A 115,343-nucleotide genomic window follows, 5' to 3' on the forward strand; every position below is an offset into this window, starting at 1 on the left:
TCTAATTTCTAATTTCTAATTTCTAATTTCTAATTTCTAATTTCTAATTTCTAATTTCTAATTTCTAATTTCTAATTTCTAATTTCTAATTTCTAATTTCTAATTTCTAATTTCTAATTTCTAATTTCTAATTTCTAATTTCTAATTTCTAATTTCTCCAAAATTTAATTCATTTTTATTTAGCACAAAAAAACGGGCTAATTTTCATTAACCCGTGTTTAGTCTCTATCACTATGTGGTTAACTTAATGTCCCGCTAATCGCATATTTTAAAACCCAGTTCTTTGCAGGGCCTGTGTTATTAGCAAGCTTTAAAAACTTACTGCGCACCCAGCTCAGTGGTTTTATCTCGTTTGAAAAACCAAAGTAACATGCATCCATCATGCTCATCATCAGTAAATTAGCGTGGCGGCGTTTTTTCTCGTAGCGTTTTAATAACGCTTGCTGACCCACATCAGGTTGATCTGCCAAAATATCTGCCAGTGCAACGACATCTTGAAAGCCTAAGTTCACACCTTGCCCAGCGAGCGGGTTAATTGTGTGCGCCGAGTCACCGACTAAAACTAAACGGCCATGCGAATAATCATTGGCGTGTTGGCGTGCAAGTGGAAAAACAGCATGCTCAAGTAACTCAAAGTCGCCCGGTAGTTCAGGGAAATGCGCAATGAGCTTTGCTTTAAGTTGCTCATTCGACAATTTTTGCCACTGTTTTAAAACCGCAGCATCGTGATAACAAATTAAATTTGCATAAGGTGCCTGCATCGGTAAAAACGCGACTGGTCCGGTTGGCGTAAATTGTTGCCACGTTTTTACTTGCTGCGGGGCATCTAATTTGATTAACACGCCCATGCAATGCTGACCATATTGCCAACCTGTTACACCTAAACCAGCTTTAGTTCGCAATTGTGACTGTCCACCATCTGCAGCAACAACTAAATCAGCGGTATATTGAGTATCGCTATAATGTAAGGTGATTGAATCAACCGTTTGAGTAATATCCGTGATGGCTGATAACTGCTCTATTACTTCGATGTTGTACTTGGCGAATTGCTGCCAAAGACTTGCTTGAATTAAATTATTTTCGATTAAATGACCTAAATGCGTTTCGCCAATCTCATAGCTATCAAACAATAAATTTTCGCCTTGTTGCTGGTAGGCCTCTAATTGTTGATAAGGTGCGATACGATTTTGTCTTAGTAATGGCATTGCACCAAGCTCATCAAGTAAATTCTCTGAAAAACGATTAATAGCCGAAATGCGAATATCAACCTTATCTGAGCTAAGAATATGATCAGCATCGATAAGGTGCTTTTCAATAACGGTCACATCCCTACCCTGCTTGGCCAGTTTTACAGCAGTAGCGGCACCTACCATGCCACCACCGATAACAATTACCTTATTTTTATTCATTTAGCATTCGCTCATTTGGCTATTTAAATACGCTGCAAATTGTAACGTAATTCAATAATCAGTGTCAGTGCATTTACTGCTTAAGAATTTCAAAACAGTGACTTGTTTGATTTCACACCACAAAGATAAAAACTATACTTGGATCTGTGCGGGTATCCAGCTAAAATACGCGTCCTTTAAGTCGGCATACTTGCCACTTAATCCTGTTTCTAACACATTTTTGTGTCACTACCGAATTGAAAACGAGGCTATATTTCAATGAGTAAAAAGCTGCATATTAAAACCTGGGGTTGTCAGATGAACGAGTACGACTCTCAGAAAATGGCTGATCTACTAGATGCGACTAACGGCTATCAGTTAACTGAAGAAGCTGAGGACGCTGACGTGATCTTACTCAATACCTGTTCAATCCGTGAAAAGGCACAAGAAAAAGTATTCCATCAGCTTGGCCGTTGGAAACTATTAAAAGATGATAAGCCTGAATTAATCATTGGTGTTGGTGGTTGTGTTGCATCGCAAGAAGGTGACTCAATTCGCCAACGTGCGCCGTTTGTTGATGTAATTTTTGGCCCGCAAACATTACACCGCTTACCAGAAATGATTAAGCAAGTGCAAAGTGGCGACAGCAGCTCGGTAGTTGACGTTTCATTCCCTGAGATTGAAAAGTTCGATCGTTTACCTGAGCCAAAAGCGGAAGGCCCAACTGCATTCGTATCAATTATGGAAGGTTGCTCTAAATACTGTACATTCTGCGTAGTACCTTACACGCGTGGTGAAGAAGTGAGCCGCCCACTTGATGACGTATTACTTGAAGTTGCACAACTTGCAGAGCAAGGTGTTCGTGAAGTGAACCTACTTGGTCAAAACGTAAATGCCTATCGCGGTGAAACTCACGACGGTGAAATTTGTTACTTCTCTGATCTATTACGTTATGTGGCAGCGATTGACGGTATTGACCGTATTCGTTACACCACCTCGCACCCTGTTGAGTTTACGCCAGATATCATTGATGCGTATGCAGACGTGCCTGAGCTTGTTGATCACCTACACTTACCTGTACAAAGTGGTTCAGACCGCATTCTTAACCTTATGAAACGTGGCCATACTGCAATCGAGTACAAATCGACAATTCGTAAGTTACGTAAAATTCGCCCTAACCTAAGCATGTCATCAGATTTCATCATTGGTTTTCCTGGCGAAAGTAAAGCGGACTTTGAAGCAACCATGAACCTTATCAATGATATTGGTTTTGATATGAGCTTTAGTTTTATCTACAGTGCGCGCCCTGGTACGCCTGCTGCTGATTTACCTGATGATGTATCAGAGCAAGAGAAAAAAGAACGTTTATACCTGTTACAAAATCGAATTACGCAAATGGCGCAGCAAATCAGCCGTCAAATGTTTGATACAGAACAACGTATTTTAGTTGAAGGCCCTTCTAAGAAGAACCCAATGGAATTACGTGGTCGTACAGAGAACAACCGAGTTGTAAATTTTGAAGGTCCACACTCTGTGATCGGTCAATTCGTTGATGTACGTATTACTGAAGCATTGCCAAATTCTTTACGTGGTGAATTAATTCGTACAGAATCAGAGATGAACTTACGCCGTGATGTGGCACCATCATCTATTTTAAGTAAGGCAGCCGAGGCAGAAGCTGCACAAGCCCCTAACGAAATTGGCGTTGCTACTTTCGTCCCGTAGGGGAAAATTTGGTGCAGGCACCGCCTGCACCCATCAATAGGAAGCTATTTTGAGTAATCAATTAAAAACTTTAGAGATTTATTTAGAACCCGCCGACAATAAACGCCTTTCATCTTTATGTGGTCCGTTTGACGAAAATATCAAACAAATTGAGCGCCGATTAGGTGTAGAAATTGCTCATCGCGATAATTTTTTCAGAGTCACTGGTAAGCTTCACTGTGCTGCAGCGAGTGTCGAAATCTTAAAAAACCTTTATGTTGATACTCAACCTGTACGTGGCCAAATTGGTGAGATAGAACCTGAAGCGGTTCATTTAGCAATTAGCGAATCAAATGCCCTAGAGCAAGATGAAAATCCAGGCGTTTATGGCAAAGACATGGTGATTAAAACCCGCCGTGGCGTAATTAAACCGCGAAACGACAACCAAGGCGTGTACATTGCAAATATTCTGCATCACGATATTACCTTTGGTATTGGACCTGCTGGTACAGGTAAAACTTACCTCGCTGTTGCAGCCGCTGTTGATGCCCTTGAGCGTCAAGAAATTCGTCGCATTCTACTTACGCGCCCTGCGGTTGAAGCAGGTGAAAAACTGGGTTTCTTACCCGGTGATTTGAGTCAAAAAATCGACCCTTATTTGCGCCCTCTTTACGACGCATTATTTGAAATGCTTGGTTTTGAGCGCGTTGAAAAACTGATCGAAAAAAACATCATAGAAGTTGCCCCACTTGCATATATGCGTGGCCGTACATTGAATGATGCCTTTATCATCCTAGATGAAAGCCAAAACACCACAGCAGAACAAATGAAAATGTTCTTAACCCGTATTGGTTTTAATTCAAAAGCGGTAATCACTGGCGATATCACCCAAGTCGATTTACCGCGCGGTGCGCGCTCAGGCCTACGCCATGCAATTGAGGTGCTAAATGATGTTGAAGCAATTAGCTTTAACTTCTTCCAATCTCATGATGTTGTGCGTCACCCTGTCGTAGCTCGTATTGTAGAGGCCTACGAGCGTAATGATGAAGCTGAGCGTTTAAAGCGAGCTGAAAAGCAACGTATTAAAGAATCACAAGCAAACCAACAAGAAGCAAACTCGTGACCGAATTAGACCTACAAATAGCCTGTGAGTTTGATAACTTACCCAGCTTTGAACAATTCCAGCTTTGGGCTGATAAAGCCCTTAGCAATTATCGTGAAGACGCTGAACTGACTATTGTAATAAGTGATGAGGCGCAAAGCCAACAGCTTAATAATGACTATCGTGGTAAAGACAAGCCGACTAATGTCTTATCGTTTCCGTTTGAAGCACCACCTGGTATTGAGTTACCTTTAGTCGGTGACTTAATCATTTGTCCGGCGATTGTTTTAGCCGAGTCAATTGAACAAGAAAAGGCCTTTCACGACCATTTTGCCCATATGGTGATTCATGGATGCTTGCATTTACTTGGATTTGACCATATAAAGGACGAAGATGCACTTGAAATGGAAAGCATAGAAAAGCAGTTACTTGCCGATCTGAACATCGCTGACCCATATCGAGACGATATTTAAATTAACGGAGCAATTAGACGCAATGAGCGACGACAACTCGCAAACTAGCCAGGGTTCTTCTGGCAAAACTTGGTTGGGCCGTATAGCCCAAATGTTGCAAGGGGAACCCCAGAATAGAGAAGAGCTGGTAGAAGTAATTGCCGATGCGCAAGAACGCGACCTTATCGACCCTGAAACAAAGGATATGATTGAAGGGGTACTGGGTGTATCAGAGCTAAAAGTGCGCGATATAATGATACCGCGCTCACAAATGGTAACCCTAGAAGTCGATACACCTCTAGAACAGCTATTACCTATGATGGTCGATTCTACGCACTCACGCTTTCCTGTCGTATGCGAAGATAAAGACCATGTTGAAGGTATTTTATTAGCTAAAGACTTATTACCATTGATCATCAATAAAGATGAGCAACTGCCTTCGCTGCGTGATTATTTACGACCAGCCGTTGTGGTGCCAGAGAGCAAACGTGTTGACACGCTCCTTAATGAGTTTCGTCAACAGCGTTACCACATGGCCATTGTAATCGATGAATATGGCGGTGTATCTGGTCTTGTGACTATTGAAGATATTCTCGAAATCATCGTTGGTGAAATTGAAGATGAGCACGATGAAAGCGAAGACCAACAAGATATTCGTCAAGTTGCAAAGCATGTTTATGCCGTGCAAGCACTGACACCGGTCGACGACTTTAACGAATACTTTAAAACAGGTTACAGTACCTCAGATGCAGATACGATTGGTGGTACTGTATTGCATGCGTTTGGCCATATGCCGAGCCGTGGTGAAACCATTGACATTGATGGTTTACAATTTAAAGTCACCAATGCGGACAATCGTCGCATCTTGCAATTGCAAATAACTATCCCTAAGGCTGATGATAACGACAGTGAAGAAACTGCTAACTAACCTAAGCCTTCTTGCAAAAGATAAAAAAGCCTGGCTCGCACTTATTGCGGGCCTCTTTTTGACCCTTAGTTACGCCCCCTTTAACCTTTGGTATATTGCTTTTATATCACTCGGTGCCCTTCTTTACTGCATTAATCCCCTTGCAAGTGGTAAGGCCGCAGCAAAACAAAGCGCCAAATATGGCTTTATCTTTGGTTTGGGCTGGTTTGGTGCAGGTATTAGCTGGGTGCATGTTTCTATTGCGACTTTTGGCGGCATGCCACTGATTGCCTCTATTTCGCTTATGGTTTTACTGTGCGCATATTTAGCCCTGTATCCTGCATTAGCCGTTTGGCTCACTACACGTCTTGCTAACGGCCCCTATAGCTTTATTTGTTGGTTACTTGCTACCGTTGCTATTACAGAATATTTACGCGGCACTTTGCTTACCGGCTTTCCTTGGCTGAGCTTTGGTTACACCCAAACAGACAGCCCACTGAACTTTTTAGCCCCCGTGATTGGTGAGTTTGGTATCACGCTAATTTGCGTATTCATTGCCTTTTCGCTTTATCGCTTGATAAGCAAAGATATTAAACCGTTAATTATTTCTGTCGTAATACTTACAGGCTTATATTTTATCGCAAATAGCAGCCCTACAAAGTATCAAGATAAAACAATCAAAACAGTTCTCGTACAAGGTAATATAAAACAGCACTTACGCTTTGAGCCGTCAGAATTTTGGAATACCATGAGTAAATACCAAGACATGACCCGCCTGCATTGGAATGCTGATTTAATTGTTTGGCCTGAAGCCGCAGTCCCAGAGCTCGAAGCATTGGCTACTGACTATTTAACAGGTCTTGATAGCGCTGCCACATTTAATAATACGGCACTTATTACAGGTATCGTTGATTACCAATACGACACCCGTAACATTTTTAATACGCTAATTGTGCTTGGTAAAAAAGAGCTGGAAGATAGCGAAGGCCACTATCAGTATTTAGCTAAAAACCGCTATCAAAAGCATCAGTTATTGCCGATTGGTGAATTTGTGCCATTTCAAGAATTACTGCGCCCAATCGCGCCATTGTTTGATTTGCCTATGTCATCTTTTACCCGCGGCGATGAAGTGCAAAACAATTTACGGGCTAATGGCTTAAATATTTTACCGGCTATTTGCTATGAAATTGCTTTTTCTGAGTTGGTTCGTGGAAATTATCGCAGTGACTCTGACATTTTGTTCACGGTCAGTAACGATGCGTGGTTTGGTGATTCGCATGGCCCGCATCAGCACATGCAAATAGCGCGTATGCGCGCCCTTGAATTACAGCGCCCGCTAATTCGAGTGACCAACAATGGCATTAGCGCCGTTTACGACCCTATTGCTAAATCGCAATTAGCTATGCCGCAATTTAAAGCCGATGTACTCGAGGTAAATATTACGCTTATCAAAGGCGATAGTATTTATAGCCAATACGGCAATTTGCCAGTATGGGTTGTGGTGATACTACTCAGTGCTGTTGGTGTGATTGCAAGATTCAAAAAGTAACCATTAAAAAAGGCTTCATGATGAAGCCTTTTTTGTGTTTTAAGATTCTATCTTTATCAACTCGACATCAAATATCAGTAATGAGCCAGCTGGAATACTACCAACGCGCTTACGCCCGTAAGCAAGCTGCGGCGGGATATAAAAGGTAAACTTATCCCCTTCGCTCATTAACTGTAACCCCTCAGTCCAACCGGCAATCACTTGATTTAAACCAAAGCTAATTGGCGAGTTACGTACTACTGAACTATCAAATACGCTACCATCCATAAGCGTGCCATGATAATGCACTTTAACCTTGCTAGTAGCATTGGGTTTTTCGTCATTCCCTGCACTTTGCTCTATTTTGTATTGCAAACCTGAAGCTGTTTCATGAACATCGTCGGCTTGACTATTGGTTGCTAAAAAATCAGCAGCGAGTTTTTCATTTTCAAGGGCTTGCAGCTTAGCCTTTTTGCTATTTTTAAAAATTAAGAAACAAAAAATACCAATAATCAGTAAAAGTATTAAATTAATCATTCCGCGTCCTTCTCATCATTATCGCCATTAACGATATCTGCAATATTTGCGAGCCTAGTGAGTGCCAGCGCATTGATAGAATCATCGGTATAGCCCTGCTCTGTCATTTCGCCAGCTTCTTTTTCCATTAATAAACTCAACGCTTGATCTACCGTTTCAACGGCATAAATATTAAAACGACCTTTTTCAACAGCGTCGAGCACTTCATTATCAAGCACTAAATTCACTTGGTTAGATTTAGGAATAATCACCCCTTGCTCACCAGTCAAGCCACGCATTTTACATAACTTAAAGAAGCCTTCGATCTTCTCGTTCACACCACCAATTGATTGCACGTCTCCGTGTTGGTTGATAGAGCCAGTTAATGCAATTGATTGGCTAATAGGTAGATTCGTTATTGCTGATATAAGCGCACACAACTCCGCTAGTGACGCGCTATCACCGTCGATATAGCCATAGCTTTGTTCGATTGCGATATTAGCACTGAGCGTCAAACTAAATTGCTGAGCGTATTTATTACCTAAGTAACCGGTTAATAGCATCACCCCTTTTGAGTGAATTGCTTTACCCAGCTCTGCTTCGCGTTCAACGTCAATGACGCCATCAGCACCTGCATAAACAGTGGCTGTAATGCGTGCTGGTGTACCAAATGAAGTATCACCAATATGCAGCACAGTTAAACCATTCACTTTACCCACGGCATGACCTTCAGTGGCAATTAAAATTTGCCCCTCTTTGATATCACTTAGCATGGTCTCAGAGATTTGCCCTGTGCGGTATTGTTTCCCAACAATAGCCTCATCAATATGATGAGCATCTATTACAGTTTGGCCATCCTGCTTTGCATAGAAGCTTGCTTCTGCCACTAATTCTAGTACATCAGCAAAACGCGCAGAGAGCTTGTTATGATGCTCTGCTTGACGGTAGCTAAACTTAAGCAAACGCGCCATAGCGGCTTCGTTTGTCGTGCAATGTAATGTTTGCTGACAGTATTCAGTCACCTTAGTAATGAACTGATATTGCAGTTTATCGCTACTTGGCAAGTAATAATCAAAGTCAGCCAGTACACGAAACAGCTCAGCAAACTCTTCGTCGTACTCACCAATGGTATAATAAAGGTCTCGTGAGCCTAAAAGCACTATTTTTACATCAAGAGGAATAAGCTGCGGGCGTAACGTAAAACTACTTCCTACGGAGCTGTCTTGATAGGGTAAGTCGTTTTTGATTTGATGCGTTTTTAAAGACAGTTTAAGTCCATCCCATACTTGTGGGTTAGCCATGACTTTCTCTGCATCCATAATCAAGTAACCGCCATTCGCACGGTGCAGTGCTCCTGGTTGGATTGAACGGTAACTGGTGATAAGCGAACCTTGTGAGGTTGCATATTCAATTTTACCGAAAATATTGCCAAAGGTTGGATTCGGTTCATACACCACAGGGGCAGCATCACCTTCTTTGTACTCCACCAGAATATTTGGCGCAAAGAAGTCAGTTAGCATGCCTTTACGGTCAAAGTCTTCTTTGTTTTCATCGTTGTCATCATCGTCAAGCCACTCAAGTACCGCATCGATGATTTCTTCGCGAATGTCTTTTAAGTAACGCAGAACACCAATATGTGTAGCATATTTATGCTCAAGTGCTTTAATCAAGGGTTTAGTAGCAAGCTCTGCAGTTGATTTTTTTAAGTTACGTAATTTTTCTGAGGATTCACGTTTCCAGCGTGGTAGCTCAATTAGCGCTTCTATTAACGCATCTTCAAGTTTTTCAATGACCTCATAAAATTCGTCTCGAAGTGGCTCATCAAGGGATGAAAACTCTGTATCACTGAGCTGTTTGCCATTAACTAAAGGCGCAAAACCAACAACGCCATTTTCTTCAATCAACGCCACACTTTGCTCAAGAGCCGCAATTTCCACGGCAGTGATTGCGGCATCGTAAGTATCGGTAAATTCACGGTCGATTGATTTCTTTTTGCGCTGATAACCTGGATTGTCAAATGCAGCAGGAAATGTATCAAGTACTTCATCTATAAATGAATCTATATCATCAGCTAATTGCTTGCTCTGCCCTGCTTGCATAAACATTGCTATTGGTTCGCGATGATCATCATAATTATTAACATACAGCCACTCATTTGGCGTTGGGCGCTCTTTAGAATGAGTTGTTAATTTGTCTTTAACGAGAGTAAAGCGGCCAAGTGCGGCTTCCCCCATCACATACACATTGTAACCAGGTAACTCCATACCTAATGAGAAATCAAGCGCACTTTGAGCTCGTTGTTGACCAATAAACGTGAGTGTTTCTGGATAGGGATTTTTCATGCAAGTGGCTACATGATTGTCGGCAATTTCAGGTGCCAATGCGCTAACAGGTAGAGGGATCAGTTTTTTTGTCATTCTAACTTCTTATTTCCCAGCGTTAGCTGGGCATTATAGGTAACGCCCAGCCCAAGCCTGCGTTACTGATTAAGGTTGTAATGCCTTACGGCTAAAGTAAATACCACCACACTCAATACATGGGGTAATTTGCGTAGCATGGTAAACATCGTAACTATGCTGGCAATTTTTACATACTAATGTGCCCATGGCTATCCATTCTCCCTGATGATAGACGCCATTGTGTTTAAAATCTTGATTTAGTGCATGCCATTCAAGTTGCGTTTTGTCTTCGATGTGCGATAACTCGTACCATAGAGACTCTTTTAATTCCATCCATGCCAAGGAATCATAATGGTGATCGTTTTCTTTGATGTGATCGATATCGCGCTTTAAATAGTCACGATATTGATGAAGTTTTTCTTGCCCGAGGTCTTTGAGTGCTTGCTCTGATTCAACAAACTTATCCATCGCATCTTTTAGCTCGTTGTCTTTAACATCCTTTAGCCATTCGCTTAAGTCTTTAAGCCATGATTTATAATCTGCCATCGTTTACTCCTTCAAAAATGATGAAAAATCAGTACTTACTATAGTCAAGTATAGGTTAACCTGCCCTGAAAGTGAGAATTTCATAAAAGCCCTTATTTGCCGCTGTGATTAGCGTGTATTTTGAGTTATCCTTATCGACAATTTTTTATTAATCTGCAAGAAGTCTGGAATCGTAGATGCAAGAGCAATATAACCCGCAAGACATAGAGTCAAAAGTACAAGCCTACTGGGAAGAAAACCAAGTATTTAAAGTCACTGAAGATGAGAGCAAAGAAAAGTATTACTGCCTATCTATGTTCCCATACCCAAGCGGCCGACTCCACATGGGTCACGTTCGTAACTACACCATTGGTGACGTAGTATCTCGCTTCCAACGCTTGCAAGGCAAAAACGTAATGCAACCTATGGGTTGGGATGCGTTTGGCCTACCCGCTGAAAATGCAGCAATCAAAAACAACACTGCACCTGCAAAGTGGACCTATGAAAACATCGATTACATGCGTGACCAGTTAAAGCAATTGGGCTTTGGTTACGATTGGGATCGTGAAATCGCTACATGTCACCCAGAATATTACAAGTGGGAACAATGGTTCTTCACTAAGCTTTACGAAAAAGGCTTAGTATATAAAAAGATGTCAACAGTAAACTGGGATCCAGTTGACCAAACAGTACTTGCTAACGAACAAGTAATTGATGGTCGTGGTTGGCGTTCTGGTGCCATTGTTGAGCAAAAAGAAATTCCACAATGGTTCATCAAAATCACTGATTATGCACAAGAGCTATTAGACGATTTAGACAAACTTGATCACTGGCCTGAGCAAGTTAAAACCATGCAGCGTAACTGGATTGGTCGTTCTGAAGGCTTAGAAATCGAATTCAAGCGTGCTGATAACGATGATACATTCAGTGTTTACACAACGCGCCCAGATACCTTTATGGGTGTGACGTATGTTGCTGTTGCAGCCGGTCACCCAATTGCACAAGAAGCCGCTAAAAACAGCGATGCTGTAGCAATGTTTGTTGATGAGTGTAAAAACACGAAAATCGCTGAAGCAGACATGGCAACCATGGACAAAAAAGGCATTGCAACTGGCTTTTATGCGATTCACCCATTAACGGGTAAGCAAGTACCTATTTGGGTTGCTAACTTTGTATTAATGGATTACGGCTCAGGCGCTGTAATGGCTGTTCCTGCACACGACCAACGTGACTTTGAATTCGCATCAGCGTATGGCCTTGAGATTGCTCAAGTAATCGCACCAGCTGCAGGTTCTGAAGAAACGGTTGATTTAGACAACCAAGCATTTACTGAAAAAGGCGTATTAGTTAACTCGGGTGAGTTTGACGGTCTTGAGTTTGAAGCAGCGTTTAATGCCGTTGCAGACAAACTAGAAGCGCTGGGTGTAGGTGAGCGTAAAGTTAATTTCCGTCTACGTGACTGGGGTGTTAGCCGTCAGCGTTACTGGGGTTCTCCAATCCCAATGTTAAGCGACGAAAATGGTGATGAGCTTGCAGCAGCAGAAGACATGCTACCAGTTCGCTTACCAGAAGACGTAGTAATGAATGGTGTGACTTCACCAATCAAAGCTGATCCTGAGTGGGCTAAAACAACTGTAAATGGCGCGCCTGCATTCCACGAAACAGATACCTTCGATACCTTCATGGAGTCGTCTTGGTACTACGCGCGTTACTGTAGCCCACGTTTTGACGAAGGCATGATTGAACCTGGTGCTGCAAATTATTGGTTACCAGTAAACCAATACATTGGTGGTATTGAGCATGCGATCTTGCACTTACTTTACTCGCGTTTCTTCCACAAGTTATTACGTGACTTTGGCCTAGTAAACTCAGATGAGCCATTTGAGCGCTTACTATGTCAAGGCATGGTATTAGCTGATACTTTCTATCGTAAAGATGAGAAAGGCGGTGATATCTGGATTTCACCAACTGATGTACAAACTGAAACAGACGACAAAGGTCGTGTTGTTAAAGCATGGCACAAAGAAGATGGTGAGCCGGTATTCTCTGCAGGCATGAGCAAAATGTCGAAATCGAAAAATAACGGTATCGACCCGCAACAAGTTATTGCCCAGTACGGTGCAGATACAGTGCGTTTATTCATGATGTTCACAGCACCACCAGAGCAAACTCTTGAGTGGTCTGATTCAGGTGTTGAAGGTGCAATGCGTTTCTTAAAACGTATTTGGAAATACGCGGTTGATGTTGAAACTGTGGGCTACCAAGCGCTTGATAAATCTGCATTAAATAGCGACCAAAAAGTACTTCGTCGTGAACTACATAAAGCCATTGCAAAAGTGACTGATGACGTTGAGCGTCGTCAAACATTCAACACCGCAATTGCCGCAATCATGGAAATCTCGAACAAGTTACTTAAAGCACCACTTGCTGATAAGCAAGATGTGGCAATTGCTAACGAAGCACTTGAAGCACTACTTATCATGCTTGCGCCTATCACGCCGCATATGTGTCACCAATTATGGCAAGATCTTGGCAAAGAAGGTGACATCTTAGATGCAGCTTGGCCAACAGTTGATGAGTCAGCACTTGTTGAAGATGAGAGGCTAATCATCGTACAAGTTAACGGTAAGCTACGTGCTAAGTTAACAGTGCCTGCAGATGCAACCAAAGAGCAAGTTGAAGCATTAGCATTTGCTGAAGAAAACGTGACTAAGTTCACAGACGGCGTAACAGTTCGTAAAGTTATTTACGTACCTGGTAAGCTACTTAACGTGGTTGCCAACTAAGATGGCAGCGCTTCATGCACTTAAAAACGGACTAGCCCTTGCGCTAGTCTGTTTGCTACTAACAAGTTGTGGCTTTCATTTAAAGAAAGCCTCAAACTTACCTGACGATTTAAAAGTCATTTCACTGGTGGGTGATGATGAAAAGTCGGCCTTATTCGAGTTAGTGGAAAAAGAGCTGATTGCCAGTAAAGTTGACCTTCAGCATGGCGATCGATTATTGCCGGAGCTAACAATTCACAGAGATCGCTTAGAACGTCAAATCCTATCGTTATTCGACAATGGCCAAGTTGCAGAATATGAACTGGCCTACAGTGTTAGTTACACACTTAAGCGACCTGGTCAGCAAGCTATTAATCAAAACTTCGAGCTGTATCGTAATTACCAAGACGACCCTGATAATGCTCTTGCAAAAGCGAAGGAGCTTGACTTGCTATTAAGCGAGATTCGTAAGCAAGCGAGTCGTCGAATTGTACGAGAGTTATCACAACTGTAATGCGTTGCTATGCAAACCAGCTACCTAGCCAGTTAAAAAAAGGCCTTGCGCCTTTTTACATGGTGTTTGGTGAAGAGCCCTATCAAATTACACAGTGCATCATGCAAATTCGTCAAACGGCCAAACAACAAGGCTTTGACGAAGTTATTAAATTTACGCTAATGCCTGGCTTTGATTGGCAAGAAATCATTGCCCAATATCAAAGTATGTCGTTATTTAGTGCTCGTACTTTAATCGAGTTTGACTTAAACGAGCAAAAGCCTGGAACACAAGGCAGCCAAATATTTAAACAGCTCGTAGAGCTTGTCAATCCAGACACTATTTTAGTGCTAAAAGGTGCTAAAGCCGGTCAAGACATTCAACGAAGCGCGTGGTTTAAAGCACTTGATAAACAAGGTGTATTTGTACCTTGCTACCCGCTGACGGGGAATCACTTAAGTCGCTGGCTAGATGAGCAGTGTGACAGTTTAAACCTAAACCTGCACAACAATGCAAAGCAAAGCTTAATTGATGCCACTGAAGGAAACCTGCTTGCTTGCCATCAAGAACTTGAGAAACTATCGCTACTTTATGGAAGTGATTTAGTCGATCAACAAGCTGTGATGCAAGGACTACTCAATCAATCTAAGTTTGATATTTTCGATTTAAGTCATGCTCTTTTACAAGGTCAGTCTGAACAAGTCGTTAAAATTATGAGTAAACTTGCTGATGACAACACGGAAGCCATGAGTATCTTTTGGGCTATTAATAAAGAAGCAGCAAGTTTATTGGCAATGCAACACGGACGATTAAATGGTGCCAATATGGCTGATTTATACAAACAGTTTAATATTTGGAAAAACCAACAAGCAACGACTCAACAAGCCCTAAACCGCCTTAATATTAAAGCCCTTGAACAAATCACTAAACACCTAGCGCAGTTTGATGCCGCTTATAAGCAAGGGAGTCTAGTCGCACCTTATCAAGCATTAACACATATATGTTTAGTGTTTTGTCAGCCTGTCGAAATGGCACTACCTTGCCATCCAGCATTCGACTAAGCGTGGTGATTGATGATTGCTATTTTTGGTGGCACATTTGACCCAATCCATCTAGGTCATATTAATATGGCTGAGCAATGTGTTCAGCAATGCAGCTTAAACACGCTTTATTTTATGCCCTGTGCAATACCTGCCCACAAAGCTAAGCCAGGTATAAGCGATGAGCACCGCATTAATATGCTCAAACTCGCGATTGAAAACAATCCACATTTTGCCATTGATTACCGAGAACTTAATCGAGATGGTGCGTCTTATTCACTGTTGAGCTTGCAAGAGCTGCGTGCAGAAAATCCAGCAGCGCCAATTATGTTCTTAATTGGAATGGATTCATTCAATAACCTAGATAAATGGTTTAAATGGCAAGATATTGTCAAGCTATGTCATATTGTGGTCTACCAACGTCCTGGGCAACACTGCCAAGTAACCGGTGAACTGGCTGATTATAAAACACACGCTGAAACGGATGACCTTCACCAACTAGCGCACAACCATGCAGGTAAGCTGTTCTTTTTAAATGGCTTACAAGTTGATGCCGCATCCAGTAAAATCAGAAAAAAACTACTTTTAGATGATGACATGACGGAACTTTTACCACACAGCGTCAGTCAATACATTGCGCAGCATCATCTTTACCAAACAGATGAATAAATAGCGGTTGCGTGATAAAATAACAAATTACGATAATTTAATTTTGAGAAAACACTTTGGATTCTAAACAACTACTCGCCTTTGCCCTTGATAAAATCGACGATATGAAAGCTCGTGATGTGGTACAACTCGATGTTCGTGGTAAATCTGATATTACTGACTATATGTTAGTGTGCTCTGGTAACTCTAAGCGTCACGTACAATCAATTGCCGATCACGTTGCCAAAGAGGCGCGTCACGCGGGTGAAGAGCCGCTTGGTTATGAAGGCCAAAACGAAGGCGAATGGGTACTTGTTGACCTAGGTGATGTTGTTGTACACGTAATGCAAGATCAAACACGTGACTTCTATGATCTAGAGAAACTTTGGGGTTAACCCTTAGCAAGAACATAGGTACGCATTTTGAAGATACAATTGATTGCTGTTGGCACAAAAATGCCAGCATGGGTTGAAACCGGATTTACAGAGTATCAACGCCGTTTTCCGCGTGATATGCCACTTGAACTTGTTGAGATACCAGCAGGAAAGCGTGGTAAAAATGCGGATATCAAACGTATTTTACAACTCGAAGGTGAAAAAACCTTGGCGGCTATTCCAAAGGGTAACCGTATTGTTACCTTGGAAGTAACCGGTAAACCTATGGATACGCATCAACTCGCTAAGAGTATGGAGAAGTGGCAACTTGATGGACGTGATGTGAGTTTGTTAATTGGCGGCCCTGAAGGCTTAGCACCTGAATGTATCGCAGCCTCTGAACAAAAGTGGTCACTATCAAACCTAACACTACCGCACCCTTTAGTGCGTATTATTGTTGCCGAAAGCCTTTACCGTGGCTGGAGCTTGAATAACAACCACCCTTATCATCGCGAGTAGTAAAACCAATGCGAAAACACAGACCCACGATTCGAGACCACTCGGCTGAAGCAAACTTATTTGCTCGCCGAGCATTTGTGGGTTTTGTGTTTGTTACCCTGCTAATTGGTGTCTTATTATCAAATTTATATAACATACAGGTAATTGATCACCAAGATTACCAAACTCGTTCGAACGATAATCGTATTAAAGTCATTCCGATTGCGCCCAATCGTGGCCTTATCTATGACCGAAATGGGGTATTACTGGCCGAAAACAAACCAGTTTACAATCTTGAAGTGATCCCTGAAGATGTCGACGACCTCGATAAAGCGCTCACAGCTGTTCAACAGATTATCGATATCAGTGAGCAACAAAAAGCTGACTTTTTAGATGATATAAAGCATAACCGTCGCTTTAAAAGCCAAGTACTAAAATCACGATTAAATGAAACCGAAGTAGCAAAGTTTTCGGTAAATCAGCATAAATTCCCAGGGTTTAGTATTGAAGCTCGCCTCGCTCGCTACTACCCATATGGTGATACCCTCACCCATGCCTTAGGTTATGTTGCTAAGCTTAATAAAAAAGAGCTTACAAAACTCGAAGCGGAGGATCAGGCGACTAACTACCGTGCAACGCACGACATTGGTAAGCTGGGTATCGAAAAGTATTACGAAGAACTCCTGCATGGTATGGTTGGCTCACAACGTGTTGAAGTAAATAACCGTGGTCGAGTAATTCGTACTCTTAGCCTTACCCCACCAGAGCCTGGCCATGATTTAGTGCTTACCCTCGATATAGGTTTACAGCAAATTGCCCAACATGCCTTAAAAGATATGCGGGGTGCGGTTGTTGTGCTTGATGCCAAAGATGGCGGAGTATTGGCGCTATACTCAAATCCAAGCTACGACCCTAACTTGTTTGTGCATGGTATCAGTAGCAAAGATTACAAAGAATTACTAAACCCTGATCGACCACTTATAAATCGTACAACCCAAGGCCGGTATGCCCCTGCATCAACAGTGAAGCCACACATGGCTATTTTGGCATTGGAAGAAGGGCTGGTCACCGAGCAAACAAAAATTTGGGACCCTGGCTTTTTTCAAATACCTAATGTTGAACACAAATGGCGTGACTGGAGACGTTGGGGCCATGGTCATGTCGATGTGTACAAAGCCATTGAAGAGTCATGTGATACCTACTTTTACGATGTAGCTTACCGATTAGGCATCACTAAAATCAGTGACTTTATGACTCAGTTTGGCTTTGGCGAGCTCTCGGGTATTGATATTCATGAAGAAACAACGGCAATTATGCCATCCAAAGAATGGAAAGAAGCCCGTTTCAGAGAATCGTGGTGGCGAGGCGATACAATTTCAGTGGGTATTGGACAAGGCTATTGGACTGCCACTCCGATGCAAATAGCCAATGCAACTAACATTTTGGTGAACCGTGGTTTGGACCACCCTCCTCATCTTGTTCAAGTAGCCAAAAAAGAAAACGAAGTAACGCAAATCAATAATGATGAAAAGCCACCTGTGGTACTTAAAAATCCACATCACTGGCAAATTGCACTTGATGCGATGCACAACACCGTACATAAAGTAACAGGGACAGCCCATAAAGCATTTAAAGGGGCGACTTATGACCCTGCTGGCAAAACGGGAACCGCACAAGTTGTCAGTATTGCACAAGGTGAGCGTTATGACGCTAAGTCATTAAAAGAGCGCCAACGTGATAACGCAATTTATATTGGTTTTGCACCCTATAATGACCCACAAATTGTTGTTTCTGTGGTCGTAGAAAATACTGGTGGTGGTAGTACCGTTGGTGCGCCAATCGCCCGCCAGTTAATGGATTACTACTTTTCGGCTAACCCAATTCAAACAGCTCAAAGTGACGCGCCATGATCCCATTAAATAAAAAACGCTCTATCTGGCAGCGCCTTCACCTCGATTTACCGCTTCTAATTGCCCTTATGGCTATGATGGTAGCGAGTCTTGCTATCGTATACAGCGCCAGTGGCCAAGACTCGGCGATGATGATTCGCCATGCAACCCGTATGTTTGGCGCTGTGCTAGGTATGTTTATTCTTGCTCAGTTTTCACCTAATACATTAAAAAGCATGGTTATACCCCTTTATTGTGTGGGGCTTTTGATGCTGGTTGGTGTTTTGCTATTCGGCGTTAGCTCAAAAGGTGCTCAGCGTTGGCTTGATTTGGGCGTAACTCGATTTCAACCGTCTGAATTAATGAAAATAGCCGTTCCTATGATGGTTGCATGGTATATCGGGCGTAACCACTTACCACCGAGAGTCATCCACTTAATTATTGGTTTTGCGATCGTGATGGTACCAACCGTCTTAATAAAAGAGCAACCTGACTTAGGTACCTCGATTTTAATCGCCAGTTCTGGCATCTTTGTGTTGTTTTTGTCTGGTTTAAGTTGGCGCTTGATTGGTTTTTTTAGTGCAACCATCGCGCTCGCTGCATGGCCATTTTGGCATTACGGAATGCACGACTACCAACGCCAACGGGTACTCACGTTTTTAGATCCTGAAAGTGACCCTCTGGGTTCTGGCTACCACATAATTCAGTCAAAAATAGCCATTGGTTCTGGTGGTATAGAGGGAAAAGGTTGGCTGCAAGGTACCCAATCACAACTCGAGTTTTTACCAGAAAGGCACACTGACTTTATTTTTTCAGTACTCAGTGAAGAGTTTGGTCTTTTTGGTGTTTGCTTACTGCTTTGCATGTACCTATTTATCATAGGTCGCGGACTCTACATTGCTGTTAATGCCCAAGATGCATTTGGTAAACTTCTAGCGGGAGCGCTCACGTTAACCTTTTTTGTTTATGTATTTGTAAATATTGGCATGGTATCGGGTTTACTCCCTGTAGTGGGTGTTCCCTTACCATTAATTAGTTACGGTGGCACATCGATGGTAACCCTGATGGCCGGGTTTGGTATTATTATGTCCATCGCTACCGATAAAAGGATGCTTTTAAAATAATGATAAACCGCGTGAACCTTCTATTTATTGTTTTAATGTGTGTGTTGCTAACAGCATGTAGCTCTTCTTCACAACGAGGCAGGTATGCAATGGAACATGATGCTGCTCCGCTGCGTAAGCCTACAGAGCTTGAAATGCAAGATGCCGTCGTCACACCTGTAGTGAAAAGTGCAAGTGCTGGTCGTCCTTATGAAGTACTAGGTAAACGCTACACACCTATGCTTGATGAAACCGGTTATTCTGAGGAAGGTATAGCGTCGTGGTACGGTCGAAAATTTCATAATTACCACACCTCTAACGGCGAAATATACGATATGTTTGCTATGTCTGCCGCTCATAAAACGCTGCCTTTACCCAGTTTTGCCCGTGTGACTAATCTAGATAATGGTAAATCGGTAATCGTACGAGTAAATGATCGCGGCCCTTTTCATGATGACAGGTTAATTGACCTGTCCTATTCAGCCGCTTACAAGCTAGGCTATTACACAAAAGGTACAGCGCGTGTTAAGGTTGAAGCAATTACACTTGCCGATTCTGCCCCACGTTTAAGTTACATACAGGTTGCTGCAGGCAGTACACTTGCTAACGTCGAAGCTCTCGCGTTTCAATTGCGTCAGCAATACCATGTACCAACAAATATTGTTGAAAAAGACGGAATTTATCGTTTGCGACTCGGTCCAATCAAAGATGCCGCAGAAGCACAAACTGTCTTGAACAAATTAAAACAAAACCAATTTCAGAACGCGTTCTTGCTTTACAGTGAGTAAGACCTTTAGAATAGGTTAACGCGACATGTTTAACTTTAACCATTAATGAGTATGATGAAATCTATAAAATATAAAATCTTAAGTGGCGTTTGTGGCCTTGTTTGCACTGCTAGCGTTTTCTCTGCAACAGCCCAAATCATCCCTGCCCCACCTCAAGTTAATGCGAAAGGTTACTTCTTGGTTGATTTCACCACCGGTAAAGTGATCGCAGAAGGCGAAGCCGATACCAAATTGGCGCCTGCAAGTTTAACCAAAATGATGACCAGTTATGTAATTGGTACTGAAATTAAAGCAGGTAACATATCACCTACAGATATGGTTACTGTAAGTGAAAAAGCGTGGGCAAAGAATTTCCCTGAATCATCAAAAATGTTTATCGAAGTTGGTAAACAGATCAGTGTTGACGATCTTAACCATGGCATCATCATTCAATCTGGTAACGATGCCTGTGTAGCAATGGCCGAGCATATTGCTGGTAGTGAAAGTGCATTTGCTGATTTAATGAATGCTCATGCTGAAAAGTTAGGTATGACTAACAGCCACTTTATCAACAGCCATGGTTTAGATACAACTGAGCATTTCACAACTCCACGCGATATGGCGACACTGGGCGCTGCACTTATTCGTGACGTACCTGATGAATACGAAGTGTATGCTAAAAAATCATTCACTTATAATGGCATTAAACAATATAACCGTAACTCATTGTTATGGGATGAGAGCATGAATGTTGATGGCATCAAAACTGGCCACACATCAGAAGCGGGCTATAGCTTAGTGAGCTCTGCGACTAAAGACGATATGCGTTTAATTGCTGTCATTATGGGCGCAGAAAGTGAGCGCGCACGTAAAGTTGAAAGTAAAAAGTTACTGAACTACGGTTTTCGCTTTTTCGAAACAATTACACCGTACAAAGCTGGCGATAGCTTCGCTGAGCAACGTATTTGGATGGGTAACAAAGAAAATGTATCTTTGGGTATTTTAGAAGATACGCCGATTACGATCCCTCGTGGTCAACGTAAAAATTTAAAAGCAAACTTTGAGCTTGATAAAACCTTAGAAGCACCGCTTGAAAAAGGGACAAAAGTAGGTACTTTATTTTTACAGCTTGAAGGTGAAGAAATCGCGCAATATCCACTAGTTACACTAGAGGAAGTAGCAGAAGGTAGCTTCTTTAGCAAAATTTATGATTACCTACGTTTACAAATAATGTAATAACGAATAAAAGATTATAAACGCCTTGCATCGCAAGGCGTTTTTTTTTGCCTGAAAAATGATAGAATGCGCCCCATATCAGTCGCGCTGGGTCGAGTGCGTCATAACCTAGTTTGCTTAACGCCAAGAAGTGGCCGAGAAAATCTCTATTAAGCACACTCACTGTTTGAGGAGTCACCGTCGTGGTTCAACCTGTTAAAAATACTAAGTTTGATGAGTATTTAGACTTCCCTTGCCCATTTACATTTAAAATCATGGGCTTAGCAAATGTAAACTTGACAGATCAAGTCTTAGAAAAGCTGCAACCTATTGCACCAGGTGATTACGCACCTAAAGTAAAGCCAAGCAGCAAAGGTAATTACGAATCAGTAACGCTTGTTGCAACGGTCACAAGCAAAGAGCACATTGAAGAAATCTATAACGTGATCAGCAACATCGATGACGTACGTCATATGCTATAGGCTGATTACGGAGTAAGTCGTGAGCGAAAGAGAATTAATCGTTCGTCAGTTAGGTCGTCAGCGTTACATGCCTATTTGGCAAAAAATGCAATCTTTTACTGATACTCGTGATGAACATACCGCGGATGAAATCTGGTTAGTAGAACACGAACCTGTATTTACACAAGGCCAAGCAGGTAAAGCAGAACACTTGCTAAACACGGGTGATATTGAAGTTATTCAAGTGGATCGTGGTGGCCAAGTTACCTATCACGGTCCAGGCCAACAAATGATGTACGTGCTGTTTAATTTACGTCGTTTAAATATTGGTGTGCGTGAACTCGTCACTTGGTTAGAAGAGTGTATTATAGACACGCTTAAAGATTATGATATTGATGCTTACGCCAAAGCCGATGCACCGGGTGTCTACGTAAACGATAGTAAAGTGGCCTCACTTGGTCTTCGCGTTCGTCGCGGCTGCTCTTTCCACGGTTTAGCACTGAATGTAAACATGGATTTAGCGCCTTTTTTACGGATCAATCCATGCGGCTATGCAGGTATGAACATGGTGCAAACAACCGACTTGCATGGCCCACAAAACCTCGAGCAAGCAGGTGCAGGGCTTGTAAAACACATGATTAAAAAGCTTAATGCTACTGTGGTTAAGCACACTGAAGGGTTTGAAAACGAATGAATAAACCAGTCAAAATGGAACCAGGCGTAAAACTGCGTGATGCAGAGAAAATGGCGCTGATCCCAGTTAAAGTTTTACCAACTGAAAAAAACGAGATGTTGCGTAAGCCAGAATGGCTAAAAATTCGCTTACCAAAATCAACCGAACGTATTGATGGCATTAAACAAGCTATGCGTAAGCATGGTTTACACTCAGTATGTGAAGAAGCATCGTGCCCTAACCTATCTGAATGTTTCAACCACGGTACTGCGACCTTTATGATTCTAGGTGCAATTTGTACACGTCGCTGTCCATTCTGTGATGTTGCCCACGGCCGTCCATTAAAGCCAGATGCAGCAGAGCCAGAGAAACTGGCACTGACTATCAAAGATATGAAGCTAAGCTACGTTGTAATCACATCAGTTGATCGCGATGATTTACGCGACGGTGGTGCACAACACTTTGCTGATTGTATCCGCGAGATTCGTAAGCATAACCCTAAGATCACGATTGAAATCCTTGTGCCTGATTTCCGTGGCCGTATGGACCGTGCTCTTGATATCTTAATTGAAACACCACCTGATGTATTCAACCATAACCTCGAGACTGCACCACGTTTATACAAGCTTGCTCGTCCAGGAGCTGACTATAAATGGTCACTTGAGCTATTACGCCGTTTTAAAGAAGCACACCCTAATGTGAAAACAAAGTCTGGCTTGATGGTAGGTTTAGGTGAAGAAATTAGCGAGATTGAAGAAGTGCTACGCGACCTTCGCGAGAATAACGTTGATATGCTAACTGTAGGTCAATACCTGCAACCGTCTAAACACCATCTAGCAGTAAAGCGTTACGTGCCACCAGCAGAGTTTGATGCTTTAAAAGACTATGCAGATGAGATTGGCTTTACGCATGCTGCCTGCGGCCCGTTTGTTCGCTCAAGCTATCATGCTGACCAACAAGCAGCTGGTAAAGAAGTAAAATAATACGCCAGTATATAAAACTAAAAAAGGCCGCGATATTTTATAATTCGCGGCTTTTTAGTTGATTAATATTCTCTTTTTCTCTGAGCATTGCAGACTGCTCATGAGCGTATAGTTTCACAAGTTCAGCTTCAGAGATGGGTGTGATAGCCGACACACTCTGCAATATCATAGAAGGAAACACGTGCTTAAAAACATACCCAACACGTTCAATGTGAAATTCTGAACTGACTAAAATTAACTTTTGAATGCCCGCTGCTTCTAAAATAGGTTTTGCAAGTGTCGCATCTTCTAACGTAAACCGGCTGGGTGCATTATCTAAAAAAACTTTTTCAGCAACACCTAAACTCATTAAATATCGTTGCGTTAAATAACCATGTGGGTGAGCACTGAGATTAAAACTACCGTAACCCCCAGTACATAAAATATAGCTACCTGGGTTATTTAAATACACCTCGAATGCTTTATCACAACGACTTTTTGCAATTATCGATAAGCTGCCATCCGCCTCATTAGGTGCACCGAGTACGACAATCCCTGTTTTCATTTGCAGTCCTTAAACTTGGTATCGGGCTAAAAACATTTTAACCGTTTGCCTAATAATCTCTGCGTTGGCTTTACTGTCTTGTTGCTCAAAACCATAAAGTAACGGATAAAAAATTAATGACTTTAATTGGTAGACAAACTGTTTAGCTGCAAACTCTGCATCTTCAACTTGTAATTTCTGAGCGAGCGTGGCTTGTTCTAAAAACGCCACTAAATCTTGCATACACCCCATACTATTATTAGCAAGTGATTTGGCCAAGTCAGGCTGCTGTAACATCTGCATAAAAGCAACTTTTGCTACTTTTAAAAACTCCTTAGACGTTAATAAAGCAACTTCTTGTTCAGCTATTTGTGTAAGCTGCTCATTGACGGGTTTATCGCTATTAAAAAGCACAGCATTATCTTTACGTACCTTTTCAAACATAAAGACTAAAATAGCCTGAAACAACACATCCTTATTCTCAAAGTGGTTGTAAACCGTTCGCTTCGAAACCCCTGCTAAACTCGCTACCTGATCCATACTGGTATGCTCAAATCCTTGCTGAAAGAAAAGAGTTTCTGCAGCATTTAAAATATCTAATCGCTTTCTTTGTGATAATTTCATCGACCCCTCCGATTACCTAGCTAGTGTAACGCAAAAACAAAAATTGCACTATATAGTTTACTTTTAATATAAACCATGAAAAACTACACTGTGTAGTTTACTTGTGGTGACAATATGAAATTTCTTAAATGGCTAGCAATCGCCGCTCTATGCATCGTAATGGGAGTGTTTATTATGAATAATCAATTAGTTGCTGAAGGTGTGAGTAACAACAGCCACTCAGCACAATTAACAGGCGGCAAGTTTCACAATAGCGCTCAAGTTGAAAGACCTAGCTTTAAGAAAACACTAGGTATCTTCAAACGATTCATTACTGAAAAGAAAATTGATTCTGAGCCTAAAGGCGAGCTTCCAATGCACTCTGTTTCTAATGCACAACTTGAGCGTTTATCAAATGACACAGTGCATTTTGTAAAGTTAGGTCATTCATCTATTTTAGCGAAAGTGTATGGCGAATACTGGCTATTTGATCCGGTATTTTCAGAGCGCGCTTCGCCTTTTACATTTATGGGTCCAAAACGCTTTCAGCCAACACCGATCAGCATTGAAGAGTTACCAGACATCGCGAAAGTGTTTATTTCACACAACCATTATGACCACTTAGATAAAGCGGCAATTAAACAACTAGTCGATAAAACGGCGTCTTTTTATGTGCCGCTTGGTGTCGAAAACGACCTTAAAAAATGGGGCGTTGATGAACAAAAAGTGCATAGTTTTGATTGGTGGCAAGAGCAAAATACGGCAAATAGCCAACTTGTATTTACACCAACACAGCACTTCTCTGGCCGTGGTTTAACTGATGGCAACAAAACACTATGGGGTTCATGGGCAATTAAGGTCAACAATAAGCGCTTTTACTTCAGTGGAGACTCCGGTTACTTTGCAGGTTTTAAAGAAATTGGCGACCGCTATGGGCCATTTGATATTACTTTTATAGAAACAGGTGCCTATGATAAAGATTGGGCTGATATTCACATGACACCCGAACAGTCTGTACAAGCACATTTAGACCTCAAAGGCGATGTGATGGTGCCTGTCCACAATGGTACTTTCGACTTAGCCTTTCATGCATGGTATGACCCACTAAGGCGCGTTGCAAAAAAAGCCGCGCAAGAGCATGTTTCGCTCAGCACACCGTTAGTTGGTGAGATATTCAGAATTCAAGATTCTGTTATCGATAAAGCATGGTGGTAAAAGTGAAAGGATGTGAATTGCATGACTACCCTTTCATCTTGAATAATTAGTTATTGAAAGCGTCTTTCTGGACAGTCCCACTTCCTGCCAATATAGTGAGACTCTGTTCAACAAACCAGAAAAAATGATGATAACCTACTTAAAATACGCAAGCCTAGCCTTTGCAGTTGGTTTAGCGGGCTGCTCAGAGCCTGCATCAAATACTAGTGAAAGCGTAATAAACAATGAAACTGTGAACATTGACAATGTACGCTCACATATTAAAACACTTGCTTCTGATGAGTTTTTAGGTCGTGGACCGCTAACGGAAGGCGAAACGCTAACAATTAACTACCTAGCAAATGAATATAAAAAACTTGGCCTAACAGGCAGCTACAAAGGCGAGTTTTTGCAACCTGTTACTATGGCGAAACTCACGCCTGATCAAAACATGACATTGAAAGTCGGTGATCTAAGTTTCAATGCAGGCAGTGACTTTACTGCTCGCACTCAACAAATTAATCCAGAAATTAATATTGATGGTTCTGATGTTGTGTTTGTTGGCTACGGTATTAATGCACCTGAATATAATTGGAATGACTTTGCCGATATTGATGTCAAAGACAAAACAATCATAGTACTTGTTAATGATCCAGGTTTTGCTACTCAAGATGAGACGCTATTCACTGGTAATGCGATGACCTATTATGGTCGTTGGACTTACAAATACGAAGAAGGCGCACGTCAAGGTGCCAAAGCTGTTTTCATCGTCCACGAAACAGCTCCTGCTGCTTACCCTTGGGGCGTTGTAGAAAGCTCTAACACGGGCAGTAAATATACTTTAATCGACCAAGCTAACAATGCCTCAGACGTCCCTGTTATGGGTTGGATTGATGAGCAAGCTGCCAATGAAATATTCGCGCAAGCAGGTTTTGATTATCAAACTGAAAAAGCCAACGCATTAAAAACAGACTTTCGACCAGTTGATTTAAAAGCTAAGGCCGAACTGACGCTTAAAAGTGATATTTCACAAGCGCAATCGCATAACGTTGTTGCAACGCTCACTGGTAGTGAAACCCCTGAAGAATACATTGTCATTGGTGCACATTGGGATCATTTTGGTACCAAGCAAACTGATGATGGGCTGAAGATTTACAATGGAGCTGTTGATAATGCATCTGGGAGCGCAGCGACAGTTGAAATTGCTCGCATTCTTAGTGAAATGCACAAGAAAAAGCCATTTAAACGCTCTATTATCTTCGCCAACTTCACCGCAGAAGAAACTGGCTTAATTGGCTCTGAGCAATTTGCTACCGGTGAGATTGTGCCTACAAAACACATGGTGGCACTACTAAACATTGATGGCATGAATGTGCTTGATGGCGTTGATTACATTTTACAATATGGAAAAGGCATGTCTGAAATGGAAGACTACCTAGCTGATGCAGCCAAAGCACAAGGCCGCCACGTAAAAATGGACCCAAGACCACAAAATGGCCTGTTTTTCCGCTCAGACCACTTCTCTTTAGCTAAACAAGGTGTGCCTAGCTTGTTGTTTATGAGCCTAGGTGATACCGACCCAGACTACATTGCTCATAAATACCATAAAGAAGCAGATGACTATTCGCCACAATGGTCAATGGGTGGCGTTGAGCAAGATATTGAACTCATTGTTGATATTGCTGCCAAGCTTGCCAATAACGGTGATTGGCCAAAGTGGAAAGCTGATTCTGACTTCAAAGCTCGCCGTTTAGAAGATAGGAAATAATTAAGCATTCGCTGAATGACGCTAACTCGAACAATCAGATTCGATGAATGAAATTGAATTTGATTGTTCGAATTTTTGCCTTATTCATCGACAGAGATAATATGAGAGTTATTAGGTATTTCATTCCTCTTCCTTAATACAACTTCCTACTTGTTTTTTCATTCTGCTTACCTGTCGGTATGTGTCATTAAATGAATACCAAGCTTACGTCATAACACTAAGCCAAATTTCCAATTACATAAGACCCAAAAATAGCGCTCACTTTTTAATTTTAACAAGTTAGCAGCATTATTTATTAATGATAATTAGATTCTGTACTGTAAGAAGCAAGTGATGAACTAGGCAAGAGTCAATTTTTTCACCATATGAAGCACGGTGATTTTAGGACATAAAAAGACCCCCAGTAATTGGATTATCCAACTAGTGGGGGTCACTTCAAATAGCTCGGTTTTCTAGTCTAAAATGACCTTACCCGTTAAGCTTCGCCTTTAGCGACTGTGCCTCTGCTTGCACTTCATCTGGGCCGTTGTTGATGACATCTTCAATAGCCTGTAAAGCTGAATCAAAATCGTCAATTTCAATATATGCTCTTGCTAAATCAAGCTTGGCAGAATAACCACCGCTCTCTGCATCAACGTCTGTTGGGTTATCACCTGCTAGTAAGTCATCAAAGTCACTTAAGCCGACATCCATATCCACATCGTCATAAGGCTCGTAATCAAGCGCTTCATCATCACTTTGTTCGAGCAATGAATCAATATCCACAAACTCATCACTGGCCGAGGTATCTGGTGAAGTGCTGTTAGGCTCTGTGGTTTCTAACTCGTCACTATTTGAGTCGTCAATTTGTAGGTCTTCATTTAGAAGCGCATTAAAATCAACATCAAATTCGCTGGCATCGGCAACATGGCTATCATCAGGTTCTGCAAGTTCATTTAATAACGCATCAAAGTCTGTTTGCGTAAGATCAGCCATGAAATCATCGTCGATATCATCATCTGAAATATCACTGAAGTCATCCGTTGAAGCTGGCTCTTTATCAGCTAGTGTCTGCTCCTGTTCGTGCTCAGTACCTAAATCAAGTAGGTTATCACCTTCTTGTGTGTTCTCTTCATCAGAGTCAATTAAGTCATCTTCTGTAAACTCATTGTCGATGAGAATCTCATCGTCAAAGTCATCATCTAGCTGATCGACACCCGCCGCAGCAAGAGAGTCTGCTAAGTCTTGCTCCGCTTGACTCGGTGTTAACTCTGTTTCATTGTTTGTTTCGTCAACAACCTCGTCTGCTTCTAACTCATCAAATTCAAGCTCTGGATACTCTTCCAACTCTTGGCTTGGGGTAACCATATCTTGTGATAATGGCTCATCTTCAGCGTCTAAATCAACGTCATCGACACGCTCTTCTTCAGCGAGCGGATCATCGCCAAGATCGATTTCTACTTCTTCAAAATCTTCATTTGGCTCATCTATTGACCAGTCTGGTGCAGCGACATACTCTTCCTCTTCCCCAATTTCGCTAAGAAGCTCATCAACACTCTTTAATGATGGATCATCATATTCATCTAAACTGTCGTCATCATCTAGCAAGTCATCACTGTTTTCACTAAAGTCAGTATTGATAGCTTCATCAATATCAACTTCGTCAATGTCTGCATCATCGTTTAACTCCGATGCAAGCTCTTCTACGCGAGTATCATCAATTGCTTGTTCTGCATCAGCAAGATCTTCGAGTGAATCAGTGAGATTTTCATCATGCTCAGATGAGGGCTCTGAAGCAGAGAGTTCTGAAATTTGTGCCTGCGTATCTTGCTTTAATTCATTTGCCTCTTGTATTAGCTCATCAATATCATCAAGCGCTAATTCGTCATCACCATTGAGTGAATCATCTAATTCATCCTCATCGGTAAGCGAGTCAATATCATCAACGTCGAGTGTATCTTCAATCTCGTCTTCATCAACAAGTGCGTCCGCATCTGGTTCAACGTGTGCTGGCTCTTCCGCTTGCTCTTCTGCGGCTTCGTCGATAAGTGCGTCAATATCATCGACATCGAGTGCATCATCAATGTCGTCTTCATCAACAAGTGCATCCGCGTCTGGTTCAACGTGTGCTGGCTCTTCTGCGGCTTCGTCGATAAGTGAGTCAATGTCATCGACATCAAGTGCATCATCAATCTCGTCTTCATCAACAAGTACATCCGCATCTGGCTCAACCTGTGCTGGCTCATCCGCTTGCTCTTCTGCGGCTTCGTCGAGAAGTGCGTCAATATCATCGACATCGAGTGCATCATCAATCTCGTCTTCACCAACAAGTGCATCCGCATCTGGCTCAACTTGAGCTGGCTCATCCGATTGCTCTTCTGCGGCTTCGTCGATAAGTGAGTCAATGTCATCTAAATCAAAGTCGTCCTCAATGTCACCTTCATCAACAAGTGCATCCGCGTCTGGTTCAACTTCAGTTGGCTCATCGTTTTGATCTTGTGCGGCTTCGTCGATAAGTGAGTCGATGTCATCGATATCGAGTGCATCATCAATCTCATCTTCATCAACAAGTGCATCCGCGTCTGGTTCAACTTGAGTTGGCTCATCGTTTTGATCTTGTGCGGCTTCATCAATGAGTGAGTCGATATCATCGACATCGAGTGCATCATCAATCTCATCTTCATCAACAAGTGCATCCGCGCCTGGTTCAACTTGAGCTGGCTCATCGTTTTGATCTTGTGCGGCTTCGTCGATAAGTGAGTCAATGTCATCGACATCGAGTGCATCATCAATCTCATCTTCATCAATAAGTGCATCCGCGTCTGGTTCAACTTCAGCTGGCTCATCGTTTTGATCTTGCGCGGCTTCATCAATGAGTGAGTCGATATCATCTAGGTCAAAGGCATCGTCTGCTTCATCTTCATCAACAAGATCACCTTCTTCAACAGGTACTGGTTCAGACTCGTCTGTTTGTGCTTCATCGATTAAACTATCTATATCGAAATCGTCTTCATCGATCAGTTCTGCATCAGGCTCATTTGAAGGTTCGTCAAGTAGATCATCAATATCATCGTTATCAATACTTGCATGTGTATCCTCTGCTGCGTCTTGTTGCTCATCAATCAAGCTATCGATATCAAAGTCTTCTTCAGCAAGTTCTTCACTTAAGGCGGCCATTTCATCATTTGAAGAGCTTGACTCAAGCGAATCATCAAGGCTGTCATCGTTTTCAAATAAATTATCAATATCATCGGCACTTAAAATATCACCAGAAGTGTCTGCAGCAGATGGCTCACTATCTAAATCAATTTCATCACCTAAGCCGTCATCATCAGATTGGTCAAAGTCTTGCTGTAAGAATGAATCAAGTTCATCATCTTCAATCGCTTGTTCTGGCGTATCATCATTAAAGACAATATCGTCACTCAAAAGTCCTTCAAGCTCGTCTTGATTTAAAACATTATCATCGTCTTCATCAAAGCCATCATCAATGCTGTCATCAAAAATAATGTCATCATCAGGCAGCATGTCTTGCTCTAAATCGTCATCGTCTAAACGAACACTAAGATCATCGCTATCTTGTTCAGGCTCAGGCACAAGCGGATCAGAGTCAATTATAGGGTCTAGCTCTTCTTCTGAAGAGAAGCTTGGGCTCTGCGGTAAAAACTCATCGTCATCTGTCGACTCTGGTTCATTACGGTTGCGTTTTTTCAAAAACATAATCACGCCGCCAATAACCAGTAATGCAGGTATAAACATTAACGCGCCCAAAACAAATGGGTTGCTCAAAAGTGATGAAAAGTTAACCCCACTGTCCTGTTCAATCTTTTTTGCTCTTTGCTGCTCAATAATTTCGTTTTGTTTATCAATCAGTTCTTTAAGCTGCTTTTGAATTTCGCTATCTTGGCCCAGCTGATTACGAACAGTTTCAAGCTCTTTAGAAATACCCGTAAGTTGGTTTTTTAGCTTATTGTTCTCTTCTAAAATCTCTTCAACATTTTCTACAGACGACTTAAATTGCTTTTGCAACTCAACCAGTTGCGTACCCTGCTCAGCTTTAATGGTGTTAATTTCTTGCTTTAACTCTTGTTTAGCTTCATCAACATCAACTTTACGGGCTTGCGTTACTTTCTTTTGAGATTCATTGATTTGTGCTGTCGTTAACGTGCCGTTTTTCTTTCTTTCCCATAGTTCATCGTCTTGCTCAGAGCGTGCTTTTGCAAGCGTTGCGTTGACAGCTCGCATTTCAGCAATTGTAGGGATTTTAAGATAAGCGCCATCACGCATGTGATTAAGGTTTTGATCAAGAAACGATGATGGATTTTTCTCATACAGAGCCTGCATGACTTGATAGATACTCACTGAGTTATCAGGGCGAACTTTAGCCGCAATACGCCATAAAGTATCGGTCGGCTTAATTGGACCAATTGAGCGCCCCTGCGCACCATAATCGACACCTTTGGGGCCTTTAAGAGTGGTGCCTTCATTAGAGTAAGTTGGTGTTATCACCAATGCAGACGCTAATAAAAAGAGTGTAGCTAAACCGCGCATGCTGATCCTTTCGTGTTTTAAATGTTAACGCAGCAACTGTCGTTGCTTAAACATTGAGTAATTCTTGCAGAATTGAATTCTTAATTGTGTTTTCTAGCAAACTCTATTCCAGCTGCAAACTATAAACCAGTTGGGCTACAATATCTATTGCAACACATTGATAGTAAATAGCTTAAATAATCGCGGCTGAGATATATTTTTATTGTTATGGTTAAGTTTATACGCTTTTACGGCGTATGCGGCAATAATTTGGCAGTGAATTCACAAAAAAAGCGGCAACTCGCCGCTTTCTCCGTTTTTAATTCAGCCTAAATCATCAGATTTAAAGATAGTTTGCAATTAGCTCTTCTGCAATTTGCACACTATTTGTGGCTGCGCCTTTACGAGTGTTATCACTCACAACCCACATGTTTAGTCCGTGCGGATGAGAAATATCTGCACGCAGACGACCTACATAAACAGTATCGTTGCCGCTTGCATCAGATACTGCTGTTGGGTAATCGGCTAAATCATCAATAAGCTCAACCCCTTCGGCATCATTTAGTAACTGCTTTACATGCTCTAAATCAACCGGCATACGCGTTTCAATGTTAATTGCTTCACTGTGGCCAAAAAATACTGGCACACGCACACATGTAGGGTTAACAACAACACTGCTATCACCAAGGATTTTCTGTGTTTCGTTTACCATTTTCATTTCTTCACGTGTGTAGCCATTGTCTTCAAAACTATCGATTTGAGGAATAACGTTAAACGCAATCTGTTTAGGAAAAACAGCATTATCCATAGGACGTGCATTCATTAAGTTTGCTGTTTGTTTTGCAAGCTCATCAACCGCCTCTTTACCTGCACCTGACACGGCTTGGTAGGTAGACACATTAATACGATCAATACCGTAGGCATCATAAATTGGTTTCAATGCCACTAACATTTGAATGGTCGAGCAATTTGGGTTGGCAATAATATTACGGTTTCTAAAATCAGCTAAGCTCGATGCGTTCACTTCAGGAATAATAAGTGGTACATCAAAATCGTTTCTAAAGTGCGAGGTGTTATCGATAACAACACACCCTGCTTCTGCGGCTATTGGTGCGTACTTTTCAGAGACACTGCCACCAGCTGAGAATAAACCAATATGTGCTTGGCTAAAGTCAAATTCTTCTACATCAAGGACTTCAATCGCTTCACCGCGAAATTGAATTTCTTCACCTGCGCTACGGCTGCTTGCAAGTAAAAATAATTGGTCAACTGGGAACTTACGATCTTCTAACGTATCGATAATTTGGCGACCCACTAAACCTGTGGCACCTAAAACTGCAACATTAAATTTTTGCGACATGTGTTTTCCTCATGAGAATAAAGCAAATGCTCTATTCATTAATTCTAAATCCCAGTGCAGCTAATGTAGCTTCACACGCACTATTTGCGGCCACCGACAAAGTATTAAACTCACGTCGGGGCGGATAATTTTTACGTAAACTATCAAAACCCTCACTACTAAGCTTGCTACGCAAGATCCCATCATCACGACGCACATCATATATTAGATGCACCAGTCGGCCGATATCATCCAAGCTAAATGTTTCGCCTAGTGTGACTGCATGGCAAATAGGTTCTGGTAGAAAATCTTCTAACGATTTAAGCGCTGCAACCCCTTCTAGTTCACAGACTTTTTGGTAAAGCATTTGCGTACCGCGCGCTTTTCCTTCCTGTGTATGCCCTGCAATGTGTACGCTGACAAAGCGTACGTAATCAAGCAGAGGGGTCAATATAGTGGGTTCGTTTTCCCATACATCAAGCACACAGTCTAATTTTGCACCTTGCTCAAACACGTCAAGTAACGCTTGATTATCAATCACATCGCCACGGCTTGCATTAATAATGGTCATACCTGGCTTAAGTGCACTCAGGCGTGTTTTATCTAGCATATGCAACGTTTTATGCGGGCCGTGTTTCACTAAAGGAACATGAAAAGTAACAATATCAGAATCAGCCAATAGAGTGTCTAAATCAGTATGGTTGGGTAGCTCACCTGCTTCATGCTTTGGCGGATCACATAATAATAGTGTCATTCCTAACTGACTTAGTTTATCGCGTAAACAACTACCAATACTGCCAACACCTACAATACCAAGCGTTTTACCTTGCAAAGAGCTGGCATTTTCTTGGCTTAGAGCATATAGGCTACTAATTACATACTCTGCAACCGCCACGGCATTACAACCAGGTGCACTGCTAAAGGCAATATTTCGCTCAGCAAGTAAATCGGTATCAATGTGATCAACACCTATCGTTGCTGTACCCACAAATTTTAGTTTATCTGCTTGAGTTAATAAGGCTTTATCTACGTTTGTAACAGAACGCGTTAAAAGTATATCAACCCCTTTAAGTTGCTCAGGCTTTAGGTTACGGCCATCAAATCGCTCAACATCACCAAAATCAGCAAAGTACTGCTCAACCAATGGCATATTTTGATCTGCAAGAATTTTCATCTGTGTGTCCGAGAAGCAGAAAAGTGGCGCTATTGTAACTAAATAATCAGCTTTCGGATAGTTAACAGCTCTGAGGATTTTGCCGTTATCTCTAAAAAACTGACGTGCTTAAAAACAAAAAAGCCGAGCAAAGCTCGGCTTTCATACAAACAAGATAAAATTAACCTTTGTATTTGCTCATAACAAGCGTGGCGTTCGTTCCACCAAAACCAAAACTGTTAGACATAACAGTATTTAATTCTACATCTTGACGCTCTGTCACGATGTTTAAACCTTGTGCTTGTTCATCTAACTCATCAATATTAATTGAAGGTGCTACAAAGTTATTTTCAAGCATAAGTAGTGAGAAAATCGCTTCATGAACCCCGGCCGCACCTAATGCGTGACCAGTCATAGCTTTGGTTGCACTAATCATTGGCGAGTTACCACCAAATACTTCTTGGATTGCGCCTAACTCTTTTACATCACCTACAGGTGTTGAAGTACCGTGTGTATTTAAATAATCAATACCGCCTTCAATACCTTGCATCGCTTGCTTCATACAACGTACAGCACCTTCACCTGATGGTGCTACCATGTCGTAACCATCAGACGTTGCGCCATAGCCTGTGATCTCTGCATAAATGTGCGCACCACGAGCAAGCGCATGTTCAAGTTCTTCAACAACAACAATACCGCCACCGCCAGAGATAACAAAGCCATCACGGTTTGCATCGTACGTACGCGATGCTTTTTCTGGTGTTTCGTTGTATTTCGTTGACAATGCACCCATTGCATCGAATTCCATTGCCAGTGTCCAGTGAAGCTCTTCACCGCCACCTGCAAAAATAACGTCTTGCTTACCTAGTTGAATTTGCTCAACCGCATGACCAATACAGTGTGCAGATGTCGCACATGCAGAGCTAATTGAATAGTTAACACCTTTAATTTTAAATGGTGTTGCCAGACACGCAGAGGTCGTGCTCGCCATTGTACGTGGAACCATGTACGGGCCTACACGTTTTACACCTTTTTCACGTAGGATGTCTGCGGCTTCTACTTGCCATTTAGATGAACCACCACCTGAACCCACTAATAAACCTGTGCGTTCGTTCGAAACTTGCTCTTCGTTAAGGCCTGCATCTGCAATTGCTTGTGCCATAGAGATATAGGCATATGCAGCCGCATCGCCCATAAAACGCATTGCTTTACGATCAACAAATTCTTTGACATCAATATCGATTTTGCCAGATACGTTACTACGTAGGTTGTAATCAGCAAATTCTTGGTTGAACGCAATACCACTGCGACCCTGTTTTAATGATTCTAATACTTCTTCTTTGTTGTTACCGATGCTTGATACAACACCGATGCCCGTAATAACGGCTCTTCTCATGGGTAATTACCTTAGCTATATACTAAATTATGTTCTATTTTACGCTGAAATTACTCTCGAAGTGGTCAGCTTTCTAGCGTACACATGTACTCTGAATGTTTAGCTTATAAATAACGCCAGACTATTTCAAAGAAAACACGTAAAATAATGAAAAAAAGTTCGTTGTTATTTAGTTAAGTCATGATCAAAAACGCAAATATTCATTTTAATCACCTTGGTACACCCGTCGCCGATGAATTTGGCGATGTTTATTTCTCCAATGACGATGGCTTAGCTGAATCGCATTATGTGTTTTATCAACAAAACAATATCTCGCAACGATTACAAAATCATGACCGCAACCACTTTGTGATTGCCGAAACGGGCTTTGGTACAGGGCTTAACTTTTTAAACACATGGCAGCATTTTGCTGCTCACCTTGATAGGCAGCATGCAGAGCGAGAAGTTCAAAATCAACACGACCATAGTGGTAAAAAAAGTGTTAGCCGCCTGCATTTTATCTCGTTTGAAAAATACCCAATAAAACGTGATGATCTTATTCACGCACTCAAGGCATGGCCTACGCTTGCCCTTTATAGTGAACAACTTATTGCAAACTACCCTATCAATTTAGCGGGATGTCACAGGCTCGAGTTTGCTAATGGCCGTGTTGTGCTTGACCTCTACTTTGGTGATGTACAAGACAGCATTGATGCTATGAGCTATTCAAGTGAAGGTATCATTGATGCTTGGTATCTCGATGGCTTTGCCCCTAGTAAAAACCCCGATATGTGGCAACAGAGCCTATTTAATAAAATGCGCACTATTTCGCGCAGTAAAGCCACCCTTGCTACCTTCACCGCAGCAGGATTTGTAAGACGTGGTTTAATAGAGGCTGGCTTTACAATAGGCAAAGCGAAGGGCTATGGTAAAAAACGTGAAATGCTCATTGGCGAATTAACAGAGTCAAATGAGCAACAATCTGCCCCTGCTTTTTTTTCTCACCAGACGAGCATGTTAAACAATGTGGCTGTGATTGGCGGCGGTATAGCTAGCAGCAGCGTACTGTATTCACTGGCTAAAAGAGGGATTACTACCTCATTATTTTGTCAAGATGAAGCGCTTGCTATGGGCGCTTCACATAATGTTCAGGGCGCTGTTTACCCGCACCTACAAGCCAAAAACTCACCGCATAGCGAAATGTTTGCCCATAGTTTTTTATATGCTATGCGCCTTTATCAGCAATTACTTGATGCTGGCTTTGACTACCCTCACCAATGGTGTGGTGTGTTACAACATGCAGTAAAACAAGGCCTTGCCGATAAGCATCAAAACCTTGCCAATAAAGAGCTCTGGCCAACAGAACTAATGCGTAATGTTAGCGCCTGCGAAGGTGATGAAATTGCTGGTGTTGACACAGGCTATTCAGGTGTATTTTTTGAAAAAGGCGGCTGGGTGAACCCACCCGCACTTGTAACGGCACTGTTTAATGCAGCCAACTCACTAAGCACGATTAGCAGTCATTTTAATTGCCATATTAAACAGCTCGAAAAAACCGCCGCAGGTTGGCTTTTACATACACAAGAGCAAACATTTGGCCCATTTAGCGATGTGATTAATTGTGCAGGTGAGCACAGCGACCAATTTAGCCAAACTCAAGCATTACCCGTTGTAGGCGTTCGAGGACAAGTTTCACATGTTCAAGCAAGCGCATCCTCAAAGCGCTTAAAGACCGTGCTCTGTCACAAAGGTTATTTTACGCCTGAGTATCAAGGCCATCACTGCATGGGAGCGACATTTGAAAAAAACTCGAAAAGCCGCGAAATAAAACAGCAAGACAACCAAACAAACCGCGAGCAATTACTTAGCTTTTACCCAAACAGCGAGTTTGCCAACACCCTAGGTGAGATAACTTCAGCAAAAGCCGCGGTAAGATGTACCTTTATTGATCATCTGCCCATGGCTGGTGAATGGGCAGAGCAAAGTGATTACAGCAGCGCATTTGCTAATTTAAGGCTAGGTAAACGCTACCAATACCAAACCTTAGAAAAACCTCAGCAAGGGCTGCATATACTTACAGGATTTGGGGCAAGAGGACTCTGTAGCGCTCCTTTATGTGCCGAGCATTTAATTGCCTGCTTGAGTGATGAGCCAAGACCATTTAGCGAGCGAGTGAGCCAAGCGATTCACCCTGCCCGCTTTATAGTGCGTGATCTTATTCGCAATAAAATTTAACAGGGGCTTGCAAGCCCCCACCATGTTTAATTAGTTAACCGTTCAACAAGCTCTACTCGCCTATTAAGCTGACGACCTAAGTCGTTTTTATTGGTTGCAGCAGGTGCATAGGGCCCTACTCCATAGCCTGTTAAGCGCGATTCTTTAATACCGTATTGACCCACAAGTGCTTTAACAACGGCTTTGGCACGCTTGGATGACAGCGTTAAGTTATACTCAGGACTACCTTTATCATCGGTGTGGCCAACCACGTACAGGTTTAAACGTTTATTTTTATTTAAAACATCAGCAATCACTTTTAATGATTCCGCTGACTCAGGCTTAATATCTGCTTTGTCGTAATCAAAGAAAATACCATAAATAGCCGCTTTCCCTTTTTGCTCTAGCTGCTTTAATACCTGATCGGGGTTTGTTTTAACTAGGCCCTCTTGTAATGGCTCAGTTCGAATAACAACAAGTTGAACACGCGTGTTACCTTGGTAATTACCAACAAAAAAACCGACATACGTTGTTTGATTCTCTACTGTACTTTTCATCAGCTGATAGCGAGGCTGTCGGTGATAGTTGTACACCTGTTTTATTGCTATATGATCGCCGAGCGCTTGTATTGCTTTTCTGTCCTTGCCACAGGTTTGGTGCTCACAACTAAACACCGTTTCAAAGCCTTCTTTCGTCAATGCTGACACATAGTTGTGATAAATTTTAAGTGTTGATACTTGCCTAATTACATAGGTAATGCGGGTAATGTCCCCTGTCACTTTTTCAACAGGTAATTGTTTAGTGTTTGTATCGAATGCACCAACTGGCAACGAAAACTCTTCATAGTCAATCTGTTCATATGATTCGATATAACTACCAAGGTAACGGCTTAATAATGGGTGATCTTTAGAGCCTCTTTCATCATCTTTTGCTGCTTTAGCTACGTTGTTATTTTGCTGTTTTGCAAAGCCAGCTGCATCCGCTTTAATTAACCCTGTTTCAATCTCTTTTACTGCCACGGAAGAAACCATAACACGGGTTTTATTCTGATATTGACCAGCAAAAACCGCCACTGCAAAGTCTGGGGCTTCACCTTTCGTTGCATAAACATAATAAGGTTTACGGTGGTAATTATATGGATTGAAATAGCTCACTGTGTCAGCAAAATCACTGCTTGTACCACATGATTCAAGTTCACATGAGTAAGCTATTTTAAAGCCGTCTGCCACGAGTGCTGCTTTATAGTTTTCAATCACTTTAAGGGTAGCCACATTCTTAATTTCATATAAATTATGACTAACATCACCAATATGCTCGATATAACTAAAGCGATTTGCTGTTTTTTGGGTCATATCAAATTGGCTCACCAATTTAGTTTGCTCGCCTGCTAAATTGATTGAGCTTTCAAGTTCACTGTTTGGGTAAGGTGAAATAAGGGGCTTTGCCGAGATTGAATAGCTAAAAATGGCCGTTAGTAATACTAAGGCTTTCGAAAATGTTTTCACTTTGAGTCCTTTTTAAAATATCCATGTACCTGATTTAGACTATGCCAAAATTTACTTTTTAATTCAAAGTTTGATTTACCCCCCTTTAAAAATAAATAGATACCCCAAGGTCTTTAGTTAACGACAAAAATTACCCAATAGATAGAAGGAGTTTGAAATGAAAACCTTAATCATAGGTGCTAGTGGGCAAATCGGTAAAATGACCACTCAAAAAATGCTGAGCGAAGGCAATGATGTGGTGGCACTGGTTCGTGATAAAAACAAGCTAGCCAATATTGACCACAATAATTTAACCATTGTTGAGCAAGACCTTGAAAACGACTTTAGTCGTGCATTTGAGGGAATAGAGCAAGTGATTTTTAGTGCGGGTTCAGGTGGCGCAACGGGTGCAGACAAAACACTACTCATTGATTTATGGGCCGCAGTTAAAGCTATAAATTATGCCGTGGATGCCAAAGTGAATCATTTTATTATGGTGAGCTCAATTGGCGCAGATGCACCAGACAACATCGAAAGCAGCATTAAGCCCTATTTAGTAGCTAAACACATGGCTGATCAACACCTCATACAAAGTGGGCTAAATCACACCATTTTAAGACCAGGTACGTTGCTAGATGATAAGGCCACAGGAGTGTTTACAACAACCCGACCAGCGACACGTCAAGACGCTGTTATTAATCGTGAAGACGTTGCCGATGCGTTAGTCTATATCGCGACTAAAGAGTCTAAAAGCTCACAGGTTTTTGAGCTATTTAATGGCGATAAATCACTAAGTGAATTACCTGCTTTTAATTAAGTGCGTAGCTTATTCCTTGCCAAGCAAGTTGCAGGGAAAGCACAGTTAACACTAAACGAAAAATCTTTTTAAATTTGTCGGACGAAATACGGTGCAATAATTTTAGGCCAAGCCATGTGCCTATTGCACCGCTTAAAATCATTAATATCACCAAAGGTAGCCATTGCCAAAATGCAAAGCCTACCGCACCGTATAAAATCGCTTTTAGCGTGTGCTGAACCGTCATACAGCTTGAAAAAGTGGCTGTAAACTTAAGCTTATCGTAATTATTCACGTATAAACAACTACCAACCAGTGGGCCACTTGCTCCCACAAACATCGAAGTAAAGCTTGTCCAAAGCCCTGCAAACACTCGCCATAGTTTTGATGTTTCTCTCAGTTTTGGGGTTACGCCCCAAAGTAAATACAACACAAACACAGCCACAACAATCTTCATTAGCTCTAGCGGGATCGATGTCACAATAGACGATGCCACTAACGCGCCCAATACACCGCCTAATGAAAAGTATATAAACATCGCTGCATCAATATGTTTAAAGGTAAATAAAAAGCGATTCGCATTAGAACCTAGCTGCACTAAACCATGTACAGGGATCACCACCCCCATAGGTAGCATTGACGCCATAATCACTAGCAACATTAACCCACCACCCGCACCAAACGCAGCGGAGATCATCGATGTAAAGCCGGCTACAACAATCAATACAATTGTGCTGATCGGACTTAATAACTCACCACCTAATAATTCCCAACTCATTAATTCCATTACGTCGCTTTATTATGTTATTTGATTCAAAACTAACATGCCCGACTAAGTTAAACGACTCTTTAAACACCTACCTAGACTAAAAGGTAATCAATTTAAATACATACAACTGGTCGGACTAGAGGTTTATTTTCATCTGCTGATGGTATATAACTAAGCACACTCAAAGATAAAATAGAAAGCATCCTGCATGGAATTAATGAACGTTAAAACACAAGGTTCTGTGGCCATACTCACCATGACCGCAGGTGAAAATCGTCACAACCCTGCTTTTGCAGAGGCATTTTTAAACTGCCTAAATGACATTGAAGCCAACCCTGCACACAAAGCACTGGTTATTACTTCAAATGATGAGAAATCATGGAGCCTAGGCATAGACACAGACTGGCTAATGCCCGCTCTAAAAGCACAAAAGCTAGACGAAGTGAGTGGCTTTATGCACGCAATGGATGCAGTATTTAAGCGTTTATTACTATTTCCGATGCCGGTAATTGCCGCCATCAATGGGCATGCGTTTGGCAACGGCGCTATATTAGCCTGCGCGTGTGATTTTAGATTTATGCAAAGCAACCGTGGTTTTTTCTGCTTTCCAGAAGTTGATTTATCAATTCCGTTTTTACCAGGCATGCTCGCCTTTATTAAAAAAGCCATTCCACACTATCGTTTTAACGAAATGATGCTCACAGGCCGCCGAGTAACCGCATGCGAACTTGCAAAAGATCATATAATCGAACAAGCCTGCGCAGACAGCGACAGCTTATTTAATACCGCCCTTGAATTTGCCAGCCAATTTGATAAAAAACGCGCTATTTTTGCCGAGCACAAAAAACGCCTACACAAACACATCATCGACACCATAGAGATAGAAAACAAACCGATTATTGATGCCGTTCAGTTGGTTGTGTGATGCTTATAAGAGAGCCTCTAAACTATCAAGTTTAGAGGTTTTTATGCAATAAAAAAGGCCGCTCTGAGAGCAGCCTTTTCATATTTGGTGGAGCTGGGGGGATTTGAACCCCCGTCCGAAAAGCCTCGACCTTTGGTACTACATGCTTAGTATCGTCTTTTAGTTAACCTTTACAGCTCGGACGAACACGATCTGCAAAGGCGAGGCCGCTTAGTTTTAGCGCTTCAACCCCGGCCAGGGTTTCCATCGCGATCTTGTGTAGGGTGACACTTCAGAACCGGGCCCACAAGAATGCGCCGGAGAAGTGCTAGCGGGCTATTATGCCGCTAGAGCGTAGTTATCGTCGTTTGCGATTACTTTAGATTGCGGCTTTTTTACGAGGCCAACCGCACCTCGACATGCACCTCGGGCGTCTTGAATTCCGTCGAATCCTAATCAGCCCCTGAATTTGATATCTCATTCAGAGTGTAGGTGCAGTATAACTGAGTAATCTATTTATACTCAAGGCATTAATCAGGATATTTTTGCTAGGCAACTTTGAATGATGAAAAATCCAGCAGGAAAAGTCAGTTTTTATACAAAATTTCACATTTGGCGCATACAAGTTCTTAACATAATACTAAAGTTGTGCTCAAATAGGCCTGTTGTTACCTCATATAAAAAATAATTCCGTAGCAACGAACAATAATAATAACAGGCCTTTTTTCAGGACTCCCCAAATGTCGATGTTTACGTTCGATGAGCAAAGTGGATATGTCTCTTTGCTTGAGCACCCGCGTGATGCTGGTTTTCCGGTGACCAGTTCGCAGCTTTTAGAGCTGTTCGAACAATCTTCTTATGCTGAGTTTGAGCTAATAGACGCAAATATAGGCAAATTATTCACACCAAGTAGCCAACATAATACTCACTCACTTGTCATTGCCAAAGCGGTAGACGCGTCAATAGCAATTAGTGTTGATGAAAAAAATATGGTTGCAGAAGCCAGTTTAACAACAGCCAAAGGTGGAAAAATAATCAGCATGGACGATGCCCAAGCCGCTTTGGCCGAGGCAGGTGTAGAAAAAGGGGTAAGCCTTCGTGCTCTTGATACCTTTTTAGGGCAGCAATTTAAGCAACCTGCAGGTGCAGATTACAGTGCAATTGTTGCCCACGGTCGTATGCCTAAAGATGGCAACGATGCAAAATTCGTTCGGCTATGCCCTACTGCACAAGATAGAGTGTTGAGCCCACAAGCTAAGTCTGGCGGAAAGGTCGATATGCGTGATTTAGGCGCCATTATTACAGTAAACCCTGGTACGCCGCTTATGCAGCGTATTCCAGCGACCGCTGGTGAGAATGGTTTCACTGTTTGTGGTGATGTGTTACCAGCCTCTGCGGGTAAAGACTTCCCCCTTGAGCCCTTTGAAGGCACCCGTATTGACCCTATCAACAGTAATATGTTGATTGCTGACTCTAAAGGTGTGCCTGTTGCGCTTCCTCGTGGTATGCGCGTCGATGATGTTTTATGTTTTCATCATGTTGATGTTAGCACAGGTCACGTTGATTTTGATGGCAGCGTCATCATAAGTGGTGACGTTAAAGATGGTATGCGTGTTAAAGCAACGGGCGATATCACCGTATTAGGCTTTGTGGAGTCAGCCACCATTGAGAGTAAAAGCGAAATCACTATTATGTTAGGGGCAATAGGTCGCAAGCGCGAAAATAACGAAGCCTTTACGTGCAATATTGAGGCTGTACGCACAATTTCAATTGGTTACGCGCAATACTGTCATATAAAAAGTTCTCAAGATCTGTTTATCGAACGTCAAGCATTACATTGCGATTTAAGTGCTCGCAGGCTCATTCGTGTTGGTAAGGCAAATAATCCGCGCGGTAAAATTATTGGTGGTAACATTTTAGATGCAATGCGTATTGAAACTGGTGAACTGGGTGCGCCCTCGGGTACAAAAACCCGTGTTTTCATCGCTCAGTATTGGCATGACTTAAGGCAAAAACAGCAACAAATCAGTGATTTTGAAAAGTTACTGGCAACTAAGGCCAGTGCCCTTCAACAAGCTCGTAAAAAAGCTAACAAAATACCTGATGCCGCTCAACGCGAACACTACATCAATAAAATAACAGCAAGTGAGCAACAAATTAAAATAAAAACGGCCAATACAAAGAAAAAGAAACAATTGGTAAAGCTTAAAATTGCCCGCTTACTGGCCACTAGTCGTTTAAAGGTCAATGAGCTTATGCACCCGGGTGTCGAGCTAAAAATAGCCCAGGAGAGTAAACAGTTTTCACGTATTTACCCACCTAGTTTGATGCGCTATTTAGAAGGTAAAATTACTCAGACGTTTTAGTCTCTTGTTCGGCCGTATCGGCTTGCTCTGGTAACGGCCAACCACCTAATTGCTGCCAGCGATTGACGATTAAACAAAATAATTCTGCGGTGCGCTCTGTATCGTAAAGGGCTGAATGAGCTTGTTTATTGTCAAACTCAATACCCGCTGCGCGGCATGCTTTCGCTAACACAGTTTGACCCAGTGCTAACCCCGCCAATGAGGTCGTATCAAAGCTCACAAATGGATGAAATGGGGTGCGCTTAATTTTACATCGTTCAATCGCAGCATTTAAAAAACCATGGTCAAATGCCGCATTATGTGCAACAACAACTGAACGCTGGCAACCCGCGGCCTTTTGCGCCTTGCGAACAGCTTTACAAATTTCTTTTATTGCTTCTTCTTCAGGCACAGCACCACGTAATGCAGAGAATGGCTCAATACCATTGAATTCAATAGCAGCTTGTTCAATGTTTGCTCCTTCAAATGGCGCAACATGAAAGTGTAATGTATGGTCAATACTTAATACGCCATCGTCATCCATCTTTAAAATCGAGGCGGCGATTTCTAATAGCGCATCGGTGTCTTTATTAAAACCTGCCGTTTCAACATCAATCACAACGGGAAAAAAGCCACGAAAGCGTTTTGCGAAAAGAGTTTGTTCAGTATTTTCCATAGTCTTCTTGGTTTGCCTGTGTAAGCTGGTTATTATGTCAAAAACCAAGGGGGCTCTGCTAGAGCAAATATGATGAAATAGCAGATTCTCACTGCGTTTTTAGGCACAGTACTTGCTTTATATTTATCGACTCCCCTCATTAACTCAGCTTTTGGGGTGTTAAAGCAATAAAATGCCAAATAGTTGGCATTAATGATCAGTTGGAGAATACCTGTGATGAAGCCTTCATTACTTTCTTTAAATTTAAGCCTTTTAACCTTGCTCGCCAGTGTGCATGCTACTGGTGCCATGCGTGAGTATGCAGCAACTGCCGATACCTCAAACTGGCAAATGGTTAAAACGTCGCGTCTTGAATGCCAACTAAATCATGAAGTTCCCTATTATGGCGAAGCCATTTTCAGTACAGCTGCCAGTAAAAATAAAGATGTAAATTTTAATCTTGATATGGTGGTACGCCCAGATAATTATAGTATTGCAGGTTTAAAAGCGGTTCCGCCTCGTTGGCGAGCAGGATTGCCCGCCCGCGATATTGCAAATATGAAGCTGTTGCGTAAGTTTGATGGCGAGCTCGGAAATAAAACAGCATGGGAAATGCTTACAGAGCTTGAAAAAGGCTACCAACCTACCTTTTACTACCAAGATTGGCAAAATACTGCCGACAAAATTGCCGTTGGCCTATCAAGTGTTAACTTTAAGCAAGCTTATTGGGCGTTTTTACAATGCCGCGATTCTATGTTGCCATACAGCTTTGAAGATATTTCGTTCACGGTTATGAACTACGAACCAAATACCAGTAAGCTAACTAAAGCCTCACAAAAACGATTAGAGAAAATTGCCGAGTACCTAAAACACGATACTGGCATTGCTTCTATTTCAATTTCATCATACACAGACAGTTACGGCGGTCGTTGGAACAACCTTGAGCTGTCTAAAAAGCGTGCCAAAGCGATTAAAGAGTACATTGTTGCTTTGGGTATCGATGAAAGCAAAGTCGATACCGAGGGCTATGGCGAAAAACGTCATGTTGCGAGCAATGACAACATTTTAGACCGTAATAAAAACCGTCGTTTAGTTATTCAAATCGCAAAAATATGATAGCCATTATTCGGCTATCACTCCCCTACCCCAAGCCTACTGGCTTTACACGCTTAATGCGTTTTAGCCACTTATCTCCAAACTGAAAACAAGCAAGGCTCAACATAATAATGGTTGCACCGACAATAAGTGCGTGATCTATTGTTTCATTATTAAGTATTCCACCAATGGCAATTGCAAAACTAGGCGTAATAAGGGTAGTTAGTGCCACCGTACTAGCGTTTAACTTTTGCAATACATGAAAATAAGCTAATGCGCCAATGAGCGACCCAAAGACACCCAAATAAATAATTGAATACAACGATTTTGCACTCCACATATGGCTATTAAACTGCCCATCAACAACTAACCATGTAATAAAAAATAAAGGAGTTACAAAAACTAAAGCACCAAACGTTGTCGCCATCGGATGAATCGCTATTTTAACCCGCTTGATCATTACACCACTCAAGCTAAAAAAACATACCGCCATGAAAACATATAACAGACCACTAAACTGCTCTACGCCCCCCTGAATATGACGCTGACTGACTAAAAACAGCCCTATTAATGCACACCCTAAGGAGGCGAGTTTTATGCCACTGAATTTAGGTTCGTTAAGGATTTTTTGGGCTAGTAGCCCAGATAAAATAGGCGCCAAACCAAACATCAAAGAAATTAACCCTGATGGAACAGTTTTAGCTGCCATGTAGCTAAGTAGCATACCGCCAAAAATACCGATACTCGAATAGCCGTACAAAAATAACGCACGACGGTGCCAAGGCACACGAATATTAGCCACGGCAACCACGAAAGCAGCCAGCACTAACCCCACCAGCATACGTAATAGTACTGCTAAGGTAGGAGCAACAGTTTCACTACTCCAAACAATACCTAATGGGGTTGTAGACCAAATAACCACCATGAAAAAATATGAGGCTTTTACAGGCACACGCTTATTCCTTTAAGAGGCGAAAAAAGCGGAAGAAAATTAGAGAGAATAACCAACCGCTTTGAACGCGGTTAGTAATATTTACTTTATTAACCGCAGAGCATAACTGACCACACGACTGACGTTAGCAGGCGCGAATTACAATTATTTGGTCGGTTATTTAGCTGCATCATAATTATCAAAAGTAAATTGAAGAACATTAAGAATCCGACTAAATGATGGTTTTGTCAATACGTGTTGATAAACTTTATTGAATAAAATTCAGCCACCAACTCACACTAGGTTTGCACTTGTAAATCATAAGTTACATTTAATTTCTTTGATTTATAACAAAACTATTTAAGTTTTATGAAACAAGTTATATCTTGCTTGCCTCTCACGAAGTTTAAGGGGCAAGAAGTGCTTAAAAATAAAACAATCGGCAGCATGTTAATTGTTGCTGGCACCACCATAGGTGCAGGGATGCTGGCATTGCCCATCGCCTCCGCAGGGCTTGGTTTCACAACAGCGTTATCACTCATACTCATTACATGGGCTTTAATGACCTACACCGCACTACTTATGCTGGAGTTGCATCAGTATGCCGACAGAGACGCCACACTCAACACACTCGCAAAGTCTTGGCTGGGCAAGCGAGGACAGTGGGTGGCTAATTTTTCAGTTATGTTTTTATTCTATGCGTTATGTGCCGCGTATATCGCAGGAGGCGGTGCGCAACTACAAGAGAAACTCAACAATGGTCTATCAATGTCTTTAGCACCACAAGTTGGCTCGGTAGTATTGGCAATTGTGATTGGCACGGTTGTCACGCTTGGCACCAGTAAGGTCGATAAGCTTAATCGCGTGCTGTTTACCATCAAAGTATGTGTGTTAGCGAGCTTGTTTTATATGCTTACGCCTTATGTTCATGGTCAGCATTTACTCGAAATGCCGCTTGAGCAAGGCCTGATTCTATCTGCTATTCCTGTGGTGTTTACCTCATTTGGTTTTCATGGCTCTATTCCGTCTATTGTGAAATACGTGGGCTTAGATATTAAAACACTGCGTAAAGTAATGATTGCAGGTGCTGCTCTGCCCCTTGTTATTTATATTTTCTGGCAACTTTTAAGCCAAGGAATGATGAGTCAAAGTGATTTACTGCAAAGCCAGGGATTGCCTGGGTTTGTAAGTAGTGTTGCAAGCATTGCACACAGCCCTCACGTAGCGACGGCTGTTAACATTTTTGCAGACTTAGCACTGGCGACCTCTTTTCTTGGGGTAAGCTTAGGCCTATTTGATTTTTTTGCAGACACCTTCAAAAAAGGTGACGGCAGTAAAGATAGAATTAAAACCGCATTAATTACCTTTTTACCGCCTTTGGGGTTTGCCTTATTTTATCCTCAAGGTTTTATTATGGCGCTAGGCTATGCCGCCATTGCATTAGTGATCTTAGCCGTATTTTTACCTGTTGCTATGGTTTATAAACAACGCCGCAGTCACTCTAATACGGGATATCAAGTTAAGGGCGGAAATATAGGTTTAGTATTAGCTGCATTATTTGGTGTGTTGATTATCAGTGCTCAAGGCGCGCAAATGGCGGGACTTATTCCAGCTATTGGTTAAACAAGCCAATTTCAACTAAAAGCACCCGAGGGTGCTTTTTACTGTATGTTGTAAACCATGAAACGAGCTAAAACACCATGGCCTTACCGCGACCAGATGCTTCAGAGGCAGCATCTAGCTTACCTTCTGTGTTAATAATGACATGCATATCACCAAAGCGACGTTCATTGAGTGTATAGCCCATTTTCTCAAGCGCTTTTACTACACTTGGCTCAAAACCGCTATGATGCCTAATCACATTCTTTGGCCATAATTGATGATGGAATCGTGGGCTATTTACGACTTGCTCTGCAGACATATTAAACTCAACAGCATTTAAAATAGACTCGTAAACTGAACTAATAATAGTTGTACCACCTGGAGAGCCCGTCACCATTTTAACTTTATTATTTTTTAATAGCATGGTTGGTGTCATTGAGCTTAGCATGCGTTTATGAGGCTGGATCTCGTTTGCTTCTCCGCCTAGAGCACCAAACACATTCATCACTCCAGGCTTGGCGCTAAAGTCGTCCATTTCGTCATTCAAGATAAACCCAGCCCCAGAGACAACGACTCCGCTACCAAAACTTAAATTTATTGTCGTAGTATTCGCAACCGCATTCCCCCACTTGTCCATAATAGAAAAATGCGTGGTTTGCTCACTTTCATGAAGCCCAGGTTTAATATTCTCGGTCGTGGAAATTGCATCAGGGCGAATGGTACTTGCACGTTTTGCAAGGTAACTATCGGCTAATAAAGCTGTTTTTGGTACGTCATAAAAGTCTGGATCACCTAAGTACTCTGCACGGTCAGCAAAAACACGTTTACCTACCTCAGAAAGTATGTGTACATAAGTGGTTGAGTTATGCGCAAGCGGCTCTTTAGGTTTGGCAAGGTCATACATTTTCAACCATTGCAAAATAGCAATACCACCAGAGCTTGGCGGCGGCGATGTTAATACTTCAAAGTCACGCCATTTGCCCTTTATAGGTGTGCGAGACTTTGCTTGATACGCTTTTAAATCTTGCTCGGTAATGATCCCCCCATGTTGCTTCATAAAGCTTGCAATAATTTTAGCCGTTTCCCCCTCATAAAATCCGGCTTTACCTTGGTCACGAATGCGCTTTAAGGTTGCCGCTAATTCTGGTTGTTTAAAAAGCTTATCGGCTTTTGCATCGGCAAAATAATCAGCAAAATTAACCTTAACCGATTTTTTCGCCATGCGTGCAATATAGCGCTCGATACTCCCTGCAAGCTTTGGATGAACAATAAACCCGTCTTCAGCGAGCTTTAGTGCAGGCTCAACTAAAGCCCTCCATTCTAGCGTGCCATGCTTCTGGTGTGCTAACCACATACCCGCCACACTACCGGGAACGCCACTTGCATGAATACCATACACAGACATGTTATCAATCACATTACCTTTTTCATCAAGATACATATCGCGATGAGCCCCTGCCGGTGCTGTTTCACGGTAGTCGATAAAGTCCCCTTTGCCTTCTTTTTGGATCAGCATAAAGCCGCCGCCGCCAATATTTCCTGCCTCTGGTAGAGTAACAGCTAGTACAAACTGAGCAGCAATGGCGGCATCTACAGCATTTCCCCCTTGCTCTAAAATGGTTCGTGCAGTTTCACTGCTGTAGCTGTCAGGCATGGCAACCGCTGCTTGTTTAGCAAACAACGATGTGTGAAAAAACAACACGGTAGCTACACATAACCCAGCCGCATACTTAGTTAAATTTGGCATGACACTTCCTTTTTGATTTTATTTTAAGCATTAATACATGCCAGAGCATGCAAATCAATGAGTTGCGCTCAAAGGCGCTAATTGCTCTTTTGAGCATGAATAAAGCACTGCGGGTAACTCGCCGTGCTCATCACTATGTTGGTATTCTTTTACAAAACTAAGGCCCAGTTTTTTCATTACGTTTATTGAACCTAGGTTATCCTTTAATGCTGTTGCAGACAGGGATTTGACCTCTTTAAACTGGCTTACTGAGTGTGCAACAGCAAGTGCAGCTTCTGATGCGTAACCTTTGCCCCAGCTTATTTGTTTAAATCGCCAACCAATCTCTAGGTCACTATAATCAGGCTGTTCAAAAAAGCCCATGGGTCTCACTAGCACCCACCCTATAAACGTATTACTTTGAGTGATATTCACTTGCCACAACCCCCATCCTTTTTGTTCATTACGATAGGCATTCAAACGTGGAATAAATATGTCTTTAATCGATTGCAACGAGGAGGTCTTGCCTCGTGTTAAATACTTCATAACATCAGGGTCGTTATCAAGCTCATAAAGTAGCTGCGCATCATTTTCATTCATTAACCTAAAACTCAGACGCTCTGTTCTAGCTATGTTCATTTTTAATTGCTTATACTTATTTGAATGTTCATGAACCATTAGAGGAAAATATGAATAAATTAGCAAGCTTAGTTTTATTAGGTTGTGTAGCCTTAACAGGTTGCGAAGATGCCAACGAAGCTAAAAAGGACGCTGCCGAAGCTAAAGAAGAAGTAAAACAAGCACTAAACGATGCGTGGGATGAAGTAAAAGATACCACCAATGAGTTTAATGATGAATCTTTACAAGAGCTTTTGGAAGAAAGTAAAAAGATGGGCTTAAACATGTATGATGACGGTAAAGAAATTGCCATTGATGCATGGATTGAGAGCAAAGAAGCTGCTGGCGAGCTATCAGAAAAAACGAAGCAAAAAGCAAGAGAACTTGCTGAAGAGCTTAGAGAAGCACGTGAAAAACGTGAACAAGAAAGCAATAATTAATAGAAAAGGGTAAGCAACTGCTTACCCTTTTATTTTACTGGTTAGACTATAGTTCAAAGTCTTTTTTGAATTTAAGACCAAACTCACTACGGTCATTGCTACGCATCACACCGACAAAGCCCGATTGCTGCAATCGACCCACATCATAAACTTCATTCAATACGTTTTCGCCATACAAGGTTACTTCAAAGTCACCGTATGGGTTTAAGTAAGAAATATTGAAACCTACAAGTTCACGTGACTCAATGTGTTCGCTTTGATTAAACACAGATTGACCCTGCATATCGCTGCGATATGAGTAGTTCGCGTTAATAGCCAATGTGCCACCATTACTTAAATCCATGAAATAAGAAGGTGCAAGCATCACGGTCCATCGAGGAGTCAAAGCTGGAGAATCACCTTTACCGATCCCCATTACGCCATCATCCACTTCTGTGATCTCTGAATCAAGGTAACCTATGGCACTGCGCAGAGTAAAATCGTCAGTGATGGCTATAGTTGTTTCTAGTTCAATACCCTGTGCTTTAGACTCACCAGCATTCTCAACAATCGTGACAAATCCGCCACCAGCTGTTGGATCTGAAAATGGTAGCGCTAAATCAGTGTAATCAGTTACAAATACAGCTAGCATCATTGAGATATTTTCGTGTACTTGTCCTTTTAGACCCACTTCATAGTTAATTGCTTTAGTTTCATCGAATGATACAAATTGATCTGGGCCGCCAAATGGACGAGGAGGAAAGCCGCCTGTTTGATAGCCTTTTTGAATTTGACCATACAAGTTCATGTCATTTGACAGTTGATACGAGGCGTTGATATCCCATGTTACAGCATCAAAATCTGCGCTCACGAACTTACGTGATGGGAATGAAGGGAAAAGTGCATCAGCCTCTTTTTTATCTTTTGAATAACGAAGACCACCCCCTACTGTCAGCTCATTAGTCAGATCATAGCTTGCATTGATGTACGCTGCATACGAGTTTGTTTCTTGGTTAATATCAAAAAAGCCATAGTCGCCAAATGATGGAGTAACACCGTCATTTAATAACCCATTAGGCGTGTTAAATGGACTAAATACAAATGGACCAGAGCTGGTGAAGCCGTCTTCATTAAAGAAATATAAACCTGAAACGAAGTCCATATTGTCGAAACTACCATTCAACTGAATTTCAAATGAGTACTGATCTGCACCACCTTCTTCAGGAAACTCTGATAAGTTGAGTGCGACAGCGTCATCATCAAGGCCCCCTTCGTACTCTGACGTACGATAACTTGTAATAAACTTAGCGGTATAAGTATTGTTGATATCCCAATCAGAAATAAGTGACGTACCCCAACCGGAATAAGCCGTTGACTCGATACCTGCTACAGTCGTTGCCAAATCATCTGGATCGCTTGGTAGCATGTCTGCTGTCAATAACGGGAAATCGCCGTTAAATGGATCGCTTGCATCAAGCGGACTTGTAAGCTCAATAGTGTAAGGTGATTGGCCTGACTCGTTATCAACACCATCTAAAGAGAAAGTTAACGATAAGTCATTGCTAGCCTGCCACTTAAGTGCCATACGGCCACTTAACTCTTGCTCTTCGCCGATCTCCTTTTCTGGATTGGCAAGATTAATAGCTTCACCAACACCATCACGCTGTTTATATGACACACTTGCCGACATACTAAGCGTATCAGTTAAGCTGTTATTGAAATAAACATCACCTGCTAAACGACCGCGGCTACCTACTTTAGCTGTTGTTGTAACGATACCTTCATCACCTGGTTGCTTAGTAATAATGTTTACTGCGCCACCAAGTGTGTTGCGCCCATATAACGTACCTTGTGGGCCACGTAACACTTCAACACGATCAACATTAGGTAGTGATAGGTTTGAGCCCATTTGACGACCTAAATAAACACCATCGAGGTAAACACCGACACCAGGATCTGTGGTGATCACATGATCTTGCAAACCTATGCCACGGATAAATACAGATGCATGTGCAGCATTACCAACGCCATAACGCGTAATATTCAAATTTGGTACATACTTACCAATGTCTTCCAAATTACTCATATTCGCTTTATCAATTAGGTTTTCACCTATTGACGAAACCGCTGTTGGTGATTCAAAAATACTTTCGGTACGCTTACGCGCTGTTACTTCTATTTTTTCAAAAGCATCTTGTTTAGCGGTGGTTTTTTCTTGCTCAGCAAACGCTGATGTAGATAAGGCTGCGAGTATCGCAACACTTATTTGTGAGAGATGACGTAATTTCATTAAAACTCCAAAGGATACCGTGTGTGTGTTTTTTTTGCCTGTGAAATTTAGGCATAAAAAAAGATGCTTAGCATTAAGCATCTTTCCTCTGGAAGGATATTATATGTCAGTTTTGTGAAAACATGTATAATTTTTTTAAATTTAATGAAAAAGTGTATAAAAAAACCTCTTTTTGTTTCATGTTCAGATGAAGCAACTAAACATAACGCATTAGAAAACTAAACTAAAATAAACGCTTATATGAATATCCCTCATGAATACTAATAAAACAAAACATCACCAAAATTAATAATAGAGTAATTGCTTAACAGTACAAGGTTTTAAGAGATCATTTGCAGAAATAAAAGGAATATTTTACCTCTTGATCCAGAAAAAAATTTATATTTTTATTACAAAAATAGTCAAAACAGCTAAACACCAGTACTTTTTAACTATCATAATGTCTCAATCTAATAGTTGAAAACCATTGATTAAAACTATATTTTTACGATAATTAATAATACTGGTGTGGATATGGATAATCTCGTTAATAGAAAAAACAACAAGCCTTACTCTGTGTGTTCTCTATCTTATTGTGTTGCTGATGAAAGTGAAACATTACTTATAAATTTTGATTCCCTTAATATACTTACAACACAAGAAATGATAGCTCAATTTATGAACGCACGGGGTTACACTAATCTTGTGATTTTTAATATTCCTTACGATGCAGATGTGACCTCTCTTAAAGAATGGCCAAAATTAAAAGGCTTATTTTACCAAGGTACTGAGGAGCATATTTTCAAGCAAGGCCTAGAAGCGATTGGAAAAGGAGATTTATGGTTTCCACGAACAGTGTCTGACACATGGATGAGGGAATTACTTGCCTCTGAAGAAAAAACAACTTTGCAATCTAATAACCTCACCTTTAAGGAGATTAAAGTTCTTAATTTACTTTGGAGTGGCGCAAGCTCCCCACAAATTGCAGATTCGCTGTTCATCAGTGAAGCAACTGTGCGTGTTCATTTACATAAAATCTATCAAAAGATAAATGTTAAAAATAAGCAAAAAGCTCTGCAATGGTGCGAAAAAAACTTAAGTAAATTCAGTAGTTCAGCGGACTAATTTGAAACCTAATTGTATCGGAATAATGCCCTGCAGCTTGGTTCTGAAACTGAGCCAATTTTATTTTTAGAGGTAATAAGAAAACAGTTTGATCCGAAAACGAAAATGTTTTTACTGAGCGCTGTTTAAGATCGATATTTCTTTCATTCATTATCAATGAATAGTCAATCTTAAAGCGACTTTGATAGAGAGTGTGTATTAACTTCCCCTTATTCTCGGAATCAACTTTTATAGCGACATCTGCGTTTGTAACCACTTTCAGTGTGGGTAACATCGTATATTCTTTATTCGCAATTAGCTCTCCAAGATTAACAACGTTGTGTGAACTACTGAAACCTAACAATGACAAGGACACATTGGCAGGTATGTTCACATCAACGTTAAGTTCATAATCATCCAACACCTCATAATTTTCATTCATTAACTGTAATGTTAGCCGGTCACGATACTGACCTGCCTTGACGGGTGTACCAGCCGCTATACTAAGCGCAAAGCTACTTTGACCGTCTTCTACGGCTAATCTGCTTACTTGACCACTCAATAGCGAACTTGAAGAGGCAATATGATAAGGAATATGTTGATACTGCCCGATAAATTGGAAGTTATTTTCACTACTTAAAGCTACATAAAGTGTGCAATCATCAGTGGCTGTCGTATAAAGTGTGAGCTGTTTTTCAGCGTCCGTTCGTTGTAAGGAATGATACCCAGAGAGGTTATCAACACCTTGCTGAATACTTTCTATTGTCGCATCACATGTTGCCCAACTGCATAAGGGCATAACATAGAAAATTAGTATCACTTTTTTAGCTAAACGCATTTTACTGAACATAAATAACTCCTTTTCTTTGTAATTGTTGACCCTTTATAACGTCGATTAAAAGCGCTTTGTGAGTGACGCTTTTCAAAGAAATCTGGTACTGACAAGGTTTAAGACCTGTTAAAGCAAAACGTCCGCTTTTACTGGTAAAGAATGTAAGAGGCTCCGCCGCTTCTTCATCAATACATTTTGCAGTACCCACTTGTAATGCCAAAGGCTCGTTTTCAGTTGTTTTCAGCGTTGCAATGATAGAAATATTTGCATCGGTGCCAACGGTCACAACATGGCCGCTCTTGTATGAAGGGTAAAATGTGATTGCACCCGCCCCAATATCATAACCAGGCGCTAAATCATCGACATCAAGTGTCACTGTGGAATTATCGTAAGCGTTGATATCACTGAGTAATATTGTATTAAAGTCAGCATTACTTGCTCTGTATTGCGATTCTGTTCTACCTAAACTGATCTTTTTGCCGGATAAACTACTATGAGCAGATACTAAGGCAAAACTATCTTCAATTGGCTTTCCAACAGTCCAACTTGTATTTGCAAATGCAAGACTTGCAGCACCACTTAAGCGGCTTTGATGATAGGCTGTACGCGAGTTTAACTGTTTGTAATAAGTTCCGTGATCAAAACTTGCTAGAAAACGGTTAGCATTATATTGGGTATTTAGATCAAAAATAGCTTCGTTTAGCTCATTCCTTTCAAGTCCAGATCGAACGCTCAATGCTCCTACATATCGTTGATTACCATCTTGATTAAACTCAAAGCGAGTCTTATCACGTTTAGATTGATGACTAAGCTTCACCCGTCGCGTATTTGAAAACTTATAAGTAATAGAGGCACTAAACCCCCATTGCGACTGTGCATTTATATCTTCCCACTGCCCTCCAAGTGAATAACGCCATTGATGGTTAAATAGCTCTGAAGAGAGCACAAGACCTGCTGATTTATCAAACTGTGCTTGATCATGGCGTCGTGAAAACGTGGAGTACAAGGATGTTTGCATTCTCGTTTCGGACACAATATTGAGGTTAGCTTGAATAAAATGTTCTCTTTGGCTTAACCCGTCACTTTGTAATCCAGAAAAACTTTGCCTACGATAATCTCGATTTGTGTATTCATAGCCCAATGTAAAGTCTATGCCATTATATGATGGGTCATTAAACGTGCTATAAACTAGGCGATAGGCATAACCATTGCTATCATTTAAACTCAAGGTATTTTCAAAAGCTAATTGACCTAGTGGTGTGGCATAGATTTGTTTTAAACCAACTTGCTGAGCATCTTCATTTCCTTGTGCCGACATACCTATAGTCCAACTTGGTGTTACACCATAATCTAAATACGAAGACAGTAGTGGTTTTTCCCAAGCATAAGTTAATTTATCTCGTAGTGAGCTTGGAAAACCTAAATGGACCTCATATTCCAGCTGCCCTTGTGCAAACAAATCTAGACCTGTGGTCACTGTAAAATTAACCAATCGAACCACACCTGCGCTATCCGTTATTCGCAGCACAATATTGTTATTACCTTCGTCAAGCGGGATATCGTTCAATGAGTAAATACCTGCTGCTAAATTCAAACGTTGTACTAAACGATCATCAACAAGCACCTCAACTGATGAGGGAGATTCAAGCGTAAAGCTTTGTGATGCACTTGGACGAATCGGCCGGTCAGAAACAAGAGAGAAATCATGAGCAAGCGATAGCCCTAGCATTCTAGTAGTTGATTGAAAATAACTTCCAGAACTATAGTTATCACCAACAGAAACGCGCATCCCTTGCTCAGGTAAATCATGTATCAGACGTGTCCCAAGACGTTTAAAGTTACTTTTTTTATCATTTGACTCATATTCGGCTTCGTTCTCTAATACCCAACTGTGAAAGTTTATAACTCCTTCGGGTCTTACAGTCAGTTGCCTTTGCGTTAAATCTCGTTCTTTATCTAGTTGATACAAATAACTAGAGCGTAGATTTAAATAGCCGCTCACGGAGGCTGGTTTTGTGGGTTTTAAGCCTTGACGGTACGATATAACACTTAGACTTTTAGGCTTTGTCATTGAAAGTGGCACAGTTATATCTAAACTAAAATCGAGCATAGAGAACGTTACTTCAATGCCTATCTTTTCTAACTTATCAACATCAATAAGCTGTTGTGAGTTAGCTTGCTTGGCAATATTTTCTAGGCTTTGCGCGAATAAAATTGGCGCAAAATGCGGCTCAATCTCAGGCCACTTCAGCACTAATTTATCCTTTGGTGTAACAATCAAAGTAATGCTGCCAATCGTGTTTTTATTAATCCGTGTATCAACCGTTAATTCAATAGGCTCTGATGTAGGATTGATCTGCCCATATATAGGTGCAGCCAAAACGAAGAAAACAAAGCAAATATAAGCACGCATGTTACTTTTTCAAAATGACTGTAGGAGAAGTTAAATCAACATGTCCTTCTTTTAATATTGGAATAGAAACATGAGAGATGGCAGAAGGCGCAAAGAAAACATCGTAGCCCAATGCTTTTAGTTGCTGTTTATCAAAAGTTAGTTGCGGCTTATCCTTGGAGCTAATAATTATTTCATACTCACTTAGACGTGAAGCCCCATCACCAAAATTACGAACATCAAAACTACATTGTTTTTCAAGACAGTTGATATTCTCAACAACTAAATTAGCCTCAAACGCTTGTTGATGTACGTGCACAATCATATTCACGTTTAATAACATTGTTAGCTGCGATACCTCGCTTGTTTGCCCAGACACAACTTGTTCAACCAAAGTAACTTGATATGTTTTATCTGTTTTAGGGGTATTACCGTTCCAGCGAAACTGAATGCGTTGCTGTTCATTTTTTGTAAGGTAAATCGTGGGTGGAAACACCCAGATCGGTGGCTCGTCAAGGTAATGGAATTGAGGCTGCTTCTTTGAAAAGTCAACCTCGTACACTTCTATTTCAAACGCTAAATCACGGTTTAACGTATTTCTTACCCTGCTATATGCTGGTTGCGAGCTCATCGTTGGATCTAAAGTAAGCACCATGGGGGTGACTTCTATAGCAAAACAAGATAGCGACATAAATAAATAAGCAACCAAACACCAGCGCATTAAAATAGCACCTCTAACTGACTATTTTGCGGTGAAAACTTAGCCGGTACTTCTATAGTTACCTCACGCTCAGAGTGTGGTAATAATAGCTTGCCACTTAAGGCTTTACTGAGCTCTTCACCTTCTAATAAAAGCTGCTCTTCTTGATTTTTAAAGAGCCACTTTGCTTGGGAAAGGCGTATAAATTTGTCACCTTCATTTTCAAGTAATATTTTCCAAACACCCGCTTGTTCTAACTGCTTTTCTTTTACTAATAACTTAGCAGTTGCTTGTTCTGGTACGACATTAAACAGCGTTCTAAAACTTACCGACATACCAACACCAGATTGTTTAATTTCATTAATATCTACAGGAACTTGATCAACAGCTATACGATACGACTTTGATACTGATATAGAGGGATCACCAATATAGCGGACCAATACAGATTGTGTTTTTCCAGGCTGAACGATTGTCGTCATAGGAATAATCAAAAAATCTTCCTCGTTAAGCTTCAGCTCTTCATCGCCCGCCTTGTTGATTTCTAAATCAAACGCTGTGAGTTCAATAGTTAATGGTTCATTTGAATTATTCATAACCCTAATTCTTTGCTGTGAATTTGAACCTGAAGGCTTTAACTCAGCAACCATGGGCTGAACTTGGAATGCATAACTATGTAATGACCAAAAACAAGTCAAAAATATGATTAAAAAGCGCATATGATCTCCCATAAAAAAGAGCAGTATTAGCTGCTCTTTTTTTCATCAAGTTTAGTTAGCTGTAATAGCTAACATTAACGTATCAGCATAAGTACCAGAGAAAACTGGGTTTTGCGTAATAGTTAACTCGATTGTACCTGCAACACCGCCTGCAGCTAGAGCAAAAGAACCTGGCTGGCTTTGCTCAACGCTTTGGTCGTTGTGACCATTTTCAGCAACAAGTGTAAAAGCGAATGGGTTCGCATTTAATTCAGCTGTGTACCCTACCCCTTGGTCTTCGCGGTCTGCGTTTTGTAAGTGACCTTCGGCTGTCGTTAAAGACATTGTTGCGCCGTCAGCATCGTTACACTGCAAATCAAAGCCAATTGTTTTTGTTTGATCTTTTGCTAATGCAGGAAAATATGTTGTTGTGTTTACATTGCTAACTTCACAAATTGACTCAACTGCACCACCAACGTTTAGGTTTTCCGCTAAAGCAGTACCAGAAGTAAGAACAGCGATTGCTGAAAGTGTGATTAATTTTTTCATTAGTTTATTCCTTATCCATGTTATTTAAGCATTGTTTCTTAATGACTTACCAAATCCCACCTGAACTGGCGGCTGGCGTCATCTCTATACGCAAGATATCCTTATACTCACCTGCATATATTAGTGGCTCTGTTAACTCTAACTGTAAATTCATCGTTTTTTTAAACAAGATTTGGTCAATATTCAGAGTATGTGAATCAATAAGATTTCGCGCTAAGAATGATTCACTTAGCGATAGCCCTGCGACTGATAAGCTTACCCTGTACCCGTTGACTTTCCTGCCCTGTAAATGAAGTAATCCGCCATGCTCAGAATGCAATGACATCCTCATTGGTGAGTTACAGTTAATAACTAACTCAGTGCTAATCAAACCATTATGTGGAAATTGCAAATCATTTTCTTGCATTGTAAAACCGCACTTTGCTTTTATGTATCCTTCCAATATTAAACTCACATCATCAGAGGCTACACTGTAAGAAGTGCTAAAAATGAAAAGAAATAACATGCATTTTTTCATCATTCACCCATATCCTTTGAGCAGGTTTGTTAACACGGAAGAAGTGTAAAGGAGTTTTTCTAGAAAGGTTGTTGCTATTTGCTTAGCTTATTTATGAGCTCCAAAAAAATAGACAGAGGCTGTTTATCAATACAGGCTAAACAAACGCTAATTTCATACTCACAGAGGCTAAGCCCAACACCTTATTCAGTTAACATTCAGCTTAAAATTCAGGTAATATTCAGCTTCTTCTATTAGAAATAAGGCTATAAATAGGCTTTAAACAAATACCACGACAAATCAGTTAGTTTGTATAAACAAAAATAAACTTCATAACAATTAATGACTGTATCTAAGCCTGTTTACAAGCAAAAATTTCACTCTTATTGCTTTGTTTTGAGGCGTTGAACTTGCATTAATACATCTTCTGCCTTTGCGCCTAAGTAGACATAGACCGCCAATGCTAATAATAAACCGACAACTGCGAACATCATTAGAACCGCAGGTATTACGTACTCAACTTGTCCTAGAGCAGCCTTAAACATAGTAAGTAATGCCTCTATTGAGACTGCAATCAAAATCGTTGAGATAAACCGTGTGATTGTTCGTCTGGTTGAGCTGTGGCGAAAAATATCTTTATGCATGAGGATCTCTTCCTCCAAAATAGTTTTCCCCAAATCAAAAATAGCTAAAGCCAAGGTGACAAAGATAATGATAGTGAAAGGCTGAATTGGATCTGATTGACCTTGTTTTCCTAGCAAAAGAGAAAACATTCCATCAAACACCTTAAAGAGTAAGTAAATTACCAGGCAGAATAGACAACTAACAATTAACCCATAACCGGCTTTAAAATAAGGCGTCATATTTGCGCGCTGTATATCCCCTAAGATGAACTCAATCAATTCAGTTAGGCACACATCTACAACTAGATAGTGGTTATCTTGATTATCTGTTTGTATTAACTTCACGGCCGATATACACAAATGTTTCGTAGCAGTTGAAATATATGGCGAGGTAAAATGTGCATCTTCGTTGCTACTTGCAAGCAAAAAATAAGGGCGTGTACTCAAGTCTTGCCCCGCACCTTTATGTGCTAATTCCCTATAATACTGCCGCTTGAAACAGACATTATGACCTTGTTGTATCCCTTGCTCATTTAAGCAATATTGTAATTCTAAAAATGGATATTGCTCTACTAGCTGCTGATAATTTTGTTGATTTTTAAGTGATGTTTGAATACTCGCTAAAATAGACAGCAACAAATCATGAATCAGATGTTGATGTTCTTCATATCGCTCTATCGCACTTAAATAACTCATTCTCGCCATGCTCTAAACTCACCTATAAAGTAATAACAGGTAATACAAGCAAGGAAAGCTCCAAGATTAATTTTATTTATTTTTCAGAATATTAGAAATATGAGAAAGGCTTTTTCTAAAGTAAAAGCACCAGACTTGTGCAAAGAGGGGAGAAAATGAAAAAAGCCGTTACTGTTAAGTAACGGCTTTTCAAATTTGGTGCGGATGGGGGGACTTGAACCCCCACGGCCTAAGCCACCACCCCCTCAAGATGGCGTGTCTACCAATTCCACCACATCCGCATACAATTTTTGTATGTTGTTAAGCGTTATTATTACTTGAGGAAAGTAACTGCTTAACCTAATTTAGCAACGCTAATTAGTTTGGTACGTCAGAGCTTTTCTCTTCAGTAACAGGCACATCATCTTGTGCTGGCGTTACTGTTTCAACAGCTGGCGCAGCTTCTAGATTTTCCCATTCGTCAGTCTTTTTAATTTGACCAGCTGTAAGGTTACCTAGAACAATACTTAACACAAAGAATACTGTGGCAAGAATTGTCGTTGTTTTAGTCATAAAGTTACCAGCACCAGATGAACCAAACACAGTGGCAGAAGCACCTGCACCAAATGATGAGCCCATGTCTGCGCCTTTACCTTGCTGGATTAAAACCATACCAACAAGTGCTAAAGCAACGATTAAATAAACTACTAATAAAATTTCGTACATCTTATACGGTCCCTTTTGCACTCTCACAGATTGCAGTGAATGAGTCTGCTTTTAGACTTGCGCCGCCAATTAGGCCGCCATCTATATCTGGTTGTGCAAATAATAATTCGCTATTTTTTTCATTCACGCTACCACCATATAAGATGGTTAGCTGCGCGGCTAAATCGCTATCCAGTGAAGCGACTTTTTCGCGGATAAATTTGTGCACAGCTTGAGCTTGCTCAGGTGAAGCAGTTTTACCTGTGCCAATGGCCCAAACGGGCTCGTATGCTACCACAGAATTCTTTAGTGCTGCTACACCTAATTTATCAATTACAGCATCAATTTGTGCTGCAACCACTAATTCGGTTTCATTTGCTTCGCGTTGTTGCTCACTTTCGCCAACACATAAGATAGGTGTTAAGCCTACTTCTTGCGCACGGGCGAATTTTTCTGCAACTGTTTGGTCTGACTCACCGTAAATACTTCGACGTTCTGAGTGACCAACTAATGTGTATGTGGCGCCTAAATCTTTTATAAGCTGCGCATCGACTTCACCCGTAAATGCACCTGCTTGATTCTCAGATACAGTCTGTGAGCCAACAAGCACATCACGTTGTAGCAAACTACTCATCAATGGGAATGGTGGAAAAACCACAATATCCAGTTCATCCGATTGAACGTTTTTAATTGCCTGAGATAACTGTTCAACGAGCTCTAATGAGCCGTTCATTTTCCAATTACCTGCAACCATTGGCTTACGTGTTGCCATAATTCCACTCCACATTAGAAAGCGGGCAAGATACTAACTCGACTTGCCCAAAGTTACAAGAGGTTATTGTTATGCCTCGGTTTGTTTGCTCACAGATTCGACAACTTGAGCGATTTTCTGAGCATTATCGAGTACAACTTTCTCTTGCTCAGCTTCGACCATTACACGCACAACGGGTTCAGTGCCTGATTTACGAAGTAATACACGCCCAGTGTTACCAAGTTTTTCTTCAACCTCAGCCACACAGTCAATCACCGCCTGAGCTTGTGTAGGGTCGGTCCCTTGAGGATAACGAACATTAATCATTTTCATTGGGTATTTTGTGAAACCCGCGCCTAGATCTTGTAATGTTTTATTTTGTGCAACCATTGCTGCAAGCACTTGTAAGCTCGAAATAATGCCATCGCCTGTACTAATTAGATCAAGGTTTAATACATGGCCTGAGCTTTCACCACCAATTTTCCACCCTTTCTCTTGTAGTAGCTCCATTACATAGCGGTCACCGACTTTGCTTCTGGCAAAATCAATACCGCGTGATTTAAGCGCGTTTTCAAGGCCCATATTAGACATGACGGTACCTACAACACCACCACCAAGCATGTCATCGTTTGCAGCTTGGCAAGCAATAATGTAAACAATATCATCACCATCAAATACACGGCCATTGTGATCAACCATCATGACACGGTCGCCATCACCATCATAGGCAATACCTACATCAGCATTGTGTTCAAGCACTTTGCGTTTAAGTGTTTCAACATGAGTGGCACCACACTCAAGGTTAATATTTACTCCATTCGGCTCGCATGCATGACAAATTACTTCTGCGCCTAGTTCTCGCATCACGGATGGTGCAATGTGGTAGGTAGCACCGTTGGCACAATCGAGCACTATTTTTAACCCTTCAAGTGATAACCCTTGCGGGAATTGGCTCTTACAGAACTCAATATAGCGACCATCGGCCGTTTCTAAGCGGCGTGCTTTTCCGAGTTTATCGGATGCAACACACGTCATTGGCTCATCCATCATAGCTTCAATTTCTAGCTCAACATTATCAGGGAGTTTTAAACCCCGGCTAGAAAAGAATTTAATACCATTATCATGATAAGGGTTATGAGAAGCGCTAATAACAATACCCGCTTCAGCACGGAATGTTTGTGTGAGGTATGCAACAGCTGGAGTCGGCATCGGTCCGAGTAAAACCACATCAATACCTGCGGCAATTAAGCCTGCCTCAAGAGACGTTTCTAACATATAGCCTGAAATGCGCGTATCTTTACCAATGATCACTTTTTTAGTGCCAATCTTTGATAAAACTCGCCCTGCAGCCCAGCCTAGTTTTAAAGCAAACTCAGGTGTGATTGGGTATTCCCCAACCATACCGCGAACACCATCCGTGCCAAAATATTTTCTTGTTTTACTCATTTAAAAGTCCTTTATTACACGCCTGCCAAACGGTTAAGGCATCAACAGTTTCTAATACATCATGAACACGAATGATCTTTGCGCCATTTTGTGCAGCAATAAGTGCGCCGGCTAGGCTACCAGCTAAGCGCTCACTCGTGTCTCTATTTAGTAAATTACCTATCATAGACTTTCGAGATAAGCCCGCCAAAACAGGTAGTTTGAATTGATTAAAATCATCGAATTTGTCGAGGATTTGATAGTTATGTGCCAACGATTTTCCAAACCCAAAACCTGGGTCTAGTATAATTCGCTCTCGCTGAATACCCGCTTGCTCACACGCTTCGATACGCGCAGCAAAAAAGCTATTGATATCAGCAAACAAATCATCGTATTGCGGGGCCATTTGCATTGTGCGAGGCTGCCCTTGCATGTGCATTAAGCACACTGCCACATCTGGGTACTGAGCAAGCACCTCAATGGCACCAGGCTCTTGAAGAGCTCGCACATCATTTATAATATCTGCACCTGCTTCTATAGCTTGGCGCATTACTTCACTTTTGCTGGTATCAATTGAAATAACACAATCACTGTGTTCACGAAGCGCTTTTACAAGAGGAATAACTCTTGCTAATTCATCTTCTAACGAAACATCTGGTGCGCCAGGACGGGTTGACTCACCACCAATATCAATAATTAAGGCGCCTTGCTCTAGTAGTGTATTGGCCTGATTGACAGCGCTGTCTAATTGGCAATAGCTGCCGCCGTCTGAAAATGAATCGGGTGTGACATTTAAAATCCCCATCACAACAGGGGAGTCGAGGTGTAAAGTGCGACCTCGTGGTAAGTTAAGAACGGTCATTTATCACCTTTACGGCATGTATAGCAATGGCTAAGATACATTTGAGTAAACAGTTATAGCTATTTCGCTAATAAATATTATTGCAAAGACGGTATCTTAAAATTTGTCTACAAAAAAGCCCCGGCATTCGGGGCTTTTGCTTGTACTATTTTAACGATTATTCCGCTTTATCATCAAGGCTTGTTTCATCCTTTTTAGCTGAATCATCATTTTTCGGCTCTTGTGAGACTGGCTCAGCCGGCTTTTCTGTACTTTTCTTCTCGTCCGCTCTGCGATCATGCATGTCACGAGGTTCGCGAACTGGCTTACGTTCCATAAGATCGTCTATTTGACCTGCATCGATGGTTTCATATTTCATCAATGCATCTTTCATTGCATGTAAGATATCAATATTATCTTTTAAGATTTGTTCAGCACGTTCATAGTTACGGTCAGAGAACAAGCGCACTTCACTATCAATAACTTTTGCTGTTTCATCCGACATGCTCATCGAGCGGCTTCCACCACCACCCATGTACATTTCGTTTTGGTCTTCAGCATAAAGTAATGGACCAAGCTTTTCACTCAAGCCCCACTGAGTCACCATTTTACGAGCGATGTCAGTAGCACGTTCGATATCGTTACTTGCACCTGTCGTCACTTTATCTTCACCGTATATAAGTGCCTCAGCAATACGACCACCATACAAGCTCGAAATCATTGACTCTAAAAGCTCTTTAGAGTGGCTAACACGGTCTTGCTCAGGTAGGTACATTGTTACACCCAATGCACGACCGCGAGGGATAATAGACACTTTATAGACTGGATCGTGTTCAGGCACCATACGACCAACAATCGCGTGACCCGCTTCATGGTAAGCAGTCATTTCTTTCTCTTGCTCACTCATCACCATGGTCTTGCGTTCAGCGCCCATCATGATTTTGTCTTTGGCGGCATCAAATTCAGCCATGCTGACAACACGCTTGTTACCACGCGCTGCATATAATGCTGCTTCGTTTACTAAGTTAGCAAGGTCAGCCCCCGAGAAACCAGGTGTACCGCGTGCAATAACTGCTGCTTCTACGTTGTCACCCAATGGTACTTTGCGCATATGCACTTTAAGAATTTGCTCACGACCACGAATATCAGGTAAACCAACCACAACTTGACGGTCAAAACGACCTGGACGTAATAATGCAGGGTCGAGTACATCAGGGCGGTTAGTTGCGGCAATAACGATAATACCTTCATTACCTTCAAAGCCGTCCATTTCTACAAGCATTTGGTTAAGTGTTTGCTCACGCTCATCGTGACCACCACCCATGCCAGCGCCACGTTTACGACCTACGGCATCGATTTCATCAATAAAGATGATACAAGGCGCTGCTTTTTTAGCTTGCTCGAACATGTCACGTACACGTGATGCACCCACACCAACGAACATTTCTACGAAATCAGAACCTGAGATTGTGAAAAACGGCACTTTTGCTTCACCTGCAACGGCTTTGGCTAGTAACGTTTTACCTGTACCTGGAGGACCTACCATGAGCACTCCTTTCGGAATGCTACCACCTAATTTTTGGAATTTAGATGGATCACGTAAGAAATCAACAAGCTCAGTAACGTCCTCTTTTGCTTCATCACAGCCAGCAACATCAGCAAAGGTTGTTTTAACTTGGTCTTCACTCATTAGGCGTGCTTTACTCTTACCGAAAGACATCGCACCTTTACCGCCACCGCCTTGCATTTGACGCATGAAGAATATCCACACACCAATTAGCAGCAGCATTGGGAACCAAGAGATTAAAATGCTGGCGAGGAAAGATTGCTCTTCAGGTTTTACACCCTTTACATTCACATTGCTTTTCAAAAGATCATTTAAAATATCTTTATCGTACATCGGCATGATAGTTTGAAAGCGCTCACCATTAGTTTTGGTGCCGGTAATCGTACCTGAACTACTTTCAATAGAAACCTCTTGAATAGCGCCACTACGTGCATCGCTAACAAACTGGGTATAACTTGTTTGGCGATCAGCCTGATCGCCACCATTAAAGCTCTGAAAGACTGACATTAGCACAACTGCAATGACCAGCCAGAGTATTAGATTTTTCGCCATATCGCTCAAGGGGTTAACCTCTTGTATCCAATTAATATAAATTCAACTTAACGCAGCACAACTGTACTACAGTTTGTATCCCGTCGCCACTATATAAACTTCCCGAGAACGGGCACGCGATGCATCAGGCTTTCTGATCTTGACCGCTTTAAAGCTATTACGTACGTCCTGTAAGTATTGATCAAACCCTTCACCTTGGAAAACTTTCACACAAAAAGCACCATTTTTCTTCAAAACTTGGTGACACATATCTAATGCAAGCTCAACTAGATACATGCTTCCTGCCTGATCAACCGATGTATTACCACTCATATTGGGAGCCATGTCAGAAAATACAACATCCACATTTTTCCCATCAATGCGCGTTAATAGCGCATCTAATACCGCTTCTTCTCGAAAGTCACCTTGCAAAAAGTCTACGCCTGCTAACGAATCCATTGGCAAGATATCACAGGCAACAACTTGGCCTTTATCACCCACCTTTTCAGCAAGATACTGTGACCAACTTCCTGGAGCAGCACCTAAATCAACCACGGTCATGGCTGGTTTAATTAATTTATCTTTATTTTGAATTTCATCTAATTTGAATACCGCACGAGAGCGCCAACCTTTCTTCTGCGCTTCGTGAACATAAGGATCGTCAAAATGTTCCTTCAGCCATCGCTTAGAACTAGCTGAATGTTTTTTATTTGCCATAAAATTAATACGTAACTAATTAGTAATATTCTCTAGATGGCGTTAGAATACCCTTAATTCAAGCCATATTCAGCAAAATTTGTAACATCATGAAATTATCGAACAAACAAAAGCAGTTTTTAAAAGGTCAAGCACACAGTTTAAAGCCTGTGGTATTACTTGGCGCAAACGGTTTAACCGAAGGCGTTTTAGTTGAAATTGAAAGCGCTCTAGATATCCACGAGCTTATTAAAGTAAAAGTACCAACGGATGAACGTGAAACAAAAGTATTAATTTTCGATGCAATTGTTCGCGAAACCGGTGCTGTGAAACTTCAAACGATTGGCCATACCATTGTTCTTTACCGTCAAAGTGAAGAGAAAAAGATTCAATTACCTCGCGGTTAAGATTGAAAGCCAATTCTATAAAAAGCCAGCTTGCTGGCTTTTTTAATGCCTAGACGAAATATATAACTAGTTCGATTCACTTTCTCGCGCATATTTCAGTGCGCGATTGATAAATTCTGTTGTTAGCTCATTAATCAGCCCGGTTTCCGCATTAAGCACTAAACTAAAACCAATATTTAAATGTGGAAAAACAACTAAGTCACTGCGGTAACCTTGTACCCAACCACTATGATAATAAAGTATTTCACCATCGTAATCATATACTCGCCAACCAAGGCCGTAGTAGGCATCTTTTACATGCCCTCGCCATACCCGACGACGTGTTTCTTTTTTTGTATGGGTGTATGGTCGCGTTTGTTTTATAAGTGCATCCAGTGGCAATACATCAGGGTACTGGCCTAGCTGCGCATTTAACCAAATCGCCATATCACTAGCGCTGGCATTAACCCCCGCAGCGGCCGCTACCTTGTAGTAATTCTTTTTTAAGCGAGAGGTGTACCAACGCTTTCTTCCTCTTACATGAGGGTGAGCATAATTATTGTCACGCACCATACCTTCGTAGCCCACACTCGCATCCATCATTTTTAATGGTGCAAAAATATATTCAGCTATCCAATGGGCATAATCCATTTGAGTTGTTTTATAAATAATTGAATCTATGAGACTGAACATAACATTCTGATAACCATAGCACTCACCCGGTTTGCAAATAGGTTCGACAGTTAAAAGCTGTTTAACAATGTCTGGGTAACTCATTCTTGATTCTATTAAATTGTCGTAGGCATTTGGCACTAAACCGCTTGAATGGCTCAGAATATGATAAATTTTTAAATCATCTTTATAGACAGTATTATTGAATTCAGGAATGAACTTACTGATCGGATCATCAATATTGAACTCTCCCTGAGCCGCAAGCTTTGATGTCAATGACCCTGCAAATGTTTTAGAAACTGAAGCCAAGCGAAATCGTGTATGTTTATCTACTTTTCGCCCTTTTGATATTTTAGTTCGGCCAATACCTTGGATAAAGTCTTCCTCACCCACTTTAACAATAGCCAAAGAACCACCCGGAATTCCTTTAGCTCTTAATTTTCCTCTTAAATATTTATTGTACTCGCTAACGAAGGGCTGCCAATTTGAGTCACTGCCTGCAGCATGCCCACTGAAAAGAAGGAGAAAAAAAGAAGAAAAAAGAAAGATAATAAAAGTGAGCGTGTACTTCATTCGTTATTGTTTTAGTCTGTTTCGGAAGTTTCTCATTACATAATATCATGAACTTTTGCTTCGACTAACGTACAATACGCACAATATTAACTTTTTTATGGGTAGACTTTTCTTTATGCGCTTACTTGTAGTACTGCTTTTTACAATTATATCAGCTGGTTGCGCCCTAAAACCAGAGCCGGCGCCTTTATTAGCGATGCCAGAAAAACCGTCGCTTAAAAGCCAACGTTTCCAAATTGAGTATAAAACTGAACATGCAGCCCCAAAAGTTAAATCGGTACAACTACCTGCGCATACAGTAAATACAAACCAAACCGTTTCAATTGTTGCTGATAAAACGAGTGTTACAGATACTTTATATGCGCAAATAACAGAAGCATTAAATGAAAAACAATTAAAAGTTGTACAAAATGGACAAGCAGATTACACATTGTCAATCCACCAGCTAGATTTAGAACTTGTTGACGATACCGAATACCAATTAGTGACACCTGAAAAACCATTGCCACTTTTTGATCAAGTAGCAGAGCAATTCCCAACTCAACAATGTGCCACTATTCAAGCACAGGTGAGTATGCGACTAACCCATAAAAAAACAGGCGATGTTGTATGGTTTGCGAAGTCATCTATAGACAGTGCAAGCTTTCACCGTGAGCCACTCATCTATAGCTTTGAGCAACAGCAATTGATCAAGAACGAACTAGAAGTTGCCAGCTTCGTCAATGAGCAAAATACGGAACAAGCGCGTATGTCGCGTATAAACAATACCGATATTGTGATACCTCAATACCAAACAATTTCTCGCATGAGTGCTTTAACAAAAGAGCAAGGCCCATGTAATCGTACTGAAATCAGTGCTCTTACGCCTATGATGCAGTATTACCTTACAAGTATCTTAATCGATAAAATTAAAGTTCAATAAAAAGTTGGTGTTTGCACTTAGCAAAAGTGCAAACACCTATTTCTTACTTCTAAGCTACACTTCCCTAACACCTTTACGACTCGACTACACTTTTTTACAGATTTTGGGAACTCCTTAACAATATACTAATTGCGTATATAATGATGACTTCACTTATTTGTAACAAGGACAACACACTTGCAAACCAGCCGCGCCATACTATTTTTTTGCTTATCTTTATTGGCAACATCGACCCATGCAAGCAACCGTTACTACGCTGATAATACGTTAGAACCCAGCCAAGGTTTTGCATGGGATTGGGGAATTGGGGCTGGTTACTATATCGAAGACTCTTATTTAGTCGGTATGGACTCTTACAATGACGGCTTTGAGCCTGACATTCATCTTGCTCTTTCGTACGACCACTTTTACCTTGATTATGACCAAAGCCAATTAAGTGGTGGATTAACTATTGGCTACAGCATAGTTGATAAGTTTGAATGGGGACTGGACCTAGTTGGTACAAATATTCAATCTGGGTTTGATGAAACAGGCTTAGCCTTTTACGAAGAAGATGTAATCGAAGAGCTTGCTGGTATTAAAAGCAGAAATTATGACTTTGATGTTGGACTGCGCCTATCAAGACGATTTGATAATTCACAGATCTCTTTTGAGTATTTGCATGATATTTCAGGCGCGCACAACGGCTGGGTGATGAACAGTTTCTTTAGTCAAATAATTCCTTGGCGTAATTGGGAGTTTCGTTCGGGTATCGGGTTAAGTGCTTATTCTGAAGACTTTACTAACTATTATTTTGGTATTACTCCTTCTGAAGCCAATTCAAATAGACCTGTATACACCCCAAGCACATCATACAGTCTTATCTTTGAGTTTCATGCTGAGTACCCAATAAACCAAAACTGGGTATTTTTAACTGGCTGGCTATCAACATGGTTTTCTGATGATATTCATCACAGCCCAATTGTCTCCCAAGAATATCAGCACAAAGCCAAGGTAGGCCTGCGCTATGTTTTTTAAATACTATTTCTTATTAGCGCTCCCTATCGTCAGTGTCAAAGCGCAAGAGCAGCCTAATGAAGAGGCAAGCCTTGTGTCACTGCCTGACACATGTGTTGCCCTGCGTGAAGGACGTAATTGCTATGCCGATGTAGAAGTATCATGGCATCAACCAAAGGGTAATTACTGCTTACGCGACGGTCACACAAAACATATTATGCAGTGTTGGCTTATGCAACAAACTGGCCTTTTTCGCTATCAGTTTGACTCTGCTGAAACGGTCAATTTTGAATTGGTCAATAGTAACAATGGCAAGGTCGTTGATACCACTGAAATACAGGTGCAGTGGGTGTATCAAAATCGTCAAAAGAAACGCCGTTGGCGTCTGTTTTAATTGTTTGGAGTAAAAGATGGAACATTATGGCACTATTCTGCTCGTAGAAGATGATATTTCACTGGCTAAGTGGGTCGCAGAGTACTTAACTGAGCAAGGCTATAAAACGACAATTTGTCAACGTGGCGACCAAGTAATTGAGCAAGTCAGAGCGACACCACCGGATTTAGTTTTATTAGATATCATGCTGCCTGGTCAAGATGGTATTAGTGTGTGCCGAGAGTTGAGGCAGTTTTACCAAGCGCCTATTATTATGCTCACAGCCAGAGACGATGAAATGGACGAAGTAATTGGCCTTGAAGTCGGCGCAAGTGATTACATGATGAAACCTGTACGACCACGAGCACTCTTAGCCCGTATAAAAACGGCCTTACGTGCAAATATTGATAACAAAGAGTCGCTTTTAGAAAATCCAAACATAACTGTTGGCAAACTTACTGTAGATACCGAATCACGCACTGTGTTTCTTGCCGATCAAGAAGTGCATATTTCAAGTGCGGAATACCTATTGCTGCATTATTTGGCAAGCAATGCAGGTCAGGTTGTGTCGCGCGATGCCGTGTTTAAAGCAACAAAAGGCAGAGAGTATGATGGCTTAGACAGAAGTGTCGATGTGCTTATTTCGTCACTGCGCAAAAAATTTAATGATGATCCCCAACACCCTGAAAAAATTAAAACCATCTGGGGGCGTGGCTACTTGCTCGTCGCGACAGCGTGGCAATAGATGATATAACGCGTGAAAAAGTTTTATATTTCATTACTGGGCAGTGCACTGCTATCAATAATCATATTGGGCTGGCTAATTGACGCATTTAGCCAGCAAACTCACCAACCGCAAGATACTTTTCATAGCCAAACCCAAATGATTAAAGGGTTTACTAAACAGTTGTCGGTACTGCCTGCGGATAAACGCGCGAATGCAATCAAGCAACTAGAGCAAGATTTCAACGTGCAGCTAGAGTATCGCTCAACTCAAGCATTAGCACTTCCTCACTCTTTGCTCTCACAAATTACAATGCCTACAGGCTTAATACTTGAAGATCAACAAGGATACTACTTACTCTATAGCGAGCAAGCACTTGGCTCACACCATCTTAAAATGCGTCTAGAGAAAGCGCATTTACATGATCAAGGGAATGATGTTCTCCTTACCCTACTCTTCTATGCTGGGTTATGTGTCTTTATGGGCTTTATTATTACTCCACTTGCAAAACGTCTCAGCATCCTTAATGATGCCGCGCAACGCTTCGCCAAAGGTGATTTAACAACCCGCATTAAACCATCTCATTTTACCTATATTAAAGACGTCGAGCTCACCTTTAATCGCATGGCGAATCAAATAGAGAAACTACTTGATGAAAACAAGCTAATGGCTTCGAGTTTATCGCACGACATTAGAACGCCTGTTGCTTGCCTACGCTTCGGTCTAGATGCCGCACAAGACTGTACTAATGAAGAAAAGCGTCTTGAGTACTTATCTCGAATGGAGCAAGATTTAGATCAAATGGAATCAATGCTAAAAAGTTATCTCGCTTTTGCTACCTTAGAGCAAAAAGCAAATAAACTAACCTTCAGCGAATCTGACCTAGAAAACTACTTACTTAGCTTGATTCAACAAGTTCACCCTAAGCTTGAGCAAGGTTCATTACGTATCAGTCACGACATAAAACAAGGACATATATGTGCCGACTTAGATTGGTTAGCACGTGCGATTGTAAACCTATTAAGTAATGCATGTGACTTTGCACGTTCCGAAATAGTTTTATCAGCCTCCTACAACCAAGACTTGGTTACTATTAAAGTAGAGGACGATGGCCCAGGAGTGCATAAAAAAAACTGGGGGAAAATATTCAGTCCGTTCTTTCAAGAACAGAGTCACCGAAATCGTGATGGTGAAAGCTATGGCTTAGGCCTGGCGATTGTTGCAAAAGTGGCTGATTGGCATCATGGCACTGTCAGCGTATCAAAAAGCCAGTCTCTTGGTGGCGCGTGCTTTACCCTCAGTATTCAAAATAAAAGCCTTTGAATATGTTTCAATTGTGTTAATTGTTACGTATTGTATTAGCTAATTGAACGAAATATATGCTGGCAGCAGATTCGAGGCGATTACAAGTAAAAATGCCCACTATTAACCCTTTTTATTTAGTGTTAATTCAAGTAGATTGTCAGCGCCGTCACAAATAGAGAAGTAACAACAATATGAGCGCATCACGTGGGGAGTTCAGCTCCCGCTTTGGATTTATTATGGCCGCAGCAGGCTCCGCTGTTGGCTTAGGAAATATTTGGGGTTTCCCTACACAAACAGCAAGTAATGGCGGCGCAGCATTTTTAGTTGCTTACTTAGTCCTTGCATTTTGCCTAGCTTACCCAGCATTAATGGCAGAGCTTGTTATAGGCCGTCATGGCCAAGCCAATGCTGTCAGCTCCCTTAGAAAAGTGACAAACCAGCCATGGCAGAAAAAATTTGCTTTTGTAGTTGGCTTTGGCGGTATTATTTGTGCTGGTTTAATTTTAAGTTTTTATGCCATCGTAGCTGGCTGGATGCTCAGTGCAACATTAGAGCCGGTAGCACAATTAACGGGTCAAGAACCTGCTATCACTTGGTTAAGTGAGCAGTCACTATCAAGAAACCTAATTTTTACAGCTGCGTTTATTATTTTGACCGTTGCTATTATTTCTAAAGGTGTTGAAAACGGCATTGAAAAATGGTCAAAGCGCCTAATGCCTGCCCTATTAGGCATTTTGTTTATGCTTATCATTTACGTGATGACCCAAGATGGCGCAATTGAAGGTTTAAAAGCCTACTTAGTGCCTGACTTTTCATCTATTTTAAACCCAGAGCTGTTAGTTAATGCCCTTGGACAAGCATTTTTCTCGTTATCTTTGGGCACCAGTGTGATGATCATCTACGGCTCATACATTAGCAAAAAAGAGAATCTCGTATCCCTAGGTGCTTATGTTACTTTGATCGATGTGTTTATTGCCTTTGTAGCCGGTTTATTGATTATTCCTGCGATGTATGTTGCACAGGCACAAGGCGTACAGATTTTCTCTGCTGAAGGCGTACTACTGTCTGAAGATACGTTAGTGTTTCAAGTGCTGCCTGCACTTTTCACCAGTATGGGTGATGTGGGTATTTTCGTTGGCTTTGCCTTCTTTGCTTTAATGAGCATTGCAGCGTTAACTTCATCTATTTCAATGTTGGAAGCCCCCGTCTCTTATGCAGTTGAGCGCTTCGCTCTAAAACGTGTGCAAGCGACATGGTTAATTGGCGGTATTATTGCCCTTGTCAGCTTTACGATCGTTTTCAACTTAGGCACATTGTTTGGCTTTGTGATCACACTAACCACTAAGATTGGCCAACCAATTTTAGGATTAATGTGTTGTATATTTGTAGGTTGGATTTGGCACCGTGCATCTTTATTAAAAGAAATTCAACAAGGCTGCCCAGAAGCTGCAAATAGCTTCTTCTGGAAAGTGTGGCCATGGTATATCAAATTCATTTGTCCATTGGCCATTGCACTGGTATTTGCAAACTCGCTGTTAAGCTAAGAGGTTACTTGAAGTAGCCCTTTCCTTTGGGCTACTTCAAACACATATCCTGATGTGGAATACCGTCTTCTAAGTAATCATCACCGACATTTTCAAAGCCAAACTGTTGATAAAAGCCCGTTAAATAACATTGAGCACCTATCAAAATAGCTTTCTCTGGCCAGTGTTGCTGACATGTCTCTATAGCCATTTTCACAAGTTTACTTGCCAGTCCTTCTCCCCTAAATTGCTCAGCAACAAGCACACGACCAAACGCACTGAACTGCTCATTTTTGTCATAACACCGAGCGTAGGCAGCCAGTTGCTGCTCTTTAAACACAAAGACATGCTGAGTCAGCTCATGGTTATCAACCTCGTCAATCTCTGGGTAAGCACAGGTTTGCTCTACAACAAACACCTCAACCCGTGCTCGTAAAATTGCGAATAACTCATCTTTACTGAGTTCAGTGTAACTTTTAACAGAAAACATAAGATTCCTTTTGCAAGACAAAAAACCCAGCCGTAGCTGGGTTTAAAGGGTATTAACTCAATTGAGGCCTAAGCGAATAACCGCTCTAATTGGTCACATAATTGCGACAGGTTTACGTGATCGTGCTCTATCGTTAAATCAACATAACCATCCCCTCTAAAAGCACGGTCTAATTCAATTAACACATGCGTTTTATGAGCTTCTGGCACAAATGACAATTCAACTTCTTGTAAACCAAAAAGGCTACGACTATCTGGACGATACTCAAGTTCTTGATAACACCCTGAGTGAGATTGAAACGTAGGTGCGCGTAAGTAACCCTTTTCAACATCTGCCTTGACTAGGTTAAAACCTAACTTATCCATTGCGTGCATAAACGTGCTAACAGCATCATTCGGATAAATATGCAATGAGTCACGATCCGTTGGATCAAGCGCCATATCAATATCAAGACCCGTTTCTAACCAAACATGCGATTGATTATAGCCAGCGTTAATTTCCGTGATTGGGGTCTCTGAATGCAAGCGTGCTTCAAACGGAATATGCTTTTCCTCGCCCGCTGCAATCGTGCCGACATCCGTGATACGCCATTTTTCGATCACATGATTTGTAAAATACTCACCATCTTCACCTTCAACTTTCACACGCGTCATTAATGCTAAGTCTAAGCCAGTAATATCTTGCTCTACATCACCGCCTTTAATAACGATAACGGCATTAAATTTTTGGCCTGGCTGTAAATGCTCTGTTTCCAGTACAGTGTCTACCTTTGCTGCACCAATACCTACTGATGCAAGGATTTTCTTAAACATCTTTTCTCCTTAAGCCGTCTCTTTTCTAATTGGCTTAAATTCCTTTGTTGTTGCATCTTAACCACAATTAAAAGCTAATGTCAGCGAAAAAATGATGCTTTTAGCGCATTAATCAATAAATAGTGCGTAAGTGTTCATTTTTTAGACTCTTTATATTCGATATTGTTTTCCATTAGTGAATATTTCGCTACACTCCTAACAAATGAAGTCAAAAGAAGAATTATGGAACTAATATACTTTGCTACTGCGTTCGTATGCGGCTTTGCTGTCTATCAGTTAAAGCTCCCCCCTTTAATTGGTTTTTTATTAGCAGGATTTGCGCTTAATTTATATGGCTATAAAACCACTGAATTACTCAACACATTAGCGAACTTAGGCGTAACCTTACTGCTATTTAGTATTGGCTTAAAATTAAAAGTTTCTAACCTTATAAAACCACAAGTATGGGCACCTGCATCAATGCATATTGTGTTGAGTAGCACGCTTTTTAGTGGCTTTATGCTGTTACTTGGTGCATTCGCACTTCCTCTTTTTAGCGAACTGACTTGGCAAAGTGCACTCTTGGTTGGTTTTGCGTTTAGCTTTTCAAGTACTGTGTTTGCCGTTAAGGTCCTTGAAGAACGGGGAGAAATGTCTAGTCTACATGGCAAAATTGCAATAGGTATCTTGGTAATGCAAGATATATTCGCAGTTATTTTCTTAGCAATTAGTACAGGTAAAGCACCTAATATTTGGGCATTAGCATTATTGATAGGGCTTCCGGTTCTGCGCCCTATTATGTTTTGGATTTTAAACCGCTCTAAGCATGGTGAACTACTGCCTTTATTTGGCTTTTTCTTTGCGCTGGTTTTAGGGTATCAAGCCTTTGAATTTGCGGGGCTCAAAGGTGATTTAGGTGCGCTTATCATCGGGATGATGTTTGCCCCTCACAAAAAAGCAGGTGAGCTATCAAAATCACTACTAAATCTGAAAGATATCTTGCTCGTTGGCTTCTTCCTAAACATAGGTTTGAACGCAGAGCTTACCGCGCATGCTGTATTGGTGGCGATGGTGATTATTTTAGTGTTACCAATTAAAGTTGCACTCTATTATGTTTTAACCAACGCCTTCAAATTACGTGCACGTACTTCACTGCTTAGCGCATTTAGCCTTGCTAACTATAGTGAGTTTGGTTTAATCGTTTGTGCCGTTGCTGCCAGCAGTAATATGATCACCTCCGAATGGCTCGCGGTTATGGCGATTGCCGTATCAATTACTTTTATTTTGGCATCTCCTTTAAATAAACGCTCTAACGAAATTTATGTAAAGATTGAGCACTGGCTACTTAAATTTGAAAGTAATAGCCGCTTAACCGAAGAATTACCAGTGAACTTAAACGACACCAAAATTGTTATTTTTGGTATGGGCCGTATTGGTACGGGGGCGTACGAAACTATTAGCCAAACACATCCAAATCTCGTTGCTGGCATTGATATTAAACCTGATGTGGTGGATAAGCACATTAAACGAGGGCGCCGCGTTCTTTTAGCTGACGCCACAGACCCTGACTTTTGGCAACGGGTAAACCACTCTCATGTTGGCATGGTTATGCTTGCGATGCCAAAACACATGCAGAATATTTTTGCCCTAGAGCAGCTAAAAGCATCGGGATACCAAGGCCAAGTAACGGCTATTGCAAATTACCCAGACCAGCAAAAAGAGTTAGAAGATATGGGTGTAGATTCTACCTATAACTTTTATCTAGAAGCGGGTAGCGGCTTTGCCGAGCACGTAAAACAAAAACTTTTCTCATAATGTAAAAAAATAATTCTCAGGGCCTATATTTGGTACTGAGAATTATTTTCATTATATTCAGCGACTTGCTATTGCTATTTTCAGTACGCTCTAATAGCCGTACCTAAAGCAGGTCAAGCTTATTTACAAAGCTTTACATCCAGATTAGCCATCCAATCTAAAAAAAGAGTAAACTCGCTATATGATACTTTGCTAAGTATCTATTTTTAGCACAAAAAAGTTTATTAATTCTGTTTACGATTTCATTTGTGCGACTACTGTTAAGCTAATTGAGGTTGTTTAAGATGAAAGATAAGTTTACCAGTGCGTTAAAAGTAAACGCAGATGATGCTTGTTCGGGGAAACTTATTGACATACAACGTCGACTGGATGAGTTACAGCAAGATGGCATGAGCGCAACAGACATTAGAACTGTATTGTTTAATAAAATGCTCGATGTTTATCAAGTGCCAAATGATCACTTTCTTCGAGAGGGTAAAACCCCCGCTCGAATTGATGACCCAAGTATTGTTACTAAATTAAAAGAACTTGGTTTTTCTAAAAAAAGTCGTCACCAATTACATTAAGTTTTTTCGTCATCAACGAAATAAACGCGACGCTATTGTGGGGGCCTACCTCCCTCACTAAATAGGCTGTTTCTTGCCCGTCACAGCCTATTTTCTCTCCCCTTTTTACCGTATCATTTAGCTTTACAATTCTTTGAGATAAAGATGGATACAGCTCAACTTAAACAAGCCATTAATACGAAAATGCCATTTGGCAAGTACGCTGGACGCCCTCTTTTGCTATTACCTGAACCTTATTTGGTGTGGTTTAAGCAACAGGGCTTTCCAGCAGGTCAGCTTGGTGCTCAGCTCGCAATGATGTATGAAGTAAAACTAAACGGATTAGAGCAAATGTTGATGCCTCTTTTAGACAATAAATAATTTTATTTTTGAGAACTTTTTTGCTAACTGACGGTCTATTAATTTGCTACTTGTTTATTTTTGGTTTTAACCTCAAAAAAAGCGCCTCAAGGCGCTTTTTTTATATCTAAACTTTTTTATATCTACATAAGTCATGTAAATTGACAATAATGGTTAATCACTTTAAACGACTTAACTTATTACTCTCAGCGTTAAAGCTTTATTATCCAACAGTATGCTTTATCAAAACTCAATAATGTTCTGTATTAAATAAGCGGATGGTAAACTTTGCACCGCCTAACTCAGAGTCACTCACTTCATACGTACCACGATGCCAACTGATAATTTTAGCAACAATCGCCAACCCTAAGCCAAAGCCACCTGTTTTCTTATCTCTACTTTTATCTAAACGCGTGAATGGTTTAAACACACTCTCCCACTCACTTTTAGCGATTCCAGGTCCATCGTCTTCAACGGTTATGACAAGCTCTTTATTATGCTCTTCTAGGGAAACAATGATTGTATGTGCAGCATACTTTTGTGCATTACCTAATAAGTTTTGAATACAGCGAGCCATAAAGTGCTCATCACACTTATAAATTAAGCTAAGCGGTGCCTTTATTTGCACGTCTATATCTGTCGCAAACTCAAGTTTATTAACCACACTGGTAACGAGGGCAGTTAAATCACATGAGCGGTTGATAAGGTTAGGCTTGTGGGATTCTAAACGTGCATACTCAAGCATTTCTGACACTAACGCTTCAAGTTCAACAATATCTGCATGCATATTGTCTAAATAGGTAAAAGACTGCTCATTCTCTACTTGTTCTTCAAGCATTGCTATTGCGAATTTCAAACGCGCTAGCGGCGTTCTAAATTCATGAGAAACTGATGAGGTTAGCTCCTGCTGTGCTGCTAATAAGTATTGAATACGCTCTTGCATGGCAGATAAAGTATCGGTGATCGGTAAGAAAAAAGACTTTGAAGCATCATGTAATTCAAAATCTTGCGCACCACCTACAGCCTCACAAGCAAGGGTCAGCTTATTAAAATCTCTCCACAGTAAAAAACTCCATAAGCCTACGGGAACACCGACGACCATCAATAGTAAAAAATAAGGCCAGACAGAGCTAAAGCTTGGGTTTGATACAGTTAATGGACCAATCTGGAGTAATTGCTGATCGCTGAGAGTTATGTACCAAACAACCTCTTGTTGCTGGTTAAATAAATACAAATAATGGTGAGAAGCTAAATCGGCTTTTAAATCATCAGGAAGTGCTAAGTCATTCCTGTCGATGATTTCACTATCAAATTCATTTTGGAGTTTCGATAGGCCGCCTTTAGTTTGGCTTAATAACCAAAGAGATTTACCAAACTCTTTATCGAGTGCGATTTGCTGTTGGGAGTCTTCATAGGGCCACAGTTGTTCGATGACCCCACTGACAAGAAACAGAGAAACGATTATATAAAGATATAAACTCGCAAACAGCTTCCCCATTAACAGCTAGATTTCCCAAGCATCTGATACGAATAAGTATCCTTGTCCCCAAACTGTTTTAATACGGTATGGTTTATCACTGTTATCACCTAACTTCTTGCGGATTCTTGATACCCGAACATCAACAGTGCGATCTAAACCATCATATTGACGTCCAATCATATGTTGATGGACATGCTCACGGCTTAGCACTTCACCTGCATTGGAAGCCAAAAGCCACAACAATTCAAATTCATGTGATGTAAGTGTAATCTCATTGCCTTTTAGTGTAACAATGCGGCTCGTTTTATCAATTGATAAATCACCAAATGTGATTTCTTCAGGGGCTTTAGTCGTTGCATGCCCACGACGCAGTAACGCATTAATTCTTGCAAGTAGTACACGTGGTTCTGCCGGTTTGATTACATAGTCATCAGCACCAAGCTCCAGACCGATGACCTGATCAAAATCTTCACCTTTCGCGGTTAACATAAGAATTGGCAAGTTAAACTTATCGCGTACTTGACGGCACACACTAAAGCCATCTTTGCCTGGTAACATGACATCAAGAATCATTAAATCAACAGGGTTATTTTCTAGGTATTCGAAAACTTCGTCGCCGCGTTCAAGGACCGCAACATCCAACCCATTGTGCTGAAGGTAGTCTCGTGTTAACTGTTGTAAACCGAGATCATCTTCAACAAGTAAAATCTTTGTCATTGGTTGCTCCTGAATTAAAAAAAGCTCCACGGAGAGCGTAATCTTCGTCTTGTCGTTTTTGCTTCTGTGCTCTGCACTTCAACTTTTGCTGTCGCAACTTTGCTCCCCGTGTGCGGATTGACTAAGGAGTATATTGTTTCAACCTGAACCCGCGCTTTATAGCTGAAGCGGCCTTTTTGCATGTTCTGCCAGCACTGAACTTGTTGATCATTCTGATACAAACATACATCTTGAGGGTGTGTTAATTGCCAACTTATTTTTAGTTCAAGATCGCAAAATTCGTGCTGTTGAAAAACAACACACACTTTAGGTGATACATCGAAGAGAGATGCTTGTGCATGGCTCGGGAATCCCCAAAAAACAGCAACAAACACACCCAGACTAAAAACAAAAAACTTCATATTAAAAAATATGATTGAATCCTATAAAAGCAGTCATCGAATACGTGTGTTCAAAAAGCGGACTGTCATCTACGCCCGAGTAATCGTAATATGCTAAATGAAAACGAAGTGAGTTGCCCTCACTCAAGGGCCAACGGGCGTCGATTTTAGCATAAGGTTGCCAACTACTGCCAACACCAATTTTCCCATGTGAGGTTTCTTTCGCCGATAAGCCATAAAAGTAATCGTTTAACTTAGCGGATTTATACCAGACGCCTAAGCTTGGAGTCAGCTCTAACTGACCTATTTGCTGGAGTGTCTGCCATTGAACTGCACTTCTTGTGCCTTTATATACGTTGGATACATCTGCTAATGCTTGCAGCGAGAATATATGGTTATTATGAATGTAATGGTAACTTAAGCCTGCATCTAATGCCCAACGACGCTTACTGATATCGTTCACAGAGATACGCTCAGCATTCAATTCATTCTTTTCCGTAGAATTGACAAAACTGCTCGAAGTTTGCAGTGCAAAAACATTACTAGGGTGAAAATCAATAAAAAAGCGCGTTTCAGGGTTAAACTCCGTCACTACATTAAAAACATGAGATGACGTTTCATGAAAAGCATAACCAAGTCGACCATTATCAAAAAACCACTTTTCACCGTAATAAGCAATTTCAGGTAAGAGTATAAGCGGTAGATTTTTACCCCCATGCAGCGGGTTTGTGATCACCCCAGCTCCCGTATTGACACCCAAATACCACTTATTGGCTTCAACTTCTTGAGATGCTGAACGGCTTTCTCGTTCTGTTCGGGTTGAGTCTTCTGCACAGACTTGATTCATAGATATAAAAATCAAGACGCACATTATTACCCAATTATTGATCGTTATCGTTTTCATGTTTGTTACGACCACAGGCAGTTTCCAGTTAGTCTATGGTATCAAGGTGTGAATAGGCTGTCTTTTATAGGTTACAAGTATTCACAATTTTGATACATATATCAGCTAAGTTTGTTACTCTTCAACAATCTCAAGGCGGTTTCTTCCATGCTCTTTAGCAAGGTAAAGAGCTTGGTCAGCTTTGGCAATCAGTTGTTCTGGTTGACTATTCTTAGACTTAATAGCAATCCCAAAACTTGCCGTTATTTTACTTAACACATTTGTCGATTTAGGTTTCTTGACTTGTAACTTCGATATCGCGATGCGAAGCTGTTGAGTGAAGTTAGTCATATCACTGACACTTGCAAAATGTGCAGTAAAGCAAAACTCTTCCCCACCAAAGCGATAAACCTGCCCAACACTCGAAACGTGTTTGAGTAATTTACTCGCTACAGCTCTCAGAACTTGGTCTCCCTTTTGGTGTCCGAATGTATCATTAAATTGCTTAAAATGATCAATATCAACCATCACCAACACGGCAAGACCAGCCAAATGAGTCGCTTGGCAGAATCGAGAAATGTCTTCATCAAACTTGCCACGATTATAAAGCCCTGTCAGCGTATCTTTTTCTGCTTTATTTTTCGAAAGAGTAAGCTCCTGCTTTAATTCGGATATTTCTGCATAGGCTTGTGCTAACTGGTTTTGAAAATCCTGTGCGCGGTCCTGTAAAGCGGCTGACTCACCACTTAGTCGCTCTACACAGTCCAACACATTATCAAAGCTATCTCCATCGCTTAAATTTACACCGTTGAGTTGCTCTCGGCACTCTTGGAGTGTTTGATTAAACTGAATAGAGTGAACAAGCGTGTCGTTTATGCCTTGCTGAACATTACTTACCACACCATTGAAATCATTCGATAGTTGATAGAACAAAGACAGATCATCTTGAGATAAATATTTATTAAAAAGATACTTGGCTCGCTCTTGGTCGCATGTACTGAATGTGCGAATAATATTATCAAGTTCTTCATTAAGCGCTTTATTTCTGCCACTCACATAGCAATACCACAGCGCATAATTAAGCGGTGTAATAGGCATTTTATATTTAACCATTAAGGGAATAGCGCGCTTCAAACAACTACTTGAGTAGCTCAGCGAATGCTCAACGTGAGCTGACAGAATCATGTGTCCATGCCATCAGTATTTTTATTATTTTGATTTACGTTAGCAACACATTGAAAAAAATCAATAAAAAATCTGCAATAATCGCCAAATCCCAGCAAAAAACACGGAAAGCATTAACAAAAAACCATACAAAAGAACTGCTTTTCATGGCTATTTTTGCAGGACAAAATAATCCAAAAACCCTAAGTAAAAAAGATGAGGTCTGCTAATTTAAGAAAATGATGTGAAACATAACCGCGTCAATTTAGCCAAAAGTTAAACGACTGGGGATTTATAGGCGGCTGATAACAATTATATCAACCGCCTTAGATTTTATTGAATGGTTTCAAATTAGTTTGCAGCTGACCAAGGACCATTAGCTGTTTCTGGCGAGTCACCTTGAGTCCACCACTTAGCGATATATATAACATTGTTAAAGCTTACCTTGTCGTCTTTAACATATACCTTTGTACTATCCCAAGCTGCAACACCACCTACTGGAGGATTACCTTCTGGTGGTGTTAGCGTATCAACGACTGTTACTTGAGGCCAGTTTACGTGTGATTGATAGAAGTTTGTTACGCACTTTTCATAATCATCAGGGACCAGTGCTGAATAGGCAGTTTGATAACCAACTAACTTACACTCAAATGATTGGCCTCCTGGTCTGTCGCTGTAATATGCCCAGTCTGCTTCCCAGTTTGTATAGAGAACATCGGTCGAATCATTAAGGTTTAAACTACCAAAAGGAGTTTGCTGCCAGCAGGTGTTCTCTTCATCTGTTTCAATCGGAATATAATAGTAATTCGATAGACCTTCCCAATAGCGAATGCGATTTACTGGCTGTCCCTTGGTGCGGTTTTGCTCGCCACATTCAATTCCCCCATTTATTACATTAATTGTTGTGCCAAAACCGTACCCGATCCCCGCACTGAGCTCTTTTTGTGATGGCACCCAAGTTCTATCAATAACGTGTAGCATCGCCGGTTTTGGTGCTTGAGGTGTCAAGAAAAACCAAATAGCTGAGGCAAGATTAAGCCAAGAATCTGCTACTAAGCTTGGGTTGTTAAGTAGCACAGTTGCATCACCATTAAACATCACTTCCGAAAATGCACCATAATTAAAATGATACGAAAGCTGCTTCGCACCGCGGCCGAAATAACCTTGTCCTTCTGCGCATGGCCAACGGCGATTTTGCCAATCATTTTGACCACACCCTGTTGTATAACCGGCCTGCCCTTCTGACCACCCCATTTCGCGGACATGGACTAAAGCCTGTTGCCATTCTTCGAGTTGTAATGGGTTGTCAGAGATATTATCTTTGGCGATATGACCACCGGTTTCTTGTGCAAAGTGTGCAAATGCAGTGATGATAGACTTTTTACAAATAGCATCGGAATCTCGGCCATCAGTGTATTCACCACAAAAAGCAGGAAACTTACCAATTGCCCGTAAAAAACGTGTGTAGGTATACTCAGGCGCAGCCATTCCCGTCAGAAAGTCCCACTCTTGCTGACCAAAGACTCGTTCAACACGTTTCACGTTTTCAGGGTTGCTTGCATTGTTAGGTGTAATAGCTTCAACAATACTATTATCCCTCGTTTCAATCGCTTTTGCCCAGGTTTGATACATGGGGTCGGATGCTTTAGCATCACGAGCCGCATTTAGTTCTGCACGAGATAGCAAATAGCCGCCTGGATTATTCGGGTCATCAACAATCGTTAATGCATTAGCAGAGGCGATAAGAGCAACTTGCAGAGCAAGCAGTTTGATAGAGTGGGTTTTCATCGTCTTTCCTTTGAATTGTGTGTTTCTAAAATAGGTTTTAACCTTTTGTTAACACTAGATGCAAAATGACATCGCTGTCAAGTTTCCACATCAATTCTATAAAAACTGCTTGCTCCTGCTATTAAAACGATGACCAATCATGCCTTAATAAGTTAGTAACGACTGCGCAATTTCCCAAATAGCATTTAATGCGGGATCATGCCGCTCTTTCTTAAGCACTGCTAAGCCAATTTCAAAGCCTGGAATATCTTTTTCTGCCTCACTAATAATCTGAACCTTTTCTTTTAACGGGCTATTATCAAGTACAATTTTAGGCACCATCGCAACACCTAAACCCAAACTTACCATCGAAACCATGGCTTCATGACCTGCTACATGGGCGTAAATACGACCATGAATATTTTTCTTTCGCCACCACTGCTCTAATCGCTGCCTAGACAATCCTTGTTCAGCAACAATGAATTCTAAATTAGACCAATTAATTGTTTCTAAATCTTTAAGTTGTTCACTGATAGCACAGGCTATTTTAGGTCCGATAAGTACCAAAGGAGAATATCCGATACTGGTAAAGGCAATTTGCCCTGGTAATTTAACTGGTTTTGCTGCAATCGCCATGGCTTCATGGCCATCCAATACACGATTTATGGCGAGCGCGGGATCACCTGTGTTGAGTGTAATTTCGATATAAGGATGCTGCATCCGCAATTGTTCAAGAATTTGATGTAAAAAGCTATATGAGGCAGTAACAGAACAATAAATACTGACATTTCCGTATATATGTTGTTGTGGCTCTTGGATATCAGCTTTAAATCGGTGCCAACTGGCAAGCGTGGCATTGGCATAATCACAAAATGCTTTCCCCTCTTGAGTTAACTTAACCGTGCGGTTGTCACGATTAAATAATACTGCGCCCACTTCATCTTCAAGCTGCTTGATATTACGGCTTAAAGTAGGAGCACTAATATGGCAAAGCTCACTGGCTCTAGCAAAGTGGAGCGTTTTAGCTAGGGCTAAAAAGTAATTAAGATGTTTGTGATCCATTGTGACTACCATTTCATTTTATGAAACACTTTAATTCAAATATATCATTTTACGCAAGAGATAAAATTGCATACTGTTAAGCCATACAAAGAGCGCAAACTTTTATTCTTTGTTTTTTAAAAAACTTGTATTTATAGGACACTAACAATGGCGAATTATTTTAATACTCTTCCTTTGAGAGAGCAGTTAGCGCAATTAGCGCAATGTGAATTTATGGACCCATCAGAATTTGCTGATGGCGTAGATGCTTTAAAAGGAAAAAAACTCGTTATTGTCGGCTGTGGTGCACAAGGCCTTAACCAAGGTTTAAATTTACGTGATTCTGGTTTAGATGTTTCTTATACACTGCGTGAGTCAGCGATTGCTGAGCGTCGTCAATCTTTCTTAAACGCATCTGAAAACGGCTTCACGGTAGGCACATATGAAGAGCTTATTCCAACGGCTGATGTAGTATTAAACCTCACTCCTGACAAACAACATACCTCTGTTGTAAATGCCATCATGCCGCTGATGAAACAAGGTGCAACACTTGCCTATTCACACGGTTTCAACATTGTTGAAGAAGGCATGCAAATTCGCGAAGACTTAACTGTTATCATGGTTGCGCCTAAATGCCCAGGTTCAGAAGTACGTGAAGAATACAAACGCGGCTTTGGCGTTCCAACACTCATTGCAGTTCACCCAGAAAACGACCCTCAAGGTCATGGCCTTGCGCAAGCGAAAGCGTATGCGGCTGGTACCGGAGGTCATCGTGCTGGTGTACTAAAATCATCATTCATTGCAGAAGTTAAGTCTGACTTAATGGGTGAGCAAACGATTCTATGTGGCATGTTACAAACAGGTTCACTACTTTGCTTTGATAAAATGGTCGAAAAAGGTATTGATGCAAGTTACGCGTCAAAGTTAATCCAATACGGTTGGGAAGTGATCACTGAAGCACTTAAGTATGGCGGTGTGACTAACATGCTTGACCGCTTATCAAACCCAGCAAAAGTTAAAGCATTTGAATTAAGTGAACAACTTAAAACAATCATGCGTCCACTTTATAACAAGCATATGGACGATATCATCAGCGGCGAATTCTCTCGCGGCATGATGGCTGATTGGGCTGAAGATGATGCAAAGCTTCTTGCATGGCGTGCTGAAACTGCTGAAACCGCATTCGAAAAACAGCAAAATACCGATGAAGAAATTAACGAGCAAACTTTCTTCGACCAAGGTATTTTAATGGTTGCCATGGTTAAAGCAGGTGTTGAACTTGCATTCGAAACCATGACTGCTGCTGGCATTATCGACGAATCAGCTTACTATGAGTCATTACACGAAACGCCACTGATCGCCAACACGATTGCGCGTAAAAAGCTTTTCGAAATGAACAGAACAATTTCAGATACAGCTGAATATGGTTGCTACCTATACAACCACGCATGTTTGCCTTTACTACAAGATTTTATGAAAGATATTGACACTGATGTTATTGGTAAAGGTTTAGGTGATTCATCAAATCAGGTGGACAACCAAACCTTAATCGCAGTGAACAAAGCCCTGCGTGAGCACCCAGTTGAAATTGTTGGCAGTAAATTACGTGGTTACATGTCGGCAATGAAGAAAATAGTTTAACCCTAGAAAGTAAGTTTCGCTTGTTAGAAACCAAGCCCAATTGCATATGCTTTGGGCTTTTTTTGTTCCTAGTTTAATTCGTCATCTGAAAAGTCTATGCTAAAATGACTACCTTAATGTTGTAACCTAAGACACTTTCATGGCGTTAAATCACCTTACCATTACTAAAAAAATCACTCTACTAGGTAGCTCTATTGCACTCATTGTTGCTGCGTTAATTGGCGTAACCGCAATTTATAGTGCTAAACAAATCATTGAACAACGAATGATCGAGTCTGAGCTACCAAGCAAGTTACAAGCAATTGATAATTATATCAGCCACGATATAAACCAAATGATCAGTGCCGCTGAGCAGCTTTCAAGTAACGCTTTTGTTATCGACTGGGCACGCTCTGGTGATACTGATGATACGATTTTACTTAAAGAGTTGAATCGCTTAGTTGCACAATACGATCTTGCGACAGCTTCATGGGCAAACCGTGAAACAGCGCAATATTGGAATCAAGATGGTTTTTTAAGAGTACTTACTAAAGAGCAAGATGGTTGGTTTTTTGCGTTTAAACAATCAGCAAACCCTTTTTCTATCAGTATTTACCAAGAATCACCTACAGACGTAAAAATGTTTGTAAACCACCAACAAACTAATGGCTTAGGTTTGGCAGGTCTTGCTAAAAGTATTGATGACATGCAAGCAATGCTGCAAAAGTTTCAAATAGAGAAAACCGGTTTTGTTTTTGTTGTTGACAAACATGGCTTGATAAAGCTGCACAAAGACGCCAGTAAAGTAGCCAAAGCAAAACTTGATACGCTTTATGAATCAGGTATCACAAGCACACTATTAACTGGTGAAGAGTTTACTCTTAAGGAAGTCAGCATCAAGGGAGAAGAAACCCTAGTTGCTGCAAGCCCAATAAAAAACACAGACCTGTTTGTTGTTGCACAAGTGCCTAAGCGTGAAGTCTTTGCAAGCATTGATACATTGGAATGGCAAATTATCAGCTTTGCAATTGTCATCGCATTCGTTGCCAGTTTTGCAGGTTTACTACTGGCTAGAACATTGTCATCTCCTTTATCAAAAATGGCGGAATTATTTACCCGATTAGGCTCTGGTGATGCAAATTTAGCCTATCGATTACCGAGCTCAGAGCAACCAGAACTTGCAAATTTGAGCGCTGGTTTTAATCAATTTATGACCAAAATCGAAACAGCCATTGGCCAAGTTGCACAAGAAAGCCGAGAAATCAGACAAAGCGCAAGCCATGTATTTAAACAAACTCAAAAAAATTCAGACGCATTAGATAATCAAAAAGAGCAAACTATTTCCGTTGCTGCTGCAATTAACGAAATGGGTGCAACAGTGCAAGAAATTGCATCAAGCGCAGCAAATACAGCAAAGCTCACTGAAAGCAGTAAACAAAATACTGAACAAAGCCATGTTCAGGTCACACAAAGCCAGCAAGCGATCACTGAGCTTGCCTGTGACATAGATAACATAACGGAACAAGTGAACGAGTTGGCAGCTAAAACGCAAGCTATCGCAAATATTGTTGATGCCATCAGAGGAATTTCTGAGCAAACAAACTTACTGGCTCTCAATGCGGCGATTGAATCAGCCCGTGCAGGTGAACATGGTCGCGGGTTCGCTGTTGTAGCCGATGAAGTGAGAGCATTAGCAAGCAGAACGTCACAATCGACTAATGAAATTCAAACAATGATAAGCGATTTGACGAATACGTCTGATTTAGTGGTTAAGCATATCAATCACTCAAAATCACAAGCTCAGTTAAGTGTGGGTGCAATGCAGAGCTCTGTTGAGTTACTCAATGCGATCAATGATGCTGCAAACGAAATAAATGATATGGCCACTTTAATTGCGACCGCCACCGAGGAACAGAGTAATGTTGTGGCTGATGTTGGTCGTAATATTGAGCAGATTAGCGATATCAGTGACAATGTTATGCGTGAACAAATAGATACCGAACAAGCGATAAAAGACTTAGCAACCAGCGCACAGACTCTGGATGATTTAGTCGCTACTTTTGATAAGCGCTGACACGTTTTGTAACAGTTAACACTGACCCTTTTTTGTTCACCGCCTATACTTAAAGTGATTTAGGCCGTGAATTTAAGAGGGTCAGATGAAGATAACAACATGTATTCTACTATTAAACCTTTGTTTTTTAAGTGCGTGCAATAGTACTGCTAATCAACCTCTGTCGCCCCCAAAAGCGCTTACCCAGATTAAAGATTTCAACATTTTGGAGATCGAAAGCCAAAAGGATATCTTTACATTAACGCCCAGTATAAAAGAACGCCTAGACATGAGTTTTCCTGAGGGTCAACGCTCTATCCGCAGTGCAAAGCGACTCATGCAATTTTTGCTCGATAATGGTGATGAATCCCTCTCCTATCAGTCAGGTGCGACACTTACTGCTGCGCAAGCCTATAACGACTTAAATGCGAACTGTTTATCACTTTCTATACTCGCGTATAGTCTTGCTGAGCATTTGGGCTTATATGGACAATTTCAAAAAGTACACATCCCTGAATATTGGGCTTTGAATAATGGGTTTAATTTACTCACAGGACACATTAACCTAAGGGTGAAAGAAAGAGGCAAACAGCTCACGAACCTCAGGGTCATTTACCCGCAAGAACGCGCTTTAGTCATTGATTTTGACCCTAATAGCCGTCAAGAATCATTTAAAACCAGTTATATTGATAAAGCACGCATTACTGCAATGTTTTATAACAACAAAGGCGCTGCCGCTATGCTCGATGAGAGCTACGATTTAGCTTACAGCTATTTTACCGGAGCGATTAAAGTTGATCCAAAATATTCAGGCGCTTGGGGTAACTTAGGGGTACTGTTACGTTTAACCGAACACTTTAAACAAGCCGAAGCAGCTTACCTGCATGCGATTGATCTTGATGTGAACAATCACACTGCGCTTGGCAACTTAGCGCTTATCTATAAGCTCACTGACCGTGAAAAAGAAGGAGAAGATATTCTCTCTAGGCTTGATAACAAGCGCCAATCCAATCCTTACTATCATATTTCTTTGGGTAATGATGCATATGCCGCAGCGCGCTACCAAGATGCCCTCAAACACTTCAAAAAAGCACGTGGTCTTAATATTAAGCTTCATGATTCTGACTTTGGTCTTGCTAAAACCTACTACCAATTAGGGGATTTAAAACTTGCCAAAAAATACTTAACATCCGCTAATAACAAAGCTGATTTTGATCATGATAAAAAACGCTATGAAAGCAAATTACAGGCTCTTCGCTCCCACACAGCTAAGCTCAATCATTACTAGTTGTCTGTTACTTATTCTAAGTGATAAGGCAGTTGCAAATGCACAAACCTTTCTTAAAAAGGACATTACAGCACTTACATCCAGCCAATTTTATGGCAGGAAAACAAATACGCTTGGTGCAAAACGTGCGGGTGATTTTATTAGTGAGCGCTTCTCGGAGCTAAACTATAACGTACGTAAACAACACTTTGAGTATGATGCTCCTTTTAATCAAAAACGCTCAGGCGTTAATATAATCGCCACGCAGAAAACAACATGCATTGATTGCAAAACGATCATTTTCACCGCTCACTACGATCACCTTGGGCCAACAGGGAACCGCTATTACCCGGGTGCAAACGATAATGCCAGTGGCGTAGCTGCGCTGTTGTACTTAGCACATTATTTAGCGCATCAGACTCGACAGTACAACTTAGTTTTTGTCGCTACGGATGCTGAAGAAAACGGTTTACACGGCAGTAAATATCTTGTCTCCACACTTAATTTAAGTGATATCAAATTAAGTATAAACCTTGATATGTTAGTAGTTAATAAGCGTAAGCCACGCATTTATGCGTATTTAGATAGGCAATCTAGTAGTCAGTATAAAAAAGCGTTAACTATGCTCTCTGATAAGGAATTAACATTTATAGTCAGCAGTTCATCAGCACGACTCAATAGATTACTCGGCACTAATATTAACTGGCGTAAAGCAAGTGATCACTACGCATTTGCCAAAGCGGATATTCCTTTTATTTATTTCGGCATGGGTGATGATAAACATCACCATCAAGTAACAGACACGCTAGAACATATCGACTTTCAGCTTTATGAGCAAACCATCTTAAAAATAGCGAAGTTTGTGACTTACTTAACAGGTAGTTGAGTACGCAATACAAACTGCTTTTTTTGTATTTTGGTTAACTTTTTCACACGCGCCTCTAATTTACTCGCCTCGCTGCGGGTGCCAACCTTTTGTTGGTATACTAGCGTTAAAGGTCCTTTGCCTTTTAAATTCTTAGCCCCTTTACCAGCCTCGTGTGCGGCAAAACGTTTTTCAACATCAGTACTTATCCCTGTGTACCAATGCCCTAAACGCGTCTGAACGATATACAAATGCCACACAGCATCCACACTCTCGCGCTTTTTTATTGATTCAGGTAAACTTTTTATCGTGTCTGTGGTCAAATTTGTGCCTCGTAAACGTCAATCTCAGCAAAAACAATTGTTGAAAAGGGTTTTACCTTCTGTGACTAATCGGTATCATGCAAAGTATAAAAAATAAGGATTCAAACAAATAATGCAGTCGTTTAAAACTTTCTCTTTTTGGCTCGTGCTTTCCCTTGCTTTAACTGCTACAGCAGGTTGTTCTAGCTGGGTTTATCGTATCAACATTCCCCAAGGTAACTTTTTAGAGCAGTCTGATGTTGATAAGCTACGAGTAAACATGACTCGTGAGCAAGTAGTTTATGTCCTAGGCAAACCCGTGGCAGAAGACTCTTTTGATAAAAGCACTTGGCATTACCTTTATGTATTTAACATTGGTCGTGATAATGAGCAGCGAAAATCGCTCACTGTAAACTTTGAGAACGACAAGCTGGTTTCTATTTCAGGTGATTACGATCAACCAAGCGAATTCAATACTCCTCTAGAACAAGAATAAGTTCTAACACAAGAAAAGGTAGCTACGTGCTACCTTTTTTATTTGGGCCGTCCACCCGTTATTTTATTCGCTCGCCCCTCTTCCTTTGCTTTTTCTGCTCGGCGTCTGCGGGCATCCTTAGGGTCAGCAATCAAGGGACGATAAATTTCAATTCGATCGCCTTGTTTAACTTCTTGCGTCAATTTACACGTTCGATTCCAAATACCTAAGGTCAAATTACTTGCATCTATTTCTGGGCACTTTTCGATAATTCCAGACTTAATAACTGCCTGCTCAGCCGTTGTGCCTGTTGGCACTTCAACGAGTAAACTGGTTGCTGTTGTCGGTAGTGCAAACACGACTTCTACACTGATCATAAACGAGCTCCATAAACCGTTTTAGCGCGCTGAGTGAAGGCATTCACCATATTCTTCGCAACTTCATTAAATACCTTGCCAAATGCAAGCTCAATAAGTTTACTTGCAAACTCAAACTCTAGATGTAATTGCACTTTACAAGCTTTGTCATCTAAAGGTAAAAAGTGCCACTTCCCTTTTAAAGTTTTAAATGGGCCATCAACTAGTCGTAATGACACAGTTTGATCATCGATGAAGGTGTTTTCAGTCGTGAACCACTTTTTTAAACCCGCTTTAGAAATCTCTAAGCTGGCTGTCATACCAGAGGGCTGTTTTGAAACAATTTTTGCATCTGAGCAATGTGGCAAAAACTCTGGGTAAGCATCTACATCGTTGACTAAATCAAACATTTCTTTGCTGCTGTACATTACCAGCGCACTTTTTTCTATTTGTGGCATATTCACTCCCAACTGTGTCGACGAATTTTAGCAAGCTTTAGCTATTTCCCCAAATTTTCGTACTAGTATAATTTACGCAAAGCCTTAAAAAAGCGATGTAAAAACGCTGTATTTACGTATAATATGGGACACTATGGCTAAGAAAAAATCATCTAAATCGACAAGTAATACCATCGCGCTGAACAAAAAAGCGCGCCATGAGTATTTTTTACACGATAAGTTCGAAGCAGGGGTTGAACTACAGGGCTGGGAAGTAAAAAGTATCCGAGCAGGTAAAGTAAACATCTCTGAGACTTATATTCATATTAAAAACGGCGAAGCATTTTTACTTGGCAGTCAAATTCAGCCTCTCAATAGTGCTTCAACACACGTGATTTGCGATCCACTTCGTTATCGTAAATTACTTTTAAATAAGCGTGAGATCGATCGTCTTATCGGTGCAACAGAGCGTGAAGGTTACTCACTGATCGCAACGGCTATGTACTGGAAAAAATGCTGGGTGAAGTTGGAGTTCCACCTTGCTAAAGGTAAAAAGATGCACGACAAACGCGAAGACGGAAAAAATAAAGATTGGGCTCGTGAAAAAGAGCGCCTAATGAAGCACAAAGCTTAAAAATAATATTAAAGCCTAACTTTTTTGTTAGGCTTGTACCCCTTGAAAACACACACTTCACTCTCCAAAAAACCATCACCAGCTTGAAAACCCATACCTTTTTGCTATTTGAAAACACTTCATTTACATGGTATCAATCTTTTTTGTGATATTAGTTCACAATATTCTCACATTGAAACAAGGATTGAATTTTATGAAGAACTCCCATCACTTTATGCAACGACCACTTTATGCATTTACCATTGCAGCGTTAGCAGGCACAAGCTTTATGTCTGTTGCAGCTCAAACAGATGGAGCTGAAAAGGTCGAACGTATTGAAGTAACAGGTTCTCGCATTAAACGCTCTGATATTGAAGGCCCATCGCCGGTGCAATCTATCAGTCGTGCAGACATTGATAATATGGGCTACGACAACCTACAACAACTTTTAGAACGTATGCCCGTAGCCGGTAATGGTACATTTTCTACTCGTGGTAATAACCAAGACTCTACAGCGAACGGGGCTGCTGCAGTGAGTTTACGTGGCTTAGGCTCTGATGCCACGCTTGTGTTAATAAATGGCCGCCGAGTGTCTATTAGTGCATTTGCTGAAAGCATCACTAATTCATTTGTTGATATTAACTCAATCCCTGTATCAGCTATTGAGCGAATCGATATTTTAAAAGATGGAGCATCGGCTATTTATGGCTCCGATGCTGTAGCTGGTGTAGTTAATATCATTCTAAAGAAAGATATAAATGGGCTAGAAGTTAACCTAGGTTATGGTGGTACAGATGGGCCTAGTTATGAAGAAAAAACAGCCAGTCTAGTTTGGGGTACGAGCACTGAAAAAAGTAGTGCATCTATCATTATTGATTACTTCAATAACACAGCTTTATCATCAGATGAAATGGGGCGACTAGGTACTGCAAACCAAGAACCCTATGGTGGTATGGACTTTCGCTCATCGCGCGGTTTTCCAGGTTACTTTTATGTAGATGGTGAAAAAACGATTGACCCATCGTGTCCTCCAGACAGAGCTAAAGAAAATGGTAATTGTTTATTCGACTATGGCCCGTATGGTTATATTACGCCGGCATCTGAGCGAGTTGGTGCGATTTCTCAATTTGAATACAACTTTGATAATGGTATTTCAGCCTTTTTAGAAGTGGCGGTTCAACATAATTCATCACAAGCAGCTGGGGCCCCTACTCCACTTGATGAAGACGCAGGACTAACCGTTCCAGCAAGTCATCCGAATAACCCTTTTGGTCAAGATATTGATATTGGTCGTTATCGTACAGTGGATGCAGGAGCACGTCAGTGGGATATTGAATCAGATACACTACGCTTTGTTGCCGGAGTCAAAGGTGAAATTAGTGACTGGAGCTGGGAAGCTGCGGTACAAAAAGGCCGTAGTAAATCAATGCAAACTGGCGACAGAAGCCAAGGTTGGGTGCGTACAGACTTTTTACAACAAGAAATCGACGCGGGTAACTACAACCCGTTCGGCGGCACCTATAATAGTCAAGATGTTATTGATCGTATCACAACAAGCCTAGTGCGCCGTGGTGAATCACATATGACATCATTTGATGCAAACATCAGTGGTGAAGCATTCAGCTTTGGCGATGATGTTGTGATGATGGCTGCCGGTATTGAGTACCGCGAAGAAGATGTTAGCGACATTCCAGATGATCAATTCCAACGCGGGTTAATTTTTGGTACTGAATCTGTTTCAGCGGCTGCTGAGCGTGATCAATATGCTGCCTATATCGAGTTTTCAATTCCACTTGCCGACAATCTAGAGCTACAACTTGCTGGTCGTTACGATGATTACAGTGACTTTGGTTCGACTACAAACCCTAAAGTAGCAGTTCGCTGGGCTCCAACAGACTCTATTACCGTTCGAGGTTCTTGGGCACAAGGGTTTAGAGCGCCATCGCTTGCACAAATAGGCTTGGGACCTTCAGAAGAAAGCCAGTTCTTTGTAGATACCTACCGATGCCAAGCAACTGGACAAGATTGCGATGCGCTTGATTACAACATTCAATTTGCAGGTAATCCAAATCTTGAAGCTGAGGAATCTGAGTCGTGGAACGTCGGCTTTATTTGGGCGCCAACGGCTGAGTTTGGTTTTGGTGTGGATATCTGGAGTATCACTCAAGATAATAAGATTGACGAGCAAGAGTTCGGCCCTATTTACAATGAGAATTGTAATGACCAGAACAGTACTGTATGTGTTCGACTTCCGCCTCAGGATGGTTTGAGTCTAGGTGTTATTCAAAAAGTACACAGCACATTTGAAAATGTCTCTTCGCAAGAAGTTTCAGGTGTAGATGTATCAGCAAACTATACGCATGCAATGAATGACTATGGATTCTTGAAATTCAATCTAGAGTGGGCCTACCAAGATGAGTTCAAAAAAGATGGTCGTGATTACACTGGCGAGTACCGTTACCCTGAACATCGCTGGATTTTCAGCACAAACTGGGAGATGGGCGACTTTAATACGAATGTAAACGTTAGTTACATTGGCGAGTTTGAGGACACTCCAGATATTAACTTCGATGGTGACCTTGATTTTGACAGCAATACTTCGCGTATGGTTGACTCACAAACATTAGTCGATTTACAGACCGCTTATAACTTCTCAGATAAATTAAAGGTCTCTGTGGGCGTTAATAATGTATTTGATGAAGATCCACCATTCGCAATTGGTGATGGTGATGGCGACTTATATGGCTATGTATCAAGTGTACATAATCCACGTGGCCGTTACTTCTACACTAAGTTAACGATGCGTTTTAATTAAACTAATCAAGACTTAAAAACAAAAACCCGCCAACTGGCGGGTTTTTTTAACTCTTTAACTCAGGCCTAAATTATAGGTCGCCTTCGTTTTCAGAAAGGAACTTAGCAACGCCTTCAGGGCTTGCGTCCATGCCTTTTTTGCCTTCAGTCCAACCAGCAGGACATACTTCACCGTGCTCACTGTGGAATGCTAGTGCGTCAACCATACGGATCATTTCGTCGATGTTACGGCCTAGTGGAAGGTCGTTAACTACTTGGTGACGTACGTTACCTTCTTCGTCGATTAGGAAAGAACCACGGAAAGCAACACCTGCTTCTGGGTGCTCAACGTCATATGCTTGACAGATTTCGTGTTTAACGTCTGCAACAAGTGCATATTTCACTTGACCAATACCACCGTCAGCAACGGCAGTGTTACGCCATGCATTGTGTGAGAATTGTGAATCGATAGAAACACCGATTACTTCAACGCCACGCTTTTGGAATTCTTCAAAACGTTTGTCGAAAGCGATTAGCTCTGAAGGACATACGAAAGTGAAGTCTAACGGATAAAAGAAGATAACTGCTTTTTTACCTTTGATAGTTTCTTTTAGGTTAAAGTTTTCAACGATTTCACCGTTACCAAGAACAGCTGCTGCAGTAAAGTCTGGTGCCTGACGGCCAACTAATACACCCATTTTAATCTCCAAATATTTGAGTTTATTTCCAATTGCCTACGCAATACTTACTAGTATATGGTTACGAAAAATCAAAAACCAAGGGTAAGCACTGATAATTAGCAAGATAGTTTAAAGAGGTTACAGACAAATGAACAATCGAAAAAAGCGATATGTGCAATCGAAAAAATTGATTCGGCTAAATTGATGGCTGAGCAACTAAAAGTCAACTCCTATCCATTCTATAAAGTGCAGGAATAAACAATCCTTTCAATAACTTAGTAGGTTTTTCTAAAAATAAGAAACCCAGCATCAAGCTGGGTTTTCAGGTGACAGTTAATACTTTAGAAATATTAATCCATTATATCTTCTGGCATATCACCACGGATCTGCTGCCAGATTTCACCTGTTTGATGACCGTATTTACGCATCATAGAAATCGCACCATCATGTTCACGACGCTCTGCCAGTAAAGTTAAGTCTTTATAAAACTGACGCGCTAATTCACGGGTACGTGAATCAGAAAAATAATGGCAACCAATTTTTGAATAGAAGCCTTTAAAGCCATTTAAAATTAGTACATAAATGCGATTATTTCCCGCAATAGCTAACTCATGGTGTACTTTGTAGTCGTAGTCAGCAAACGCTTGCGCACTGTCTTCAAGCTGCTCACTTTGCGATAAAATTTCGATTACGCGTTCAGGTGCAAGCTTGATCGCTGCACGCGTATAAATGGCGCTAATATTGGTACGTGCAGACAGTAATTGGTCGGTTAACTCAGGCATTTTGTCTTCATCAAGCCGTGCTAACGTTTCAAGAATATTCAGCCCAGATGTTTCCCAGAAATTATTTACACGCGTTGGTTTACCATGTTGGATTGTTAACCAACCATCTCGTGCTAAACGTTGTAGCACTTCACGAAGCGTTGTGCGGGTAACACCAATTAGTTCTGAAAGTTCGCGTTCAGCAGGAAGAATTGAGCCAGGCGGAAAGTCACCATTCCAAATAGATTCAACAATGTATTCTTCAGCAAAACCTGCTGGACTTTTCGCTTTAAAAATTCTCATTCAATTTCCACTTGAGTTAGCACCTACTTCTATCGCAAAAAGCGATCAACTCACTGATTGTACCAGATGATCAGCAACTAACAAGCAAAGTAAGTACCCTGCGGATAAAAATCTCTTCGCAATGAAAAAATAAACTAACTTTAAGCTAAGATTATAATTAACCACCTAAGACTTTAGAGCACTAAGCGCTTAGTCTTGCTAGCCTATGAAGATCAGTCACAGAAAATAAATTAAAAAAAGCGAGTATAAACTCGCTTCTTTAACGCCCTTAAAGCAATAATCAATCAAGTACTTTGGCATCATTGGCTTTATTTAGCAGACTGCGACTTTGCGTTAAGAAGTGTGCGGTAGCATCACTAAAATACTCTTTAGCATCTGCAAAGCCCTCTATCAAAGCTGCTTTATTGCCAGTTTTTAGTTTTTCTAGCGTGTCGGCAAAGGTCGCTTGATAATTAGCAAGTAAGTCTTCCACATCATCAAATTGCGCTAACATAATATCCGAGTAAAGCTCTGGTGACTGAGCAAAAAGCCGCCCTACCATCATCAGCTCTAATTGATAAATAGGAGAAGAACAGCTACGAAGCTCTGCAAGTGTATGGCTTTGCTTTGCTAAGAATTGACCATAGACGAAGGTTGTTAAGTGACGCATGACCTGAATGATTTGCATCGCTTCATCGTGTTTTTTTGCTTCCATTTCGACAACTTGACAACCCCACACTTGCAACTGTGCTAATAAGCCCTGTGCAACCTCATGATTGCGTCCCTCACAAACAACAACTGTTTGCTTAACCCAGTGAGAAATGTCGGGACCAAACATCGGATGTAAGCCTACAACAGGACCATTATGTGCCGCCATTAGTGCTTTTAATGGTTTTTGCTTCACCGACGTAATATCCACAAGCAAACAGTCATCATCAAGCTTAGGCAAAGCTGCAACAACCTGTTCTAATGCGTTGATTGGCACACTGACAAGTACAAGCTTAGCCCCCTCCAAGATAGCTTCACTCTCTGCTTGCTGCTCTTTATCTAAAATACGCACTTCATAACCTGAGCGAATAAATTGCTGTGCAAATAATTGCCCCATCGCTCCTTTTCCGCCAACAATGACTATAGGTGATAATTGAGGAGCTGAGCAGGCTAAATTTCCTTGTTGATTTTGGTACGCTTCACGCATCATACGACGTAAAATATCTTCAACTAACTCTGGGTTAACACCTTGGTTAACCGCTTCTTGGCGACGCGCTGCCAATAAATCTGCTTCACGATCAGGGGCATGTAACGGGGCGCCGATTTGTTGCTTAATTGCCCCTATTTTTTCTGTAATGCTATTACGCTTTGCTAGCAATGCCACTAATTGTGCATCGCACTCATCTATTCCTGCTCTTAAATCAGCTAATTCATTCACTGTCGCCACGTTACTACACCTCAAACCCTAAACGTAAATATATATATACAAAAAAGTAAAGCTTACAATACAGATTATAGTAACAGCATAAACTGCAAAGTACAAAGCCCTAAGGAGCTAACAAATAGAGGAAACACGAGTCATCAATGTATGACCGGACAAAGTGCAAAGAAGGGTGAAACAAAGGATAAGCTTATAGAGAGTTGCTTTGTTAAAAACCAAAACGGGTTGCAACCCGAAGGCTGCAACCCGTTTTTTTTGCGTTGATAAACAGCGCGTATTAGTTAAGTTTTTCTCTAATACGTGCAGATTTACCAGAACGCTCACGTAGATAGTAAAGCTTAGCACGGCGAACTGCACCGCGACGCTTAACTGTTACGCTGTCGATAAGAGGGCTGTGCGTTTGGAATACACGCTCAACACCTTCACCGCTCGAAATTTTACGAACTGTGAATGCTGAGTGAAGACCACGATTACGCTTAGCGATTACAACACCTTCAAAGGCCTGTAGACGCTCTTTGTTACCTTCTTTTACACGTACCTGTACAACTACTGTATCACCAGCGCCGAATGCTGGTACGTCTGTTTTAAGCTGCTCTTCTTCAAGCGCTTTAATAATATTTTGGTTTACTTTTGCCATTATATTTCTCACTTTCCTAGGTGTAACTGTCTTCTAGCCACAAGCTTGTTGGTACTCTTGCTTGAATTCTGCAAGAAGTGCCGCTTGCTCCTCAGTCAGAGCTAGGTTATGCAACAAGTCAGGACGACGTAACCAAGTTCTACCTAATGACTGCTTTAAGCGCCATTTCGCTATCTCTTGGTGGTTTCCGCTGAGTAATACAGCAGGCACCTGTTTATCATCCAATATTTCTGGCCGTGTATAATGAGGACAATCAAGCAATCCATCCGAAAATGAATCTTGCTCTGCTGATTGGTTGTGACCTAGCACACCAGGCACTAATCGTGCGACTGCATCAATTAATGTCATAGCGGGTAACTCACCACCACTCAGAATAAAATCACCTATTGACCATTCTTCGTCAACATATGATTCTATGATTCGCTCATCTATACCTTCATAGCGACCGGCAATCAAAATCAGTTTTTTAGAGCTTGCGAGTTCGCTTGCCCCTTGCTGATCTAATTTGCGCCCTTGTGGGGACATATAAATTACTTTAGCACCATCACCCGCCGCTTTTTTTGCGTCAAGAATGGCTTGTTTCAATGGTTCAACCATCATTAACATACCAGGACCGCCCCCATAAGGACGATCGTCCACAGTTCTATGCTTATCAGTAGCATAGTCACGTGGATTCCAGCAGTTAAAGTCGATTAGACCATTTTTAACTGCGCGACCAGTTACCCCTTCATTGGTAATAGCGTCAAACATGTTCGGGAAAAGGCTTATCACCCCTACCCACAATGAACTCGTTTGTGACATTAAAACCCAGGATCCCAGTCTACGGTAATTTCTCTTGCCTCGTGTTTAACTTCTTTAATAACAGAGTCTGTTAAAAATGGAATTAAACGTTCAGCTTGGCCAAATGCATCTTTTTTGTTTGCTTTCACAACCAAAACATCATTTGACCCTGTCTCCATTAGGTCATCAACCGTGCCTAAATTATAACCTTTATCAGTTACAACAGACATGCCGATGAGATCTCGCCAATAGAATTCACCTTGCGGTAATTCTGGTAGCTGCGCTGCATCTACAGAGATTTCAACATTGGTCAAAGCCATTGCTTCATCTCGGTCGTTTACTTGCGCAACTTTAGCGATAAAGCCTTTGTTGTGGCGACGCCAGTCGACCACTTCTAAGGTCTGCCATTTACCTTGTTGCCCTATCAACCATGGGCTGAAATCGAAGATCCCTTCGGGATCATCAGTAAATGAATGCACCTTAAGCCAGCCCTTTATACCATAGGGGGCACCGAGCTTTCCTACAACGATTATCGAGGTGTTCTCTTGACTCATGGTTACACTTACGCCTATTAAGCCGCTTTACGAGCGTCTTTAACTAATTTAGCTACGCGATCTGAAAGAGATGCGCCTTGACCTACCCAGTGTTCAACACGAGATAAATCTAAACGTACTTTTTCTTCCTGACCAGAAGCGATTGGGTTAAAGAAACCTACTTTCTCGATGAAGCGACCGTCACGCGAGAAACGGCTATCCGCAACCACAATTTGATAGAAAGGGCGTTTTTTAGCGCCACCACGTTGCAAACGAATAGTTACCATACCGTCCTCTAAATAGATTGACTGTTTTCATTAATAAGATTTACTCCCCAATACGGGAAGCTGGGGAATTGTACGAGTTTTTTGCAACATTGCAAGTAAGAAGTGATGCAAAATGTAAGTTTAGTTGATTAAACACTGATCTGCGCCAGAGATCTTAACTTTGCATACTGATTGCGCATAATTTATCCATTAAAAAAGGAGCTATTTGCTCCTTCTTTAAGATAAACACTATAAAGGTGGTATTAAAACTTAGGGCCTCCGCCCATCATACCAGGCGGTAACATGCCTTTCATGCCACGCATCATTTTCTTCATGCCGCCTTTGCCTTTCATTTTCTTCATCATCTTTTGCATCTGCGTAAATTGCTTCAGCAATTTATTGATTTCTTGCACCTGCGTACCAGAACCTGCTGCAATACGTTTTTTACGAGAGCCTTTGATGATTTCAGGGCGCGCACGCTCTTTTGCAGTCATTGAGTTAATAATCGCTTCCATTTGTACAAACGTTTTATCACCCATTTGCCCCTTAACTGCATCAGGTAAGTTTTGCATGCCTGGCAATTTATCGAGCATTGACATCATACCGCCCATGTTTTTCATCTGACGAAGCTGCTCTGCAAAGTCATCTAATGTGAAGCCGTCACCTTTAAATACTTTTTCAGCAACTTTAGCCGCTTTCTCTTTATCGACTTTCATTTCGACTTCTTCGATTAATGAAAGTACATCACCCATACCTAGGATACGAGAAGCAATACGGTCAGGGTGGAATGGTTCAAGTGCATCTGTACGCTCACCCACACCCATAAACTTAATTGGCTTACCGGTAATATGACGAATTGATAGTGCAGCACCACCACGGGCATCACCATCCGTTTTCGTTAAGATCACACCACTTAAAGGAAGCGCTTCGTCAAATGCTTTTGCCGTATTTGCAGCATCTTGACCTGTCATTGCATCAACAACAAATAAAGTTTCGATTGGGTTAATCGCGCTATGAAGTGCTTTGATTTCATCCATCATGTCGTTATCAACATGCAAACGACCCGCGGTATCGACTAACACGACATCGATAAATTTCTTCTTCGCATGGGAGATAGCATTATTTGCGATATCAACCGGCTGTTGCGAAATATCACTTGGGAAGAACTCAACGCCCACTTCATCTGCCAGTGTCTCAAGCTGTTTAATTGCCGCTGGACGATAAACGTCAGCACTCACAACAAGTACCGATTTCTTTTTACGCTCTTTTAAAAATTTAGCCAGTTTACCGACACTCGTCGTTTTACCCGCACCTTGCAGGCCTGCCATCATTACGACAGCTGGCGGCTGCGCATTAAGGCTTAGCTCTTCATTCGCTTCACCCATGGCTTTTTCAAGCTCTTCGCGCACAATTTTAATAAAGACTTGGCCAGGGCTTAAGCTTTTAGTGACTTCAACACCCACTGCACGTTCTTTAACTTGCTTAACAAACTCACGAACAACAGGTAGTGCAACATCCGCTTCCAAAAATGCCATGCGGACTTCACGTAATGTATCTTTAATATTGTCTTCAGTTAGGCGTCCACGACCACTGATATTTTTTAAGGTTTTACCTAAGCGTTCTTGGAGATTCTCAAACATGTAAAGGTTCCGATAAAACGTGTTTCGCCTGTTCATTGGGCTATAAAAAGCCAAAACAGGGGAAATTAAAATTTCAATTCTTAACAGTATACCGTAAATGGTGGTCGACAATACAGTGTTCAAGTGTGCAGTTTGAGTTTCTTTTTACAAACTCTATGCTTTTTCCTTGCTATAAAATACAATGGCATCAAAGAGACAAGGATTTATCGATATAAATTAAGTGGCCAAAACACGATGATTATTAGTTTAACTATTATTGCTAGTTTGTTTTATGTGTTAGCAACGTCGCACGTACTATCACGCCTTTTTCACAAACAAGGTCCGAGCCAGAAACTCACGGTCATTTTAAGCACGGTTGCTATCCTTGCCCATATGCTGTTATTGGTTAACTCTGTATTTCGTGCAGATGGCCAAGATTTAAGTATTGTGAATGTTGCTTTACTAACATGTTGGGTTATTGTTGTTTCTGTCACAGCTGTTTCTTTAAAGTTCCCAGCAACACTATTACTGCCTGTTGTATATGGGTTTGCTGCAATACTTACCTTAGCAAGCTTGTTTATTCCTCATCACGTAATTTTGCATACTATTGATGTCGAGCTTGGACTGGTTACACATATTTCCCTGTCTTTATTAGCTTACTGTGTGCTTATTATATCGACTCTTTATGCCATTCAGTTTTACTTCATTGATAAACGCTTAAAGCGTAAAGATTTAGCAATAGTGCACAGCCACTTACCCCCATTAATGGTGGTTGAACGTCAGCTATATCAATTACTTACTTTAGGGACGATTTTACTCACCTTTGCCCTGCTATCTGGCTTTATTTTCCTTGATGGCATGTTTGCTAGTGAGTTTATTCATAAAACAATTCTATCTTTGTTTGCATGGGTTATTTTCACCGTTGTGACTATCGGTCATCTGCGTAAGGGTTGGCGAGGGAAGCCTGTGGTATTTTCGATCATGATAGCCGCATTTATCTTATCTCTTGCTTATTTTGGCAGCCGTTTCATACAAGAAGTGATACTAAATAAGTTTTAACTTGACTCAGCAAGCTGTCTCTAGCTTAATATGCATTGGTTTATAAAAAAAGGATCCATCGTTGGACGACATATCGACTAGTACCCTGTTTATTGTATTGGGATTATTGATACTTATTTCTGCTTATTTTTCTGGTTCTGAAACTGGAATTATGTCAATTAACCGTATTCGCTTGCGCCATTTAGCAAAAGAAGATCACCGTGCAGCGAAACGCGTCAGTAAACTGTTAAGCCGTCCTGATAGACTAATTGGTCTGATCTTAATCGGAAATAACCTTGTTAACATCGCAGCAGCGCAAGTCGCTACGATTATAGGGATTCGCCTGTATGGTGACCTTGGTATTGCTATTGCCACTGGTGTATTAACGCTTGTAGTGCTCATTTTTGCTGAAGTGACGCCTAAAACACTCGCAGCGCTGTATCCTGAGAAGGTCGCTTTTCCAAGCTCTATTATCCTCAAAGGTCTATTAAAAATACTGTTTCCGTTTGTCGTTATCGTGAACTGGATGACCAATGGTATGTTGCGCCTCTTTGGCATTACCACAGCACAAATTGAAGAGCACAGCCTAAGCAAAGAAGAGCTAAAAACGGTGGTAAATGAATCAGGGGCCCTTCTTCCTGCTCGCCATCAAAGCATGCTGACGTCTATTTTAGATTTAGAGCAAGTCACCGTAGAAGATATCATGATCCCTCGAAATGAGATTGTTGCAATTGATATCAACGATGACTGGAAGCTTATTAGTCGCCAATTAACACATGCACAACACACGCGTGTACTGCTTTACAGAGACCAAATTGACGATGCAGTAGGCTTCATTCATTCACGTGATGCGCTACGCCTATTAACAAAAGAGCAATTTGATAAACCTTCACTATTACGTGCCGTTCGCGAGATTTACTTTATTCCTGAAGGGACATCACTCAATACACAACTTTTAAAATTCCAACAATCAAAAGAGCGAATTGGTCTAGTTGTGGATGAATACGGTGATATTCAAGGTCTCGTGACACTTGAAGATATCTTAGAAGAAGTGGTTGGAGATTTCACAACAACACAAACTCGTACGCCAAGTGAAGAAGTAACAGAGCAAGACGATGGTTCTGTGCTTGTCGACGGTGGCGCTAATATTCGTGACTTAAATAAAGAAATGAACTGGGAGCTCCCTATAGATGGGCCAAAAACTTTAAGTGGTTTAATTGTAGAATATCTTGAAGATATTCCAGATGCGAACTTAAGTTTGCGTATTGCTGGCTACCCTATCGAAGTATTAGAAGTAAAAGAAAATATGGTAAAACTGGTTAAAGTAATACCCAGTAAACGTATTCAAGAATAAGAAAAGGAGTAGCTTGCTACTCCTTTTTTATTACGTATATTACCGCCTCTGAAGTTTCACATTTTTGTGCTAAAGAGCACACTTTCATATTAATTCGTCTAGTATTGGTCCGATTAAGTTTATTTACATGGAGCAATAATGGACGATATTTCAATCGAAAAAGTATATAACCAAGCTATCGAATTACTCATGTTATATGGGCCAAAATTTATTTTAGCTATTTTAGTCTTGGTTATAGGGTGGTGGTTGATTGGCCGCATCGCCAACATGGCCGAAAAATCAATGAACAGAGTAAAATTTGAAGCAGGGCTCACACACTTTTTGGTGTCATTTATTTCAGTCATTTTAAAAATACTCTTGCTGATTTCTGTTGCCTCTATGATTGGCATCGAAACCACCTCATTCATCGCTATGTTAGGTGCTGCAGGCTTAGCCGTTGGCATGGCACTGCAAGGTAGTTTAGCTAATTTTGCAGGTGGTGTTCTGATTTTATTCTTTAAACCGTTTAAAGTCGGTGATGTTATTGAAGCACAAGGTTATATGGGGAAAGTTGTTGAGATTCAAATTTTTGTCACTGTGCTACTTACTTATGATAATGAAAAAATAATCATTCCAAATGGCGCTTTATCAAATGGCTGTGTAAAAAACAAATTTGCAGAGCCTACACGTCGTGTTGATATAGAGTTTGGTATTAGTTATGGCGATGATGTCCAAAAGGCGCGAGAAGTGCTTATGGGTGTGTTGAATGACTATGAATTAGTGCTAAAAGATCAAGAAGCGAAAAAGCCGGTGGTACATGTTAGTCAACATGGCGATAGTCATATTGGTATGCTGGTATGGGCATGGGTTGATTCAGAGAATTACTGGCCGGTGTATTTTGGCTTGTATGAAAAAGTAAAAATTGCTTTTGATGCAGCGGATATCACCATTCCGTTTCCGCAACGGGATGTACACATTCACCAATTTCCTGGCAAATAATTTATCATTAAAAAACCCACATTATTGTGGGTTTTTTAATTAAATAAGTGCTAACTAAACAAGCGCTCAAACCAGTTTTTATCCAACTCATCTTCGCATTTTCTAAGTTGTGCACCATAACGACTTGCTCGATGCTTAACTTTATTTGCCACACTCATCAACCATTTTTTCTTTTTATACGTACCACGTTTATAACCGCCCCACCCTTCATGATAATTAAGGTACTGTGCGTAAGCATCCCACTTAGAAACACCATTTACTTTATGTGTTTTGTAAACAAACCACGCCATAAAATCGATGGCATCATCGAAATCATCTCTATCTGCACCGCTGTTACCGGTTTCACGAATATAGTCTGACCATGTAGGGGTTTTTGCTTGTGAGTAACCATAAGCTGAACTTACACGTCCAATTGGGATGATCCACAGAAAGTATTCCATAGGCGGCGTTGCATCATGACGAAACGAACTTTCTTGATACATCATGCTCATTAATACATGTTTTGGCGAGCCCCACTTGTCTTGAGCATCGCGAGCATCATAGTACCAATCTGGTTTTTCTTCGAAAATTTTACAAATATCATGAGGTTGCTCAGGAGGAGCTGTAGCACAACCAGCCAAAGCCGCGGCCAGCGATAAAATAATTATACTTTTTTTCATTTTTTTATGTATCTCGCTGAACTTTTTCTTAGTTGGTCAGTCTGAACTTATGAATGCAGTAGTATAGCATTGTTTCATCCCTGAAGAATCTTTGACGCAGCCTCCCTAGGCTGCGTTTTTTTATGCCTAAAATGTATTACTTCGCCTTTGCAAAGTAATCATCTAAAAATGCAGTGAAAGACACATCATCTTCAGCTTTTACATCGCGCTCTTTTGCTACCGACTTAGATGCTTGCTCTGTTAAAAAAGCGTCATCATAAAATTGATAATCAGCGGCTTGGTGGTTTTGCTTATATTGCTGTGCAAGTGTTAATGCAAACTCACCATTATCTTGGTTAGTGTTTGCTAACATATCAATATATCGCCCTGAGAATGTTTTATTTGGCTCACTGACCCAGGTCGCAAGCGTTGCGACTATTTCACTGTAATAACTTACGCCATAGGCAGCATCCATATATTGCGCCACTGGCTTTAGTTTATCAAATATTGACATTGCCCATGCCGTCAAGCTAACTTGCTCACCTTGTTTTGTCAGTTGCAAATCAGGACTACGCCCTTCGTTTACAACAGCATCAAGGTTTTTAGTACTGAGGCCTTGCTCTTGCCAGTCCATCGTTGGTGAGTCACTTAACAAGCAATAAGTTAAAAATACATCTAAAAAGCGGATCTGTTGTAAGTCGATACCCGTTTCACTAAATGGATTGACATCTAAGGCACGTACTTCAATGTATTCAATTCCACCTCGTAGCAAAGCATCCGTAGGGGTTTCTCCACTAGCAGCATTTCGTTTAGGCCTAATCGGTGAATAGAATTCATTTTCAATTTGGAGAATGTTTTTATTCAGCTGTTTTGGTGCTTCACTGGTGTAATCATCAATATGATTATAAATATTTGATGGTGTATTAATGGCTTCTTTTAAACCAGCAACGTATTCATCTAACGAGTTGTACATCACACGTAAAGAAGATTGTGCACTGTTCGTATAACCTAAATCACCAAGACGTAAAGCAGTGCCAACCTCTAAGTAAAGTGTACCTTTACCTAACTTTTTAAATGGCAGCTCAGTTTGACGCCCTTGAAGAAAAGAATGACATAACGCAGGGGAAGCACCAAATAAATAGCTAATTAACCAAAGTTCACGTTTAAAATTACGAATTAAACCTAGGTAACCGTCTGATATAAAATCTGCTAAGTCCTTTGTGCTATCACTTAGCTCATGTAGCCCCTGCCATAACGTGTCAGGGAACGAAATATTGAAGTGCACACCAGCAATAGCTTGCATCATACTACCATAACGATTTTTAAGCCCTTCACGGTAGAGTGTTTTCATGCGACCAATATTTGAGTCACCAAATTGCGCCAGCACAATGTCATCTTGGTTATCAATAAAGCATGGCATACTAATAGGCCATAACAATTCGTCCCCCATTTGAGACAAGGTAAACTTCTGTAAATCTTTAAGCTGCGCTAATGTTTGCTCAGGTGAGGTACTAACTGGCGTAATAAACTCTAATAAAGATTCTGAAAAATCTGTAGTTATATGATCATTGGTCAGTGCGCACCCTACTCCTTGCGGATGCCCCTTCTTTGAAATAACACCGTTAGGTTTAATCCTTAATGCTTCTCGCTCGATGCCACGTTTAATCCCATTAATTGCGGTTGGATAGTGTGCCGATAACGCTTGTAGCGTTTTGTTTAAATCATGTTTTATCAAAAATGCTTCCTCGAGCCACGTGGCTTTAATCCCAAGTGTATGGGGGCAGAATATAAATTCTCAAGAGAAAAATTAGAATCTCTATCTATGCAACTGTAATTAATGTCGATACCCTGACAACTCCATCACTTAGTCATCATCTTGCCATTCAGATAACTATAATACAATTGCTTTGATAGCACTTCATTGATGCGAAATTGTTTCGCTAATCAATAATGAGACCTCATGCCAATAAAATTTATTTCAATTACGACCTTTTGGTTAAGCCTTAAACACATGTTTTCAGACAAGACATTGTTCTAGATCAATATTTATATGAAATAATTCAAAGTTTCACTTAATTAACATAGTTACTCTTCCCTTACATTTTTCTGAGACTATAATCCGCACATAGTAAAAAAGTACATTTCAAGGACTAAAATGCGTCGTGGTCAAGAAACAATCAATCAGGAAGTAACCTACTCTGAACATCAAGAGCTTGTCTCAACAACCGATTTACGTGGAGTAATCACCTACGTAAACAAAGAGTTTTGCACCATAGCAGGCTATAGCGAGGAAGAGCTGCTGGGTAAGAATCACAATATGGTTAGGCACCCAGATATGCCAAAAGCTGCATTTAAGGAGATGTGGGAAAAACTCAAACAAGGTCACTCATGGCGAGGCATGGTGAAAAACCGCTGTAAAGATGGTCGATATTATTGGGTTGATGCATTCGTAACCCCTATTTATGAACACGGGCAATTAGTTGGCTATCAATCAGTACGTACAAAACCATCAGAAGAGCTCAAAACACGAGCCATGGCACTATACGAAAAAATAAATAATGGTAAATCTATTTCATCTTTTCGTGAAAATATTTCATTGCGACAACTCACTTCTGTTGTTATCGCGGCTGTGGCTATTTTTGCGCTTGGTTTGTTGACATCAGCAGTCATCGCGGCGAGCACTTTTATGGTTGCAGCACTTCTTGTTGCTCTTAATTATGACGAGCTAATAGTGACCCCTACAGAGCTTAAAAAACAGCGTGCTGAGTTTGACTCTGTGTCTCGTTATGTCTATTCAGGCGCTCATCCATTTAGTGTTGCGGCCTATAATCAGCAAATGTTAGCAGCAAAACTGCGTACGGTTCTTGGCCGTATTAAAGATTCGACCTATTCATTTAAAGATATTGCTACAAACTTAGATAGGCAATCTTCATTAACTGAGCAAGGAATTGCAGCCCAAGGTCAACGCTTGGGTGATATTGCAACAGCAATGACGCAAATGAGTGCAACCATTGGTGAAATATCTGCAAATACACACCACACAGCAGAGAAAGTAAATACGACTTATCAAAGCTGTAACGACATTAAGCTACACATAGAAGATAACAGCAGCATGGTGTCTGCACTTGCAAACCAAGTTGAACAAGCTGCAACCACGGCTAACTCCCTAGCCAGTGAGGCGGATAAAATCGGCCAAGTTATGAGTGAAATTGAAGGTATTGCAGAGCAAACCAACTTATTAGCACTCAATGCAGCGATTGAAGCCGCCCGTGCTGGCGAGCATGGTCGCGGCTTTGCTGTGGTAGCCGATGAGGTACGAGCTCTTTCATCTCGTACTCAAAATGCGACGTCACAAATTCACAGCTCAATCAAAGAAATTCAAGATACTTTATTCAGTTGGTCAAAAGTAATGCAATCAACTAAAGAGCAAGCTGATAGCTGTGTAAGCACAACTACACATACACAAACCGAGCTTGCGAGCATTTTTGCACAAATTGATGAGATCTCTAGCCTTGCAACAGAGATTTCAACTGCGGCGGAAGAGCAACAAGTGGTCAGTGTTGATATTCGTACAAATGTAGATAGCATCAAAGGACACAGCGAAGAAAACTTAAAGCTAAGCTACAACGTAGCAAAAGATGCTGCGGGCCTCGTTGAGGGCTCACGCAAAGTGAACGATATGCTGTTAACTTTTAAAGTATAAAATATATTGATAAAAACAAAGCCGCATCAATTGATGCGGCTTTTTTATATGCGGTTAATTTAGCGATTAGAAAAAACCAATCCATTTTCATCGGCATCAATATGAATAATGGCACCTGGCTGATAATCTCCAGCTAATAAGCGCTGCGCCAACGGGTTTTCAATGGTATGTTGAATAGCGCGTTTTAAAGGCCTTGCCCCATAAACCGGATCAAAACCACTTGCGGCAATGCCCTCTAGGGCAGCATCGGTCACTTCAAGAAGATAGCCTTTTTCAGTTAAACGCTCACGAAGCTTACTTAACTGAATATCAGCGATTTCTTTAATGTGCTCGTTGGCAAGTGGATGGAATACCACCGTTTCATCAATACGGTTAATAAACTCTGGACGGAACTGACTCACTAAAACGCCCATCACTTTCTCTTTTAAGGTCGCATAGTCATTTGAACCTGCTTGCTCTTGGATAATGTCCGAGCCTAAGTTAGAGGTCATAATGATAACGGTATTTTTAAAGTCAACGGTGCGACCCTGACCATCCGTTAAGCGGCCATCATCAAGAACTTGTAGTAAGATGTTAAATACATCAGGGTGCGCTTTTTCAACCTCATCCAGTAAAATAACTGAATACGGACGACGACGCACGGCTTCGGTTAAATAGCCACCCTCTTCATAACCTACATAGCCTGGAGGCGCACCCACTAAACGTGCAACCGAGTGTTTTTCCATAAACTCTGACATATCAATGCGCACCATGGCATCTTCAGTATCAAACATAAAACTAGCCAACGCTTTAGTCAGCTCAGTTTTACCCACCCCTGTTGGGCCTAAAAATAAGAATGAACCAATTGGACGATTTGGATCAGCAAGCCCTGCGCGAGAACGGCGAATGGCATTAGCCACAGCCACAACCGCTTCATCTTGACCAATTACTTTATGATGCAATTGATCTTCCATTTGCAGTAGCTTTTCGCGCTCACCTTGCAGCATTTTCGATACAGGAATACCTGTCCAACGCGATAAAATCTCCGCAATTTCATCTTCACCAACTTGATTTTTTAGTAAGCTCATTTCTTGCATTTCCGCTTGTGATGCAAGGTCGAGTTTACGCTCAAGTTCAGGAATACGACCATATTGAAGTTCTGACATGCGCTGTAAGTCACTAGCACGACGTGCCACGTCTAAATCAAGACGCGCCTGTTCAAGCTCAGCTTTAATCACTTGCGTGCCTTGTAATGATGCTTTCTCGGCATTCCACACTTCGTCTAGCTCGCGGTATTGCGCTTCCAGTTCAGTGATCAGTTCTTGCATTTCTGTGCGGCGTTTTTGGCTCGCTTCGTCTTTTTCTTTAGCAAGGGCATTATCTTCCAACTTCAACTGGATAATACGGCGCTCAAGCTTATCTAAAGACTCTGGCTTTGAGTCAATCTGCAAACGAATCGACGAGCCAGCTTCATCAATGAGGTCAATCGCTTTATCAGGCAATTGACGATCGCTAATGTAACGATGTGATAACTGCGCAGCAGCAACGATGGCCGGATCGGTAATATCAACTGAGTGATGTAATTCATAGCGCTCTTTTAAGCCACGTAAAATCGCGATGGTATCTTCAACTGATGGCTCATCAACAAACACTTTTTGAAAACGACGTTCAAGTGCTGCATCTTTTTCGATGTATTGACGATACTCATCAAGGGTCGTCGCACCCACACAGTGAAGCTCACCACGTGCAAGAGCAGGTTTTAACATGTTACCCGCATCCATCGCACCATCCGTTTTGCCTGCACCCACCATGGTATGAATTTCATCAATAAAGAGGATCACTTGGCCTTCTTCTTTGGCAAGTTCATTCAGTACTGACTTTAAACGCTCTTCAAATTCACCACGGTATTTGGCGCCTGCGACCAAGGCACCTAAATCAAGCGATAAAACGCGTTTGCTCTTTAGCCCCTCAGGCACTTCACCATTAATGATGCGTTGCGCTAAGCCTTCGGCAATCGCCGTTTTACCCACACCTGGCTCACCAATTAATACAGGGTTATTTTTGGTACGACGTTGTAATACTTGAATCGTGCGGCGTATCTCATCATCGCGGCCAATCACAGGGTCTAGCTTGCCTTGCTCTGCGCGCTCAGTGAGATCGATTGTGAATTTTTTTAATGCCTGACGAGTTTCTTCAGCATTAGGGTCATCCACTTTTTGGCCACCACGAATAGCCTCGATTGCTGCTTCAATTTTACTCGAAGTAATATTAAGTGCTTTAAAAATATCACCTAGTGGACCTTTGTCTTCGCATGCTGCAAGAACAAATAGCTCACTTGAGATAAATTTATCTTTACGTTTTTGCGCGTATTTATCACACAGGTTTATCAACGAAACCATGTTATTTGATAGTTGAACATCGCCGCCAATACCTTCAACTTTAAATAGTTTCTCGATTTCTTGCGATAACTTGGTGTTTAATTCATCAGCACTCACGCCTGCTTGAGCTAACAGCGCACGCACACTCGAGCCATTTTGCTGAAGCAAAGAATACATCAAGTGTACTGGCTCAATAAATTGATGATCGCGCCCAAGCGCTAATGACTGCGCATCTGAAAGCGCAGATTGAAATTTACTTGTAAATCTATCTAAACGCATGAGGGTTTACCTATT

Annotated in this window: 104 protein-coding genes, 1 tRNA gene and 1 other RNA gene; 50 read left to right on the forward strand and 56 right to left on the reverse strand. The window is 41.1% G+C overall.

What is annotated here, in order from left to right; genetic code table 11:
• Positions 1–239: 239 nt before the first annotated feature.
• The gene (locus NYF15_RS09160; RefSeq protein WP_371353375.1) at positions 240–1,409 is read right to left on the reverse strand and encodes an FAD-dependent oxidoreductase; all 1,170 of its coding nucleotides are present in this window, start codon (positions 1,407–1,409) and stop codon (positions 240–242) included.
• Between the two features lie 258 nt (positions 1,410–1,667).
• Between NYF15_RS09160 and miaB the strand changes: the two genes are divergently transcribed.
• Genes miaB through lnt form a run of 5 tightly spaced genes read left to right on the forward strand, consistent with a single transcriptional unit; the run spans position 1,668 to position 7,102 of the window.
• Entirely contained in the window at positions 1,668–3,113 is a 1,446-nt protein-coding gene (gene miaB / locus NYF15_RS09165; protein WP_130151350.1) for a tRNA (N6-isopentenyl adenosine(37)-C2)-methylthiotransferase MiaB, read from the forward strand.
• A 49-nt stretch (positions 3,114–3,162) separates the two neighbouring features.
• Positions 3,163–4,215 (forward strand): PhoH family protein, encoded by a 1,053-nt coding sequence (locus tag NYF15_RS09170; protein ID WP_237119403.1) that lies wholly within the window; start codon positions 3,163–3,165, stop codon positions 4,213–4,215.
• The gene (ybeY, locus tag NYF15_RS09175) at positions 4,212–4,667 is read left to right on the forward strand and encodes an rRNA maturation RNase YbeY (protein WP_062570657.1); all 456 of its coding nucleotides are present in this window, start codon (positions 4,212–4,214) and stop codon (positions 4,665–4,667) included. The genes NYF15_RS09170 and ybeY overlap by 4 nt, the downstream gene beginning before the upstream one ends.
• A gap of 22 nt (positions 4,668–4,689) precedes the next feature.
• The gene (gene corC, locus NYF15_RS09180) at positions 4,690–5,574 is read left to right on the forward strand and encodes a CNNM family magnesium/cobalt transport protein CorC (RefSeq protein ID WP_130151348.1); all 885 of its coding nucleotides are present in this window, start codon (positions 4,690–4,692) and stop codon (positions 5,572–5,574) included.
• Positions 5,555–7,102: an apolipoprotein N-acyltransferase gene (gene lnt, locus NYF15_RS09185; protein WP_371353376.1), complete on the forward strand. Its 1,548-nt coding sequence runs from the start codon at positions 5,555–5,557 to the stop codon at positions 7,100–7,102. The genes corC and lnt overlap by 20 nt, the downstream gene beginning before the upstream one ends.
• Before the next feature lie 39 nt (positions 7,103–7,141).
• Here the strand turns inward: lnt and NYF15_RS09190 are convergent, their stop codons facing one another.
• From NYF15_RS09190 to NYF15_RS09200, 3 genes are all read right to left on the reverse strand, one after another.
• Positions 7,142–7,618, reverse strand: coding sequence for an FKBP-type peptidyl-prolyl cis-trans isomerase (locus tag NYF15_RS09190; protein WP_237115086.1), 477 nt, complete (start codon positions 7,616–7,618; stop codon positions 7,142–7,144).
• The gene (locus tag NYF15_RS09195; protein ID WP_371353377.1) at positions 7,615–10,014 is read right to left on the reverse strand and encodes a Lon protease family protein; all 2,400 of its coding nucleotides are present in this window, start codon (positions 10,012–10,014) and stop codon (positions 7,615–7,617) included. The genes NYF15_RS09190 and NYF15_RS09195 overlap by 4 nt, the downstream gene beginning before the upstream one ends.
• 69 nt (positions 10,015–10,083) lie before the next feature.
• On the reverse strand, positions 10,084–10,542 hold the full coding sequence (locus tag NYF15_RS09200) for a zinc ribbon-containing protein (RefSeq protein ID WP_130151344.1): 459 nt from the start codon (positions 10,540–10,542) through the stop codon (positions 10,084–10,086).
• Positions 10,543–10,718: 176 nt separating this feature from the next.
• On the opposite strand from NYF15_RS09200, the gene leuS reads away from it, so the two are divergent.
• The 13 genes from leuS to lipA all read left to right on the forward strand — a co-directional run bounded on the left by leuS (position 10,719) and on the right by lipA (position 23,430).
• On the forward strand, positions 10,719–13,307 hold the full coding sequence (gene leuS / locus NYF15_RS09205) for a leucine--tRNA ligase (protein ID WP_371353378.1): 2,589 nt from the start codon (positions 10,719–10,721) through the stop codon (positions 13,305–13,307).
• 1 nt (position 13,308) lies between these two features.
• A complete protein-coding gene (gene lptE / locus NYF15_RS09210; RefSeq protein ID WP_130151342.1) occupies positions 13,309–13,800 on the forward strand; it encodes an LPS assembly lipoprotein LptE in 492 nt (163 codons plus the stop codon).
• Positions 13,800–14,840: a DNA polymerase III subunit delta gene (gene holA / locus NYF15_RS09215; RefSeq protein ID WP_371353379.1), complete on the forward strand. Its 1,041-nt coding sequence runs from the start codon at positions 13,800–13,802 to the stop codon at positions 14,838–14,840. The genes lptE and holA overlap by 1 nt, the downstream gene beginning before the upstream one ends.
• Before the next feature lie 12 nt (positions 14,841–14,852).
• Positions 14,853–15,488, forward strand: coding sequence for a nicotinate-nucleotide adenylyltransferase (gene nadD / locus NYF15_RS09220; RefSeq protein WP_130151340.1), 636 nt, complete (start codon positions 14,853–14,855; stop codon positions 15,486–15,488).
• Between the two features lie 56 nt (positions 15,489–15,544).
• A complete protein-coding gene (rsfS, locus tag NYF15_RS09225; RefSeq protein ID WP_062570647.1) occupies positions 15,545–15,862 on the forward strand; it encodes a ribosome silencing factor in 318 nt (105 codons plus the stop codon).
• A 27-nt stretch (positions 15,863–15,889) separates the two neighbouring features.
• Positions 15,890–16,360 (forward strand): 23S rRNA (pseudouridine(1915)-N(3))-methyltransferase RlmH, encoded by a 471-nt coding sequence (gene rlmH, locus NYF15_RS09230; RefSeq protein ID WP_062570646.1) that lies wholly within the window; start codon positions 15,890–15,892, stop codon positions 16,358–16,360.
• Between the two features lie 8 nt (positions 16,361–16,368).
• On the forward strand, positions 16,369–18,249 hold the full coding sequence (gene mrdA / locus NYF15_RS09235; protein WP_237119408.1) for a penicillin-binding protein 2: 1,881 nt from the start codon (positions 16,369–16,371) through the stop codon (positions 18,247–18,249).
• On the forward strand, positions 18,246–19,352 hold the full coding sequence (gene rodA, locus NYF15_RS09240; RefSeq protein WP_130151338.1) for a rod shape-determining protein RodA: 1,107 nt from the start codon (positions 18,246–18,248) through the stop codon (positions 19,350–19,352). Before mrdA ends, rodA begins: the two co-directional genes overlap by 4 nt.
• Positions 19,352–20,119 carry a septal ring lytic transglycosylase RlpA family protein gene (locus NYF15_RS09245; protein WP_130151337.1) on the forward strand — a complete coding sequence of 256 codons (768 nt, stop codon included), beginning with the start codon at positions 19,352–19,354 and terminating at the stop codon, positions 20,117–20,119. Before rodA ends, NYF15_RS09245 begins: the two co-directional genes overlap by 1 nt.
• A gap of 54 nt (positions 20,120–20,173) precedes the next feature.
• Positions 20,174–21,334 carry a serine hydrolase gene (locus NYF15_RS09250; RefSeq protein WP_062570808.1) on the forward strand — a complete coding sequence of 387 codons (1,161 nt, stop codon included), beginning with the start codon at positions 20,174–20,176 and terminating at the stop codon, positions 21,332–21,334.
• A gap of 182 nt (positions 21,335–21,516) precedes the next feature.
• Complete coding sequence (gene ybeD, locus NYF15_RS09255; protein ID WP_062570642.1) at positions 21,517–21,795, forward strand: DUF493 family protein YbeD; 279 nt, start codon at positions 21,517–21,519, stop codon at positions 21,793–21,795.
• Between the two features lie 19 nt (positions 21,796–21,814).
• Positions 21,815–22,468: a lipoyl(octanoyl) transferase LipB gene (lipB, locus tag NYF15_RS09260; protein WP_130151336.1), complete on the forward strand. Its 654-nt coding sequence runs from the start codon at positions 21,815–21,817 to the stop codon at positions 22,466–22,468.
• A complete protein-coding gene (gene lipA / locus NYF15_RS09265; protein ID WP_130151335.1) occupies positions 22,465–23,430 on the forward strand; it encodes a lipoyl synthase in 966 nt (321 codons plus the stop codon). Before lipB ends, lipA begins: the two co-directional genes overlap by 4 nt.
• A gap of 37 nt (positions 23,431–23,467) precedes the next feature.
• On the opposite strand, the gene NYF15_RS09270 is transcribed toward lipA, so the two are convergent.
• Positions 23,468–23,974 carry a YdcF family protein gene (locus NYF15_RS09270; protein WP_371353380.1) on the reverse strand — a complete coding sequence of 169 codons (507 nt, stop codon included), beginning with the start codon at positions 23,972–23,974 and terminating at the stop codon, positions 23,468–23,470.
• Between the two features lie 9 nt (positions 23,975–23,983).
• Entirely contained in the window at positions 23,984–24,577 is a 594-nt protein-coding gene (locus NYF15_RS09275; protein ID WP_130151333.1) for a TetR/AcrR family transcriptional regulator, read from the reverse strand.
• Between the two features lie 174 nt (positions 24,578–24,751).
• Between NYF15_RS09275 and NYF15_RS09280 the strand changes: the two genes are divergently transcribed.
• Both NYF15_RS09280 and NYF15_RS09285 read left to right on the forward strand, forming a co-directional pair.
• Positions 24,752–25,771 carry an MBL fold metallo-hydrolase gene (locus tag NYF15_RS09280; protein WP_371353381.1) on the forward strand — a complete coding sequence of 340 codons (1,020 nt, stop codon included), beginning with the start codon at positions 24,752–24,754 and terminating at the stop codon, positions 25,769–25,771.
• A 124-nt stretch (positions 25,772–25,895) separates the two neighbouring features.
• On the forward strand, positions 25,896–27,518 hold the full coding sequence (locus tag NYF15_RS09285; RefSeq protein ID WP_371353382.1) for a M28 family metallopeptidase: 1,623 nt from the start codon (positions 25,896–25,898) through the stop codon (positions 27,516–27,518).
• Positions 27,519–27,986: 468 nt separating this feature from the next.
• Here the strand turns inward: NYF15_RS09285 and NYF15_RS09290 are convergent, their stop codons facing one another.
• From NYF15_RS09290 to fabB, 4 genes are all read right to left on the reverse strand, one after another.
• Positions 27,987–32,048, reverse strand: a complete 4,062-nt coding sequence (locus NYF15_RS09290) for a FimV/HubP family polar landmark protein (protein WP_371353383.1) — start codon at positions 32,046–32,048, stop codon at positions 27,987–27,989.
• 322 nt (positions 32,049–32,370) lie between these two features.
• The gene (locus tag NYF15_RS09295) at positions 32,371–33,387 is read right to left on the reverse strand and encodes an aspartate-semialdehyde dehydrogenase (RefSeq protein WP_371353384.1); all 1,017 of its coding nucleotides are present in this window, start codon (positions 33,385–33,387) and stop codon (positions 32,371–32,373) included.
• A gap of 31 nt (positions 33,388–33,418) precedes the next feature.
• Complete coding sequence (locus NYF15_RS09300; RefSeq protein ID WP_371353385.1) at positions 33,419–34,540, reverse strand: 4-phosphoerythronate dehydrogenase; 1,122 nt, start codon at positions 34,538–34,540, stop codon at positions 33,419–33,421.
• Between the two features lie 160 nt (positions 34,541–34,700).
• A complete protein-coding gene (gene fabB / locus NYF15_RS09305; RefSeq protein WP_062570633.1) occupies positions 34,701–35,915 on the reverse strand; it encodes a beta-ketoacyl-ACP synthase I in 1,215 nt (404 codons plus the stop codon).
• A 180-nt stretch (positions 35,916–36,095) separates the two neighbouring features.
• Here fabB and mnmC point away from each other — a divergent pair, with 180 nt between their 5' ends.
• On the forward strand, positions 36,096–38,129 hold the full coding sequence (gene mnmC / locus NYF15_RS09310; protein WP_371353386.1) for a bifunctional tRNA (5-methylaminomethyl-2-thiouridine)(34)-methyltransferase MnmD/FAD-dependent 5-carboxymethylaminomethyl-2-thiouridine(34) oxidoreductase MnmC: 2,034 nt from the start codon (positions 36,096–36,098) through the stop codon (positions 38,127–38,129).
• Between the two features lie 26 nt (positions 38,130–38,155).
• Here mnmC and NYF15_RS09315 read toward each other — a convergent pair whose 3' ends face one another.
• Positions 38,156–39,613 (reverse strand): OmpA family protein, encoded by a 1,458-nt coding sequence (locus tag NYF15_RS09315; protein WP_371353387.1) that lies wholly within the window; start codon positions 39,611–39,613, stop codon positions 38,156–38,158.
• 157 nt (positions 39,614–39,770) lie between these two features.
• Between NYF15_RS09315 and NYF15_RS09320 the strand changes: the two genes are divergently transcribed.
• Positions 39,771–40,409 (forward strand): SDR family oxidoreductase, encoded by a 639-nt coding sequence (locus tag NYF15_RS09320; RefSeq protein WP_371353388.1) that lies wholly within the window; start codon positions 39,771–39,773, stop codon positions 40,407–40,409.
• Here NYF15_RS09320 and NYF15_RS09325 read toward each other — a convergent pair.
• A complete protein-coding gene (locus tag NYF15_RS09325; RefSeq protein ID WP_193988940.1) occupies positions 40,402–41,166 on the reverse strand; it encodes a sulfite exporter TauE/SafE family protein in 765 nt (254 codons plus the stop codon). The genes NYF15_RS09320 and NYF15_RS09325 overlap by 8 nt on opposite strands.
• Positions 41,167–41,365: 199 nt before the next feature.
• Here NYF15_RS09325 and NYF15_RS09330 point away from each other — a divergent pair, with 199 nt between their 5' ends.
• Positions 41,366–42,082 carry an enoyl-CoA hydratase/isomerase family protein gene (locus tag NYF15_RS09330; protein ID WP_371353389.1) on the forward strand — a complete coding sequence of 239 codons (717 nt, stop codon included), beginning with the start codon at positions 41,366–41,368 and terminating at the stop codon, positions 42,080–42,082.
• A gap of 85 nt (positions 42,083–42,167) precedes the next feature.
• Here NYF15_RS09330 and ssrA read toward each other — a convergent pair.
• Positions 42,168–42,525: a transfer-messenger RNA gene (ssrA, locus tag NYF15_RS09335) on the reverse strand.
• Between the two features lie 276 nt (positions 42,526–42,801).
• Between ssrA and NYF15_RS09340 the strand changes: the two genes are divergently transcribed.
• Positions 42,802–44,427, forward strand: a complete 1,626-nt coding sequence (locus NYF15_RS09340) for a DUF342 domain-containing protein (RefSeq protein WP_371353390.1) — start codon at positions 42,802–42,804, stop codon at positions 44,425–44,427.
• On the opposite strand, the gene rnt is transcribed toward NYF15_RS09340, so the two are convergent.
• Positions 44,411–45,082, reverse strand: coding sequence for a ribonuclease T (gene rnt, locus NYF15_RS09345; RefSeq protein WP_130151302.1), 672 nt, complete (start codon positions 45,080–45,082; stop codon positions 44,411–44,413). The two genes, NYF15_RS09340 and rnt, sit on opposite strands and share 17 nt — an antisense overlap.
• A gap of 216 nt (positions 45,083–45,298) precedes the next feature.
• On the opposite strand from rnt, the gene NYF15_RS09350 reads away from it, so the two are divergent.
• A complete protein-coding gene (locus NYF15_RS09350; protein ID WP_371353616.1) occupies positions 45,299–46,177 on the forward strand; it encodes an OmpA family protein in 879 nt (292 codons plus the stop codon).
• A 25-nt stretch (positions 46,178–46,202) separates the two neighbouring features.
• On the opposite strand, the gene NYF15_RS09355 is transcribed toward NYF15_RS09350, so the two are convergent.
• Positions 46,203–47,108, reverse strand: coding sequence for a DMT family transporter (locus NYF15_RS09355; protein WP_371353391.1), 906 nt, complete (start codon positions 47,106–47,108; stop codon positions 46,203–46,205).
• A gap of 399 nt (positions 47,109–47,507) precedes the next feature.
• On the opposite strand from NYF15_RS09355, the gene tyrP reads away from it, so the two are divergent.
• The gene (gene tyrP / locus NYF15_RS09360; protein WP_205989555.1) at positions 47,508–48,710 is read left to right on the forward strand and encodes a tyrosine transporter TyrP; all 1,203 of its coding nucleotides are present in this window, start codon (positions 47,508–47,510) and stop codon (positions 48,708–48,710) included.
• A 67-nt stretch (positions 48,711–48,777) separates the two neighbouring features.
• Here tyrP and ggt read toward each other — a convergent pair whose 3' ends face one another.
• Both ggt and NYF15_RS09370 read right to left on the reverse strand, forming a co-directional pair.
• On the reverse strand, positions 48,778–50,436 hold the full coding sequence (gene ggt / locus NYF15_RS09365; protein WP_371353392.1) for a gamma-glutamyltransferase: 1,659 nt from the start codon (positions 50,434–50,436) through the stop codon (positions 48,778–48,780).
• 54 nt (positions 50,437–50,490) lie between these two features.
• Entirely contained in the window at positions 50,491–51,054 is a 564-nt protein-coding gene (locus NYF15_RS09370) for a GNAT family N-acetyltransferase (RefSeq protein WP_371353393.1), read from the reverse strand.
• A gap of 50 nt (positions 51,055–51,104) precedes the next feature.
• Between NYF15_RS09370 and NYF15_RS09375 the strand changes: the two genes are divergently transcribed.
• Positions 51,105–51,473, forward strand: coding sequence for a hypothetical protein (locus tag NYF15_RS09375; protein WP_062570582.1), 369 nt, complete (start codon positions 51,105–51,107; stop codon positions 51,471–51,473).
• Between the two features lie 46 nt (positions 51,474–51,519).
• Here the strand turns inward: NYF15_RS09375 and NYF15_RS09380 are convergent, their stop codons facing one another.
• Complete coding sequence (locus tag NYF15_RS09380; RefSeq protein WP_371353394.1) at positions 51,520–53,742, reverse strand: TonB-dependent receptor; 2,223 nt, start codon at positions 53,740–53,742, stop codon at positions 51,520–51,522.
• A gap of 513 nt (positions 53,743–54,255) precedes the next feature.
• Here NYF15_RS09380 and NYF15_RS09385 point away from each other — a divergent pair.
• On the forward strand, positions 54,256–54,846 hold the full coding sequence (locus NYF15_RS09385; protein ID WP_130151296.1) for a LuxR C-terminal-related transcriptional regulator: 591 nt from the start codon (positions 54,256–54,258) through the stop codon (positions 54,844–54,846).
• Here NYF15_RS09385 and NYF15_RS09390 read toward each other — a convergent pair.
• From NYF15_RS09390 to rlmE, 14 genes are all read right to left on the reverse strand, one after another.
• Positions 54,827–55,675: a hypothetical protein gene (locus NYF15_RS09390; protein WP_130151295.1), complete on the reverse strand. Its 849-nt coding sequence runs from the start codon at positions 55,673–55,675 to the stop codon at positions 54,827–54,829. The two genes, NYF15_RS09385 and NYF15_RS09390, sit on opposite strands and share 20 nt — an antisense overlap.
• Entirely contained in the window at positions 55,665–58,070 is a 2,406-nt protein-coding gene (locus NYF15_RS09395; RefSeq protein ID WP_371353395.1) for a fimbria/pilus outer membrane usher protein, read from the reverse strand. Before NYF15_RS09395 ends, NYF15_RS09390 begins: the two co-directional genes overlap by 11 nt.
• Before the next feature lies 1 nt (position 58,071).
• Positions 58,072–58,770 (reverse strand): hypothetical protein, encoded by a 699-nt coding sequence (locus NYF15_RS09400; RefSeq protein WP_237119429.1) that lies wholly within the window; start codon positions 58,768–58,770, stop codon positions 58,072–58,074.
• Positions 58,770–59,468 (reverse strand): molecular chaperone, encoded by a 699-nt coding sequence (locus tag NYF15_RS09405; protein WP_371353396.1) that lies wholly within the window; start codon positions 59,466–59,468, stop codon positions 58,770–58,772. The genes NYF15_RS09400 and NYF15_RS09405 overlap by 1 nt, the downstream gene beginning before the upstream one ends.
• 51 nt (positions 59,469–59,519) lie before the next feature.
• On the reverse strand, positions 59,520–59,996 hold the full coding sequence (locus tag NYF15_RS09410) for a hypothetical protein (RefSeq protein WP_062570576.1): 477 nt from the start codon (positions 59,994–59,996) through the stop codon (positions 59,520–59,522).
• Positions 59,997–60,042: 46 nt separating this feature from the next.
• A complete protein-coding gene (locus NYF15_RS09415) occupies positions 60,043–60,516 on the reverse strand; it encodes a hypothetical protein (protein WP_371353397.1) in 474 nt (157 codons plus the stop codon).
• 359 nt (positions 60,517–60,875) lie between these two features.
• The gene (locus NYF15_RS09420) at positions 60,876–61,820 is read right to left on the reverse strand and encodes a general glycosylation pathway protein (RefSeq protein WP_237119433.1); all 945 of its coding nucleotides are present in this window, start codon (positions 61,818–61,820) and stop codon (positions 60,876–60,878) included.
• 187 nt (positions 61,821–62,007) lie between these two features.
• Positions 62,008–62,092 (reverse strand) — tRNA-Leu (locus tag NYF15_RS09425).
• Positions 62,093–62,168: 76 nt separating this feature from the next.
• Positions 62,169–62,516, reverse strand: a complete 348-nt coding sequence (secG, locus tag NYF15_RS09430; RefSeq protein ID WP_062570574.1) for a preprotein translocase subunit SecG — start codon at positions 62,514–62,516, stop codon at positions 62,169–62,171.
• 1 nt (position 62,517) lies between these two features.
• Entirely contained in the window at positions 62,518–63,267 is a 750-nt protein-coding gene (gene tpiA / locus NYF15_RS09435; protein WP_237119435.1) for a triose-phosphate isomerase, read from the reverse strand.
• Positions 63,268–63,336: 69 nt separating this feature from the next.
• A complete protein-coding gene (gene glmM, locus NYF15_RS09440) occupies positions 63,337–64,692 on the reverse strand; it encodes a phosphoglucosamine mutase (protein WP_130151288.1) in 1,356 nt (451 codons plus the stop codon).
• A complete protein-coding gene (folP, locus tag NYF15_RS09445) occupies positions 64,685–65,533 on the reverse strand; it encodes a dihydropteroate synthase (RefSeq protein WP_371353398.1) in 849 nt (282 codons plus the stop codon). The genes glmM and folP overlap by 8 nt, the downstream gene beginning before the upstream one ends.
• Before the next feature lie 157 nt (positions 65,534–65,690).
• Positions 65,691–67,640, reverse strand: a complete 1,950-nt coding sequence (gene ftsH / locus NYF15_RS09450; protein WP_371353399.1) for an ATP-dependent zinc metalloprotease FtsH — start codon at positions 67,638–67,640, stop codon at positions 65,691–65,693.
• Between the two features lie 57 nt (positions 67,641–67,697).
• Positions 67,698–68,327: a 23S rRNA (uridine(2552)-2'-O)-methyltransferase RlmE gene (gene rlmE, locus NYF15_RS09455; protein ID WP_062570569.1), complete on the reverse strand. Its 630-nt coding sequence runs from the start codon at positions 68,325–68,327 to the stop codon at positions 67,698–67,700.
• Positions 68,328–68,416: 89 nt separating this feature from the next.
• Here rlmE and yhbY point away from each other — a divergent pair, with 89 nt between their 5' ends.
• Positions 68,417–68,713 (forward strand): ribosome assembly RNA-binding protein YhbY, encoded by a 297-nt coding sequence (yhbY, locus tag NYF15_RS09460; protein WP_062570568.1) that lies wholly within the window; start codon positions 68,417–68,419, stop codon positions 68,711–68,713.
• A 66-nt stretch (positions 68,714–68,779) separates the two neighbouring features.
• Here the strand turns inward: yhbY and NYF15_RS09465 are convergent, their stop codons facing one another.
• A complete protein-coding gene (locus NYF15_RS09465; RefSeq protein ID WP_371353400.1) occupies positions 68,780–69,937 on the reverse strand; it encodes a serine hydrolase domain-containing protein in 1,158 nt (385 codons plus the stop codon).
• A gap of 115 nt (positions 69,938–70,052) precedes the next feature.
• On the opposite strand from NYF15_RS09465, the gene NYF15_RS09470 reads away from it, so the two are divergent.
• The 6 genes from NYF15_RS09470 to NYF15_RS09495 all read left to right on the forward strand — a co-directional run bounded on the left by NYF15_RS09470 (position 70,053) and on the right by NYF15_RS09495 (position 75,801).
• A complete protein-coding gene (locus tag NYF15_RS09470; RefSeq protein WP_130151284.1) occupies positions 70,053–70,859 on the forward strand; it encodes a hypothetical protein in 807 nt (268 codons plus the stop codon).
• Positions 70,860–71,036: 177 nt separating this feature from the next.
• Positions 71,037–71,876 carry a MipA/OmpV family protein gene (locus NYF15_RS09475; RefSeq protein ID WP_371353401.1) on the forward strand — a complete coding sequence of 280 codons (840 nt, stop codon included), beginning with the start codon at positions 71,037–71,039 and terminating at the stop codon, positions 71,874–71,876.
• Positions 71,866–72,249: a DUF3019 domain-containing protein gene (locus NYF15_RS09480; RefSeq protein WP_130151282.1), complete on the forward strand. Its 384-nt coding sequence runs from the start codon at positions 71,866–71,868 to the stop codon at positions 72,247–72,249. The genes NYF15_RS09475 and NYF15_RS09480 overlap by 11 nt, the downstream gene beginning before the upstream one ends.
• Positions 72,250–72,265: 16 nt before the next feature.
• Positions 72,266–72,973 carry a response regulator transcription factor gene (locus NYF15_RS09485; protein WP_130151281.1) on the forward strand — a complete coding sequence of 236 codons (708 nt, stop codon included), beginning with the start codon at positions 72,266–72,268 and terminating at the stop codon, positions 72,971–72,973.
• 12 nt (positions 72,974–72,985) lie between these two features.
• Entirely contained in the window at positions 72,986–74,275 is a 1,290-nt protein-coding gene (locus NYF15_RS09490; RefSeq protein ID WP_371353402.1) for an ATP-binding protein, read from the forward strand.
• A gap of 173 nt (positions 74,276–74,448) precedes the next feature.
• A complete protein-coding gene (locus NYF15_RS09495; protein WP_371353403.1) occupies positions 74,449–75,801 on the forward strand; it encodes a sodium-dependent transporter in 1,353 nt (450 codons plus the stop codon).
• Positions 75,802–75,832: 31 nt separating this feature from the next.
• Here the strand turns inward: NYF15_RS09495 and NYF15_RS09500 are convergent, their stop codons facing one another.
• Positions 75,833–76,270: a GNAT family N-acetyltransferase gene (locus NYF15_RS09500; RefSeq protein WP_371353404.1), complete on the reverse strand. Its 438-nt coding sequence runs from the start codon at positions 76,268–76,270 to the stop codon at positions 75,833–75,835.
• A 68-nt stretch (positions 76,271–76,338) separates the two neighbouring features.
• Positions 76,339–77,082, reverse strand: a complete 744-nt coding sequence (locus tag NYF15_RS09505; RefSeq protein ID WP_130151277.1) for a sporulation protein — start codon at positions 77,080–77,082, stop codon at positions 76,339–76,341.
• 222 nt (positions 77,083–77,304) lie between these two features.
• Between NYF15_RS09505 and NYF15_RS09510 the strand changes: the two genes are divergently transcribed.
• The 3 genes from NYF15_RS09510 to NYF15_RS09520 all read left to right on the forward strand — a co-directional run bounded on the left by NYF15_RS09510 (position 77,305) and on the right by NYF15_RS09520 (position 79,802).
• Entirely contained in the window at positions 77,305–78,876 is a 1,572-nt protein-coding gene (locus tag NYF15_RS09510; protein ID WP_237119444.1) for a cation:proton antiporter family protein, read from the forward strand.
• A gap of 284 nt (positions 78,877–79,160) precedes the next feature.
• Positions 79,161–79,442 (forward strand): hypothetical protein, encoded by a 282-nt coding sequence (locus NYF15_RS09515; protein WP_371353405.1) that lies wholly within the window; start codon positions 79,161–79,163, stop codon positions 79,440–79,442.
• Positions 79,443–79,586: 144 nt separating this feature from the next.
• Positions 79,587–79,802, forward strand: a complete 216-nt coding sequence (locus NYF15_RS09520; RefSeq protein ID WP_062570556.1) for a DUF3820 family protein — start codon at positions 79,587–79,589, stop codon at positions 79,800–79,802.
• A 229-nt stretch (positions 79,803–80,031) separates the two neighbouring features.
• Here NYF15_RS09520 and NYF15_RS09525 read toward each other — a convergent pair whose 3' ends face one another.
• The 5 genes from NYF15_RS09525 to NYF15_RS09545 all read right to left on the reverse strand — a co-directional run bounded on the left by NYF15_RS09525 (position 80,032) and on the right by NYF15_RS09545 (position 84,426).
• Positions 80,032–81,279, reverse strand: a complete 1,248-nt coding sequence (locus tag NYF15_RS09525; protein WP_371353406.1) for an ATP-binding protein — start codon at positions 81,277–81,279, stop codon at positions 80,032–80,034.
• A 6-nt stretch (positions 81,280–81,285) separates the two neighbouring features.
• Complete coding sequence (locus NYF15_RS09530; RefSeq protein ID WP_062570554.1) at positions 81,286–81,978, reverse strand: response regulator; 693 nt, start codon at positions 81,976–81,978, stop codon at positions 81,286–81,288.
• Positions 81,979–81,992: 14 nt separating this feature from the next.
• Complete coding sequence (locus NYF15_RS09535; protein ID WP_062570553.1) at positions 81,993–82,379, reverse strand: DUF3019 domain-containing protein; 387 nt, start codon at positions 82,377–82,379, stop codon at positions 81,993–81,995.
• 1 nt (position 82,380) lies between these two features.
• Positions 82,381–83,205: a MipA/OmpV family protein gene (locus NYF15_RS09540; RefSeq protein WP_371353407.1), complete on the reverse strand. Its 825-nt coding sequence runs from the start codon at positions 83,203–83,205 to the stop codon at positions 82,381–82,383.
• A gap of 171 nt (positions 83,206–83,376) precedes the next feature.
• Positions 83,377–84,426: a GGDEF domain-containing protein gene (locus NYF15_RS09545; protein ID WP_371353408.1), complete on the reverse strand. Its 1,050-nt coding sequence runs from the start codon at positions 84,424–84,426 to the stop codon at positions 83,377–83,379.
• Positions 84,427–84,476: 50 nt separating this feature from the next.
• On the opposite strand from NYF15_RS09545, the gene NYF15_RS09550 reads away from it, so the two are divergent.
• The gene (locus NYF15_RS09550; protein WP_371353409.1) at positions 84,477–84,635 is read left to right on the forward strand and encodes a hypothetical protein; all 159 of its coding nucleotides are present in this window, start codon (positions 84,477–84,479) and stop codon (positions 84,633–84,635) included.
• 121 nt (positions 84,636–84,756) lie between these two features.
• Here the strand turns inward: NYF15_RS09550 and NYF15_RS09555 are convergent, their stop codons facing one another.
• The gene (locus tag NYF15_RS09555) at positions 84,757–86,193 is read right to left on the reverse strand and encodes a chitinase (protein WP_371353410.1); all 1,437 of its coding nucleotides are present in this window, start codon (positions 86,191–86,193) and stop codon (positions 84,757–84,759) included.
• Positions 86,194–86,337: 144 nt separating this feature from the next.
• Complete coding sequence (ilvY, locus tag NYF15_RS09560; RefSeq protein WP_371353411.1) at positions 86,338–87,234, reverse strand: HTH-type transcriptional activator IlvY; 897 nt, start codon at positions 87,232–87,234, stop codon at positions 86,338–86,340.
• Positions 87,235–87,381: 147 nt separating this feature from the next.
• On the opposite strand from ilvY, the gene ilvC reads away from it, so the two are divergent.
• From ilvC to NYF15_RS09580, 4 genes are all read left to right on the forward strand, one after another.
• On the forward strand, positions 87,382–88,854 hold the full coding sequence (gene ilvC / locus NYF15_RS09565; protein ID WP_062570549.1) for a ketol-acid reductoisomerase: 1,473 nt from the start codon (positions 87,382–87,384) through the stop codon (positions 88,852–88,854).
• Positions 88,855–88,993: 139 nt separating this feature from the next.
• Entirely contained in the window at positions 88,994–90,907 is a 1,914-nt protein-coding gene (locus NYF15_RS09570) for a methyl-accepting chemotaxis protein (protein WP_371353412.1), read from the forward strand.
• An 85-nt stretch (positions 90,908–90,992) separates the two neighbouring features.
• Complete coding sequence (locus NYF15_RS09575) at positions 90,993–92,174, forward strand: tetratricopeptide repeat protein (RefSeq protein ID WP_371353413.1); 1,182 nt, start codon at positions 90,993–90,995, stop codon at positions 92,172–92,174.
• Positions 92,119–93,039, forward strand: a complete 921-nt coding sequence (locus NYF15_RS09580; protein ID WP_371353414.1) for a M20/M25/M40 family metallo-hydrolase — start codon at positions 92,119–92,121, stop codon at positions 93,037–93,039. Before NYF15_RS09575 ends, NYF15_RS09580 begins: the two co-directional genes overlap by 56 nt.
• Here the strand turns inward: NYF15_RS09580 and NYF15_RS09585 are convergent.
• Positions 93,021–93,341: a GIY-YIG nuclease family protein gene (locus NYF15_RS09585; RefSeq protein ID WP_130151268.1), complete on the reverse strand. Its 321-nt coding sequence runs from the start codon at positions 93,339–93,341 to the stop codon at positions 93,021–93,023. The two genes, NYF15_RS09580 and NYF15_RS09585, sit on opposite strands and share 19 nt — an antisense overlap.
• A 112-nt stretch (positions 93,342–93,453) precedes the next feature.
• On the opposite strand from NYF15_RS09585, the gene NYF15_RS09590 reads away from it, so the two are divergent.
• Positions 93,454–93,816 (forward strand): outer membrane protein assembly factor BamE, encoded by a 363-nt coding sequence (locus tag NYF15_RS09590; RefSeq protein ID WP_130151267.1) that lies wholly within the window; start codon positions 93,454–93,456, stop codon positions 93,814–93,816.
• Between the two features lie 38 nt (positions 93,817–93,854).
• Here NYF15_RS09590 and NYF15_RS09595 read toward each other — a convergent pair whose 3' ends face one another.
• Positions 93,855–94,172 (reverse strand): RnfH family protein, encoded by a 318-nt coding sequence (locus NYF15_RS09595; protein ID WP_130151266.1) that lies wholly within the window; start codon positions 94,170–94,172, stop codon positions 93,855–93,857.
• The gene (locus tag NYF15_RS09600; protein ID WP_130151265.1) at positions 94,169–94,609 is read right to left on the reverse strand and encodes a type II toxin-antitoxin system RatA family toxin; all 441 of its coding nucleotides are present in this window, start codon (positions 94,607–94,609) and stop codon (positions 94,169–94,171) included. The genes NYF15_RS09595 and NYF15_RS09600 overlap by 4 nt, the downstream gene beginning before the upstream one ends.
• A gap of 133 nt (positions 94,610–94,742) precedes the next feature.
• On the opposite strand from NYF15_RS09600, the gene smpB reads away from it, so the two are divergent.
• Both smpB and NYF15_RS09610 read left to right on the forward strand, forming a co-directional pair.
• Positions 94,743–95,222, forward strand: a complete 480-nt coding sequence (gene smpB / locus NYF15_RS09605) for an SsrA-binding protein SmpB (RefSeq protein WP_062570541.1) — start codon at positions 94,743–94,745, stop codon at positions 95,220–95,222.
• A gap of 193 nt (positions 95,223–95,415) precedes the next feature.
• On the forward strand, positions 95,416–98,016 hold the full coding sequence (locus NYF15_RS09610; protein WP_371353415.1) for a TonB-dependent receptor: 2,601 nt from the start codon (positions 95,416–95,418) through the stop codon (positions 98,014–98,016).
• A 70-nt stretch (positions 98,017–98,086) separates the two neighbouring features.
• Here NYF15_RS09610 and NYF15_RS09615 read toward each other — a convergent pair whose 3' ends face one another.
• The 8 genes from NYF15_RS09615 to ffh form a co-directional block, all read right to left on the reverse strand.
• On the reverse strand, positions 98,087–98,692 hold the full coding sequence (locus NYF15_RS09615) for a peroxiredoxin C (protein WP_054551729.1): 606 nt from the start codon (positions 98,690–98,692) through the stop codon (positions 98,087–98,089).
• Positions 98,693–99,024: 332 nt separating this feature from the next.
• Positions 99,025–99,738: a fatty acid metabolism transcriptional regulator FadR gene (gene fadR, locus NYF15_RS09620; protein WP_062570539.1), complete on the reverse strand. Its 714-nt coding sequence runs from the start codon at positions 99,736–99,738 to the stop codon at positions 99,025–99,027.
• A gap of 280 nt (positions 99,739–100,018) precedes the next feature.
• Entirely contained in the window at positions 100,019–101,152 is a 1,134-nt protein-coding gene (gene tyrA / locus NYF15_RS09625) for a bifunctional chorismate mutase/prephenate dehydrogenase (RefSeq protein ID WP_371353416.1), read from the reverse strand.
• 271 nt (positions 101,153–101,423) lie between these two features.
• Positions 101,424–101,783, reverse strand: a complete 360-nt coding sequence (gene rplS / locus NYF15_RS09630; protein ID WP_004587324.1) for a 50S ribosomal protein L19 — start codon at positions 101,781–101,783, stop codon at positions 101,424–101,426.
• A 33-nt stretch (positions 101,784–101,816) separates the two neighbouring features.
• Positions 101,817–102,584 carry a tRNA (guanosine(37)-N1)-methyltransferase TrmD gene (trmD, locus tag NYF15_RS09635; protein WP_371353417.1) on the reverse strand — a complete coding sequence of 256 codons (768 nt, stop codon included), beginning with the start codon at positions 102,582–102,584 and terminating at the stop codon, positions 101,817–101,819.
• The gene (gene rimM, locus NYF15_RS09640; protein ID WP_062570536.1) at positions 102,584–103,117 is read right to left on the reverse strand and encodes a ribosome maturation factor RimM; all 534 of its coding nucleotides are present in this window, start codon (positions 103,115–103,117) and stop codon (positions 102,584–102,586) included. Before rimM ends, trmD begins: the two co-directional genes overlap by 1 nt.
• A gap of 17 nt (positions 103,118–103,134) precedes the next feature.
• Entirely contained in the window at positions 103,135–103,383 is a 249-nt protein-coding gene (rpsP, locus tag NYF15_RS09645) for a 30S ribosomal protein S16 (protein WP_036967110.1), read from the reverse strand.
• A 242-nt stretch (positions 103,384–103,625) separates the two neighbouring features.
• Complete coding sequence (gene ffh, locus NYF15_RS09650; protein WP_371353418.1) at positions 103,626–105,002, reverse strand: signal recognition particle protein; 1,377 nt, start codon at positions 105,000–105,002, stop codon at positions 103,626–103,628.
• A 234-nt stretch (positions 105,003–105,236) separates the two neighbouring features.
• On the opposite strand from ffh, the gene NYF15_RS09655 reads away from it, so the two are divergent.
• From NYF15_RS09655 to NYF15_RS09665, 3 genes are all read left to right on the forward strand, one after another.
• Positions 105,237–106,040, forward strand: coding sequence for an inner membrane protein YpjD (locus NYF15_RS09655; protein WP_130151263.1), 804 nt, complete (start codon positions 105,237–105,239; stop codon positions 106,038–106,040).
• Between the two features lie 61 nt (positions 106,041–106,101).
• Positions 106,102–107,373, forward strand: a complete 1,272-nt coding sequence (locus tag NYF15_RS09660) for an HlyC/CorC family transporter (RefSeq protein ID WP_083515358.1) — start codon at positions 106,102–106,104, stop codon at positions 107,371–107,373.
• 138 nt (positions 107,374–107,511) lie between these two features.
• Positions 107,512–108,351 (forward strand): mechanosensitive ion channel family protein, encoded by an 840-nt coding sequence (locus NYF15_RS09665; protein ID WP_371353419.1) that lies wholly within the window; start codon positions 107,512–107,514, stop codon positions 108,349–108,351.
• 50 nt (positions 108,352–108,401) lie between these two features.
• Here the strand turns inward: NYF15_RS09665 and NYF15_RS09670 are convergent, their stop codons facing one another.
• Positions 108,402–109,010: a transglycosylase SLT domain-containing protein gene (locus NYF15_RS09670; protein WP_130151261.1), complete on the reverse strand. Its 609-nt coding sequence runs from the start codon at positions 109,008–109,010 to the stop codon at positions 108,402–108,404.
• Positions 109,011–109,146: 136 nt separating this feature from the next.
• Complete coding sequence (gshA, locus tag NYF15_RS09675; RefSeq protein ID WP_371353420.1) at positions 109,147–110,724, reverse strand: glutamate--cysteine ligase; 1,578 nt, start codon at positions 110,722–110,724, stop codon at positions 109,147–109,149.
• Between the two features lie 420 nt (positions 110,725–111,144).
• Here gshA and NYF15_RS09680 point away from each other — a divergent pair, with 420 nt between their 5' ends.
• Positions 111,145–112,692, forward strand: a complete 1,548-nt coding sequence (locus tag NYF15_RS09680; protein WP_371353421.1) for a methyl-accepting chemotaxis protein — start codon at positions 111,145–111,147, stop codon at positions 112,690–112,692.
• 59 nt (positions 112,693–112,751) lie between these two features.
• Here the strand turns inward: NYF15_RS09680 and clpB are convergent, their stop codons facing one another.
• Positions 112,752–115,328 (reverse strand): ATP-dependent chaperone ClpB, encoded by a 2,577-nt coding sequence (gene clpB / locus NYF15_RS09685; protein ID WP_130151258.1) that lies wholly within the window; start codon positions 115,326–115,328, stop codon positions 112,752–112,754.
• Between the last annotated feature and the right edge of the window lie 15 nt (positions 115,329–115,343).

Origin of the sequence: Pseudoalteromonas sp. 68 DY56-GL68, assembly GCF_041414825.1 — a bacterium.
In the GTDB taxonomy this organism is placed as follows: Bacteria; Pseudomonadota; Gammaproteobacteria; order Enterobacterales; family Alteromonadaceae; genus Pseudoalteromonas.

Excerpts from the sequence above, each read along its gene's own strand:
- NYF15_RS09160 (WP_371353375.1), bottom strand. The coding sequence starts at position 1,409 with ATGAATAAAAATAAGGTAATTGTTATCGGTGGTGGCATGGTAGGTGCC.
- miaB (WP_130151350.1), top strand. The coding sequence starts at position 1,668 with ATGAGTAAAAAGCTGCATATTAAAACCTGGGGTTGTCAGATGAACGAG.
- corC (WP_130151348.1), top strand. The coding sequence starts at position 4,690 with ATGAGCGACGACAACTCGCAAACTAGCCAGGGTTCTTCTGGCAAAACT.
- NYF15_RS09190 (WP_237115086.1), bottom strand. The coding sequence starts at position 7,618 with ATGATTAATTTAATACTTTTACTGATTATTGGTATTTTTTGTTTCTTA.
- NYF15_RS09195 (WP_371353377.1), bottom strand. The coding sequence starts at position 10,014 with ATGACAAAAAAACTGATCCCTCTACCTGTTAGCGCATTGGCACCTGAA.
- NYF15_RS09200 (WP_130151344.1), bottom strand. The coding sequence starts at position 10,542 with ATGGCAGATTATAAATCATGGCTTAAAGACTTAAGCGAATGGCTAAAG.
- leuS (WP_371353378.1), top strand. The coding sequence starts at position 10,719 with ATGCAAGAGCAATATAACCCGCAAGACATAGAGTCAAAAGTACAAGCC.
- lptE (WP_130151342.1), top strand. The coding sequence starts at position 13,309 with ATGGCAGCGCTTCATGCACTTAAAAACGGACTAGCCCTTGCGCTAGTC.
- holA (WP_371353379.1), top strand. The coding sequence starts at position 13,800 with ATGCGTTGCTATGCAAACCAGCTACCTAGCCAGTTAAAAAAAGGCCTT.
- nadD (WP_130151340.1), top strand. The coding sequence starts at position 14,853 with ATGATTGCTATTTTTGGTGGCACATTTGACCCAATCCATCTAGGTCAT.
- mrdA (WP_237119408.1), top strand. The coding sequence starts at position 16,369 with ATGCGAAAACACAGACCCACGATTCGAGACCACTCGGCTGAAGCAAAC.
- rodA (WP_130151338.1), top strand. The coding sequence starts at position 18,246 with ATGATCCCATTAAATAAAAAACGCTCTATCTGGCAGCGCCTTCACCTC.
- NYF15_RS09245 (WP_130151337.1), top strand. The coding sequence starts at position 19,352 with ATGATAAACCGCGTGAACCTTCTATTTATTGTTTTAATGTGTGTGTTG.
- NYF15_RS09250 (WP_062570808.1), top strand. The coding sequence starts at position 20,174 with ATGAAATCTATAAAATATAAAATCTTAAGTGGCGTTTGTGGCCTTGTT.
- lipA (WP_130151335.1), top strand. The coding sequence starts at position 22,465 with ATGAATAAACCAGTCAAAATGGAACCAGGCGTAAAACTGCGTGATGCA.
- NYF15_RS09270 (WP_371353380.1), bottom strand. The coding sequence starts at position 23,974 with ATGAAAACAGGGATTGTCGTACTCGGTGCACCTAATGAGGCGGATGGC.
- NYF15_RS09275 (WP_130151333.1), bottom strand. The coding sequence starts at position 24,577 with ATGAAATTATCACAAAGAAAGCGATTAGATATTTTAAATGCTGCAGAA.
- NYF15_RS09280 (WP_371353381.1), top strand. The coding sequence starts at position 24,752 with ATGAATAATCAATTAGTTGCTGAAGGTGTGAGTAACAACAGCCACTCA.
- NYF15_RS09285 (WP_371353382.1), top strand. The coding sequence starts at position 25,896 with ATGATGATAACCTACTTAAAATACGCAAGCCTAGCCTTTGCAGTTGGT.
- NYF15_RS09290 (WP_371353383.1), bottom strand. The coding sequence starts at position 32,048 with ATGCGCGGTTTAGCTACACTCTTTTTATTAGCGTCTGCATTGGTGATA.
- NYF15_RS09295 (WP_371353384.1), bottom strand. The coding sequence starts at position 33,387 with ATGTCGCAAAAATTTAATGTTGCAGTTTTAGGTGCCACAGGTTTAGTG.
- NYF15_RS09300 (WP_371353385.1), bottom strand. The coding sequence starts at position 34,540 with ATGAAAATTCTTGCAGATCAAAATATGCCATTGGTTGAGCAGTACTTT.
- fabB (WP_062570633.1), bottom strand. The coding sequence starts at position 35,915 with ATGAGAAGAGCCGTTATTACGGGCATCGGTGTTGTATCAAGCATCGGT.
- mnmC (WP_371353386.1), top strand. The coding sequence starts at position 36,096 with ATGATCAAAAACGCAAATATTCATTTTAATCACCTTGGTACACCCGTC.
- NYF15_RS09320 (WP_371353388.1), top strand. The coding sequence starts at position 39,771 with ATGAAAACCTTAATCATAGGTGCTAGTGGGCAAATCGGTAAAATGACC.
- NYF15_RS09325 (WP_193988940.1), bottom strand. The coding sequence starts at position 41,166 with ATGAGTTGGGAATTATTAGGTGGTGAGTTATTAAGTCCGATCAGCACA.
- NYF15_RS09330 (WP_371353389.1), top strand. The coding sequence starts at position 41,366 with ATGGAATTAATGAACGTTAAAACACAAGGTTCTGTGGCCATACTCACC.
- NYF15_RS09340 (WP_371353390.1), top strand. The coding sequence starts at position 42,802 with ATGTCGATGTTTACGTTCGATGAGCAAAGTGGATATGTCTCTTTGCTT.
- rnt (WP_130151302.1), bottom strand. The coding sequence starts at position 45,082 with ATGGAAAATACTGAACAAACTCTTTTCGCAAAACGCTTTCGTGGCTTT.
- NYF15_RS09350 (WP_371353616.1), top strand. The coding sequence starts at position 45,299 with ATGAAGCCTTCATTACTTTCTTTAAATTTAAGCCTTTTAACCTTGCTC.
- ggt (WP_371353392.1), bottom strand. The coding sequence starts at position 50,436 with ATGCCAAATTTAACTAAGTATGCGGCTGGGTTATGTGTAGCTACCGTG.
- NYF15_RS09370 (WP_371353393.1), bottom strand. The coding sequence starts at position 51,054 with ATGAACATAGCTAGAACAGAGCGTCTGAGTTTTAGGTTAATGAATGAA.
- NYF15_RS09375 (WP_062570582.1), top strand. The coding sequence starts at position 51,105 with ATGAATAAATTAGCAAGCTTAGTTTTATTAGGTTGTGTAGCCTTAACA.
- NYF15_RS09380 (WP_371353394.1), bottom strand. The coding sequence starts at position 53,742 with ATGAAATTACGTCATCTCTCACAAATAAGTGTTGCGATACTCGCAGCC.
- NYF15_RS09385 (WP_130151296.1), top strand. The coding sequence starts at position 54,256 with ATGGATAATCTCGTTAATAGAAAAAACAACAAGCCTTACTCTGTGTGT.
- NYF15_RS09390 (WP_130151295.1), bottom strand. The coding sequence starts at position 55,675 with ATGTTCAGTAAAATGCGTTTAGCTAAAAAAGTGATACTAATTTTCTAT.
- NYF15_RS09395 (WP_371353395.1), bottom strand. The coding sequence starts at position 58,070 with ATGCGTGCTTATATTTGCTTTGTTTTCTTCGTTTTGGCTGCACCTATA.
- NYF15_RS09400 (WP_237119429.1), bottom strand. The coding sequence starts at position 58,770 with ATGCGCTGGTGTTTGGTTGCTTATTTATTTATGTCGCTATCTTGTTTT.
- NYF15_RS09405 (WP_371353396.1), bottom strand. The coding sequence starts at position 59,468 with ATGCGCTTTTTAATCATATTTTTGACTTGTTTTTGGTCATTACATAGT.
- NYF15_RS09410 (WP_062570576.1), bottom strand. The coding sequence starts at position 59,996 with ATGAAAAAATTAATCACACTTTCAGCAATCGCTGTTCTTACTTCTGGT.
- NYF15_RS09415 (WP_371353397.1), bottom strand. The coding sequence starts at position 60,516 with ATGATGAAAAAATGCATGTTATTTCTTTTCATTTTTAGCACTTCTTAC.
- NYF15_RS09420 (WP_237119433.1), bottom strand. The coding sequence starts at position 61,820 with ATGGCGAGAATGAGTTATTTAAGTGCGATAGAGCGATATGAAGAACAT.
- secG (WP_062570574.1), bottom strand. The coding sequence starts at position 62,516 with ATGTACGAAATTTTATTAGTAGTTTATTTAATCGTTGCTTTAGCACTT.
- tpiA (WP_237119435.1), bottom strand. The coding sequence starts at position 63,267 with ATGGCAACACGTAAGCCAATGGTTGCAGGTAATTGGAAAATGAACGGC.
- glmM (WP_130151288.1), bottom strand. The coding sequence starts at position 64,692 with ATGAGTAAAACAAGAAAATATTTTGGCACGGATGGTGTTCGCGGTATG.
- folP (WP_371353398.1), bottom strand. The coding sequence starts at position 65,533 with ATGACCGTTCTTAACTTACCACGAGGTCGCACTTTACACCTCGACTCC.
- rlmE (WP_062570569.1), bottom strand. The coding sequence starts at position 68,327 with ATGGCAAATAAAAAACATTCAGCTAGTTCTAAGCGATGGCTGAAGGAA.
- yhbY (WP_062570568.1), top strand. The coding sequence starts at position 68,417 with ATGAAATTATCGAACAAACAAAAGCAGTTTTTAAAAGGTCAAGCACAC.
- NYF15_RS09465 (WP_371353400.1), bottom strand. The coding sequence starts at position 69,937 with ATGAAGTACACGCTCACTTTTATTATCTTTCTTTTTTCTTCTTTTTTT.
- NYF15_RS09470 (WP_130151284.1), top strand. The coding sequence starts at position 70,053 with ATGCGCTTACTTGTAGTACTGCTTTTTACAATTATATCAGCTGGTTGC.
- NYF15_RS09480 (WP_130151282.1), top strand. The coding sequence starts at position 71,866 with ATGTTTTTTAAATACTATTTCTTATTAGCGCTCCCTATCGTCAGTGTC.
- NYF15_RS09485 (WP_130151281.1), top strand. The coding sequence starts at position 72,266 with ATGGAACATTATGGCACTATTCTGCTCGTAGAAGATGATATTTCACTG.
- NYF15_RS09495 (WP_371353403.1), top strand. The coding sequence starts at position 74,449 with ATGAGCGCATCACGTGGGGAGTTCAGCTCCCGCTTTGGATTTATTATG.
- NYF15_RS09500 (WP_371353404.1), bottom strand. The coding sequence starts at position 76,270 with ATGTTTTCTGTTAAAAGTTACACTGAACTCAGTAAAGATGAGTTATTC.
- NYF15_RS09505 (WP_130151277.1), bottom strand. The coding sequence starts at position 77,082 with ATGTTTAAGAAAATCCTTGCATCAGTAGGTATTGGTGCAGCAAAGGTA.
- NYF15_RS09510 (WP_237119444.1), top strand. The coding sequence starts at position 77,305 with ATGGAACTAATATACTTTGCTACTGCGTTCGTATGCGGCTTTGCTGTC.
- NYF15_RS09515 (WP_371353405.1), top strand. The coding sequence starts at position 79,161 with ATGAAAGATAAGTTTACCAGTGCGTTAAAAGTAAACGCAGATGATGCT.
- NYF15_RS09520 (WP_062570556.1), top strand. The coding sequence starts at position 79,587 with ATGGATACAGCTCAACTTAAACAAGCCATTAATACGAAAATGCCATTT.
- NYF15_RS09525 (WP_371353406.1), bottom strand. The coding sequence starts at position 81,279 with ATGGGGAAGCTGTTTGCGAGTTTATATCTTTATATAATCGTTTCTCTG.
- NYF15_RS09530 (WP_062570554.1), bottom strand. The coding sequence starts at position 81,978 with ATGACAAAGATTTTACTTGTTGAAGATGATCTCGGTTTACAACAGTTA.
- NYF15_RS09535 (WP_062570553.1), bottom strand. The coding sequence starts at position 82,379 with ATGAAGTTTTTTGTTTTTAGTCTGGGTGTGTTTGTTGCTGTTTTTTGG.
- NYF15_RS09540 (WP_371353407.1), bottom strand. The coding sequence starts at position 83,205 with ATGAATCAAGTCTGTGCAGAAGACTCAACCCGAACAGAACGAGAAAGC.
- NYF15_RS09545 (WP_371353408.1), bottom strand. The coding sequence starts at position 84,426 with ATGATTCTGTCAGCTCACGTTGAGCATTCGCTGAGCTACTCAAGTAGT.
- NYF15_RS09555 (WP_371353410.1), bottom strand. The coding sequence starts at position 86,193 with ATGAAAACCCACTCTATCAAACTGCTTGCTCTGCAAGTTGCTCTTATC.
- ilvY (WP_371353411.1), bottom strand. The coding sequence starts at position 87,234 with ATGGATCACAAACATCTTAATTACTTTTTAGCCCTAGCTAAAACGCTC.
- ilvC (WP_062570549.1), top strand. The coding sequence starts at position 87,382 with ATGGCGAATTATTTTAATACTCTTCCTTTGAGAGAGCAGTTAGCGCAA.
- NYF15_RS09570 (WP_371353412.1), top strand. The coding sequence starts at position 88,994 with ATGGCGTTAAATCACCTTACCATTACTAAAAAAATCACTCTACTAGGT.
- NYF15_RS09575 (WP_371353413.1), top strand. The coding sequence starts at position 90,993 with ATGAAGATAACAACATGTATTCTACTATTAAACCTTTGTTTTTTAAGT.
- NYF15_RS09580 (WP_371353414.1), top strand. The coding sequence starts at position 92,119 with ATGAAAGCAAATTACAGGCTCTTCGCTCCCACACAGCTAAGCTCAATC.
- NYF15_RS09590 (WP_130151267.1), top strand. The coding sequence starts at position 93,454 with ATGCAGTCGTTTAAAACTTTCTCTTTTTGGCTCGTGCTTTCCCTTGCT.
- NYF15_RS09595 (WP_130151266.1), bottom strand. The coding sequence starts at position 94,172 with ATGATCAGTGTAGAAGTCGTGTTTGCACTACCGACAACAGCAACCAGT.
- NYF15_RS09600 (WP_130151265.1), bottom strand. The coding sequence starts at position 94,609 with ATGCCACAAATAGAAAAAAGTGCGCTGGTAATGTACAGCAGCAAAGAA.
- smpB (WP_062570541.1), top strand. The coding sequence starts at position 94,743 with ATGGCTAAGAAAAAATCATCTAAATCGACAAGTAATACCATCGCGCTG.
- NYF15_RS09610 (WP_371353415.1), top strand. The coding sequence starts at position 95,416 with ATGAAGAACTCCCATCACTTTATGCAACGACCACTTTATGCATTTACC.
- NYF15_RS09615 (WP_054551729.1), bottom strand. The coding sequence starts at position 98,692 with ATGGGTGTATTAGTTGGCCGTCAGGCACCAGACTTTACTGCAGCAGCT.
- fadR (WP_062570539.1), bottom strand. The coding sequence starts at position 99,738 with ATGAGAATTTTTAAAGCGAAAAGTCCAGCAGGTTTTGCTGAAGAATAC.
- rplS (WP_004587324.1), bottom strand. The coding sequence starts at position 101,783 with ATGGCAAAAGTAAACCAAAATATTATTAAAGCGCTTGAAGAAGAGCAG.
- trmD (WP_371353417.1), bottom strand. The coding sequence starts at position 102,584 with ATGTCACAAACGAGTTCATTGTGGGTAGGGGTGATAAGCCTTTTCCCG.
- rimM (WP_062570536.1), bottom strand. The coding sequence starts at position 103,117 with ATGAGTCAAGAGAACACCTCGATAATCGTTGTAGGAAAGCTCGGTGCC.
- rpsP (WP_036967110.1), bottom strand. The coding sequence starts at position 103,383 with ATGGTAACTATTCGTTTGCAACGTGGTGGCGCTAAAAAACGCCCTTTC.
- ffh (WP_371353418.1), bottom strand. The coding sequence starts at position 105,002 with ATGTTTGAGAATCTCCAAGAACGCTTAGGTAAAACCTTAAAAAATATC.
- NYF15_RS09655 (WP_130151263.1), top strand. The coding sequence starts at position 105,237 with ATGATTATTAGTTTAACTATTATTGCTAGTTTGTTTTATGTGTTAGCA.
- NYF15_RS09665 (WP_371353419.1), top strand. The coding sequence starts at position 107,512 with ATGGACGATATTTCAATCGAAAAAGTATATAACCAAGCTATCGAATTA.
- NYF15_RS09670 (WP_130151261.1), bottom strand. The coding sequence starts at position 109,010 with ATGAAAAAAAGTATAATTATTTTATCGCTGGCCGCGGCTTTGGCTGGT.
- NYF15_RS09680 (WP_371353421.1), top strand. The coding sequence starts at position 111,145 with ATGCGTCGTGGTCAAGAAACAATCAATCAGGAAGTAACCTACTCTGAA.
- clpB (WP_130151258.1), bottom strand. The coding sequence starts at position 115,328 with ATGCGTTTAGATAGATTTACAAGTAAATTTCAATCTGCGCTTTCAGAT.